Annotated in this window: 114 protein-coding genes, 2 tRNA genes, 1 other RNA gene and 1 other annotated feature (1 of these 118 only partly in view); of the genes, 64 read left to right on the forward strand and 53 right to left on the reverse strand. The window is 54.9% G+C overall.

Features of this window, described 5'->3' with window-relative positions; genetic code table 11:
* Positions 1-274 precede the first annotated feature (274 nt).
* Both spy and ves read left to right on the forward strand, forming a co-directional pair.
* Entirely contained in the window at positions 275-766 is a 492-nt protein-coding gene (gene spy / locus ACOTYN_RS01685) for an ATP-independent periplasmic protein-refolding chaperone Spy (protein ID WP_014883470.1), read from the forward strand.
* Positions 767-1,063: 297 nt separating this feature from the next.
* Positions 1,064-1,621, forward strand: a complete 558-nt coding sequence (ves, locus tag ACOTYN_RS01690) for an environmental stress-induced protein Ves (protein ID WP_014883471.1) — start codon at positions 1,064-1,066, stop codon at positions 1,619-1,621.
* Here ves and cho read toward each other — a convergent pair.
* On the reverse strand, positions 1,599-2,477 hold the full coding sequence (gene cho, locus ACOTYN_RS01695; protein WP_045269445.1) for an excinuclease Cho: 879 nt from the start codon (positions 2,475-2,477) through the stop codon (positions 1,599-1,601). The two genes, ves and cho, sit on opposite strands and share 23 nt — an antisense overlap.
* A 179-nt stretch (positions 2,478-2,656) precedes the next feature.
* Positions 2,657-3,481 (reverse strand): ammonia-dependent NAD(+) synthetase, encoded by an 825-nt coding sequence (gene nadE / locus ACOTYN_RS01700; RefSeq protein ID WP_023332763.1) that lies wholly within the window; start codon positions 3,479-3,481, stop codon positions 2,657-2,659.
* Positions 3,482-3,713: 232 nt separating this feature from the next.
* On the opposite strand from nadE, the gene osmE reads away from it, so the two are divergent.
* The 7 genes from osmE to chbG all read left to right on the forward strand — a co-directional run bounded on the left by osmE (position 3,714) and on the right by chbG (position 9,565).
* Entirely contained in the window at positions 3,714-4,058 is a 345-nt protein-coding gene (osmE, locus tag ACOTYN_RS01705; RefSeq protein ID WP_010430142.1) for an osmotically-inducible lipoprotein OsmE, read from the forward strand.
* A gap of 281 nt (positions 4,059-4,339) precedes the next feature.
* The gene (chbB, locus tag ACOTYN_RS01710) at positions 4,340-4,657 is read left to right on the forward strand and encodes a PTS N,N'-diacetylchitobiose transporter subunit IIB (RefSeq protein ID WP_014883474.1); all 318 of its coding nucleotides are present in this window, start codon (positions 4,340-4,342) and stop codon (positions 4,655-4,657) included.
* Between the two features lie 79 nt (positions 4,658-4,736).
* Complete coding sequence (chbC, locus tag ACOTYN_RS01715; protein WP_332956238.1) at positions 4,737-6,095, forward strand: PTS N,N'-diacetylchitobiose transporter subunit IIC; 1,359 nt, start codon at positions 4,737-4,739, stop codon at positions 6,093-6,095.
* A gap of 47 nt (positions 6,096-6,142) precedes the next feature.
* Positions 6,143-6,490: a PTS N,N'-diacetylchitobiose transporter subunit IIA gene (gene chbA / locus ACOTYN_RS01720; protein WP_032636896.1), complete on the forward strand. Its 348-nt coding sequence runs from the start codon at positions 6,143-6,145 to the stop codon at positions 6,488-6,490.
* A 5-nt stretch (positions 6,491-6,495) separates the two neighbouring features.
* The gene (gene chbR / locus ACOTYN_RS01725) at positions 6,496-7,338 is read left to right on the forward strand and encodes a transcriptional regulator ChbR (RefSeq protein WP_071922321.1); all 843 of its coding nucleotides are present in this window, start codon (positions 6,496-6,498) and stop codon (positions 7,336-7,338) included.
* A gap of 110 nt (positions 7,339-7,448) precedes the next feature.
* Complete coding sequence (locus ACOTYN_RS01730; protein WP_071922320.1) at positions 7,449-8,804, forward strand: 6-phospho-beta-glucosidase; 1,356 nt, start codon at positions 7,449-7,451, stop codon at positions 8,802-8,804.
* 11 nt (positions 8,805-8,815) lie between these two features.
* Complete coding sequence (gene chbG / locus ACOTYN_RS01735) at positions 8,816-9,565, forward strand: chitin disaccharide deacetylase (RefSeq protein ID WP_045269447.1); 750 nt, start codon at positions 8,816-8,818, stop codon at positions 9,563-9,565.
* Positions 9,566-9,659: 94 nt separating this feature from the next.
* On the opposite strand, the gene katE is transcribed toward chbG, so the two are convergent.
* On the reverse strand, positions 9,660-11,909 hold the full coding sequence (gene katE / locus ACOTYN_RS01740; protein WP_045269448.1) for a catalase HPII: 2,250 nt from the start codon (positions 11,907-11,909) through the stop codon (positions 9,660-9,662).
* A 167-nt stretch (positions 11,910-12,076) separates the two neighbouring features.
* Here katE and cedA point away from each other — a divergent pair, with 167 nt between their 5' ends.
* Entirely contained in the window at positions 12,077-12,352 is a 276-nt protein-coding gene (gene cedA, locus ACOTYN_RS01745) for a cell division activator CedA (RefSeq protein WP_226862265.1), read from the forward strand.
* Between the two features lie 47 nt (positions 12,353-12,399).
* Here the strand turns inward: cedA and tcyP are convergent, their stop codons facing one another.
* The 3 genes from tcyP to hxpB all read right to left on the reverse strand — a co-directional run bounded on the left by tcyP (position 12,400) and on the right by hxpB (position 15,281).
* Positions 12,400-13,791, reverse strand: a complete 1,392-nt coding sequence (tcyP, locus tag ACOTYN_RS01750) for a cystine/sulfocysteine:cation symporter (RefSeq protein ID WP_014883482.1) — start codon at positions 13,789-13,791, stop codon at positions 12,400-12,402.
* Positions 13,792-13,918: 127 nt separating this feature from the next.
* Positions 13,919-14,509: a metal-dependent hydrolase gene (locus tag ACOTYN_RS01755; RefSeq protein ID WP_014883483.1), complete on the reverse strand. Its 591-nt coding sequence runs from the start codon at positions 14,507-14,509 to the stop codon at positions 13,919-13,921.
* A 100-nt stretch (positions 14,510-14,609) separates the two neighbouring features.
* Positions 14,610-15,281: a hexitol phosphatase HxpB gene (gene hxpB, locus ACOTYN_RS01760; protein WP_023332770.1), complete on the reverse strand. Its 672-nt coding sequence runs from the start codon at positions 15,279-15,281 to the stop codon at positions 14,610-14,612.
* Positions 15,282-15,429: 148 nt separating this feature from the next.
* Here hxpB and ACOTYN_RS01765 point away from each other — a divergent pair, with 148 nt between their 5' ends.
* Positions 15,430-15,966, forward strand: coding sequence for a YniB family protein (locus tag ACOTYN_RS01765; RefSeq protein ID WP_023332771.1), 537 nt, complete (start codon positions 15,430-15,432; stop codon positions 15,964-15,966).
* Between the two features lie 36 nt (positions 15,967-16,002).
* On the opposite strand, the gene ACOTYN_RS01770 is transcribed toward ACOTYN_RS01765, so the two are convergent.
* From ACOTYN_RS01770 to pfkB, 3 genes are all read right to left on the reverse strand, one after another.
* Complete coding sequence (locus tag ACOTYN_RS01770) at positions 16,003-16,863, reverse strand: fructosamine kinase family protein (RefSeq protein ID WP_014883486.1); 861 nt, start codon at positions 16,861-16,863, stop codon at positions 16,003-16,005.
* A gap of 105 nt (positions 16,864-16,968) precedes the next feature.
* Positions 16,969-17,259 (reverse strand): type V toxin-antitoxin system endoribonuclease antitoxin GhoS, encoded by a 291-nt coding sequence (gene ghoS / locus ACOTYN_RS01775; protein WP_014883487.1) that lies wholly within the window; start codon positions 17,257-17,259, stop codon positions 16,969-16,971.
* A 103-nt stretch (positions 17,260-17,362) separates the two neighbouring features.
* A complete protein-coding gene (pfkB, locus tag ACOTYN_RS01780) occupies positions 17,363-18,295 on the reverse strand; it encodes a 6-phosphofructokinase II (RefSeq protein ID WP_045135060.1) in 933 nt (310 codons plus the stop codon).
* Between the two features lie 296 nt (positions 18,296-18,591).
* Here pfkB and ACOTYN_RS01785 point away from each other — a divergent pair, with 296 nt between their 5' ends.
* Positions 18,592-19,350: a DUF481 domain-containing protein gene (locus tag ACOTYN_RS01785; RefSeq protein WP_014883489.1), complete on the forward strand. Its 759-nt coding sequence runs from the start codon at positions 18,592-18,594 to the stop codon at positions 19,348-19,350.
* Positions 19,351-19,411: 61 nt separating this feature from the next.
* Here ACOTYN_RS01785 and yniD read toward each other — a convergent pair whose 3' ends face one another.
* Complete coding sequence (gene yniD, locus ACOTYN_RS01790; protein ID WP_008500658.1) at positions 19,412-19,519, reverse strand: small membrane protein YniD; 108 nt, start codon at positions 19,517-19,519, stop codon at positions 19,412-19,414.
* Between the two features lie 98 nt (positions 19,520-19,617).
* The gene (gene yncL, locus ACOTYN_RS01795; protein WP_071819746.1) at positions 19,618-19,710 is read right to left on the reverse strand and encodes a stress response membrane protein YncL; all 93 of its coding nucleotides are present in this window, start codon (positions 19,708-19,710) and stop codon (positions 19,618-19,620) included.
* 321 nt (positions 19,711-20,031) lie between these two features.
* Here yncL and thrS point away from each other — a divergent pair, with 321 nt between their 5' ends.
* From thrS to selO, 14 genes are all read left to right on the forward strand, one after another.
* Complete coding sequence (thrS, locus tag ACOTYN_RS01800) at positions 20,032-21,960, forward strand: threonine--tRNA ligase (protein ID WP_014883490.1); 1,929 nt, start codon at positions 20,032-20,034, stop codon at positions 21,958-21,960.
* Between the two features lie 3 nt (positions 21,961-21,963).
* Positions 21,964-22,506, forward strand: coding sequence for a translation initiation factor IF-3 (gene infC, locus ACOTYN_RS01805; protein ID WP_059287945.1), 543 nt, complete (start codon positions 21,964-21,966; stop codon positions 22,504-22,506).
* Between the two features lie 97 nt (positions 22,507-22,603).
* Positions 22,604-22,801, forward strand: a complete 198-nt coding sequence (rpmI, locus tag ACOTYN_RS01810; protein ID WP_001124225.1) for a 50S ribosomal protein L35 — start codon at positions 22,604-22,606, stop codon at positions 22,799-22,801.
* A gap of 50 nt (positions 22,802-22,851) precedes the next feature.
* On the forward strand, positions 22,852-23,208 hold the full coding sequence (rplT, locus tag ACOTYN_RS01815) for a 50S ribosomal protein L20 (protein ID WP_000124850.1): 357 nt from the start codon (positions 22,852-22,854) through the stop codon (positions 23,206-23,208).
* A gap of 117 nt (positions 23,209-23,325) precedes the next feature.
* Positions 23,326-23,450 (forward strand) — a sequence feature (Phe leader region).
* Positions 23,331-23,375 (forward strand): pheST operon leader peptide PheM, encoded by a 45-nt coding sequence (gene pheM, locus ACOTYN_RS01820; RefSeq protein WP_001386830.1) that lies wholly within the window; start codon positions 23,331-23,333, stop codon positions 23,373-23,375. It overlaps the preceding feature by 45 nt.
* A gap of 62 nt (positions 23,451-23,512) precedes the next feature.
* The gene (gene pheS / locus ACOTYN_RS01825) at positions 23,513-24,496 is read left to right on the forward strand and encodes a phenylalanine--tRNA ligase subunit alpha (protein ID WP_010426091.1); all 984 of its coding nucleotides are present in this window, start codon (positions 23,513-23,515) and stop codon (positions 24,494-24,496) included.
* Between the two features lie 15 nt (positions 24,497-24,511).
* Positions 24,512-26,899, forward strand: a complete 2,388-nt coding sequence (gene pheT, locus ACOTYN_RS01830) for a phenylalanine--tRNA ligase subunit beta (protein ID WP_014883491.1) — start codon at positions 24,512-24,514, stop codon at positions 26,897-26,899.
* A gap of 4 nt (positions 26,900-26,903) precedes the next feature.
* Complete coding sequence (gene ihfA / locus ACOTYN_RS01835) at positions 26,904-27,203, forward strand: integration host factor subunit alpha (protein WP_003857805.1); 300 nt, start codon at positions 26,904-26,906, stop codon at positions 27,201-27,203.
* A 103-nt stretch (positions 27,204-27,306) separates the two neighbouring features.
* Positions 27,307-28,287: a vitamin B12 ABC transporter permease BtuC gene (gene btuC, locus ACOTYN_RS01840; RefSeq protein ID WP_032636886.1), complete on the forward strand. Its 981-nt coding sequence runs from the start codon at positions 27,307-27,309 to the stop codon at positions 28,285-28,287.
* 33 nt (positions 28,288-28,320) lie between these two features.
* Complete coding sequence (locus ACOTYN_RS01845) at positions 28,321-28,872, forward strand: glutathione peroxidase (RefSeq protein WP_014883493.1); 552 nt, start codon at positions 28,321-28,323, stop codon at positions 28,870-28,872.
* The gene (gene btuD, locus ACOTYN_RS01850; protein WP_213783658.1) at positions 28,872-29,627 is read left to right on the forward strand and encodes a vitamin B12 ABC transporter ATP-binding protein BtuD; all 756 of its coding nucleotides are present in this window, start codon (positions 28,872-28,874) and stop codon (positions 29,625-29,627) included. The genes ACOTYN_RS01845 and btuD overlap by 1 nt, the downstream gene beginning before the upstream one ends.
* Positions 29,628-29,701: 74 nt before the next feature.
* A complete protein-coding gene (locus tag ACOTYN_RS01855) occupies positions 29,702-30,166 on the forward strand; it encodes a C40 family peptidase (RefSeq protein ID WP_014883495.1) in 465 nt (154 codons plus the stop codon).
* Positions 30,167-30,458: 292 nt separating this feature from the next.
* Positions 30,459-31,169 carry an EAL domain-containing protein gene (locus tag ACOTYN_RS01860; protein ID WP_014883496.1) on the forward strand — a complete coding sequence of 237 codons (711 nt, stop codon included), beginning with the start codon at positions 30,459-30,461 and terminating at the stop codon, positions 31,167-31,169.
* Between the two features lie 67 nt (positions 31,170-31,236).
* Positions 31,237-32,679, forward strand: coding sequence for a protein adenylyltransferase SelO (gene selO / locus ACOTYN_RS01865; RefSeq protein ID WP_117581553.1), 1,443 nt, complete (start codon positions 31,237-31,239; stop codon positions 32,677-32,679).
* A 44-nt stretch (positions 32,680-32,723) separates the two neighbouring features.
* Here selO and ACOTYN_RS01870 read toward each other — a convergent pair whose 3' ends face one another.
* The 5 genes from ACOTYN_RS01870 to ACOTYN_RS01890 are packed head-to-tail and all read right to left on the reverse strand — an operon-like array spanning position 32,724 to position 37,498.
* On the reverse strand, positions 32,724-33,494 hold the full coding sequence (locus ACOTYN_RS01870) for a 3-hydroxybutyrate dehydrogenase (RefSeq protein ID WP_023332776.1): 771 nt from the start codon (positions 33,492-33,494) through the stop codon (positions 32,724-32,726).
* A 10-nt stretch (positions 33,495-33,504) separates the two neighbouring features.
* Entirely contained in the window at positions 33,505-34,896 is a 1,392-nt protein-coding gene (locus ACOTYN_RS01875; protein WP_045135064.1) for a GntP family permease, read from the reverse strand.
* A 44-nt stretch (positions 34,897-34,940) separates the two neighbouring features.
* Complete coding sequence (locus tag ACOTYN_RS01880; RefSeq protein ID WP_071922314.1) at positions 34,941-36,122, reverse strand: acetyl-CoA C-acetyltransferase; 1,182 nt, start codon at positions 36,120-36,122, stop codon at positions 34,941-34,943.
* A 9-nt stretch (positions 36,123-36,131) separates the two neighbouring features.
* Positions 36,132-36,788: a 3-oxoacid CoA-transferase subunit B gene (locus ACOTYN_RS01885; RefSeq protein WP_014883500.1), complete on the reverse strand. Its 657-nt coding sequence runs from the start codon at positions 36,786-36,788 to the stop codon at positions 36,132-36,134.
* Positions 36,789-36,790: 2 nt separating this feature from the next.
* Positions 36,791-37,498, reverse strand: coding sequence for a CoA transferase subunit A (locus tag ACOTYN_RS01890; protein ID WP_014883501.1), 708 nt, complete (start codon positions 37,496-37,498; stop codon positions 36,791-36,793).
* A 140-nt stretch (positions 37,499-37,638) separates the two neighbouring features.
* Between ACOTYN_RS01890 and ACOTYN_RS01895 the strand changes: the two genes are divergently transcribed.
* Complete coding sequence (locus ACOTYN_RS01895; protein WP_045135067.1) at positions 37,639-38,562, forward strand: LysR family transcriptional regulator; 924 nt, start codon at positions 37,639-37,641, stop codon at positions 38,560-38,562.
* Here ACOTYN_RS01895 and ACOTYN_RS01900 read toward each other — a convergent pair.
* From ACOTYN_RS01900 to ppsR, 8 genes are all read right to left on the reverse strand, one after another.
* Positions 38,529-39,308, reverse strand: a complete 780-nt coding sequence (locus ACOTYN_RS01900) for a heme ABC transporter ATP-binding protein (protein WP_071922313.1) — start codon at positions 39,306-39,308, stop codon at positions 38,529-38,531. The genes ACOTYN_RS01895 and ACOTYN_RS01900 overlap by 34 nt on opposite strands.
* Positions 39,301-40,293 (reverse strand): FecCD family ABC transporter permease, encoded by a 993-nt coding sequence (locus ACOTYN_RS01905; RefSeq protein WP_071922312.1) that lies wholly within the window; start codon positions 40,291-40,293, stop codon positions 39,301-39,303. Before ACOTYN_RS01905 ends, ACOTYN_RS01900 begins: the two co-directional genes overlap by 8 nt.
* The gene (locus ACOTYN_RS01910; RefSeq protein ID WP_014883505.1) at positions 40,293-41,114 is read right to left on the reverse strand and encodes a heme/hemin ABC transporter substrate-binding protein; all 822 of its coding nucleotides are present in this window, start codon (positions 41,112-41,114) and stop codon (positions 40,293-40,295) included. Before ACOTYN_RS01910 ends, ACOTYN_RS01905 begins: the two co-directional genes overlap by 1 nt.
* Positions 41,111-42,139 carry a hemin-degrading factor gene (locus tag ACOTYN_RS01915; protein WP_071922311.1) on the reverse strand — a complete coding sequence of 343 codons (1,029 nt, stop codon included), beginning with the start codon at positions 42,137-42,139 and terminating at the stop codon, positions 41,111-41,113. Before ACOTYN_RS01915 ends, ACOTYN_RS01910 begins: the two co-directional genes overlap by 4 nt.
* Positions 42,140-42,174: 35 nt before the next feature.
* A complete protein-coding gene (locus tag ACOTYN_RS01920) occupies positions 42,175-44,157 on the reverse strand; it encodes a TonB-dependent hemoglobin/transferrin/lactoferrin family receptor (RefSeq protein WP_071922310.1) in 1,983 nt (660 codons plus the stop codon).
* 74 nt (positions 44,158-44,231) lie between these two features.
* A complete protein-coding gene (gene hemP, locus ACOTYN_RS01925) occupies positions 44,232-44,420 on the reverse strand; it encodes a hemin uptake protein HemP (RefSeq protein ID WP_014883508.1) in 189 nt (62 codons plus the stop codon).
* A gap of 208 nt (positions 44,421-44,628) precedes the next feature.
* The gene (gene aroH, locus ACOTYN_RS01930) at positions 44,629-45,675 is read right to left on the reverse strand and encodes a 3-deoxy-7-phosphoheptulonate synthase AroH (protein ID WP_032636862.1); all 1,047 of its coding nucleotides are present in this window, start codon (positions 45,673-45,675) and stop codon (positions 44,629-44,631) included.
* Between the two features lie 152 nt (positions 45,676-45,827).
* Complete coding sequence (gene ppsR / locus ACOTYN_RS01935) at positions 45,828-46,661, reverse strand: posphoenolpyruvate synthetase regulatory kinase/phosphorylase PpsR (protein WP_014883510.1); 834 nt, start codon at positions 46,659-46,661, stop codon at positions 45,828-45,830.
* A gap of 335 nt (positions 46,662-46,996) precedes the next feature.
* Between ppsR and ppsA the strand changes: the two genes are divergently transcribed.
* The 3 genes from ppsA to ACOTYN_RS01950 all read left to right on the forward strand — a co-directional run bounded on the left by ppsA (position 46,997) and on the right by ACOTYN_RS01950 (position 53,388).
* Positions 46,997-49,375: a phosphoenolpyruvate synthase gene (gene ppsA / locus ACOTYN_RS01940; RefSeq protein WP_014883511.1), complete on the forward strand. Its 2,379-nt coding sequence runs from the start codon at positions 46,997-46,999 to the stop codon at positions 49,373-49,375.
* A gap of 233 nt (positions 49,376-49,608) precedes the next feature.
* Complete coding sequence (locus tag ACOTYN_RS01945; protein ID WP_014883512.1) at positions 49,609-51,009, forward strand: MFS transporter; 1,401 nt, start codon at positions 49,609-49,611, stop codon at positions 51,007-51,009.
* 3 nt (positions 51,010-51,012) lie between these two features.
* Complete coding sequence (locus ACOTYN_RS01950; protein WP_332956257.1) at positions 51,013-53,388, forward strand: glycoside hydrolase family 3 N-terminal domain-containing protein; 2,376 nt, start codon at positions 51,013-51,015, stop codon at positions 53,386-53,388.
* A 5-nt stretch (positions 53,389-53,393) separates the two neighbouring features.
* Here ACOTYN_RS01950 and rprA read toward each other — a convergent pair.
* Both rprA and ydiK read right to left on the reverse strand, forming a co-directional pair.
* Positions 53,394-53,501, reverse strand: an RNA gene (rprA, locus tag ACOTYN_RS01955) — antisense sRNA RprA.
* A 209-nt stretch (positions 53,502-53,710) separates the two neighbouring features.
* The gene (ydiK, locus tag ACOTYN_RS01960; RefSeq protein ID WP_014883514.1) at positions 53,711-54,826 is read right to left on the reverse strand and encodes an AI-2E family transporter YdiK; all 1,116 of its coding nucleotides are present in this window, start codon (positions 54,824-54,826) and stop codon (positions 53,711-53,713) included.
* 200 nt (positions 54,827-55,026) lie between these two features.
* On the opposite strand from ydiK, the gene ACOTYN_RS01965 reads away from it, so the two are divergent.
* From ACOTYN_RS01965 to ACOTYN_RS01975, 3 genes are all read left to right on the forward strand, one after another.
* A complete protein-coding gene (locus ACOTYN_RS01965; protein ID WP_332956259.1) occupies positions 55,027-58,083 on the forward strand; it encodes a D-2-hydroxyglutarate dehydrogenase YdiJ in 3,057 nt (1,018 codons plus the stop codon).
* On the forward strand, positions 58,080-58,490 hold the full coding sequence (menI, locus tag ACOTYN_RS01970; protein ID WP_014883516.1) for a 1,4-dihydroxy-2-naphthoyl-CoA hydrolase: 411 nt from the start codon (positions 58,080-58,082) through the stop codon (positions 58,488-58,490). Before ACOTYN_RS01965 ends, menI begins: the two co-directional genes overlap by 4 nt.
* Before the next feature lie 85 nt (positions 58,491-58,575).
* Positions 58,576-58,770 carry a YdiH family protein gene (locus ACOTYN_RS01975; RefSeq protein WP_003857766.1) on the forward strand — a complete coding sequence of 65 codons (195 nt, stop codon included), beginning with the start codon at positions 58,576-58,578 and terminating at the stop codon, positions 58,768-58,770.
* 50 nt (positions 58,771-58,820) lie between these two features.
* Here the strand turns inward: ACOTYN_RS01975 and ACOTYN_RS01980 are convergent, their stop codons facing one another.
* A complete protein-coding gene (locus ACOTYN_RS01980) occupies positions 58,821-59,450 on the reverse strand; it encodes a helix-turn-helix domain-containing protein (protein WP_023332791.1) in 630 nt (209 codons plus the stop codon).
* A gap of 69 nt (positions 59,451-59,519) precedes the next feature.
* Positions 59,520-60,179, reverse strand: a complete 660-nt coding sequence (locus tag ACOTYN_RS01985) for a helix-turn-helix domain-containing protein (RefSeq protein ID WP_014883518.1) — start codon at positions 60,177-60,179, stop codon at positions 59,520-59,522.
* 418 nt (positions 60,180-60,597) lie between these two features.
* Between ACOTYN_RS01985 and ACOTYN_RS01990 the strand changes: the two genes are divergently transcribed.
* From ACOTYN_RS01990 to ACOTYN_RS02015, 6 genes are all read left to right on the forward strand, one after another.
* Complete coding sequence (locus ACOTYN_RS01990) at positions 60,598-61,128, forward strand: fimbrial protein (RefSeq protein ID WP_071922308.1); 531 nt, start codon at positions 60,598-60,600, stop codon at positions 61,126-61,128.
* Positions 61,129-61,206: 78 nt separating this feature from the next.
* Positions 61,207-61,884, forward strand: a complete 678-nt coding sequence (locus ACOTYN_RS01995) for a molecular chaperone (protein ID WP_332956372.1) — start codon at positions 61,207-61,209, stop codon at positions 61,882-61,884.
* 45 nt (positions 61,885-61,929) lie between these two features.
* A complete protein-coding gene (locus tag ACOTYN_RS02000) occupies positions 61,930-64,458 on the forward strand; it encodes a fimbria/pilus outer membrane usher protein (protein WP_071922305.1) in 2,529 nt (842 codons plus the stop codon).
* Between the two features lie 11 nt (positions 64,459-64,469).
* A complete protein-coding gene (locus tag ACOTYN_RS02005) occupies positions 64,470-65,417 on the forward strand; it encodes a fimbrial protein (protein ID WP_071922307.1) in 948 nt (315 codons plus the stop codon).
* Positions 65,418-65,428: 11 nt separating this feature from the next.
* Positions 65,429-65,941, forward strand: coding sequence for a fimbrial protein (locus ACOTYN_RS02010; protein WP_023332796.1), 513 nt, complete (start codon positions 65,429-65,431; stop codon positions 65,939-65,941).
* Position 65,942: 1 nt separating this feature from the next.
* Complete coding sequence (locus ACOTYN_RS02015; RefSeq protein ID WP_069601958.1) at positions 65,943-66,584, forward strand: helix-turn-helix transcriptional regulator; 642 nt, start codon at positions 65,943-65,945, stop codon at positions 66,582-66,584.
* A 95-nt stretch (positions 66,585-66,679) separates the two neighbouring features.
* On the opposite strand, the gene fdhF is transcribed toward ACOTYN_RS02015, so the two are convergent.
* The 4 genes from fdhF to ycgZ all read right to left on the reverse strand — a co-directional run bounded on the left by fdhF (position 66,680) and on the right by ycgZ (position 69,884).
* Positions 66,680-68,830: a formate dehydrogenase subunit alpha gene (fdhF, locus tag ACOTYN_RS02020; protein ID WP_032636849.1), complete on the reverse strand. Its 2,151-nt coding sequence runs from the start codon at positions 68,828-68,830 to the stop codon at positions 66,680-66,682.
* 181 nt (positions 68,831-69,011) lie between these two features.
* A complete protein-coding gene (locus ACOTYN_RS02025) occupies positions 69,012-69,290 on the reverse strand; it encodes a biofilm/acid-resistance regulator YmgB/AriR (RefSeq protein ID WP_014883526.1) in 279 nt (92 codons plus the stop codon).
* A 29-nt stretch (positions 69,291-69,319) separates the two neighbouring features.
* A complete protein-coding gene (locus tag ACOTYN_RS02030; protein ID WP_071922304.1) occupies positions 69,320-69,640 on the reverse strand; it encodes a hypothetical protein in 321 nt (106 codons plus the stop codon).
* Between the two features lie 4 nt (positions 69,641-69,644).
* Complete coding sequence (gene ycgZ, locus ACOTYN_RS02035; RefSeq protein WP_008500634.1) at positions 69,645-69,884, reverse strand: regulatory protein YcgZ; 240 nt, start codon at positions 69,882-69,884, stop codon at positions 69,645-69,647.
* 341 nt (positions 69,885-70,225) lie between these two features.
* Here ycgZ and ACOTYN_RS02040 point away from each other — a divergent pair, with 341 nt between their 5' ends.
* The 9 genes from ACOTYN_RS02040 to ldtE all read left to right on the forward strand — a co-directional run bounded on the left by ACOTYN_RS02040 (position 70,226) and on the right by ldtE (position 79,305).
* Positions 70,226-71,446, forward strand: coding sequence for a diguanylate phosphodiesterase (locus ACOTYN_RS02040; protein ID WP_014883528.1), 1,221 nt, complete (start codon positions 70,226-70,228; stop codon positions 71,444-71,446).
* Between the two features lie 188 nt (positions 71,447-71,634).
* On the forward strand, positions 71,635-72,363 hold the full coding sequence (locus tag ACOTYN_RS02045) for a MerR family transcriptional regulator (protein WP_014883529.1): 729 nt from the start codon (positions 71,635-71,637) through the stop codon (positions 72,361-72,363).
* A 315-nt stretch (positions 72,364-72,678) separates the two neighbouring features.
* Positions 72,679-73,047: a Fe-S cluster assembly scaffold SufA gene (sufA, locus tag ACOTYN_RS02050; protein ID WP_008500631.1), complete on the forward strand. Its 369-nt coding sequence runs from the start codon at positions 72,679-72,681 to the stop codon at positions 73,045-73,047.
* 8 nt (positions 73,048-73,055) lie between these two features.
* Positions 73,056-74,546, forward strand: coding sequence for a Fe-S cluster assembly protein SufB (gene sufB / locus ACOTYN_RS02055; protein WP_014883530.1), 1,491 nt, complete (start codon positions 73,056-73,058; stop codon positions 74,544-74,546).
* Between the two features lie 10 nt (positions 74,547-74,556).
* Positions 74,557-75,303 carry a Fe-S cluster assembly ATPase SufC gene (gene sufC, locus ACOTYN_RS02060; protein ID WP_032636843.1) on the forward strand — a complete coding sequence of 249 codons (747 nt, stop codon included), beginning with the start codon at positions 74,557-74,559 and terminating at the stop codon, positions 75,301-75,303.
* Positions 75,278-76,546 (forward strand): Fe-S cluster assembly protein SufD, encoded by a 1,269-nt coding sequence (gene sufD / locus ACOTYN_RS02065; protein WP_059371958.1) that lies wholly within the window; start codon positions 75,278-75,280, stop codon positions 76,544-76,546. The genes sufC and sufD overlap by 26 nt, the downstream gene beginning before the upstream one ends.
* Entirely contained in the window at positions 76,543-77,763 is a 1,221-nt protein-coding gene (gene sufS, locus ACOTYN_RS02070; RefSeq protein WP_059371956.1) for a cysteine desulfurase SufS, read from the forward strand. Before sufD ends, sufS begins: the two co-directional genes overlap by 4 nt.
* A gap of 14 nt (positions 77,764-77,777) precedes the next feature.
* A complete protein-coding gene (gene sufE / locus ACOTYN_RS02075) occupies positions 77,778-78,194 on the forward strand; it encodes a cysteine desulfuration protein SufE (RefSeq protein WP_014883534.1) in 417 nt (138 codons plus the stop codon).
* Between the two features lie 97 nt (positions 78,195-78,291).
* Positions 78,292-79,305 (forward strand): L,D-transpeptidase LdtE, encoded by a 1,014-nt coding sequence (ldtE, locus tag ACOTYN_RS02080; RefSeq protein ID WP_032636838.1) that lies wholly within the window; start codon positions 78,292-78,294, stop codon positions 79,303-79,305.
* Positions 79,306-79,367: 62 nt separating this feature from the next.
* Here ldtE and lpp read toward each other — a convergent pair whose 3' ends face one another.
* From lpp to ACOTYN_RS02105, 5 genes are all read right to left on the reverse strand, one after another.
* A complete protein-coding gene (lpp, locus tag ACOTYN_RS02085; protein WP_001082307.1) occupies positions 79,368-79,604 on the reverse strand; it encodes a murein lipoprotein Lpp in 237 nt (78 codons plus the stop codon).
* Positions 79,605-79,913: 309 nt separating this feature from the next.
* On the reverse strand, positions 79,914-81,326 hold the full coding sequence (gene pykF, locus ACOTYN_RS02090; protein WP_014883536.1) for a pyruvate kinase PykF: 1,413 nt from the start codon (positions 81,324-81,326) through the stop codon (positions 79,914-79,916).
* A gap of 7 nt (positions 81,327-81,333) precedes the next feature.
* Complete coding sequence (locus ACOTYN_RS02095) at positions 81,334-81,528, reverse strand: hypothetical protein (RefSeq protein ID WP_418251742.1); 195 nt, start codon at positions 81,526-81,528, stop codon at positions 81,334-81,336.
* A 175-nt stretch (positions 81,529-81,703) separates the two neighbouring features.
* Positions 81,704-82,849: a trans-sulfuration enzyme family protein gene (locus ACOTYN_RS02100; protein ID WP_071922303.1), complete on the reverse strand. Its 1,146-nt coding sequence runs from the start codon at positions 82,847-82,849 to the stop codon at positions 81,704-81,706.
* Between the two features lie 10 nt (positions 82,850-82,859).
* Complete coding sequence (locus ACOTYN_RS02105; protein WP_071922302.1) at positions 82,860-84,230, reverse strand: pyridoxal-phosphate dependent enzyme; 1,371 nt, start codon at positions 84,228-84,230, stop codon at positions 82,860-82,862.
* A gap of 400 nt (positions 84,231-84,630) precedes the next feature.
* On the opposite strand from ACOTYN_RS02105, the gene ACOTYN_RS02110 reads away from it, so the two are divergent.
* The 6 genes from ACOTYN_RS02110 to ACOTYN_RS02135 all read left to right on the forward strand — a co-directional run bounded on the left by ACOTYN_RS02110 (position 84,631) and on the right by ACOTYN_RS02135 (position 89,298).
* Entirely contained in the window at positions 84,631-85,653 is a 1,023-nt protein-coding gene (locus ACOTYN_RS02110) for a methionine ABC transporter ATP-binding protein (RefSeq protein WP_071922301.1), read from the forward strand.
* On the forward strand, positions 85,646-86,314 hold the full coding sequence (locus tag ACOTYN_RS02115) for a methionine ABC transporter permease (protein ID WP_014883540.1): 669 nt from the start codon (positions 85,646-85,648) through the stop codon (positions 86,312-86,314). The genes ACOTYN_RS02110 and ACOTYN_RS02115 overlap by 8 nt, the downstream gene beginning before the upstream one ends.
* A 23-nt stretch (positions 86,315-86,337) precedes the next feature.
* Positions 86,338-87,150 carry a MetQ/NlpA family ABC transporter substrate-binding protein gene (locus ACOTYN_RS02120; RefSeq protein WP_003857677.1) on the forward strand — a complete coding sequence of 271 codons (813 nt, stop codon included), beginning with the start codon at positions 86,338-86,340 and terminating at the stop codon, positions 87,148-87,150.
* Between the two features lie 110 nt (positions 87,151-87,260).
* Entirely contained in the window at positions 87,261-87,470 is a 210-nt protein-coding gene (gene fumD, locus ACOTYN_RS02125; protein WP_014883541.1) for a fumarate hydratase FumD, read from the forward strand.
* A gap of 108 nt (positions 87,471-87,578) precedes the next feature.
* Positions 87,579-87,746 carry a hypothetical protein gene (locus tag ACOTYN_RS02130; RefSeq protein ID WP_048339216.1) on the forward strand — a complete coding sequence of 56 codons (168 nt, stop codon included), beginning with the start codon at positions 87,579-87,581 and terminating at the stop codon, positions 87,744-87,746.
* Positions 87,747-87,891: 145 nt separating this feature from the next.
* Complete coding sequence (locus tag ACOTYN_RS02135; protein WP_332956279.1) at positions 87,892-89,298, forward strand: DUF1996 domain-containing protein; 1,407 nt, start codon at positions 87,892-87,894, stop codon at positions 89,296-89,298.
* A 47-nt stretch (positions 89,299-89,345) separates the two neighbouring features.
* On the opposite strand, the gene ACOTYN_RS02140 is transcribed toward ACOTYN_RS02135, so the two are convergent.
* Positions 89,346-89,486, reverse strand: a complete 141-nt coding sequence (locus tag ACOTYN_RS02140) for a hypothetical protein (protein ID WP_003857665.1) — start codon at positions 89,484-89,486, stop codon at positions 89,346-89,348.
* Positions 89,487-89,611: 125 nt separating this feature from the next.
* Here ACOTYN_RS02140 and ACOTYN_RS02145 point away from each other — a divergent pair, with 125 nt between their 5' ends.
* The gene (locus tag ACOTYN_RS02145) at positions 89,612-90,394 is read left to right on the forward strand and encodes a hypothetical protein (protein WP_063434457.1); all 783 of its coding nucleotides are present in this window, start codon (positions 89,612-89,614) and stop codon (positions 90,392-90,394) included.
* A 72-nt stretch (positions 90,395-90,466) separates the two neighbouring features.
* The gene (locus ACOTYN_RS02150; RefSeq protein WP_014883545.1) at positions 90,467-91,102 is read left to right on the forward strand and encodes a carbonic anhydrase; all 636 of its coding nucleotides are present in this window, start codon (positions 90,467-90,469) and stop codon (positions 91,100-91,102) included.
* A gap of 28 nt (positions 91,103-91,130) precedes the next feature.
* Here ACOTYN_RS02150 and ACOTYN_RS02155 read toward each other — a convergent pair whose 3' ends face one another.
* The 4 genes from ACOTYN_RS02155 to mdtK form a co-directional block, all read right to left on the reverse strand.
* A complete protein-coding gene (locus tag ACOTYN_RS02155) occupies positions 91,131-92,726 on the reverse strand; it encodes an FAD-NAD(P)-binding protein (protein WP_045135089.1) in 1,596 nt (531 codons plus the stop codon).
* Between the two features lie 118 nt (positions 92,727-92,844).
* A tRNA-Val gene (locus ACOTYN_RS02160) sits at positions 92,845-92,921 on the reverse strand.
* A 4-nt stretch (positions 92,922-92,925) separates the two neighbouring features.
* Positions 92,926-93,002, reverse strand: a tRNA-Val gene (locus tag ACOTYN_RS02165).
* Between the two features lie 153 nt (positions 93,003-93,155).
* The gene (mdtK, locus tag ACOTYN_RS02170) at positions 93,156-94,529 is read right to left on the reverse strand and encodes an MdtK family multidrug efflux MATE transporter (RefSeq protein WP_014883547.1); all 1,374 of its coding nucleotides are present in this window, start codon (positions 94,527-94,529) and stop codon (positions 93,156-93,158) included.
* A gap of 224 nt (positions 94,530-94,753) precedes the next feature.
* Here mdtK and ACOTYN_RS02175 point away from each other — a divergent pair, with 224 nt between their 5' ends.
* Positions 94,754-95,395 carry a riboflavin synthase gene (locus tag ACOTYN_RS02175; RefSeq protein ID WP_014883548.1) on the forward strand — a complete coding sequence of 214 codons (642 nt, stop codon included), beginning with the start codon at positions 94,754-94,756 and terminating at the stop codon, positions 95,393-95,395.
* Between the two features lie 32 nt (positions 95,396-95,427).
* Here the strand turns inward: ACOTYN_RS02175 and cfa are convergent, their stop codons facing one another.
* Together cfa and punC are read right to left on the reverse strand one after the other, a co-directional pair.
* Positions 95,428-96,576, reverse strand: a complete 1,149-nt coding sequence (gene cfa / locus ACOTYN_RS02180) for a cyclopropane fatty acyl phospholipid synthase (RefSeq protein WP_014883549.1) — start codon at positions 96,574-96,576, stop codon at positions 95,428-95,430.
* Between the two features lie 298 nt (positions 96,577-96,874).
* On the reverse strand, positions 96,875-98,074 hold the full coding sequence (gene punC, locus ACOTYN_RS02185) for a purine nucleoside transporter PunC (RefSeq protein WP_032636819.1): 1,200 nt from the start codon (positions 98,072-98,074) through the stop codon (positions 96,875-96,877).
* Between the two features lie 114 nt (positions 98,075-98,188).
* On the opposite strand from punC, the gene punR reads away from it, so the two are divergent.
* The gene (gene punR, locus ACOTYN_RS02190; protein ID WP_014883551.1) at positions 98,189-99,100 is read left to right on the forward strand and encodes a DNA-binding transcriptional activator PunR; all 912 of its coding nucleotides are present in this window, start codon (positions 98,189-98,191) and stop codon (positions 99,098-99,100) included.
* Between the two features lie 17 nt (positions 99,101-99,117).
* Here the strand turns inward: punR and purR are convergent, their stop codons facing one another.
* Positions 99,118-100,143: an HTH-type transcriptional repressor PurR gene (purR, locus tag ACOTYN_RS02195; protein ID WP_014883552.1), complete on the reverse strand. Its 1,026-nt coding sequence runs from the start codon at positions 100,141-100,143 to the stop codon at positions 99,118-99,120.
* A 297-nt stretch (positions 100,144-100,440) separates the two neighbouring features.
* Between purR and ACOTYN_RS02200 the strand changes: the two genes are divergently transcribed.
* Entirely contained in the window at positions 100,441-100,530 is a 90-nt protein-coding gene (locus ACOTYN_RS02200; protein ID WP_014883553.1) for a YnhF family membrane protein, read from the forward strand.
* A 163-nt stretch (positions 100,531-100,693) separates the two neighbouring features.
* A complete protein-coding gene (locus tag ACOTYN_RS02205; protein WP_014883554.1) occupies positions 100,694-101,860 on the forward strand; it encodes an MFS transporter in 1,167 nt (388 codons plus the stop codon).
* A 39-nt stretch (positions 101,861-101,899) separates the two neighbouring features.
* Here the strand turns inward: ACOTYN_RS02205 and sodB are convergent, their stop codons facing one another.
* The gene (sodB, locus tag ACOTYN_RS02210) at positions 101,900-102,481 is read right to left on the reverse strand and encodes a superoxide dismutase [Fe] (protein ID WP_032636815.1); all 582 of its coding nucleotides are present in this window, start codon (positions 102,479-102,481) and stop codon (positions 101,900-101,902) included.
* Positions 102,482-102,603: 122 nt separating this feature from the next.
* Positions 102,604-103,377 carry a C40 family peptidase gene (locus ACOTYN_RS02215; protein WP_014883556.1) on the reverse strand — a complete coding sequence of 258 codons (774 nt, stop codon included), beginning with the start codon at positions 103,375-103,377 and terminating at the stop codon, positions 102,604-102,606.
* A gap of 338 nt (positions 103,378-103,715) precedes the next feature.
* Between ACOTYN_RS02215 and grxD the strand changes: the two genes are divergently transcribed.
* The gene (gene grxD, locus ACOTYN_RS02220) at positions 103,716-104,063 is read left to right on the forward strand and encodes a monothiol glutaredoxin 4 (RefSeq protein ID WP_003832760.1); all 348 of its coding nucleotides are present in this window, start codon (positions 103,716-103,718) and stop codon (positions 104,061-104,063) included.
* Positions 104,064-104,107: 44 nt separating this feature from the next.
* Here the strand turns inward: grxD and rnt are convergent, their stop codons facing one another.
* The 5 genes from rnt to eptA all read right to left on the reverse strand — a co-directional run bounded on the left by rnt (position 104,108) and on the right by eptA (position 108,779).
* On the reverse strand, positions 104,108-104,758 hold the full coding sequence (rnt, locus tag ACOTYN_RS02225) for a ribonuclease T (protein ID WP_332956284.1): 651 nt from the start codon (positions 104,756-104,758) through the stop codon (positions 104,108-104,110).
* A gap of 95 nt (positions 104,759-104,853) precedes the next feature.
* A complete protein-coding gene (gene gloA, locus ACOTYN_RS02230) occupies positions 104,854-105,261 on the reverse strand; it encodes a lactoylglutathione lyase (RefSeq protein WP_071922299.1) in 408 nt (135 codons plus the stop codon).
* Positions 105,262-105,361: 100 nt separating this feature from the next.
* Positions 105,362-106,459 (reverse strand): alkene reductase, encoded by a 1,098-nt coding sequence (locus ACOTYN_RS02235; protein ID WP_014883559.1) that lies wholly within the window; start codon positions 106,457-106,459, stop codon positions 105,362-105,364.
* A 53-nt stretch (positions 106,460-106,512) separates the two neighbouring features.
* Positions 106,513-107,112 (reverse strand): TetR/AcrR family transcriptional regulator, encoded by a 600-nt coding sequence (locus tag ACOTYN_RS02240; RefSeq protein WP_014883560.1) that lies wholly within the window; start codon positions 107,110-107,112, stop codon positions 106,513-106,515.
* Between the two features lie 41 nt (positions 107,113-107,153).
* Entirely contained in the window at positions 107,154-108,779 is a 1,626-nt protein-coding gene (gene eptA / locus ACOTYN_RS02245; RefSeq protein ID WP_023332812.1) for a phosphoethanolamine transferase EptA, read from the reverse strand.
* Between the two features lie 149 nt (positions 108,780-108,928).
* On the opposite strand from eptA, the gene ACOTYN_RS02250 reads away from it, so the two are divergent.
* The 3 genes from ACOTYN_RS02250 (at position 108,929) to sodC (ending at position 110,712) form a co-directional block, all read left to right on the forward strand.
* Entirely contained in the window at positions 108,929-109,168 is a 240-nt protein-coding gene (locus ACOTYN_RS02250; RefSeq protein ID WP_014883562.1) for a DUF1289 domain-containing protein, read from the forward strand.
* 48 nt (positions 109,169-109,216) lie between these two features.
* Complete coding sequence (locus tag ACOTYN_RS02255; RefSeq protein ID WP_014883563.1) at positions 109,217-110,113, forward strand: aldo/keto reductase; 897 nt, start codon at positions 109,217-109,219, stop codon at positions 110,111-110,113.
* 80 nt (positions 110,114-110,193) lie between these two features.
* The gene (sodC, locus tag ACOTYN_RS02260) at positions 110,194-110,712 is read left to right on the forward strand and encodes a superoxide dismutase [Cu-Zn] SodC (protein WP_014883564.1); all 519 of its coding nucleotides are present in this window, start codon (positions 110,194-110,196) and stop codon (positions 110,710-110,712) included.
* On the opposite strand, the gene ACOTYN_RS02265 is transcribed toward sodC, so the two are convergent.
* Positions 110,691-112,699, reverse strand: the 3' portion of a protein-coding gene (locus ACOTYN_RS02265; protein WP_071922298.1) for an FUSC family protein. It continues 25 nt past the right edge of the window; only the last 2,009 of its 2,034 coding nucleotides appear in the window; its start codon lies beyond the right edge, outside the window — the gene reads right to left on this strand; the stop codon is at positions 110,691-110,693. The two genes, sodC and ACOTYN_RS02265, sit on opposite strands and share 22 nt — an antisense overlap.

A 112,699-nucleotide genomic window follows, 5' to 3' on the forward strand; every position in this document is an offset into this window, starting at 1 on the left:
GTCCTTGTTTTGCGGAATATTCCTGGTGAATTGCTTTATTATTCATCTTTACTTCGCTATACTTTTTCGAAATCGCTTTAAATTCATCGTTTTGAATATTCTTTGTTGCAACTCTCCACGCTTTATCCTTATTTCCTCCACATTTGGCGAAAAATTGTTTTTTACACTTTCATTGTTTTACTGTTGCTCTGACTAATTGACGATAAACCCCGTAAAGTTAATCTCGTCAACACGGCATAGCGCCGAAGAATAACTGAAAGAAAGGAAATAAATTATGCGTAAGTTTACTGCACTGTTTGTTGCTTCTACCCTGGCTCTGGGCGCTACCAGCATGGCGTTCGCCGCAGATACCGCAACCACGACTGCCGCACCGGCCGAAGGCAAAATGATGATGCATCATAAAGGCCCGGGTATGCACAACGAGATGATGATGTTTAAGGGGCTCAACCTGACGGATGCGCAGAAGCAGCAGATCCGCGACATCATGAAAAGCCAGCGCGACCAGATGAAGCGTCCTCCGCTGGAAGAGCGCCGCGCAATGCATGACATCATTGCCAGCGACACCTTCGATAAGGCGAAAGCCGAAGCGCAGATCGACAAAATGGCCGAGCAGCATAAAGCCCGCATGCTGGCCCACATGGAAACCCAGAACAAGATCTACAACATTCTGACCCCGGAACAGAAAAAACAGTTTAATGCCAATTTTGAGAAGCGTCTGACAGAACGTCCGGCGATGGAAGGTAAAATGCCAGCACCGACCGAATAATCGGTTCAACATCTTAAGACCGCCGGGATCCTGTCCACAAAAGCGCAACCGCTGTGGACAGGACCGGCGGTTTTTCTTTCCTGCCCTCTTGTCTGCCGCTGCCAGCGCGGTATTCTCCTGTAGTCGCTTCAGAGAATGTTTGTAGAGTCATGGCGTTAGCAATTTTATTGACGTTCCGCTAAGGCCTGCCCGCTTTGCTGCCGATACTGTGTCTGTGAATACCTAACGATAACAAACAAGACTGCAAGGGTAGCGATATCCTTGCCCTGGCACGGGTTGTGCCATTCAGGAGTGGTGATGGAGTTCTTTGATATCCGTAAAATGCCGGTCAGCCTCTGGCGTAATGGTGCTGGCGAAACGCGAGAAATTTGTTGTATCCCTCCCGCAACGCGCGATTTTTGCTGGCGAGCCAGTATTGCGACGATCGCCAGCAACGGCGAATTCTCCGCTTTTCCCGGAGTTGACCGGGTCATTACCTTGCTGGAGGGCGGGGAGGTGACGCTGGATGCCGGACAGGCGTTCCGCCATACTCTTAAACCGCATCAACCTTACCATTTTGCCGGCGATTTGCCGGTAAAGGCATTGCTTTCCGATGGCAGGATGGCGATGGACTTCAACATCATGACCCGGCGTGACTGCTGCAAGGCGAAAGTGCGCGTTGCCGACCGTACCTTTACTACGTTTGGCTCGCGTGGCGGCGTGGTGTTTGTGCTAAGCGGGGCGTGGCAGCTGGGTGATAAACTGCTGACGGCCGATCAGGGCGCCAGCTGGGAGGAGGGGACCCATACTCTGCGTTTGCTGGAGTCTCAGGGTACCCTGCTGTTCAGTGAAATTAACTGGCTGCCGGGTCACTGAGCATAATGACCTCAAACTTGCCGGTTAAAACGGGCTTGCAGAGGATTTTATAGCCATCCTGATCGAACCCGGCGGGGGTGCGTAACAGGGTTGCCGCCTCGCTTAAATCATCGACAGCCCCCAGCCAGAGCCAGTTATTGACGATGTGATACTGCGTCATCGTTTCACCCACTTCTTTTAGCGCCACGGCGCCCTCCCACGGCCAGCAGTTGATGCTGATGGCCGCAAGACCGCTCAGGAGGCGGGCGTGATGCGCCTCAACGCTCTCTTTGCCGCAGCAGGCGCCTGCGCAGCGCTTCAGCGCGGAGCGAAAACAGGCGCGGCCACGCGTGGTGCCTTCTAAACCTAAAAGGCTGTAGCAAAGCTGTAGCTCGTCGGCCAGTGTTTGCAGAGCCTGAAGGGCCGCGCGTTTGTTGGCAAATAATCCAAAAAGGTTTGGCGCATGAGAAAAATCGACGTCGCGGGCGTAAACCACCTGCGGCTTACCGTCGCTGATCTGCAGGGAACAAAGCTGACGGTTGCGGCGCAGGCGCTTATTAAAGAGCGGTTGTTGCTCTTTTATCAGCCGGGCCTCCAGCAGCAGCGCACCCATTTCTCCAGCCGTCTGAAACCAGGTGATGCGCCGCGACTGGCGCAGCATGGCGGCCTCATCTGGGGTACGCAGGTGGGATAACACCCGGCTGCGAATATTGACGCTTTTGCCGATATAAAGCGGCAAGGTGTCGCTTTCACCGTGAAAAATGTACACGCCAGGCTGTTTTGGCAGCGCCTCAAGCCAGGGGCGAAGGTGCTCGGGATATTCGTAGATAGCCGCCGCTTCAAACTCAAGACGCGGGGCGGATTGACGCCTGCTCACATATTACTCCGTATACTGTTCAGGTATACAGTGTAGCAGGTGCGCTGTGGTTAAAAAAGAGCCGGGTGGCGGCTACGCCTTACCCGGCCACATCGTGCGGTCTGTTGCCCTCATACCAACCCTCTCCCACGGGAGAGGGGGCAAACACTAAAAACGGCAACGGGGTTGCCGTTTTGCGTTTATTTCCAGAAGTCGTCAAACACCGTAATCGGCGTGTGGCGCTTGTGTTCGGTTTTCAGATACCAGCTTTCAATGATCTTCGCGGTACCTTCATCCAGCTGTTTGCCTTCCAGATAATCATCAATATTGTCATAGGTGACGCCAAGGGCCGCTTCATCCGGCAGGGAAGGGCGATCGTCTTCCAGATCCGCCGTCGGTGCCTTTTTATACAAGTGCTCAGGACAGCCCAGCGCGGCAAGCAGCTGTTTACCCTGACGCTTGTTCAGACGGAAAATCGGGTTAATGTCGGTGCCGCCATCGCCATATTTGGTGAAGAAACCGGTGATGGCTTCTGCCGCATGGTCGGTGCCGACAACCACGCCTTTGGTCATTCCGGCGATGCTGTACTGGGCTTTCATACGCTCGCGAGCTTTCTCGTTGCCGCGAACAAAATCGCTCAGCTCAATGCCCGCTTCGCGCAGTGCCTGCTCGCTTGCCAGCACCGCCCCTTTAATATTGACGGTGAGTACGCGATCGGGCTGGATGAACGCGATGGCATCCTGGCAATCCTGTTCATCGGCCTGCACGCCATAGGGAAGACGCACGGCGATAAACTGCAATTTCTCATCGCCCGTTTCTTCGCGAAGCTCTGAAATCGCCATCTGACAGAGTTTACCGGTCAGGGTGGAGTCCTGCCCGCCGCTGATGCCCAGCACCAGGGATTTCAGGAAAGCGTTCTTTCTTAAGTACGATTTTAAAAAATCCACGCTACGGCGGATCTCTTCATGTGCATCTACCGCGGGCTTCGCGCCCAGTGCCTGAATAATCTCGTGTTGCAGAGCCATCACGCCCTCCATATGCAGAACATAAACAGAATGTGTTAACTGTTAAAACTAACCCTTTGGACGAGAAACGACAAGGATCGCAGTTTCGAGTGCGCTAATTTGCGCCGATTTAGCAGGTTATCGTTGTTTTATTAGAATTTTCCGAAATTCGTCTGGCGTAATTCACAAAGTTGAACAATAGTACTTTTTATTCCATGCTTAGATAACACGCTGATAAACAAGAGGACGGAATATGAACAAGAACGTAGCAGGAATTCTTAGCGCAGCGGCAGTACTGACGATGCTGGCAGGGTGTACGGCTTACGATCGCACCAAGGATCAGTTTACACAGCCCGTGGTTAAAGACGTTAAAAAAGGGATGACCCGTTCGCAGGTCGCTGCAATCGCCGGTAAACCTTCTTCTGAAGTGACAATGATTCATGCGAAAGGGACCTGCCAGACCTATATCCTGGGTCAACGTGATGGTAAGGCAGAGACCTACTTTGTCGCCCTGGATGACACTGGTCATGTTATTAACTCCGGTTATCAGACCTGTGCTGAATACGACACCGATCCCCAGGCTCCAAAGGCTCAGTAACCCAGTTTGTCTGAAGATGTTAACGAACCGGCCCATGGGCCGGTTTTTTTGTGTATACGTAAATCTTATTTCTTTGCGCGAATTATTTGCCCGAAATGTGAAGGTAGTCAACAAGCCAGGTCAATGAGAGACAATTTCAACCTGTTCAGAATTATCCCCTGTCTGTACCATTGCGTATACTCACTCCAACAACAAACAACAGTATGCAAACTACCTGTCTGCCGGGACAGCAAGTCGAGTGATAGCGCGATGGCAGGTAGACCTACAAGAGGGAAATTACGATGGAAAAGAAACATATCTACCTGTTCTGCTCAGCGGGCATGTCAACCTCACTGCTGGTGTCAAAGATGCGTGCGCAGGCTGAAAAGTATGAAGTCCCTGTGGTGATTGAAGCGTTTCCAGAAACGCTGGCGGGCGAGAAAGGCCAGAAAGCCGATGTTGTTTTACTGGGGCCCCAAATCGCCTATATGTTGCCCGAAATACAACGACTGCTACCCAACAAACCGGTCGAAGTGATCGACTCGGGGCTGTATGGCAAGATTGATGGTTTAGGTGTTCTGAAAGCTGCTGTGGCAGCCATTAAAAAAGCTGCTAATTAATTTTTATTTTTCCCGTCAAAGAGTTATTTCACACACAATACGCCGTAACACGAGTTACGGCATTTAAGGGTATTTACCTATGAGTAAAGTCATCGCTTCACTTGAAAAGGTACTCCTTCCTTTTGCTGTTAAAATAGGAAAGCAGCCTCACGTTAATGCCATTAAAAACGGCTTTATTAAATTAATGCCGTTGACGCTGGCCGGGGCCATGTTCGTTTTAATTAACAACGTTTTTCTGAGCTTTGGTGAAGGTTCCTTCTTTTATTCATTAGGCATTCGGTTAGACGCTTCCACAATTGAAACCCTTAATGGTTTTAAAGCCATCGGCGGCAACGTATATAACGGTACGTTAGGTATTATGTCGCTGATGGCGCCTTTCTTTATTGGCATGGCACTGGCAGAAGAGCGAAAAGTGGATCCGCTGGCTGCCGGGTTATTATCCGTTGCTGCATTTATGACCGTCACGCCTTACAGCGTAGGGGAGGCGTATGCCGTCGGCGCCAACTGGTTGGGTGGGGCGAACATCATCTCCGGTATTGTTATCGGTCTGGTGGTGGCGGAAATGTTCACCTTTATTATTCGTCGCAACTGGGTTATCCGCTTGCCGGATAGCGTACCGACGTCCGTTTCTCGTTCATTTTCCGCGTTGATTCCGGGCTTTATTATTCTCTCCATTATGGGGATTATTGCCTGGGCGCTCTCTCACTGGGGTACGAACTTCCACCAGATCATCATGGATTCTATTTCCACGCCGCTGGCGTCGATGGGTGGTGTGGTCGGTTGGGCGTATGTGATTTTCACCTCTCTGCTGTGGTTCTTCGGCGTACATGGTTCACTGGCACTGGCTGCGCTGGATAGCGGAATTATGACCCCGTGGGCACTGGAAAACGTGGCACTTTACCAGCAGTACGGCTCCGTTGACGCGGCGCTGGCGGCAGGTAAAACCTTCCATGTGTGGGCGAAGCCGATGCTTGACTCCTATATCTTCCTGGGTGGTACCGGGGCGACCTTGGGTCTGATCATCGCGGTCTTTATTGTCTCTCGTCGTGCTGACTATCGTCAGGTAGCCAAACTGGCGCTGCCATCAGGTATCTTCCAGATTAACGAACCGATTCTGTTTGGCCTGCTAATCATCATGAACCCGGTCATGTTCATTCCGTTCATCCTGGTTCAACCACTGCTGGCAGCCATCACCCTGACGGCTTACTACATGGGCATTATTCCGCCGGTGACCAACATTGCACCGTGGACCATGCCAGCGGGACTGGGCGCGTTCTTCAATACCAACGGTAGCGTCGCGGCCTTCCTGCTGGCGATATTCAACCTCGGGATTGCGACCCTGCTCTACATGCCATTCGTGGCGATTGCGAACAAAGCTGCCACCATCATTGATGAAGAAGAGAGCGAAGAGGACATTGCCCTCTCACTGAAATTCTAAGATTGACCGACGCGGGGAAACCCGCGTCAGCCACAAGGAGCTTAAACATGTTAGATTTGGATAATATCGTCGCAGACGACGCCGCAGAGAACGATCTTGAAGAAGTGGTGATGGGGCTTATCATCAACTCCGGGCAGGCCCGCAGCCTGGCGTATGCCGCACTGAAGCAGGCCAAGCAGGGTGATTTTGCCGCCGCAAAAACCATGATGGAGCAGTCCCGTACCGCGCTGAACGAAGCGCACCTGGTGCAGACAAAGCTTATTGAAAGCGATCAGGGTGAAGGAAAGATGAAGGTCAGCCTGGTGCTGGTACACGCGCAGGATCACCTGATGACCTCCATGCTGGCGCGCGAGCTGGTGGCGGAGTTGATTGAGCTTCACGAGAAAATGCACTAAATCGGATGTTGCAGAAGGAGGTCAGCACGATGGAAATTAAAACCGCACTTGAACAGCAGCTGTTTAATGGCAAAAATTTTCACGTGGTTATCTACAACAAGACGGAGAGCGCCAGTGGTCTGCACCAGCATGACTACTACGAGTTCACGATTGTTCTGACCGGCCGCTACTACCAGGAGATCAACGGTAAGCGCGTTCTGCTTGAGCGAGGGGATTTTGTCTTCCTGCCGATGGGTTCCTATCACCAGAGCTTTTACGAATTCGGTGCAACCCGCATTCTGAATGTCGGCGTCAGCAGGCGCTTCTTTGAAAAGCACTATCTGCCGCTGGTACCGTTCTGCTTTGTGGCGTCTCAGGTTTATCGCGTGAAAAACGAGTTCATGACCTGGATTGAAACGGTTATTGCCTCGCTTAACTTCCGTGAAAATGAATTTGACGAGTTTATTGAAACGGTGACTTTCTATGTGATGAACCGGCTGCGTCATCATCGTGAAGAGCAGCAGGTGACGGATGATATTCCACAGTGGCTGCGCAGCACTGTTGAACTGATGCACGATAAAGCCCAGTTCAGTGACAATGCGCTGGAGAATATGGTTTCCCTGTCGGGGAAATCCCAGGAATATCTGACCCGCGCGACGCAGCGGTATTATCGTAAAACACCTGTGCAAATTATTAATGACATCCGCATTAACTTTGCCAAAAAACAGCTGGAAATTACTAACTACTCGGTCACCGATATTGCTTACGAATCGGGATACAGTAGCCCCAGCCTGTTTATTAAAACGTTTAAGAAATTAACGTCATTCACCCCGAACAGTTACCGCAAAAGTTTGACGGTAATGAACTAACTTTCGGCGGTTTTATCCGCCACGAATATTGCTTTAATGGCTTGCCCAAATAGCGGGAAGAGTACGCTATACCTTGCAGGCGATTAACCTGATACGCAAAGGGAGATATTATGCAAAAGAAATTAAAAGTCGTAACCATTGGTGGCGGCAGCAGCTATACCCCGGAATTACTTGAAGGTTTTCTGAAACGTTATCATGAATTACCGGTCAGCGAATTATGGCTGGTGGACGTGGAGGAAGGTCAGGAGAAGCTGAATATTATTTTCGACCTGTGCCAGCGCATGGTTGAGAAAGCGGGCGTACCTCTGACCGTGCATAAAACGCTGGATCGTCGACTGGCGCTGGAAGATGCAGATTTCGTAACCACCCAGCTGCGCGTTGGCCAGTTGAAAGCGCGTGAACTGGACGAGCGTATTCCGTTGAGCCACGGTTATCTCGGTCAGGAAACTAACGGTGCCGGTGGCCTGTTCAAAGGCCTGCGTACCATTCCGGTTATTTTCGACATCGTTAAAGACGTGGAGGAAATCTGTCCAGACGCGTGGGTGATTAACTTCACTAACCCGGCAGGGATGGTGACCGAAGCAGTTTATCGTCATACCGGTTTCAGGCGCTTTATTGGCGTCTGTAATATTCCAGTCGGCATGAAAATGTTTATCCGTGACGTGCTGGAACTGAACGATAATGACGATCTCTCTATCGATCTGTTCGGTTTGAACCATATGGTGTTCATTAAAGATGTCATCGTGAACGGAACATCGCGTTTTGCTGAACTGCTGGACGGGGTCGCCTCGGGTCGTCTGACCGCTGCGTCTGTGAAAAACATCTTTGACCTGCCGTTCAGCGAAGGGCTGATCCGCTCGTTGAATCTGCTGCCGTGCTCCTACCTGCTTTATTACTTCAAGCAGAAAGAGATGCTGGCCATCGAAATGGGCGAGTATTACAAGGGGGGCGCGCGGGCGCAAATCGTTCAGAAAGTTGAGAAGCAGCTGTTCGACTTGTATAAAGATCCGAACCTGAACGTCAAGCCGAAAGAGCTTGAGCAGCGCGGCGGGGCCTATTATTCCGATGCGGCGTGTGAAGTGATCAACGCCATCTACAACGACAAGCAAGCGGAGCACTACGTTAACGTGCCGCACCACGGCCACATCGACAATATCCCGGCTGACTGGGCCGTTGAGATGACCTGCATTCTGGGACGCGATGGCGCTAAACCGCATCCGCGCATTACTCATTTTGATGACAAAGTTATGGGTCTGATCCACACCATTAAAGGCTTTGAAGTGGCGGCAAGTCAGGCGGCGCTGAGCGGCGAGCTGAATGACGTGCTTCTGGCACTGAACCTCAGCCCGCTGGTGCATTCCGACCGCGATGCGGAGCAGCTTGCAGCAGAGATGATCCTGGCGCATGAAAAATGGTTGCCGAACTTTGCCGCCACGATTGAGAAGCTGAAGTTCAAACACCACTGAGAGGACGCACAATGGAAAACCTGCTGATCGTTAATGCTGATGACTTTGGCCTCTCGAAAGGTCAGAACTACGGCATTATTGAAGCCTGTCGCCGGGGGGTTGTGACATCCACTACGGCACTGGTTAATGGTGAAGCGGTTGAACACGCGGCGCAGCTAAGCCGCGACGTGCCTGAGCTGGGCGTCGGGATGCATTTTGTGCTGACGCTCGGTATGCCGCTTACGCCAATGCCGGGCCTGACCCGTGACGGACAGTTAGGTAAATGGATTTGGGAACAGGCGGAGCAGGACGCTCTGCCGCTGGAAGAGATTGCCCGCGAGCTGGACTGTCAGTTCAACCGCTTTGCTGATCTGTTTGGTGAGCTGCCAACACACATCGACAGCCATCACCACGTGCATATGATCCCGGCTATTTTCCCGATCGTTGCGGCGTTTGCCCAACGCAAAGGCGTAGCGATGCGCGTGGATCGTGAGGTGCAAGGGTTGCCGGACAGTGCGGTGACAACCACCGCAGGGTTCAGCAGCGCATTTTACGGCGAGGCGATCGACGAAGCGCTGTTCCTGAAGGTGCTGGATGATTCTGCAGCCCGGGGAGAAAAGTCACTGGAGGTCATGGCACACCCCGCATTTGTCGACAATATCGTGCGCAAGAGCGCGTACTGCTGGCCGCGCCTGGCGGAGCTGGATGTGCTGACGTCGCCGTCGCTGAAATACGCGATTGCCGAACGCGGGTATCGGTTGGGGACATTCCGGGATCTGTGAGAAGTGCCGGGGGGGCGGCTTCGCCTTACCCGGCCTACGAACGGTCTGCAAACTTTTATAGGCCGGGTAAGCGCAAGCGCCACCCGGCATTTTTTTACGCCGGGATCTGGTCAATCTTGCTGCTGCGTGACCAGACGCGGTGAGCGGCGAGCAGGTCAAACAGCGTCGTCATAAAGGCGTCGTCCACGTTATCGCCCTCGACAATGCCGTCCTCACCTTGCTCGGCAACCTTCAGCTGGGATTTAAACTGACGCGCATCGCCGGACAACGCGATCGGTTTCAGGTGCTTATAAGCTTCCAGCAGGTAATAGACGGCGTCACCGTTGTTCAACAGGCTGGCAATATCCCCGCACGGCACAATCACCGCATCGACGGTCAGCGAGGGTGCCCCGGCAAAGGTCGCAGCCACCGGCAGCACGGAACCGTCATCAGCCGTCACTTCACCCATTCGGGAATAAAGCAGTTTGGCGTGTACGCCCTGGGTTTTCAGCGCCTGCATAATGCCCAGTACGTCACTGGCCCGGGTTTTATCGTTCAGCAGGATGGCGACCACGCGGCCTTTAATTGAGCCACCTGGCACCGCATACAGACTCAGCGACGGATCTTTCTTCACGCCGTTGACCTCTTTTGGCGGAGCAAGGTTGCGCTGCTCGTCGGTCAGGGTAATACCCAGGTTATCCGCCACGCTCTGGGCGAGCTGAATATCAATGTGCGCAAGCTGATCGACCACGCGCTCGCGGATGTAGGTGCGCACCACCTTACTCAACTCGAAGCTAAAGCCACCGATGATGTGCTGCTGCTCAATCGGCGTCTGGCTGTTCCAGAAGAGGCGAGGATGGGCGTAATACTCGCCGAAGGAAGGGCTGCGCTCGCGAATTTTGTTGCCATCGATACGCTCTTGGTACGACTCAAAACCTCCGCGTTTCGGGCCTGGCGGTGTTTCGCGCGGCCAGTTATCGTTGATCGAGTTAGGCTCGTAGTTAGCCGGATTGGTATCAATATCCTGACGATGCATCCCGTCGCGCTGGAAATTGTGGTACGGGCAGGTCGGACGGTTAATTGGAATTTCGTGGAAGTTCGGCCCGCCAAGGCGGCTGATCTGCGTATCGGTGTACGAGAACAAACGTCCCTGTAAGAGCGGATCGTTGGTGAAATCCAGTCCCGGCACGATATGCCCCGGGTGGAACGCGGCCTGCTCGTTCTCGGCAAAGAAATTATCCGGGTTACGGTTGAGCACCATTTTCCCCACCAGTTGAACCGGCACCAGCTCCTCGGGGATCAGTTTGGTCGGGTCAAGAAGGTCGAAATCAAACTTAAATTCGTCCTCTTCCGGAATGAGCTGCAGGCCCAGTTCATATTCAGGGAAATCGCCGGCTTCAATGGACTCCCACAGCTCTCGACGATGGAAGTCTGGATCGCGCCCGGTCAGCTTCTGCGCCTCATCCCACACCAGCGAGGCTTTGCCCGCCACCGGCTTCCAGTGGAACCGGACGAATGTGGCTTTTCCTTCCGCGTTAATCATACGGAAGGTGTGAATACCAAACCCCTCCATCGTGCGATAGCTGCGCGGAATACCCCGGTCAGACATCGCCCACATCACGTTGTGTAACGTTTCAGGTTGCAGAGAGATATAGTCCCAGAAGGTGTCGTGCGCACTTTGTCCCTGCGGTATGGCCCAGTGGGGCTCCGGTTTTACCGCATGGACAAAGTCAGGAAATTTATGCGCATCCTGAATGAAAAACACCGGGGTGTTATTGCCCACCAGATCAAAAATACCCTCTTCGGTATAAAACTTGGTGGCGAAACCGCGAATATCACGCACCGTGTCTGCTGAACCCGCGCCCCCCTGGACGGTGGAGAATCGGACAAACACCGGGGTAATTTTATCCGGGTCGGAGAGGAAATCTGCTTTGGTGATCGCTTTCAGGCTCTTGTACGGCTGGAAGTAGCCATGCGCAGCCGAGCCGCGCGCGTGAACGATACGTTCCGGAATTCTCTCGTGGTCGAAATGGGTAATTTTTTCCCGCAGGATAAAGTCTTCCAGCAGGGTGGGGCCGCGCGAGCCGGCGCGAAGAGAGTTTTGATCGTCAGCAATGCGCACGCCCTGATTGGTCGTGAGTGCAAAACCTTCACCACCTTTACGGTGTGGCTCAAGCGATTTCAGCTTCTCGTTCCCGGTGTCCGGTGATTTCATGCTTCCCGGTGCGGTAGGCTGTTCGCCGGGGGCGGAAGGGCCTGGCGAGGGGCGGTGAGAGCCGTCAGCAGGGGCGAGAGAGTCCATACCCGGTTGAGATTCTTCAGTGCCATGAATCGGTGATTGATGTGTATTATCTTTGTTCGACATTGCACGCTTCTCCTTTATCCATTGCTAAAAACCCTATTAAGGATAGAACAATGTCGTGAGATAGCTCGCGAACTAAGAGTTTTCACATGCCGCCATTAACGAAAGGAGCCCTCTCAGCCATTCGGAGCGCGACGGAAGGGAGCAGAATCGGCTATCATAGAATTTTCCTGCTTCAAGAATTTGCTTTAGTGAACCCGTCGCTTATGAAACCTCTTCGTCAACAAAACCGCCAGGTTATTAGCTATGTGCCCCGCGTGGAACCAGCGCCGCCTGACCATGCCCTGAAAGTGGAGGGTTTTCGTGATGTCTGGCAGCTTCGTGGTAAATATGTGGCGTTTGTCCTGATGGGGGAGCATTTCCGTCGATCGCCGACGTTTTCCGTGCCGGAGTCTGCCCAGCGATGGGCGGTGCAAATCCGCCAGGATGAAGAGGTTGAAGAATAACAGCCATAAAAAAACCGCCACCAGGCGGTTTTTTTATTTCCCGGCGATTACCGGTGCGCCAGTTCGGCGTCGTCTTCACTTTCCAGAATGGCTTTGTCGGTCTGCTTCAGCCACTGGCTGGTCAGCGTACCGGCGGTCATGGAGCCGCTCACGTTCAGCGCGGTACGACCCATGTCGATCAGCGGTTCAACGGAGATCAGCAGCGCGACCAGCGTCACTGGCAGACCCAGTGCAGGCAGCACAATCAGCGCAGCGAAGGTTGCGCCGCCACCAACACCGGCAACACCGGCGGAACTGATAGTCACAATGCCGACCAGCGTGGCGATCCAGACCGGATCCAGCGGGTTGATACCCACGGTCGGGGCAACCATCACCGCCAGCATCGCCGGGTAGAGACCCGCACAGCCGTTCTGGCCGATGGTGGCACCAAAGGACGCAGAGAAGCTGGCGATAGATTCTGGCACGCCCAGGCGACGGGTCTGCGCTTCAACGTTCAGTGGAATAGACGCGGCGCTGGAGCGGCTGGTGAAGGCAAAGGTCAGTACCGGCCAGACTTTGCGGAAGTATTTCAGCGGGCTGACGCCGTTCACGCCCAGCAGGATACCGTGCACCACGAACATGATGCCCAGGCCCAGATAAGAGGCGACGACAAAACTGCCCAGCTTAATGATGTCCTGCAGGTTAGAGCCCGCAACCACTTTGGTCATCAGCGCCAGCACGCCGTATGGCGTCAGCTGCATGACCAGACGCACCAGCTTCATCACCCAGCTTTGCAGGGTATCAATCGCCGTCAGCACACGCTCGCCTTTCGGCGCATCGTCTTTCAGCAGCTTCAGTGCGGCCACACCGAGGAATGCCGCGAAGATCACCACGCTGATGATGGACGTTGGGCTGGCGCCGGTCAGGTCAGCAAACGGGTTCTTCGGAATGAAGGAGAGCACCATCTGCGGAACCGTCAGATCGGCTACTTTACCCACGTAGTTGGTTTGAATCGCGGTCAGGCGTGCTGTCTCAGCCGTGCCCTGCACCAGACCTTCGGCCGTCAGGCCAAACAGGTTGGTTACCAGCACACCCACCAGCGCGGCGATCAGCGTGGTAAACAGCAGGGTACCAATGGTCAGAAAACTGATTTTACCCAGTTGAGTGGCGTTATGTAGGCGGGCAACGGCACTCAGAATAGAGGCGAACACCAGCGGCATCACGATCATCTGCAGCAGCTGGACATAGCCGTTGCCGACAATGTTGAACCACTGAATAGAGTCTTTCAGAACTGGATTATCGGAGCCATAAATCGCCTGCAACGCCAGACCAAATACGACACCCATGGCCAGACCAACCAGCACTTTTTTCGCCAGGCTCCACTGTTTGTGGCGCGTCTGCGCGAGAAGCAATAGCAATACAACGAACACAACAACGTTCGCGATGAGTGGAAAATTCATCCCCGTTCTCCTGATTTATTATGGGATCGGTTTTTCCCGATCCTGTTGGCGGAAGGTTAGCAGAAGTGTGATGTTGCGCTTATATCCAAATGGAATGGTTTATGACAAACGGAATGATTTTGTTGGTTTACTGTTCAATCTGGTGATGAATAAAGCGATTGAACTGAAATTGCAGCGAATTGATCATCTGCGAAGACCAGCGCACTGCACTGTTTTCGGGCAATGTCTGTGGCATCCAGACGGCGTAAGCGAAGAGCGCCATGCACAATACGCGCTCAAGCTGGTTCCCTTTCTGTGGTGCAAGGATGGGAAAACGAAAGCGCCAGCGACACGGCCAGAGAAGTGGAACGCCAGCGGGCGTCAGCATATCGGCAAGAATATGGCTTAAGTAGCCGAGCACCATCCCCTGAATGGCATCAGCAGGGACGATCCAGCTTTCGGGCACTTTTAAATAAAAAAGGGTAAGCAGCCCAAAAACGGCCAGCAGGCTGTGCGTAAACCCCCGGTGGCCGAACGCGCGGGCGATGGGTTTCGAGACCCACTTCAGGCGTTGCCCAAGAAATGATTTGGGATGATCAATATCGGGCAGCAGACAGGTCAATACGGCGGAAGGGACAATATGCCACCAGTCCCCCTGTGCGAGCACGGGAGTGAGTTCAGCGTTTTTGGCAAATACTGCGCACGCTATGGAAAAAAGGAGGTGGCCTTCCGCCGTCATGATAAAACCCACGAAACTGTCAATTCATACAGTATAGGGTTTTTATACAGTAGGCGGAAGAGGTGACGGTGTAACTGTTTGTCACAAATGGAGCATGTTGTTAGCCGCCCTTAAGGTGATGCGCCGTGAGTTCTGTCAGCGAATTAAGCTTCACATCGGCAAGGGCAAAACGGGGATCGTGGCGGCCTTCCTCTGCCGGAACCACAATGGAGCGCATACGTGCGGCTTTGGACGCGATCATGCCGTTAACGGAATCTTCCAGCGCGACACAGGTAAGCGGATCAAGACCAAGCTTAGCGGCGCAGTCCATATAGACCTGCGGATGCGGTTTGCTGTAGGGCAACTTTTCAGCTGACGCCAGGGCGTCAAAACTGTCGCGCAGCTCAAACATAATGAGCACTTTTTCCAGCATATGCAGCGGTGAAGCGGAGGCCAGGCCCACCTTCAGCCCCTGAGCCTTACACAACGCGACCGCTTCACGCACGCCAGGCAATAGCGGCTTGTTCTCCTCCACCAGCGCGATGGCGCGGCTGATAATGCGCGCGGTGACTTCGTCGCGATCTGGGCCACTCCACGGCTGGTGGGCGTACCAGAGGTCTACGACCATATCAATGCGCAGGCCCAGCGTGTCGGGAAGTTCATTACGGCGGCTGATATCAACGCCCAGGCTGGCCATCACGTCCAGCTCGGCGCGATCCCACAACGGCTCGGAATCAATCAGTAATCCATCCATGTCAAAAATAGCGGCAAGTATCTGGCGCGGTGTCGACATCACAACGTCTCCTTATCCAGGGTGTTCGACAGACGATAAGTGCTAAGCACACTTAGCAATTTAGCATATTGCTTTCAAAGATCGGGCGAAAATGCTGTCCAGCAGGTAGACTTAGCCACAAATAACGCGTCTTTATGAAGAGGAACTGATGACGTATCAACAAGCTGGACGCATTGCTGTCTTAAAACGTATTGCTGGCTGGGTGATTTTTATTCCCGCCGTCATCTCTACGCTGATTTCTGTGCTCAAATTTATGTACGATCACAGCGAAAAACAGCCAGGCATAAATGCCGTCATGCTTGATTTTGCGCATGTCATGATTGAGATGATGCGGTTCAACACCCCGTTCCTGAATGTCTTCTGGTTCAACTCGCCAACGCCGGATTTTCACCAGCAGCTTAATATTGGGTTCTGGGTCATCTATGCGTTGATTTTTATTGCCATGGCGTTACAGGCATCCGGCGCGCGAATGAGTCGCCAGACCCGTTTTCTGCGCGAAGGCGTTGAGGATCAGTTAATTCTGGAACAGGCGAAAGGCCCGGAAGGAATGAGCCGGGAGCAGATTGAATCCCGCATTGTGGTACCGCGTCACACCATTTTCCTGCAAATTTTCCCGCTCTATATTCTCCCCATTATCATCATTGTGGCGGGATACTTCTTCTTCTCACTGCTGGGTTTTCTCTGACAGATGAGGGTGGCGGCACGGCCACCCGATTTGTCCCTATGCCGCAAGTACGCGTTCAAGCGCACGCTGGGCGTTGACCAGATGCTGCCCGCCAAAAAGGATAGCGCGGTTCATCAGCGTATAAAGCTGATACACCGGTTGGCGCTCGAGAAAATCGGACGGCAGAGGGGAGACTGACTGATAGCCATCATATATTTGCGGGGGCTGCTCTGGATGCAGGGGCAGCATGGCCAGATCGCACTCTCTGTCACCCCAGTAGCAGGCCGGGTCGAAGATATAGGGGCCGTTGGGACCCAGCGCGCAGTTGTCGGACCATAAATCGCCGTGCAGCAGAGATGCCTGCGGCTGATGGGAGGCCAGGCGCTGTTGTACATGCTCAACGATGGCATCAATATTGCCAAATTCCAGCCCTTTTTCGGCGGCCAGTTCAAGCTGCCATCCGATGCGCTGTTCGGCAAAAAACGTCGACCACCGACGCTGCCAGGCGTTGGGCTGTGGGGTAGTGGAAAGGTCGTTGTCAAAATCGAGCCCAAACTGGGGCTGGTCGCTCCACTGGTGCAGGCGCGCGAGCTGTTGCCCGAGAATGAAGGCGTTATGGGCATCCAGCGGGCGGGGAGGGAGATAGTCCATGACAAGGAAACTGTAGTCCCGGTCGCTGCCCAGAGCCAGCACCTGCGGTACTGTCACCGTTTTACTGCGAGACAACAGTTCCAGCTGGTCGGCTTCAGCGGTGAATATCGGGAGCAGTTCTCGCTCATCACACTTCACGAAAAGATCGCGTCCTGCGTAGCGTAAATGCCACGCGGCGTGGATCTCTCCGCCTGGCAGTTCGTTACGCAGTTCAATTTCACCTTCACCCAGTTGCTCACTTAAAAGATGACTGATAGCCTGCCACATGTTGACTCTCCCATGTTGTCTGCCAGATCATAAAGTTAGCGCATAATTGCGGTAAAAAAATACGAACTAACGCACACCTGAGCGGTTTAAATTCATGCAGCGCACTTATTGTTCTTTTTTATGCCAGCTTTCCCACGTTTCCACGGTGATGTCGGCGGGCTTGTCGGTCACACTTTCCACCAGGCTGGCGGCCAGGGCGTGAACGTCTTCTTCACTCAGGGCCGCGATCAAACCAAATGTCAGCGTGCCTAAATCATGAATATGGCCGTCATCGTCCGTCAGCGTGAGCAGAAAATTCGCGCGAGTAAAGGCGTTATTGAGCTCGTTCAGCTCGGTCAGCGACGCTTCACGAAGATTGATGGTTGCGACATAGCGGGTGATATCACCACTGCTCATAATTCACCTCGTTGTTATTCTGAAAGTTTTTTTAGCATAGTCGATATGCCATATTTGGCGACTTTAAGGCAAATTCCCCTTCGGTTGGGAAGGGGAATCGGGGTCAGTCTTTTGAAAGGTAATCGACGATTTTCTGCGTATCGGCAAGCGAACACAGCCGCGTCCCCTGATTAATGGTGGCGGCACTCCCCGCCGCGACGCCATAACGCGTCATTTCCAGAAGAGAAGCACCCTGCGCCAGTTTTAGCGCCATCGCGCCGACCATGCTGTCACCCGCACCCACGGTACTCTGGCTTTTCATGGGCGGCGGCACAACCTGCACAAAGCCCGTCTTGTCGACAGCCAGCGCCCCCTGAGGACCGAGAGAGACGACCACGCGGTGCGCTTTGCCGCTGCGAACCAGTTCTTCTGCGGCGGTGCGCACGTCATCAGGCTGGTTAAGTTCGCGATTCACAAGCGCGCTAAGCTCTTTCTGGTTAGGTTTAACGAGTTCAAGCTGCCCGGGGACTAACGCCGCCTGCAGGGCTTCACCTGAGCTGTCGACGATGCAGCGGATACCACGCTGAAGCACTGCCTTAACCAGCGCCGTCAGCTTTTCCGTTTTGACGCCTGGCGGCAGACTACCGCTGATAACCAGCAGTGAGCCGCTTTCAATGGTCAGTACCTTCTCTTCCAGTTGACGAAACTCATCATCGCTCAGTCTGGCGCCCGGCATCACGAAACGATACTGTTCCCCGCTGGATTCGACGTGGACATGCAGATTCTGCCGGGTCCAGTCCTGGGCCGCTACGGTGTCTACGGCAACCTGTTCATCCGCCAGCAAAGAGACAAGATGTTCCCCCGTGGCACCCCCGGCAGGGAATATGGCGGTGGCTTTACCGCCAAGATGGGTAATGGCGCGCGCCACGTTAATGCCGCCGCCGCCCGGCTCAAACACAGGGGCGCTACAGCGTAGTTTACCTTCAGGGTAAATGTGCGGGGTGATAGTCGCGGAGTCGAGGGAAGGGGAGAGTGTCAGCGTATAAATAGAAGCCATCATAACCTCCTTTTAGTATGGGTTCTTTTAAGCCTGGCACCGATCGACAGGAAGGCAATGTAAATAACAGTATGATTTTAAAAATGAATGCTGAAACAAGCGTGATAAAAGATATATAAAATAAAACGCGCTTTGGGATCGTTCTTATTCAAAAAATGAAATAAGAAAATATTGCTATGTTATTTGCGCCTTTTTATAATTTGTTACCTTTCTCTGGACGCCTTGTCATTGATCCTCAAGAAAGTTTCCGAGACCGTGGTGGTCTCTTTTTTTGTTGTACGGACTCCTTAAATAAAATGAAGCTTTTGAAGACAGTACCCGCAGCACTGATGCTGGCGGGTGGCGTATTTGCATCACTGAATGCAACCGCCGATGACACCGTTTTTACTGTCATGGACGATCCCTCCACTGCCAAAAAACCCTTCGAAGGTAATCTGAATGCCGGGTATCTCGCGCAATCAGGTAACACAAAAAGCTCTTCTCTGACGGCGGACAGCACCCTGACCTGGTACGGTAATACCACAGCATGGTCGCTGTGGGGGAATGCCAGCAACACGTCCGCTAACGATGAACGCTCTTCCGAGAAATATGCGGCAGGTGGACGTAGCCGTTACAACATGACCGACTATGACTACATATTCGGTCAGGCAAGCTGGTTAACCGACCGTTATAATGGCTATCGCCAGCGTGATGTATTCACGACGGGTTATGGTCGTCAGTTCCTGAATGGGCCTGTACACAGCTTCCGTTTTGAATTCGGTCCTGGTGTTCGCTACGACGAGTACACCAACGGCGAAGATGAAACCCAGCCGCTGGGTTATGCGTCAGGTACCTACGCATGGCAGATGACCGATAACACCAAATTCACTCAGGGTGTGTCTGTGTTTGGTGCCGAGGATACAACGCTGAACTCTGAAAGTGCCCTGAACGTGGCTATCAATGAACACTTCGGTTTGAAAGTGGCCTACAACGTGACCTGGAACTCTTCACCACCAGCAAGCGCGCCTGAACATACCGATCGCAGAACCACCGTTTCACTGGGTTATAGAATGTAATCATGGCGGGCCGAAAATATCGGCCCGTTTCTCATCTCTGCCAGACGTCCCTTCTGATTCTCTAACCCCAAATCATTGCCGCCCAACGAAGTAGCAGCATTGCGCCGCAGATGGCAATCAGCACCAGCACCATTTTCCAGTGTTTTACGGCAAATCGTTTTGTTGGCATAACCTAATCCTTGTCCGTTGATACGCATAGTCTATCAAACGGGACCGAAATATGCCCCTTCCCGGAAGCAATCGGGTTATGCCGGTATGGGGTTCAGCTCAGAACCAGTGGAATCGATCGGCGAGAATCAACAATAAACCGGTTGCTGACAGGATATTTAATATCACTACCGTTCTACTGGATACGTTCATGGTAAGCACCTGTGGATTTTAAAGGCCTGTTCAAAGTTAGCTCAGCATCGGCGAAATGCGAGTGCCAGAGAGACGCAATCTGCAACTATCTGCAACATGCCAGTCCTTCATTGTGGCAGCAGAGGGTGCAATCCCCTTGCTGTTAGTGTTAACATTAAGTCCCTTGCCGTAAACCCGCATTTATCTGAATTCGGCAGGTGCAGGATAACGAACCAATTTGACGATTGTTGGTCAGATGTTTCGTAATCTACTGTTTAATCACGATTATTTTCTTTGTATATGCTCTTATGTGTGGGGCATCACTGCAAATAAGGATATAAAATGCCTGTAATTACTCTTCCTGATGGCAGCCAACGCCATTTCGACCGCGCTGTTAGCCCAATGGATGTTGCCCTGGATATCGGTCCTGGCCTCGCGAAAGCGACCATCGCCGGCCGTGTGAACGGTGAGCTGGTTGATGCGTCCGATCTGATTGAAAACGATGCGACGCTTGCAATCATCACCGCGAAAGACGAAGAAGGTCTGGAGATCATTCGTCACTCCTGTGCGCACCTGTTAGGTCATGCTATCAAGCAGCTGTGGCCAAACACCAAAATGGCGATTGGTCCGGTTATCGACAACGGTTTCTACTATGACGTTGACCTTGACCACACCCTGACCCAGGAAGATATCGACGCGCTCGAAAAACGTATGCACGAGCTCGCCGAAACGAACTATGACGTCATCAAGAAGAAAGTCAGCTGGCACGAAGCGCGTGAAACCTTCGTCAAGCGTGGCGAGAGCTATAAAGTCTCTATTCTTGACGAGAACATCTCTCATGATGACAAGCCAGGCTTGTACCATCACGAAGAATACATCGACATGTGCCGTGGACCGCACGTGCCGAATATGCGTTTCTGTCATCACTTTAAACTGATGAAGATCGCAGGCGCCTACTGGCGTGGCGACAGCAACAACAAAATGTTGCAGCGTATTTATGGTACCGCATGGGCCGATAAAAAAGCCCTGAACGCCTATCTGCAGCGCCTGGAAGAAGCGGCGAAGCGTGACCACCGTAAAATCGGTAAACAGCTTGACCTGTATCACATGCAGGAAGAAGCGCCGGGTATGGTATTCTGGCATAACGACGGCTGGACCATCTTCCGTGAACTGGAAACGTTCGTACGCTCCAAGCTGAAAGAGTACCAGTACCAGGAAGTAAAAGGCCCGTTCATGATGGACCGTGTGCTGTGGGAAAAAACCGGCCACTGGGACAACTACAAAGATGCGATGTTCACCACCTCGTCCGAGAACCGTGAATACTGCATTAAGCCAATGAACTGCCCGGGCCACGTTCAGATCTTCAACCAGGGTCTGAAATCCTACCGTGACCTGCCGCTGCGTATGGCGGAGTTCGGTAGCTGCCACCGTAACGAGCCATCAGGTGCGCTTCACGGTCTGATGCGTGTTCGTGGCTTTACTCAGGATGATGCGCATATCTTCTGTACTGAAGATCAGGTTCGTGATGAAGTTAACGCCTGTATTCGTATGGTCTACGATATGTACAGCACCTTTGGCTTTGAGAAGATCGTGGTCAAACTCTCAACGCGTCCGGAAAAACGTATCGGTAGCGATGAGACATGGGATCGCGCAGAAGCGGATCTCGCCGTGGCGCTGGAAGAGAACGGTATTCCGTTCGAATACCAGCTGGGCGAGGGCGCATTCTACGGTCCGAAAATTGAATTTACCCTGTATGACTGCCTCGATCGCGCATGGCAGTGCGGTACTGTACAGCTGGACTTCTCCCTGCCGCAGCGTTTAAGCGCCTCTTATGTTGGCGAAGACAACGAACGTCAGGTACCGGTTATGATTCACCGTGCAATCCTCGGTTCACTGGAGCGCTTCATCGGCATCCTGACCGAAGAGTTCGCGGGCTTCTTCCCAACCTGGCTTGCGCCAGTGCAGGTAGTGGTGATGAACATTACCGATTCTCAGGCAGATTACGTTAAAGAATTGACGCAGAAACTACAAAATGCGGGCATTCGCGTAAAAGCAGACTTGAGAAATGAGAAGATTGGCTTTAAAATCCGCGAGCACACTTTACGTCGTGTCCCGTATATGTTGGTCTGTGGTGATAAAGAGGTGGAAGCAGGCAAAGTTGCCGTTCGCACCCGCCGTGGTAAAGACCTGGGCAGCCTGGACGTAAGTGAAGTGATTGAGAAGCTGCAACAAGAGATTCGCAGCCGCAGTCTTCAACAACTGGAGGAATAAGGTATTAAAGGCGGAAAACGAGTTCAAACGGCACGTCCGAATCGTATCAATGGCGAGATTCGCGCCCAGGAAGTTCGCTTAACAGGTCTGGAAGGCGAGCAGCTGGGGATTGTGAGTCTGAGAGAAGCAATCGAAAAGGCTGAAGAAGCTGGAGTAGATTTAGTTGAAATCAGCCCTAACGCCGAACCGCCAGTTTGTCGTATCATGGACTACGGCAAGTTCCTTTATGAAAAGAGTAAGTCTTCTAAGGAACAGAAGAAGAAGCAAAAAGTTATCCAGGTTAAGGAAATCAAATTCCGTCCTGGTACCGACGATGGCGATTATCAGGTAAAACTCCGCAGCCTGATTCGCTTTCTGGAAGATGGCGATAAGGCCAAGATCACACTGCGTTTCCGCGGTCGTGAAATGGCCCACCAACAGATCGGTATGGAAGTGCTTAACCGCGTCCGTGAAGATCTGAGTGAACTGGCAGTAGTCGAATCCTTCCCTACGAAGATCGAAGGCCGTCAGATGATCATGGTGCTCGCTCCTAAGAAGAAACAGTAAGGCCTTCAAGCAGCAAAATCTGTGGAGCCTTCGGGTTTCATAGGTTTTGTTCGCCTATGTTTCGTTTATTTAACAATGCGAAGTGGAAGTTATTAAAATGCCAAAAATTAAGACCGTACGCGGTGCTGCTAAGCGCTTCAAAAAAACCGGTAAAGGTGGTTTTAAGCACAAGCACGCTAACCTGCGTCACATTCTGACTAAGAAAGCTACCAAGCGTAAACGTCACCTGCGTCCAAAAGCCATGGTTTCTAAAGGCGATCTGGGCCTGGTAATCGCGTGCCTGCCGTACGCATAAGTCGTTAACGTTTAACTTTTTTAACTTAGAATAGATACAGGAGAGCACACATGGCTCGCGTAAAACGTGGTGTAATTGCACGTGCACGTCACAAGAAAATTTTGAAACAAGCTAAAGGCTACTACGGTGCGCGTTCACGCGTATACCGCGTTGCCTTCCAGGCTGTTATCAAAGCAGGTCAGTACGCTTACCGTGACCGTCGTCAGCGTAAGCGTCAGTTCCGTCAACTGTGGATTGCGCGTATCAACGCAGCAGCACGTCAGAACGGTATTTCTTACAGCAAATTCATCAACGGCCTGAAAAAAGCCTCTGTTGAAATCGACCGTAAGATCCTGGCTGACATCGCAGTATTCGACAAAGTAGCGTTCACCGCTCTGGTCGAAAAAGCGAAAGCAGCACTGGCATAAGCCAGTTGAGAGAGGGGGCTTTGCCTCCTCTTTTCATTTAACACCATCAGAAGATTGACATTTATCCGTGCAGGCTTTTCAATAAGTTCTCAACGGTTTTTACCCAACAAGGTAACGCAAGCATGAATGCTGCTATTTTCCGCTTCTTCTTTTACTTTAGCACCTGACTCCAGGAGGCTAGCGCGTGAAAGATGAAACGAAAAACAGCGCCAGATAAGCCTCCCGATGGAGGCTTTTTTTGTATCTGAATTTGAGAGAATAACTCCACCAAATCGGTGTCTGCACCGACATAATGAGGAAAATCATGTCACATCTCGCAGAGCTGGTTGCCAGTGCAACAGCCGCCATTAATCAGGCCTCAGATGTTGCCGCGTTAGACAATGTCCGCGTCGAATATCTTGGGAAGAAAGGGCACCTGACCCTTCAAATGACAACCCTGCGTGAACTGCCGCCAGAAGAACGCCCGGCAGCGGGTGCGGTGATTAACGAAGCCAAAGAACAGGTGCAGCAGGCACTGAACGCGCGTAAAGCCGAGCTGGAAAGCGCGGTGCTGAATGCGCGCCTGGCCGCAGAGACGATCGACGTTTCTCTGCCGGGTCGCCGTATCGAAAACGGGGGGCTGCATCCGGTTACCCGTACCATCGATCGCATTGAAAGTTTCTTCGGTGAGCTCGGCTTTACCGTGGCGACTGGCCCGGAAATTGAAGATGATTATCACAACTTCGATGCCCTGAATATTCCTGGCCATCATCCGGCTCGCGCTGACCACGACACTTTCTGGTTTGACGCCACGCGTCTGCTGCGTACCCAGACCTCTGGCGTACAGATCCGTACCATGAAGGATCAGGAACCGCCAATCCGCATCATCGCGCCGGGTCGCGTCTATCGTAACGATTACGATCAGACCCATACCCCAATGTTCCACCAGATGGAAGGTCTGATTGTTGATAAAAACATCAGCTTCACCAACCTGAAGGGCACGCTGCACGATTTCCTGAACAACTTCTTTGAGGAAGACCTGCAGGTTCGTTTCCGTCCATCCTACTTCCCGTTCACTGAACCGTCTGCGGAAGTTGACGTGATGGGCAAAAACGGCAAATGGCTGGAAGTGCTGGGTTGCGGCATGGTGCATCCAAATGTACTGCGCAACGTCGGTATCGATCCGGAAGTGTACTCCGGCTTTGCCTTCGGTATGGGCATGGAGCGTCTGACCATGCTGCGTTACGGTGTGACCGATTTACGTGCATTCTTCGAAAACGATCTGCGTTTCCTCAAACAGTTTAAATAAGGGCAGGACAGAACAATGAAATTCAGTGAACTGTGGTTACGCGAATGGGTCAATACCACGCTGGACAGCGACGCGCTGTCTGACCAGATCACCATGGCGGGCCTGGAAGTTGACGGCGTTGAGCCGGTTTCCGGTGCCTTCACCGGCGTCGTGGTCGGTGAAGTGGTCGAGTGCGGCCAGCATCCGAACGCCGACAAACTGCGCGTGACAAAAGTGAATGTCGGCGGCGACCGCCTGCTGGACATCGTTTGCGGTGCGCCAAACTGCCGTCAGGGCCTGAAAGTCGCCGTGGCAACCGTGGGTGCGGTACTGCCGGGTGATTTCAAAATTAAAGCGGCTAAACTGCGCGGTGAGCCTTCTGAAGGTATGCTGTGCTCCTTCTCCGAGCTGGGTATTTCCGACGATCACAACGGCATCATTGAGCTGCCGCTGGATGCGCCAATTGGCACCGATATCCGCGAATACCTGAAGCTTGATGACAACACCATCGAGATCAGCGTTACGCCAAACCGCGCTGATTGCTTAGGTATCATCGGCGTGGCGCGCGACGTGGCCGTGCTGAACCAGACCGAACTGAACGCGCCGGAGATCGTACCGGTAGAAGCGACCATCAGTGACGTACTGCCTATTCAGGTTGACGCCGCGGATGCTTGCCCACGATACCTCGGCCGCGTGGTAAAAGGCATCAACGTGAAAGCGCCAACACCACTGTGGATGAAAGAGAAGCTGCGCCGCTGCGGCATTCGCTCTATCGACGCGGTGGTTGACGTCACCAACTACGTTCTGCTGGAACTGGGTCAGCCAATGCATGCGTTCGATAAAGATCGTATCGAAGGCGGTATTGTTGTCCGTATGGCAAAAGAGGGCGAAACCCTGGTTCTGCTTGACGGCACCGAAGCGAAGCTGAACGCGGATACGCTGGTGATTGCTGACCACAGCAAAGCGCTGGCGATGGGCGGTATCTTCGGTGGCGAACACTCTGGGGTAAATGACGAAACGCAAAACGTCCTGCTGGAATGCGCCTTCTTCAGCCCGCTCTCTATCACCGGTCGCGCACGCCGTCATGGCCTGCACACCGATGCGTCTCACCGCTACGAGCGTGGCGTTGACCCTGCGCTGCAGTACAAAGCGATGGAGCGAGCGACTCGCCTGCTGATTGACATCTGCGGCGGTGAAGCCGGTCCGGTTATCGATGTCACTCACGAAGCGACGCTGCCGAAACGCGCAACCATTACCCTGCGCCGCAGCAAGCTCGATCGCCTGATTGGTCATCATGTTGCCGATGCCCAGGTGACCGACATTCTGACGCGTCTGGGCTGTGAAGTGACCGAAGGTCAGGACGAGTGGAAAGCCGTTGCGCCATCCTGGCGTTTTGACATGGAAATCGAAGAAGATCTGGTGGAAGAAGTGGCCCGCGTATACGGCTACAACAACATCCCGGACGAGCCCGTTCAGGCCGGTCTGGTGATGGGTACCCATCGTGAAGCCGACCTGTCCCTGAAGCGTGTGAAAACCATGCTTAACGACAAAGGCTACCAGGAAGTGATCACCTACAGCTTTGTTGATCCTAAGCTGCAGCAACTGATCCACCCGGGCGAGGAGGCGTTGATCCTGCCAAGCCCAATCTCCAGCGAAATGTCCGCAATGCGTCTGTCCCTGTGGACCGGGCTGCTGGGCACTATCGTTTACAACCAGAATCGCCAGCAAAACCGCGTGCGAATTTTCGAAAGCGGTTTGCGCTTTGTACCGGATAATCAGGCAAATTTAGGCATCCGTCAGGATCTCATGCTGGCTGGTGCTATCAGTGGCAACCGTTATGAAGAGCACTGGGACCTGGCAAAAGGTACGGTTGATTTCTACGATATGAAAGGCGATCTGGAAGCCATTCTGGATCTGACCGGTAAATTATCTGAAATTGAATTCCGTGCAGAAGCGATTCCAGCCCTGCATCCGGGCCAGAGTGCGGCGATCTATTTAGACGGCAAACGCATTGGTTTCATTGGTGTTGTTCATCCTGAGCTGGAGCGTAAGCTGGACCTGAACGGCCGTACCATCGTGTTTGAGCTGGAGTGGAGCCCGGTTGCAGACCGCGTCATTCCTCAGGCGCAGGACGTCTCCCGCTTCCCGGCGAACCGCCGTGATATCGCGGTTGTGGTCGCGGAAAACGTTCCCGCAGCAGATATTTTGGCCGAATGTAAGAAAGTTGGCGTAAATCAGGTAGTTGGCGTAAACTTATTTGACGTGTACCGCGGCAAGGGCGTAGCAGAAGGTTTCAAGAGCCTCGCTATCAGCCTTATCCTTCAGGATACCAGCCGTACACTCGAAGAAGAGGAGATTGCCGCTACCGTCGCCAAATGTGTAGAGGCATTAAAAGAGCGATTCCAGGCATCATTGAGGGATTGAACCTATGGCGCTTACAAAAGCTGAAATGTCAGAATATCTGTTTGATAAGCTTGGGCTTAGCAAACGGGATGCCAAAGAGCTGGTAGAGCTGTTTTTCGAAGAGATCCGTCGTGCTCTGGAAAATGGTGAGCAGGTAAAACTCTCCGGTTTTGGCAATTTTGATTTGCGAGACAAAAACCAACGTCCGGGCCGTAACCCGAAGACGGGGGAAGATATTCCCATTACAGCCCGCCGCGTGGTGACCTTCAGACCCGGCCAGAAGTTAAAAAGCCGTGTCGAAAACGCAACGCCCAAAGCAGAGTAATATGAACTAACCAAAAAGGCCGCCCACGCGGCCTTTTTTCTTTGCGCTCTCTGGCAAACCGACCGTAAAATCAAAGACATCACACGCTAATAAAACCACGCTCATGCTTGATTATGCTCATCGCCAACACCGTTCCGACCAACGTCGCTTGCTATTGCTGGCGCTGTTGCTGATTGTCGCCGCGGGTATCAGCCTCTGCGCGGGCGACAGCTGGATTGGGCCCGAACGCTGGCTGGGGCCTGACGGGCAACTCTTCGTCTGGCAAATTCGTCTGCCGCGCACCGTAGCGGTGATGCTGGTCGGTGCTGCACTGGCGCTGTCAGGTACCGTTATGCAGGCGCTGTTTGAAAACCCGCTGGCGGAACCTGGGCTGCTCGGGGTGTCGAACGGTGCAGGCGTCGGGCTGATTGCGGCGGTAATGCTGGGCGGGGGAGAACTCTCCGCATGGAGCATTAGCCTCAGTGCCATTCTCGGCGCATTACTGATCACCATCATCCTGCTTCGCTTTGCCAGACGGCACTTGTCGACCAGCCGCCTGCTGCTTGCCGGGGTTGCGCTGGGGATCATCTGCAGCGCGCTAATGACCTGGGCGGTATACTTCTCGACCTCCTTTGACTTGCGTCAGCTGATGTACTGGATGATGGGCGGTTTTGGTGGCGTTGACTGGCATCAGGGGTGGCTGATGGCGCTTCTGGTGCCTGGGATTGTATGGGCTGCCCTGCAGGCGCAGCCGCTGAACATGCTCGCGCTGGGGGAAATCTCAGCCCGTCAGCTCGGCATGCCGATGGCGTTCTGGCGTAACGTGCTGGTCATTGCCATCGGTTGGCTGGTGGGCGTGAGCGTGGCGCTGGCGGGAGCGATTGGTTTTATCGGGCTGGTTATCCCGCATATGCTGCGTCTTTGTGGCTTCACGGACCATCGAACCTTGCTTCCGGCTTCGGCCGTGGCCGGAGCCGTCACGCTGCTGGTGGCTGATATCATCGCTCGTCTTGCCCTGACAGCCGCGGAGTTACCGATTGGTGTGGTAACCGCCACGCTGGGCGCGCCAGTCTTTATCTGGCTACTATTAAAATCCGGACGTTAAAAAACGACCCGTAAGACAACCTGAGGGAATGCTATGCAGACTGATATCCTGAATACCGAAGTGACGACCATTGATGGTGAGAAAACCACGCTGGAAAGCTACAAAGGCAACGTGTTGCTTATCGTCAACGTGGCGTCCAAATGCGGCCTGACGCCACAGTACGAACAGCTGGAGAACATTCAGAAAGCCTGGGAGAAAGACGGTTTCACCGTGCTGGGCTTCCCGTGCAACCAGTTCCTGGGCCAGGAGCCGGGCAGCGAAGAAGAGATCAAAACCTTCTGCAGCACCACCTATGGCGTAACGTTCCCGATGTTCAGCAAAATTGATGTTAACGGTGAAGATCGCCATCCGCTATACGCGAAGCTGATTGCTGCCGCGCCGAAGGCCGTTGCGCCTGAGGGCAGTGGTTTTTACGAGCGTATGGCCAGCAAAGGCCGCGCGCCGCTCTATCCGGACGATATTCTGTGGAACTTCGAAAAATTCCTGATCGGTCGCGACGGCCAGGTCGTTCAGCGCTTCTCGCCGGATATGACGCCTGAGGATCCGATTGTCATGGAATCGATCAAGCTGGCGCTGGCAAAATAATGTCACTGCTGATGCAGCTCACGGACGTCGCCGAGAAGGGGCGTCTGGAGCCGATGACCGGCGCTATCAATGCGGGGGAAATCCTGCATCTGGTTGGGCCAAACGGCGCGGGGAAAAGCACGCTGCTGGCGCGGATGGCAGGGCTGACCACCGGGCCCGGGCAGATCACACTGCTGGAACATCCTCTTGCCGACTGGTCTCCCGGCTCGCTGGCCCACCGGCGCAGCTATCTGGTGCAGTTGCAGGTACCGCCGTTTGCGATGCCGGTCTGGCATTATCTGATGCTGCATTTGCACGACAAACAGAATACGGCACTGCTTACGGAGGTGGCGGCGGCGTTAGGACTGGAAGATAAACTGCCCCGCCATGCCAGCCAGCTTTCCGGCGGTGAATGGCAGCGAGTGCGTCTGGCGGCGGTCATTCTGCAGATCCACCCCGCAGGCAACCCTCACGGGCGGATGTTGCTCCTGGACGAACCCATGAGTGGTCTGGATGTCGCCCAGCAGGCGGCGCTGGATTCGCTGTTAAGCGCGTTGAGCCGGAAAGGTATTGCCGTGGTGATGAGCAGCCACGACCTTAACCATACGTTGCGCCATGCCCATCGGGTGTGGCTACTGTCGCGCGGCAGGATGATTGCCAGCGGCGCGCGGGACCAGGTTCTTACGCCGCCACATCTGGCACGTGCCTATAACATGTCGTTCCGCAGGCTGGATATCGAGGGACATAAGATGCTGATTTCTACGGGGCAGGAGTAACCGTTTCTTGCCTGTTAACACAATTGCGCGCTAAATTACCGAAAGAACAATAAAAGCAGAGGATTCGTCTGAAAATGCGATTCTGGTTTATCCTGGTGGCGGCACTCTTTCTTGCGGGATGCAGCAGCCATCGTGCACCGCCGCCTAATCCGCGGCTTTCAGATTCTATCACCGTCATTGCCAGTCTGAACGACCAGCTGAGCAACTGGCGCGGGACGCCTTATCGCTACGGCGGTATGAGTCGCGGCGGGGTGGACTGCTCTGGTTTTGTGCTGATGACGTTTCGTGACAAGTTTGATTTACAGCTTCCGCGCGAAACGCGCAAGCAGGCTGAAATTGGGACTGAAATTGATAAAGACGACCTGCTGCCGGGAGACCTGGTCTTTTTCAAAACCGGTTCGGGAGAAAGTGGCCTGCATGTCGGCATTTATGACACGGACAACCAGTTTATTCATGCCTCAACAAGCCGTGGGGTGATGCGCTCTTCTCTGGATAATGTTTACTGGCGTAAAAATTTCTGGCAGGCACGACGTATTTAATCTGCCCGAACACGTCTCACTGCCGGCAGGGTAACTATTAAATCATGCCGGTTTTTCTTGAATAAGCTGATTAAAGTTAAATTTACCTAAAATTAGCGTCATCCTTATGTGTCTGTTTTATCTAAAACTGGCTATTACTCTGTAACCAGGATAAGATTATTTTAGATTCAGGGATAAATCTGAAAATTAATACGGAACTAATGAAATTAAACTTATTAAAATCAAGACAGTGGAATTGTGTCGGCAATTGCTCCAGGATGTCCTCTCTCATCTTTAATGCGGGGCGAGTGCAATGATGATTACGCTAGATAATGCATACCAGTCTGAACTGATGCTTTTGCCAGCACGTAATAGTGCTGGCGAGCTTAAAGGTTTAGAGGTTCTGGTTAACTTTACTGGCGTCGGCACCGATGTGAGGATCCCCACTGAGCTCGTTATCCCCCGGCTTTCCGCGGCAGAAGAGTTAGCGCTGTTTAACGAAAAACTGCAATTGCTTGATACATGTAAACTGTTTTTTATTCAGCATCAGTTAATTGCATGGATCAATATTACACCGGCTATTGTTGAATTTTTATTAAGTAATGGGAATGCTGTTTCAATTCTTGAGCGGTATCCTTTTCTTGAGTTTACTGTTAATGAGAATTATCCAGGTTTAAATAACGGAAAGGATGATCTGCAACTGGCGAGAATGGCGATCCATTTCCCGCTGGTCCTCGCAAACTTTGGTGCAGGCGCGGCATCGCTCAAAGCTGTCTATGATGGATTATTTAAACGGGTGATTCTCGATAAAGGTTTCATCCAGCAGCGGGCTTCGGAGCTCTCTTTCGAACCTTTTATGCGCGCTATCCTCTGGCAAATAACGCCGCACTGCCAGTCGGTGATCGTCTCAGGTATTGACGACCACGGTCTGCTGCAACGCGTCTTGTCCTTCAATTTTGGCGCCATGCAGGGCACGCTGTGGCCCGCTGTCCCGGCGGAGCATGTCACGACGCTGGTTCAGTAGCGATAACCCTGTCTTTCGCCCGTGTTTAAGTTCGGGCAAACCCTCTACACTAAAAGCAGGAGGACTTATGACCCTGTCTTTTACTGCACACTGGCATGACGAGTTGCCTGGCTTTTACACCGCACTCAAACCCACACCGTTACACAATTCACGTCTTATCTGGCACAACGACCGGCTGGCCGATGAACTGGCCGTTCCGCCTGAGATGTTTAAGCCTTCCGGGGGCGCGGGCGTCTGGGGAGGCGAAACGCTTCTGCCCGGTATGCAACCTCTTGCCCAGGTCTATAGCGGACACCAGTTTGGCGTCTGGGCGGGACAGCTGGGCGACGGCAGGGGGATCCTGCTGGGCGAACAACAGCTTTCCAACGGAGAGACGGTTGACTGGCATCTGAAAGGTGCAGGTCTTACCCCTTATTCTCGGATGGGCGATGGCCGCGCAGTATTACGTTCAACAATACGTGAATGCCTGGCATCTGAAGCCATGCATGCTCTGGGGATCCCCACCACGCGCGCGCTGTCGATTGTCACCAGCGACACGCCGGTTATGCGCGAAACGGTAGAAAAAGGGGCGATGCTGATGCGTATCGCACAAAGCCATCTGCGCTTTGGCCATTTTGAGCACTTTTACTATCGTCGTGAGACGGACAAGGTTCGTCAGCTCGCGGACTACGCTATTCGCCGCCATTGGGCGCATTTGCAGGATGAGGCTGATAAATACGTTCTCTGGTTCCGGGACGTGGTCGCCCGTACCGCCAGGATGATTGCTCGCTGGCAAACGGTGGGCTTTGCGCATGGGGTAATGAACACTGACAACATGTCGCTCCTCGGGCTGACCTTTGATTATGGGCCGTTTGGTTTTCTGGATGATTATCAGCCGGGGTATATCTGCAACCACTCTGACTATCAGGGACGTTACAGTTTTGACAACCAGCCAGCGGTTGGGCTATGGAACCTGCAGCGGTTTGCGCAAACATTGTCGCCGTTTATGGATGTCGATGCCCTGAATGATACACTCGACAGCTATCAGGACGTTTTGCTGCGAGAATATGGCACGCTGATGCGCAACAAGCTGGGGCTGATGACCCAGGAGAAAGGGGATAACGAGATCCTGAACGATCTGTTTGCACTGATGGCGCGTGAGGGGAGTGATTATACCCGCACTTTCCGGATGCTGGGCCAGACGGAGCAGCACAGTGCTGCCTCGCCGCTGCGCGACGAGTTTATTGACAGGCAGGCCTTTGACGACTGGTTTGCACGTTACCGCTCCCGCTTGCAGCAGGAACAGGTCGATGACGCCGCCCGTCAGACGCAGATGAACGCGACGAATCCCGCGATGGTGTTGCGCAACTGGCTGGCGCAGCGGGCGATTGAACAGGCAGAGCAGGGAGAGTATGACGAGTTGCACCGTCTGCACCTGGCGTTGCGCACGCCGTTTGCCGACCGGGATGATGACTATATCAGCCGCCCGCCAGACTGGGGCAAACGGCTGGAAGTGAGTTGCTCAAGCTAAACATTTCTGGCCGTGTAGCGGCTTCGCCTTACCCGGCCAGAAACTCACTGTGCCACCCAGCCGCCATCCATATTCCACGCGGCGCCGCGAACGTTAACGGCGCTGTCGCTGCATAAAAACAGCGCCAGTTCGCCCAACTGCTCCGGGGTGACAAATTCACCTGAAGGCTGCTTTTCCCCGAGAAGCTGGTCTTGCGCCAGTTCCGGCGGGACGCCATCCGCGATGCGCTTATCGATTTGCTGTTGTACCAGCGGGGTCAGTACCCACCCCGGGCAGAGGGCATTGGCGGTCACGCCGGTGCGTGCGGTTTCCAGCGCCAGGGATTTGGTAAAGCCCACCACGCCATGCTTGGCGGCAACGTAGGCGGACTTCTCTTTCGACGCAACCAGCCCGTGAACGGAGGCGATATTAATGATGCGTCCCCAGTTTTGTTCACGCATGGCGGGCAACGCCAGCCGGCTGGTGTGAAACACCGCAGAAAGGTTAATGGCGATAATGTCGTTCCATTTCTCCACCGGGAAGGTCTCCACCGGAGCCACATGCTGTATCCCGGCATTGTTAACAAGAATATCCACGCCGCCAAACTGCGATTCGGCGTAGCGCATCATGGCTTCAATCTGCAACACGTCACGCAGGTCGGCATCGTGGTAGCCCGGCTTTTTGCCCAGTTGTGCAATTTCTTCTCGCGCTGAGCCGCTGTCACCGAAACCGTTGAGAATTAACTGCGCCCCTGATTTCGCCAGCACGCGAGCGATCCCCAGGCCAATGCCGCTTGTCGAGCCGGTCACCAGGGCGATTTTACCGTTCAGATTCATTTTTCTCTCCTTACACAATGCCGGTCAGATAGAACACGGCAATGACAAAAAGCACTGCCAGGCTTTTAATGATAGTGATAGCGAAAATGCCGCCGTAGGCCTGACGATGGCTCAGGCCGGTGATGGCCAGCAAGGTAATCACCGCCCCGTTATGGGGAAGCGTATCCATCCCGCCGCTTGCCATTGACGCCACGCGGTGCAACACCTCAAGCGGGATATTGGCCGCGTGGGCGGCAGCAACAAAGGTGTCCGCCATGGCCGCAAGGGCAATACTCATTCCGCCGGACGCTGAGCCGGTGATCCCGGCGAGAACGGTCACGCTGATGGCTTCGTTCAGCAACGGGTTCGGGATGGCAGACAGCGCTTTAGATAACACCAGAAAACCGGGCAGGGCGGCGATAACCGCGCCGAAACCGTATTCGGACGCGGTATTCATCGCCGCGAGGATGGCGCCGCTCACCGCCGTTCGGCTGCCTTCTGCCAGACGTCCCCGGATATTGCGAAAACCAAAAATCAACACCAGCACAATACCGGAGAGCAGCGCCGCCTCCACGGCCCAGATGGCGGTGATCTTGCTCACCTCGGTCACAATCGGTTTCGCCAGTCCTGGCAGGGTAAGCTCATGACTCGTACCGTACCAGCCGGGGATCCAGCGGGTAAACAGCAGGTTCAATATACCCACGACCAGCAGCGGGGAGAGAGCAATCAGCGGATGCGGGAGATGAATATTGTCCGGCGTTTCAGGTTCGTTTTTCAGGTCCGTGCCATAACCTTCATTGTTATTGATCGCCTTACGCCGCTGCCGCTCCAGCCAGAGCAGGCCAAAGAAGATAATAAACAGAGAGCCGATAAGACCCAGCCACGGGGCCGCCCAGGCGTTAGTGCCAAAGAAGCTGGTGGGAATAATGTTCTGGATTTGCGGCGTGCCGGGCAGGGCGTCCATGGTAAACGAGAACGCCCCCAGCGCCACGGTAGCGGGGATTAACCGTTTAGGAATGCCGCTCTGGCGGAACAATTCGGCGGCAAACGGGTACACCGCAAATGCCACCACGAACAGCGACACGCCGCCGTAGGTTAACAGCGCACACACCAGGACTATCACGGGGATAGCGTGCCGACGACCGAGGATCTGGATCGCGGCGGCAACGATGGATCGTGAAAAACCGGAAAGCTCAATCAGCTTGCCAAACACCGCCCCCAGCAGGAACACCGGGAAATAGAGTTTAACGAAGCCGACCATCTTTTCCATAAACAGGCCAGTAAACGTCGGGCCGACGGCACCCGGATCGGTCAGCAGCACGGCACCAAGCGCCGCAATCGGCGCAAACAAAATCACGCTGTATCCGCGGTAGGCCGCCAGCATCAGTAATCCCAGCGCCGCCAGGGCTATTAACACACTCATTACGACTCCTCACTTTAATTATTATTCGGGTACCAACGAGAGGTTTAACGCTCAACGGTCAGGGCAATGCCTTGTCCGCCGCCAACGCACAGGGTGGCAAGTCCCTTTGTTACCCCCCGGCGCTGCATTTCATGGAGCAGGGTCACCAGGATGCGACAGCCGGATGCGCCAATCGGATGGCCCAGGGCGATGGCGCCACCGTTAACGTTGACGTTCTGTTCATCCCAGCCAAGCTCTTTGCCCACCGCCAGTGCCTGTGCGGCAAAGGCTTCGTTGGCTTCAATGAGATCGACGTCGTCGAGCGTCCAGCCCGCCCGCGCCAGCGCCGTCCGGCAGGCGCTGACCGGGCCGATGCCCATCACCGACGGATCAACGCCTGTCACGGCGTAACTCACAATGTGGCCAAGAACAGGTAACCCGCTTTCCCGCGCCTTTTCCTCGCTCATCAGCAGTACCGCGGCGGCACCATCGTTAAGGGTGGAGGCGTTCCCGGCCGTGATCGTGCCCTCGTCATGCAAAAATGCGGGGCGAAGCTGTGCAAGCTGCCCGGCGGTGGTTTCCGGGCGTGGCTGTTCATCATGGCGGACAATCTGTGGCGCACGTTTGCCCTGTTTCACCGTCACTGGCGCTATTTCGGCGTCAAACCGACCAGTCTCAATGGCGGACGCTGCCTTTTGCTGTGACCGGAAGGCGAAGGCATCCTGTTGCTCGCGGGAAATGCCGTACTCACGGGCGACGTTTTCCGCAGTGATGCCCATGTGGTAATCGTTGAAGGCGTCCCACAGGCCGTCGGTGATCATGCTGTCCTGCAGGCCCGTATGCCCAAAACGCAGCCCTGAACGTGCGCCATCCAGCAGATACGGGGCGTTACTCATGCTCTCCTGGCCGCCAGCGATAACCACGTCTGCGTCACCGCAGCGGATTGCCTGGGCGGCGAGCTGTACCGCTTTCAACCCCGCGCCGCACACCAGATTGACCGTTGTCGCCGGGGTGCTGACGGGTAATCCGGCAGTGATGGCCGTCTGGCGGGCGGGGTTTTGTCCACACCCGGCCGTCAGCACCTGACCGAAAACCAGTTCGTCTATTTGCTCTGGGTGAAGGCCGCTGCTCTCCAGCAGACGCTGTACCGTGACGGCACCCAGCTCAATGGCTGAAAGGGGCGAGAGCGAACCGCGAAAACTGCCAATGGGGGTTCGCGTTGCCCCGACAATCATGACCTTTTTCATGTTGAGTCCTCAGTTGAAGCGCATCTCGCGAACGTCGTCCGCCACAATGATTTTTCCGGCCGTTTTACGGACAATCTCGTCGATACCGACACCCGGGGCGTACTCCCGCAGGATGAACGCGCCGTCCGCTATCTCCAGCAACGCGAGATCGGTCAGGACCCGACGGATGCAGCCCACACCGGTGAGCGGCAGCGTGCAGCGCGGCAGCAGTTTGGAGTCACCGTTTTTTGCAGCGTGGGTCATCACCACAATGATGTTCTGCGCCCCGGCAACGAGATCCATCGCGCCACCCATCCCTTTCACCATCTTTCCGGGGATCATCCACGAGGCAATGTTGCCCTCGACATCGACTTCAAATGCGCCCAGCACGGTCAGATCCACATGGCCGCCGCGGATCATGGCAAACGACTGGGCCGAGTCGAAAATGGCCGCGCCGGTCCGCGCAGTGACCGTCTGTTTTCCGGCGTTGATCATGTCGGCATCAAGGCTCTGCTCATCGGGAAAAGCCCCCATTCCGAGCAGACCGTTTTCCGACTGCAGCATCACGTCCATTTCCGGGGGAATATAATTCGCCACCAGCGTAGGGATGCCGATCCCCAGGTTGACGTAATACCCGTCGCGCAGTTCGCGGGCGACGCGCATCGCCATCTGTTCTCGGGTTAACATCGTCAGACTCCTTGCGCGCGCAGCGTGCGCTGTTCAATGCGTTTTTCAAACTGGCCGACAATCAGCCTGTCGACGTAAATTCCCGGCGTATGAATAGCCGACGGAGGCAGTTCACCCGGCGGAACAATCTCTTCCACCTCCACAACCGTGATTCGGCCCGCCGTTGCCATCAGTGGATTAAAATTTTGCGCGGTATGGCGATAGATAACGTTGCCGTACCAGTCCGCTTTCCAGCCCTTAACCAGCGCGAAATCACCGGTAATGGCCTCTTCAAGAATGTAATTTTTACCGCCAAACTGGCGCACATCTTTGCCCGCTGCCACGGGGGTGCCATAACCGGTAGCCGTATAAAACGCCGGAATACCGGCCCCGCCCGCGCGGACCTTTTCTGCCAGCGTCCCCTGCGGAGTAAGTTCGATTGCCAGTTCCCCGCTCAGTACCTGCTGCTCAAACAGCGCGTTCTCGCCGACGTAAGACGCCACCACTTTGCGAACCTGGCGCGTTTCGAGCAGTATCCCCAGACCGAAACCATCCACGCCGCAGTTGTTTGACACGACCGTCAGATCTTTCACCTGACGGCGTCGAACCTCTGCAATCAGGTTCTCAGGAATACCGCACAGCCCGAAGCCGCCCGCCAGCAAGGTCATGCCGTCCGTCAGCCCATCCAGCGCCTGCGCATAGCTGCTGACGCGCTTATCCAGTCCTGCCATAGTCATCCCTCCCGTTAACCGTGCCGGTATCATTAGGGGTGGCGACTCATTTGTTAATTTTGAATTTGTGACCCACTCATTTGGATTTCTTATTAATTTCCTGTTAACTAAATTTTTTCAATTAGTTAACAGGATGAAAAATGAGAATGAGTGTCAAACAGTTACGCGCGTTTTTAGCGGTAGCTCACACTCTCAATTTCGCGCACGCCAGCGAACGCTTAAATCTTTCCCAGCCAGCGCTGAGCCTGACGATTAAAAGCCTGGAAGATGCGCTCGGTGGGCCGCTGTTGCAGCGGAGCACGCGCAAGGTTGCCCTCACGCAGGAGGGAGAAACATTTCTGCCGATGGCGCGGCAGCTGCTGGCCGACTGGGATAACGTGGAAGAGGCAATGCACCAGTGCTTTACGCTCCAGCGCGGCAAAATCTCGGTCGCGGCGATGCCGTCGTTTGCCGCCAACGTTTTACCGGAAGTGCTGAAAGCGTTTCGCGATCGCCATGCCGGGGTTAACGTCACCGTGCATGATGTCATCAACGAGCAGGTGATTGAGATGGTGCGGGAAGGGCGGGTTGAGATGGGAATAGCTTTTGAGCCGGCACCCACGCATAACCTGCTGTTTACGCCGCTGGGGCTGGACAGGTTTGTCGCCATTGTGCCGAAAGATTCCGCGCTTGCGGGAAAAAAACGCCTGGCATGGGAGGAGTTGCTGACGCTGGATTTCATCACCCTGCAGCGCCCTTCGGCGGTACGTCTGATGATGGAGGAGGAGCTGGCGCGGAGCGGCAGAAAGCTGGACGTGGCGCTGGAGAGTCATCAACTGGTGACGGTAGGGCGCATGGTCGCCAGCGGGCTGGGTGGCAGCGCCGTGCCGGCGCTCTGCGAGGCGCAGATGGCTTCCCTGGGGGCGGTCTGTATTCCGCTGGATAACCCGCCCATTGAAAAGTGCATCGGGGTGATCCATCCCGGGCACACGCAGCTCTCTAAAGCGGCGCATGCCCTGCTGGAAACGCTGAAGGATTTTTACCACCCCGCTCAGGGAGCGAGGAACACCTGCGGCACGGCATGAGCCGGATGGCTGCCGACCAGCACCTGCGCGCCATACCAGCGCGCCAGCGTCCCGGCCTGCAAAACGTCCTCCGGTGCCCCCCGGGAGACCAGCCTGCCGTTATGCAGCAGCAGGATACGATCCGCCCACAGTGCCGCCAGATTAAGATCGTGCAGAACCACGCAGACGTGGAGATGCCCCCGACGGGTCAGGGTTTTCATCAGGCGCAGCAGATGTTGCTGGTGGAAGAGATCCAGTGCGGAGGTCGGTTCATCAAGAAACAGCCAGCCGCGCGGGGCGCCGTCGCACCAGAGTTGGGCCAGCGCCCGAGCGAGCTGGATCCGTTGCTGCTCGCCTCCGGAGAGTGCCGAATAGCGTCTGCCCGCCAGGGGTAAACAGCCTGTGATCGCCATGACCTCCTCAACCACTGACGTCTCAGGGGAGCGCGTCCAGGGCGCGCGCCCCATACCGACCACGGCTTCCACCGGCCAGTCGAATCCGGGCTGCGTATTTTGACGCATCACTGCCCGGTAGCGGGCGAGGGTCTCCGTTGGCCAGTCCGCAAGCGGCGTGCCTGCCAGACTGCACCGCCCGCTTGCGGGTGTGAGATAGCCGGTCAGCAGCCGTAATAATGTCGATTTCCCGGCACCGTTAGGGCCAATCAACGCGACCAGCTCACCCTGAGATAAGGTCAGTGATACATCGTCGATCAGCGTCCGTTGCCCGGCGTGAAAGACCAGGTTTTCCGCACAATAGCGTTCAGCCATGCGCACCTCCACGACGAAAGATAAGCCACAGGAACCACGGCGCACCGAGAAGGCTGGTCAACAACCCGACGGGCATTTCCGCCGGGGGGACCAGAGTGCGCGCCAGCGTATCGGCAGCCAGCAGCAGTAACGCTCCGGCCAGCACCGAGCCGGGGATCGCGGCCCGGTGGTCGGCCCCCAGCCACATACGCATCAGGTGTGGGACTACAAGGCCAACAAAGCCAATCACGCCGCTGATGGCCACCGCCGCAGCGACCAGCAGGGCGCTGCACAGCAGCAGGATCCGCTGTACCCGGGCAACATCCACCCCGAGATAGTGCGCCTCTTCATCACCCAGCTGCAGCAAATTGAGTGGACCAGCCAGCCGCCAGATAATCAGAACCGCAGGCACCATCAGCGAGGTCACCGCAAGCAGGGTGGACCACTGCGCCTGCCCGAGGCTGCCCATTCCCCAGAGCGAAAGCTGGCGAAGCTGCGCATCGTTGCTAAGCCAGGAAAGGAGACCGACGGCCGCGCCGCACAGAGCGTTGATGGCGATCCCCACCAGCAGTAAACGGGACAGGGAACCGTGACGCTGCTGGCTGAGCAGGAAGATCACAACGGTTGCAGCCAGCGCGCCGAGGAATGCCGCAACCATCGGGGCGTAAAGCATCATCAGGGCCGGCAACGTGACAGGAATAACCACCCACATCGCGACCGCCAGCGCCGCGCCGCTGCTGATCCCAAGCAAACCCGGGTCTGCCAGCGGGTTGCGGAACAGTCCCTGCATCACGCACCCGGCCAGCGCCAGCGCGCCGCCAATCACCAGCGCCAGCAGTACGCGGGGCAGGCGAATGGTCAGCCAGATCTGACGCATCGCCTCATCGCTGCCGTTCCACAGCAGGCTGACCGGCAGAGGCAATGCCCCAAAGCCTGTTGCCGTAAGGGTCATGATGCTCAGAATTGCGGCCAGCATCCACAGCGACAGTGCGATCCGCCGGGACATCAGGGCAGTTGCTCCGCTTTAGCACGCAACTGCCGGATGGCTTCCGGCGTGCGCACGCTGAAACCCAGCAGCGCCATGTCATCAATCGCCAGCAGCTGTTTGTGCCGTCCCGCCGGGGTTTGCGCCAGTCCGGGCAGCTTCCACAGATTCGCCTCGCCACCCAGCGCGTTCACGCCGTCCTGCGAAATCACCACCATGTCGGGCTGGCTGGCAATAATCCCTTCCTGCGACAGCGGCTGATACCGCGTGAAACCCTGCATCGCGTTCTGTAACCCGGCGGCACGGATGGCGGCATCGGCGCCGGTTTGCTGTCCGGCGGCCATGGCGGTCATTCCCCCGTGGTTGAGGATAAACAGCACCCGCTTGTTGAGCGGTTCTGCGGGCAGAGCCGCCACCGCCTGACGTAGCGAGCGGCGCAGGCTCTCTCCCTGCGCTTCACGGTGCGTGGCCTCGGCAATAATGCGGATCTTTTCGTCAATGACGCTCAGATCGTTGCGGCCAGGAACGGTAATCACCCTGACGTGACTGCGTTCAACCTGCTTTAACGCCAGAGATGGCTGCGCCTGGTCGCTGGCCAGCACCAGCGTGGGACGCATGGACAAAATCCCTTCGGCGTTAAGCTGGCGCAAATAGCCCACATCGGGGAGCGCGTTCGCTGCCTGCGGCCACTGGCTGGTACTGTCGCGTGCGACCAGCGAAGAGTCCGCGCCAAGCGCATAGACAATCTCCGTGACGTCGCCGCCAAGGGTGACAATTTTCTCCTGCGCGGCGGCAAACGCCACCAGTGGCAGGGCGCTCAGCAGGGCAAACCACGTTTTCATGCGGCCAGCCCTTTTGGCGTCAGGGCATCAATCTGGCTACGCCACTGGCTCTGCTCCGGCTCGCCTTCCGTACGCTGACCATACAGCTGGGCAATTTGCGTGCCGTCTGCGGCAAACAGTTCCAGGCTGGTGACGTGACCGTCTGCAGTCGGTTTGCGCGTGACCCAGCTCTCCGCAATCGTCTCCTCCAGCAGATGCAGGGTAAAGGTGGGGTTAAAGATGTTCAGCCAGCCTTTCATCGGCACGACTTTTTCCACCGCGCCGGTGAAGATCTGCACGCAGCCGCGGTTACCCACGAAGATCATGATTTCGTTGCCGTGCTGGCGCGCGGTTTCCAGCAGCAGTGCCAGCGCGTTGTTTTCAACCTGGCAGGCGAGGTCGTCGCCCACCAGGCGAAATGCCTGCTGGCGGCTGAGGTTGTGGCGTTTCAGCAGGCCGAAGAACTGGTGCACGTCAGTCATCGCACGCCACGCTTTGTCCACGAGGGCGGCATCTGCATTTTCGGCATGCAGCGGGGCCTCGGCAGCCTTCAGCTCAAGCGGTGGGTTATCGGCAAAGATAAAGCGGGTCAACACGTCAGCCCAGGCGGCGAGGTCGGTGTTGTCCGTGGCGTAAACTTTCAGTACGGCATCACCCTGATGATCGAAAAACTGAATGCTCTGCCGCTCGCCGCGTGCGGTGGTTTCGCTGAGATGAAACGCGCTTGCCCACTGGTTGAGGAACAGGCGCAGATCCAGTCCGCGCGGGTTCAACACCAGCCCGGCGTGGCCGTTCAGGTGCTGATGGGTGAAGCTGCCTGACTGTTCGTGAACGGCGTAGTCGTTGCGGCAGATGCATTTTGTTTCCCCTACGGCTTCAAGCGCGCCTAAGATCTCGCGAATTTCACCGCGCAGTCGCCAGGCATCATGACCCACGCGCGCAAAGGTCAGTTCTGCTTCACTGAGGTTCATTAACCCTGCAATATCGCGCGCATACTTACCCGGGTTTTCTTCTTTTAGCGCCAGCCAGCGCGTGTAGTGATCCATTGTCTTTTCCTTCTGAATAGTTGCCCCGCGGGGAATTACCACTGATAACTCACAAAAATCTTGCCGTTACGACCGTCCTGCGGAATACCCTGAGGAGACCAGTATTCCTTGTCGAAGGCGTTACCCAGCACCAGCGTGGTGGTGATGCCCTTGAGCTGCTCCTGGCCCTTATAGCTGACGTAGATGTCGTTGACCGCATAGCCCGGCTGTTTGCTGTAACTGCTGCTGACATGGGTTGAACGATCGACAAAGGTGCCGATCCAGCCCACGGAGAAGCCGCTTTGCGCCACCGGAATATCCAGCCTGCTGGTGACGGTGTCCGGGTTGATGCTGGAGATGTACTCGCCGGTATCGGTATCTTTTCCGCGCGTGCGGTTATAGGCCAGATCGAGGTTAAACAGGTCAGCCGAGTATTTTGCCATCACGTCCCAGCCCCAGATTTTGGCGTTCGGAACGTTGTACGACATGGTGGTCGCCGCGGCAAAATTGACGGTGGTGGAGATGTAATCTTTGGCTTTGGTATCGAAATAGCTGGCCTTGAACTCCAGCCCATCGTTGGCGAGCATCAGGTCGTCAAAGCGCAGGCCAAAACCAAACTCCTGCGTTTCGTTGGTTTCCGGGCGCAGGTTCGGGTTAGGCACCCAGTAGTTAGTGTAGAAACTGCCGATGGAGAAGTGTTTGGCGTCGTTATACATCTCGCCCATGGTCGGGGCGCGGAAGGCCTGAGCGTAAGAGCCAAACAGCATCAGCCAGTCGGTAGGGCTGACGGTTAACCCGGCGCGGGAGGACCACTTGTCGGCATCCACGTCGTCGTAGCCCTCGCTGCTACCCCGATAGTTGTCATAGCGCGTGCCGCCCAGCAGGGTAACGGGCAGATCGCGCAGGGTGATTTCATCCTGCAGCCAGCCGGAGCTAAAGTCGATTTTCGCCTCCGGGAAGCCGGTGGTGGTGCCGCCCGGACGTTGTTCCTGACGATAATATTCCCCGCCGTAGGTCAAAAGGTGAGAGGCAAAGGTGTCGCCGAACAGGCGGGTACGGTTTTCTACTTTGCCGCCTTTGGTGGTCTGCTTGCGGAACTCACCGGTGCTGTCGATGTTCTGGGCATTTATGCGCGCCTCTGACCAGTAAACTTTTGCATCGGCGTTCAGCCAGTCGTTCCCTTCCGGCGCCAGACGGTAACCCAGCTGTGCATCACGTTGGATGGTGGAGCGGTCGGTGATGGGGTTGCTGCTGGTGGCATCGGGAGTTTGCGGGTTTTTCGGCTCCTGCGCGGCGTTGTTGTAGTAGCGCAGGGAGCCGCTTAACGTCTGAGCCGGGTCGATTTTCCAGCTGCCTTTCGCCAGCATGTTATTAATGGATTCGTCGTTTGGGGCACGCTTGCCGTCGCTCTGGCGGATATCGCCGCGGTCACGGCTGGACCATGACACCAGACCGTCAAGCGTATCGGTGCGGCCATAGGTGCTGGCCCCCATCCCGAGGCTATGATCGCCTGTCGCACCGGTACCAAACACGCGGTAACCGCTGTTTTTGCCCGGTTCCAGGAGATCTCTGGCGTCAACGGTGTCATAGGAAATCACGCCACCCAGCGCACCGCTGCCGTAGAGCAGCGCCGACGGACCGCGCACAACTTCGATACGTTTGATCAGCGCCGGGTCGAGGAACGTGCTGTTGAGGTGTCCGGTGTCGGTACCCTGACGCACGCCGTCAACCAGCACCAGCACGCCGCGTCGGTCATAACCGCGCAGATTAACGTCCTGACCGTTGGTGCGGCCGGTGCCGTCCAGCATCAGGCCTGGCACGTTACGCAGCAGGTCGGCGGCAGAGCTGGCGGTCTGTTTTTCCGGGGCAGCGGCGTCAATCACGCTCACCATCATTGGGGCTTCGAAGGCGCTACGGGCGTTGCCGGTCGCGGTGACGGTTATTTCATCTGCGGCAGCAAACGCGACGCCCGGCAGGGTACTGACAATCGCCAGCGCCAGAAGTGACGGGCGTAAACATGCGGTATGCAGGTGTGGCATAGTAACTCTCCATAAAGAATCGAAAGCGCTGGCTGCCTGGGGATATCACCTGGGTGGCTGGCGAATGTTTTGGTTTATTTTGTGAGGATCAATTTTCCGGCATTCGTCTGGCGCAGCAGGTAGTGCTGGCCGTCATGCTCGATAATCACCCGGCCCTCATCACCCAGCAGGCTTTTGCTGTCGATGCGACGATCGGTGGAGGCAGGGGCGGGCGCTGTGTGTTTGTTTGCTGGCGTTGCCGCGCGGTTATCCGTAGGTGACATAATGTTTATAAATAACAATCAATGTAACAATGATAATCATTATCAATAAACTGCAATTTCACGGCAAGCGTTTTTGTGAAAATAATGTGACGGGATCAAATTTTGGGGGAAGGTGCGGTCTGATGCCCTCACCCCGACCCTCTCCCACAGGGAGAGGGAGAAGGGCACGAACCGTAGGCCGGGTAAGCGCAGCGCCACCCGGCGGGGGTCAGAAGCGCGTATCTATCGCAGACGCCAGCTTTTCCAGCAGCAGTTCGCTGTCTTCCCAGCTCAGGCACGGATCGGTGATTGACTGGCCGTACACCATCTGCTGTCCGGCAACGATTTTCTGCGTGCCTTCCTTGATAAAGCTTTCGGCCATAATACCCGCGATGGCGGTTGAACCGCTGCGGATCTGCTGGCAAATTTCATCGCAAACGTCCAGCTGGCGGCGGTGCTGCTTCTGGCAGTTACCGTGGCTAAAGTCCACCACCAGATGTTCCGGCAGATCGAATTCGGCCAGTGTTTCGCACGCGGCGGCGATATCGTCGGCATGGTAATTGGGTTTCTTCCCGCCACGCATAATGATGTGCCCGTAAGGGTTACCGCTGGTCTGGTAGATAGTCATATGACCACTTTTATCCGGCGACAGGAACATGTGGCTGGCACGCGAGGCGCGGATCGCGTCAACAGCGATACGGGTGTTGCCATCGGTCCCGTTTTTAAAGCCGACCGGACAGGAGAGGGCGGAGGCCATCTCGCGGTGGATCTGGCTTTCAGTGGTGCGTGCGCCAATCGCGCCCCAGCTGATCAAATCGGCAATAAACTGCCCGGTCACCATATCGAGAAATTCAGTCGCCGTTGGGACGCCCAGCTCGTTGACCTGGAGCAGCAGCTTGCGCGCCAGTTCAATACCGTGATTCACACGATAGCTGCCGTTGAGATCGGGATCGGAAATCAACCCTTTCCAGCCCACCACGGTACGCGGTTTTTCAAAGTAGGTGCGCATCACAATTTCAAGGCGATGCTGATACTTATCCCGCAGTCCCTGAAGGCGTTTGGCATAATCCAGTGCTGCATCCAGATCGTGGATAGAGCAAGGGCCAATCACGACCAGAAGACGCTTGTCTTCACCGTTCAGGATTTTTTCAATACGTCGGCGGGAGGCCGTAACATGTTCCGCAACCGTGGCGGAAACGGGATGCCGCTGAGCCAGTTCAGCCGGTGTGACCAGGCTGTCAATGCGCGCCGTGCGGAGTTCGTCGGTTTTATTCATGATTTGTCTCAGAAAATTTTTGCTTCATCGGCAGACTACCGGGAAGTGATGGGCATCACATTAAACCAATCCCTGCTGATTTCAAGTTCGGGGCGATACCGCCCCGTTGTTGCAGAGGATGATACCCGAATCTGAGTTAATGTACTAGCATATTAGTACATGCGACGATTAAGTCCCATGATGTCGAGAATTTTGGTGGCGATCTCTTCCACCGAATAGTTAGTGCTGTTCAGCCACGGGATCTGGTTTTTGCGGTACAGCGCTTCCACTTCGGAGACCTCCATGCGGCACTGGCGCATGGAGGCGTAGCGGCTGTTCTCGCGGCGCTCTTCGCGGATCGCGGCCAGACGCTCCGGGTTAATCGTTAGTCCGAACAGCTTGTGCTGCAGCGGCTTGAGCGCAGCGGGCAGCACCAGGTTATCCATGTCGTCGGCAATAAAGGGGTAGTTGGCGGCGCGAATGCCGAACTGCATCGCCAGATAGAGGCTGGTCGGCGTTTTACCGCAACGCGACACGCCAAGTAAAATCACCTGTGCCTGGTCGAGATTGCGCAGAGAAATACCATCGTCATGCGCCAGGGTGTAGTCGATGGCGGCAATACGCGCATCGTATTTGGTCAGGTTGCCAGGGTTCAGCCCATGGGTACGGTGGGCGATAGGCGTCGGGTCAAGCTTCAGCTCGCTCTGGAGCGGGGCCACCAGCGCCTGGACGATATCCTGGCAGAAGCCCTCGCTTTGCAAAATGATGTGGCGAATTTCGGGGATAACGATGGAGTAGAACACCAGCGGACGGACGCCGGTCTGCTGATAGATGGCGTCGATCTGGTCCTTCACCGCTTTGGCGCGGCTCTCATTTTCCACGAACGGCAGCGTGATGCTGTTAATCGATACGGGGAACTGCGACATGACCGCGTGGCCCAGCACCTCGGCGGTGATCGCCGTACCATCAGAAATATAAAAAACGTGACGATCGACAGCATTATCCATTTTACCCACCCTGAATATCATACGTAATTGTCTGAAAGCATAAATTAAAAAAGTAATTTACACAGCAAAGAACTTATCCTAATTATGAATGAAACACTGTTTTTGATTTTCCTGAAAAGTGGATTTCATTTTTCAAATAGCGGCTTTATTTTTGTGGTTAACGGCTGAATATAGAGGAATCATCGGGTTAATCGCTGGTGGGAAACTATCCGAAAAGTTGAAAATTTAAATTGCTTACACGATTCACCGTTTTTTTAGCGCAAATAAATATGCCAGTATAAATACGTAGTCAGGTGTTACTTACTCCGATCAAATATCACAAAAGGATTGTTTCGATGTCCAACAATGGCTCGTCACCGCTGGTGCTTTGGTATAACCAACTCGGCATGAATGATGTAGACAGAGTTGGGGGCAAAAATGCCTCCCTGGGTGAAATGATTACAAATCTGTCCGGTATGGGTGTTTCCGTACCAAACGGGTTTGCCACAACCGCCGATGCGTTTAACCTGTTTTTAGACCAGAGCGGTGTAAACCAGCGCATTTACGACCTGCTGGATAAAACGGATATTGATGATGTGACCGAGCTTGCCAAAGCCGGGGCGCAGATCCGCCAGTGGATCATCGACACACCTTTCCAGCCGGAACTGGAAAAAGCCATTCACGATGCTTATAACCAGCTCTCCGCTGACGATGCGCAGGCCTCCTTTGCCGTGCGTTCTTCCGCAACCGCAGAAGATATGCCGGACGCGTCGTTCGCCGGGCAGCAGGAAACCTTCCTGAACGTTCAGGGCTATGATGCGGTGCTGGTGGCCGTGAAGCACGTATTTGCTTCCCTGTTCAACGACCGCGCCATCTCCTATCGCGTGCACCAGGGCTACGACCATCGCGGCGTCGCGCTCTCCGCTGGCGTCCAGCGCATGGTGCGTTCAGACGTAGGCTCATCCGGCGTGATGTTCTCCATCGATACCGAATCGGGTTTCGACCAGGTGGTGTTCATCACCTCTGCATGGGGTCTGGGTGAGATGGTGGTGCAGGGCGCGGTGAACCCTGACGAATTTTATGTACACAAGCCTACGCTGGCCGCGGGTCGCCCGGCGGTGGTGCGCCGCACCATGGGCTCGAAAAAAATCCGCATGATCTATGCCCCAACTCAGGAGCATGGCAAGCAGGTTAAGATTGAAGATGTGCCGCAGGAGCAGCGCGACCGCTTCTCCCTGACCGACGCCGAAGTGCAGGAGCTGGCGAAGCAGGCGGTGCAGATTGAAAAACACTACGGCCGTCCGATGGATATCGAATGGGCGAAAGACGGGAACACCGGCAAGCTGTTTATCGTCCAGGCGCGTCCGGAGACCGTCCGTTCTCGCGGTCAGGTGATGGAGCGTTATACGCTGCACGCCCAGGGCAAAATTGTGGCGGAAGGTCGCGCGATTGGTCACCGCATCGGTGCCGGTCCGGTGAAAGTGATCCACGACATCAGCGAGATGAACCGTATTGAGCCAGGCGACGTACTGGTGACCGACATGACCGACCCGGACTGGGAACCGATCATGAAAAAAGCGGCGGCCATCGTCACCAACCGCGGCGGTCGTACCTGCCATGCGGCGATCATTGCCCGCGAACTGGGTATTCCTGCGGTTGTCGGCTGCGGTGACGCAACCGAACGCATGAAGGACGGACAGAACGTAACCGTCTCCTGTGCCGAAGGCGATACGGGCTACGTGTATGCCGATATCCTCGACTTCAGCGTGAAGAGCTCCAGCGTGGATACCATGCCGGATCTGCCGCTGAAAATTATGATGAACGTCGGTAACCCGGACCGTGCGTTTGACTTCGCCTGCCTGCCGAACGAAGGCGTTGGCCTGGCGCGTCTGGAATTTATCATCAACCGTATGATTGGCGTGCACCCGCGTGCGCTGCTGGAGTTTGACGACCAGGACGCGAAACTGCAGAACGAAATCCGCGAGATGATGAAAGGCTACGACTCGCCGAAAGAGTTCTACGTTGGCCGTCTGACCGAAGGGATCGCCACGCTGGGCGCGGCGTTCTACCCGAAACGCGTGATCGTGCGTCTGTCTGACTTTAAGTCAAACGAATACGCCAACCTGGTCGGCGGTGAGCGCTACGAGCCGGAAGAAGAGAACCCAATGCTGGGCTTCCGCGGCGCCGGACGCTACGTGTCCGACAGCTTCCGCGACTGCTTCGCGCTGGAGTGTGAAGCGGTGAAACGCGTGCGCAACGACATGGGGTTGACCAACGTCGAAATCATGATCCCGTTCGTGCGTACGGTGGATCAGGCGAAAGCGGTAGTGGACGAGCTGGCGCGTCAGGGGCTCAAGCGCGGTGAAAACGGACTGAAGATCATCATGATGTGTGAGATCCCGTCCAACGCCCTGCTGGCCGAGCAGTTCCTCGAACACTTTGACGGCTTCTCTATCGGCTCGAACGACATGACGCAGCTGACGCTGGGTCTGGACCGTGACTCCGGCGTGGTCTCTGAGCTGTTCGATGAGCGTAACGAGGCGGTGAAAGCGCTGCTCTCCATGTCCATCCGTGCGGCGAAGAAACAGGGTAAATATGTCGGGATTTGTGGTCAGGGTCCTTCTGACCATGAAGACTTTGCCGCCTGGCTGATGGAGGAGGGGATTGATAGCCTGTCCCTGAACCCGGACACCGTGGTGCAAACCTGGCTGAGCCTGGCGGAACTGAACAAGTAACGCCAGCATGACCCGAAAAGGCGAGGATATTATTCCTCGCCTTTTTTATTTCATTTCATATTTGCTCCCCATCACAAATAAAGTAAAAAACCAAATATCATAATTTGTCTGTTAATTTAGACAATTGTTAGCGCGCAAAGCGTTGCTAATACTTGAGCCTTACTGCGCATTTCTCTTCAGAAGATGCGCAACTGGTTGAAATACGTTTTAACCTGATAAAAAGGCAAATAACAATGACACTTTCCTCTGTATTGCGTACCAAAGATAAAATAGGTTATGGCTTAGGTGATATGGCCAGCGCGCTGGTCTGGCAAACGGCCACGTTATTTCTTGCTTACTTCTATACGGATGTTTTTGGTTTACCCGCGGCCATTATGGGGACCATGTTTTTAGTGGTGCGCGTGGTTGATGCGTTTGTCGACCCGTGCATTGGCGCACTGGTTGACCGCACCCAGACGCGTCATGGTCGTTTCCGTCCCTGGCTGCTGTGGTTTGCCATTCCTTTTGGCGTAAGCTGCCTGATCACTTTCTATGTACCGGACGTCGGGCCGACGGCTAAAATCGTTTATGCCTGCCTGACCTACGCTATCCTGAGCCTGATTTACTCCGCGATTAACGTGCCTTACTGCGCCATGCCGGGCGCACTCACGCTGGACCCGCGCGAGCGTCACTCCCTGCAGTCATGGCGCTTTGGTCTGTCATTTATTGGCGGGTTGATTGTGACGGTTATCGCCTTGCCGTTGGTCTCACTGCTGGGCCAGGGCAACGTGCAGAAAGGCTATTTCTATGCCATGAGCCTGATGGGGCTGCTGGGCATTGTGCTGTTCTTCTGCTGCTTCCTGATGACCCGCGAGCGGTATTCTCCGCGCAATGATACCTCCGGCTCCATGCTCACCGATTTAAAACTGCTGGGGCGCAACAGCCAGTGGCGTATTGTGTTCCTGTTTAATATTTTGCTGCTGACCGCGGTGGTAACGCGCGGCTCCGCCACGATGTATTACGTGAACTATGTGCTGTTGCGCCCGGATCTGGTATTTGCCTTTATTGTTTCCGGAATGGTGGCCTCCTTAAGCGGCGCATTATTATCTGAACGGCTGCTGGGGAAATTTGACCGCGTTCGTGCTTACCAGTGGACGATTATTTCCTTCGTCATTTTCGGCGCGCTGATTTTCTTCCTGCCGCCTTCGCAGGTCTGGCTGATCTTCGGCCTTAACATTGTCTTTAGCTTTATTCAAAACCTCACCACACCGCTCCAGTGGACCATGTTCTCCGATGTGGTCGATTACGAAGAGCATCGCAGCGGCCGTCGCCTGGACGGGCTGGTCTTCTCCACCGCGCTGTTTGCCATCAAATTTGGCCTGGCGCTGGGCGGGGCGGTGGTGGGCTGGGTACTGGGCATGGTGGATTATGCGCCGGGCCAGGCAGCCCAGACGCCGCACGTGCTGTCGACCATTAACGCGCTTTTCACCCTTATCCCATGCGCGCTGTTCCTCTGCATGGTGGCGCTACTTTCCATCTACAAGCTTAACAGCCGGCTGGTGGATTCCATCGCCCGTGAGCTGGCCAGCAAGCGTGAGGTCAGACCCGAAGCGGGACAGCTCAGCCCGGCAACCCCTTCCGCACTACAGGAGTAAAACATGACAGCTATCTATAAGGACGCGGGACATCCCGTGCACGAGCGCGTCGCCGATTTACTGGCGCGTATGACCCCGGAAGAGAAGTTCGCCCAGATGCATGCCTACTGGCTGATCCTCGACGAAAACGGTAACCACCGCGAGCGAAGCGATCTGAGCGACGAATTCGCCGGTGTGAGCGAGCAGGCGTCGCTCGGGGAACGGCTAAAACTGGGCGTCGGGCAGATCACCCGACCGCTGGGCACCCATATTGTTGACGCAAAAACCGGCGTGCGTGCGGCGAACCGCCTGCAACGTATGATGATGGAAGAGACCCGTCTCGGCATTCCTGCGCTGTTCCACGAGGAGTGTCTGGTAGGACTGCTGTGCAAAGACGCAACGCTGTTCCCGTCCTCGCTGAATTACGGTTCCACCTTGAATCCTGAACTTGTGCAGCGTGCAGCAGAGCAGATTGGCAAAGAGGCGCGCTCTGTGGGCTGCCAGCAGGGGCTGGCCCCGGTACTGGACGTTTCCCGCGACGTGCGCTGGGGCCGCACCGAAGAGACCTTCGGGGAAGATCCGTGGCTGGTGGGGGTGATGGCGACGGCATACGTCAAAGGGTTGCAGAGCGACAAGCGCGATCTGCTGGCGACGCTTAAGCATTACGTGGGTCACTCGTTCAGCGAAGGGGCGCGCAACCATGCTCCGGTCCACCTGGGCTTTAGCGAGCTGAACGACACCTTCCTGCTGCCGTTTGAAATGGCGGTCAAGCTGGCCAATGCCGGTTCGGTGATGCCCGCCTATCATGACATTGATAATCAGCCGGGACACAGTGACAGCTTCCTGTTGACCACCGTGTTGCGTGAGCAGTGGGGTTTCGACGGCATCATTGTCGCGGATTATGGCGGCGTCAGCCTGCTGCATCAGCACCATGGCATTTCCCACGATGCGGCGGAATCGGCCGCACTGGCATTTAACGCCGGGCTTGATGTTGAACTGCCGAAAGATGACTGCGCACGACACCTCGCAGAGGCCGTTGAGCGTGGGCTGATTTCCATGGACAAAGTCGATGAAATCGTGGGGCGTGTGCTGACCGAAAAATTCCGGCTGGGGCTGTTTGAACACCCGTATGCCGACGAAAACGGGATCGATCTGCAAAACGAGGCAACCCGCCTGGCCGCGCGGGACGTGGCGACGCAATCTGTCACGCTTCTGGAAAACAACGGCATTTTGCCCCTCGGTGGAAAACCGCGCGTGGCGCTGGTGGGCCCGACCGCAGACGATCCGCTGGCCCTGCTCAGCGGCTACAGTTTCCCGGTTCACCTGATTATCAGCGATATGGTGGAGGAGACTTCGCAGGTGACGACTCCGCGCGCGGCGCTGGAACATTACCTGGGCGCAGCGAACGTGCGCTACGCCAAAGGGTGTCACATTATCGAAAAACGCATGGCGGGTGCACCTGTCTTCCCTGGCGACAGCGGCGGTAAACCGATGCAGCAGTCACCGGTTTCGCAGAGTACCGCCTTGATCCCCGAGGCGGTAAACGCTGCGCAGCAGAGTGATGTGGTGGTGGCCTGCGTCGGCGACCTCGCCGGTCTGTTCCAGAGCGGCACGGTAGGGGAAGGCTCCGATACCGACTCGCTAAACCTGCCCGGCGTGCAGCAACAGCTACTGGACGCGCTGGTGGCAACCGGAAAACCGGTCATCGTTGTCATGACCGGCGGGCGTCCCTACAACCTGCAGGGGCTGGAGGATAAGGTCGCGGCGTTGATGATGGCATGGGCGCCAGGGCAGGAAGGTGGCTGGGCGATTGCGGACGTGCTAACCGGTCGCGCCGAGCCGCAGGGGCGCCTGGTGGTGAGCGTGCCGAAAAGCGCCGGCGCGATGCCGTACTACTATAATCACAAGCTGAAAAGCGGCGGGACGCCGTTCGCGTTCCACTTCGGTGCACGTTATCCGTTTGGTTTCGGTCTCGGCTGGACGCAATTTAGCTGGGGAGCCGCGAAGGTAGCGGCAGCGAGCGTGCCAGTCGACGGCGAGGTGGTCATCAGTCTGGATGTCACCAATAACGGCGAACGCAGCGGCAGCGAAGTGGTGCAGGTTTACGTCAGGGATAAGGTCGCCACGCAGGTACGACCGCTCCAGGAGCTGAAGGCCTTCCACCGCGTCACGCTCTCGCCGGGGGAGACCGCCACGCTGAACTTTACGCTGCCGGTGGAGATGTTTAACTTCACCCGTCGTGATGGCAAGCGCATTGTTGAGCCGGGTGAGTTTGAACTGCAGATTGGCCCATCGTCGGCGGACATCCGTGAGATCGTGTCGGTCAACGTCACCGGGGAGACGCGAGTTGTACCTGCTGAATGGCGGATGATCAGTACCTGTGAAGTGACACGCGCGTAGTCAGGATAAAAAAAAGCCCATCGTGGGAGATGGGCAAAGACTACACACAGCAATTCGTTGTTTCACTCAGGGGATTTCCATGCTTATAAATCAAGGTGTTGATCTATAACCGTGAGCTAATAGTAGGCATGTGCGCTTTTAGCGTCGATCAGATTCGTCTCAATAGTTAAAGAGAAGTAAAGATTTCTTGAGGTTTATAGCAGACTTACTGTTGAAAGGGCGGGTCTGACCAGTGTACAACGAATAAATACTTTAGCAGCGTTTAAGTATTATGGGGAAGAATGTAGGCCGGGTAAGCGTTAGCGCCACCCGGCAACAAAACTTAATGCGTGTTCTTCTCTTCCAGCTCTTCCAGTTCGCCCAGAATCACGTCCGGGTCAGTTTCCGGCGGTGGAATTTCATGCACCCAGGCGGAGAACAGACGCCAGGTCACTGCGAGCAGTACCGGGCCAATAAACAGGCCAATCATTCCGAAGGCAATCAACCCACCGATCACCCCGGAGAGGATCAGAATCAGCGGCAGGTCTGCGCCCATGCGGATGAGGATGGGGCGAATCACGTTATCCATGGTGCCGACCACGCAGCTCCACACCAGCAGAACCGTTCCCCACGTGGTGTCACCTGTCCAGTAAAGCCAGATAATGCTGGGAACCAGCACCAGTAAGGGGCCCAGTTGCGCAAGACAGGTCATCAGCATGACAACGGTAAAGACGGTCGCGTACGGTACGCCGGAAATCGCCAGGCCGATACCGCCCAGCACCGCCTGTACCAGGGCCGTTACCACCACGCCAAGCGCCACGGCGCGCACGGCCTGTGCCGCCAGCAGCACGGCGGCATCGCCGCGTTTGCCCGCCAGTCGGGTGGCAAAGTGACGCACGCCTAACGCCACCTGCTCGCCGCGCCAGTAGAGCAGGGCGCTGAACAGCAGCATCAGGGTACAGTGCATCATAAAGCGACCAATATGGGCCGCCTGACCCACAAACCAGGTGGTGGTGGTGCCAATATACGGACGCACTTTCGCCATCAGCGCGCTGCCGCCCATCTCCAGCAGGCTGTGCCAGCCGCTATAGAGTTTGGCACCCACAACAGGGATGCTGTTCAGCCAGGCGAGATCCGGCAGCGTCAAATCGCCACTGGTAACGGCACGAATCACCGGACCACTAGAGTCCACCAGGCTATTAACCAGCAAGGCAATCGGAATAATAAACAGCAGGAACAACAGTAGCGTCATCACCAGTACGGCGAGACCGCGACGGCCGAACAGCAGTTTCTGCAAACGCAGCAGCAAAGGCCAGGTAGCCACCACAACGGTTCCGGCCCAGGCGAAGCCGAGAATAAAGGGTTGAACGATCCACAAGCAGGCAATAATCATGAGGGCCAGGAACAGCACCGACAGCAAAATTTGCGCAACATCCCTGGGCTGGCGAACATTGACCATAAATAAAACTTTCCTTAAAAGAACGCCAGTATGGCTGGCGGGAACGGAAAACCGCGTCTCTCTAATCATTAATGATCTCAGCGGTTTTTGACAGGCGGATTTTGCCCGTAATTCTACGAAGCACATAAGAAAAAAATGTGATAAAACTTTCCAGACACAACGCAAACGATTTCACATTACTCTAATTAGGGTCGACAGTAATGATCCCACAGATTTCTCAGGCACCTGGCGTCGTTCAACTGGTGCTTAATTTTTTGCAGGCACTGGAGCAACAGGGTTTTACAGGTGATACCGCCACGAACTATGCCGACAGGCTGACGATGGCCACCGATAACAGTATCTACCAGCTTCTTCCCGATGCCGTCGTTTTCCCTCGTTCAACCGCCGACGTGGCGCTGATTGCCCGGCTGGCCACGCAAGAGCGGTTCGCCTCTCTGGTCTTTACGCCGCGTGGCGGCGGCACCGGGACCAATGGTCAGGCGCTGAACCAGGGCATTATTATTGACATGTCGCGCTATATGAACCGCATCATTGAGATCAATCCTGAAGAGGGATGGGTGCGGGTTGAAGCGGGCGTCATCAAAGATCAGCTAAATCAGTATCTCAAGCCTTACGGTTACTTCTTCGCGCCGGAACTCTCCACCAGTAACCGTGCGACCCTTGGGGGCATGATCAATACCGATGCGTCCGGTCAGGGGTCGCTGGTCTACGGAAAAACCTCCGATCACGTGCTGGGCGTGCGTGCGGTTCTGCTGGGTGGCGATATTCTTGATACCCAGCCGATGCCGGTCGAACTGGCGGAAACGCTGGGTAAAGACAACACCACCATCGGGCGTGTTTATCGCACGGTGCTGGAGCGCTGTCGTGACAACCGCCAGCTGATCCTCGATAAATTCCCCAAACTGAACCGCTTCTTAACGGGCTACGACTTGCGTCACGTCTTTAACGACGATCTGACGCAGTTCGATTTAACCCGGGTGTTGACCGGCTCTGAAGGCACGCTGGCGTTTATCACCGAGGCGCGGCTGGATATCACCCGTTTACCGAAGGTGCGTCGTCTGGTGAACGTCAAATATGACTCCTTCGACTCCGCGCTGCGTAATGCACCGTTTATGGTTGAGGCGCAGGCGCTGTCGGTAGAAACCGTCGACTCTAAAGTGCTGAATCTGGCGCGGGAGGACATTGTCTGGCACTCCGTGCGGGAGTTGATTACCGACGTGCCGGATAAAGAGATGCTGGGTCTCAATATCGTGGAGTTTGCTGGCGATGACGCGGAACTGATTGAGAGCCAGGTGACGACGCTCTGCCAGCGTCTGGATGATCTCATTGCGCAGGGTGAAGGCGGCGTGATTGGCTGGCAGCTCTGTAACGATCTGGCCGGTATTGAGCGTATCTATGCGATGCGTAAAAAAGCCGTGGGCCTGCTCGGCAATGCAAAAGGCGCAGCGAAGCCGATTCCGTTTGCCGAAGACACCTGCGTGCCGCCTGAGCATCTGGCGGATTATATCGTTGAGTTTCGCGCGTTGCTGGACAGCCACGGCCTGAGCTACGGCATGTTCGGCCACGTCGATGCCGGGGTGCTGCACGTGCGCCCGGCGCTGGACATGTGCGACCCGCAGCAGGAGATCCTGATGAAGCAGATCTCTGACGATGTGGTGGCCTTGACCGCCAAATATGGCGGTCTGCTGTGGGGGGAGCACGGGAAAGGGTTCCGCGCGGAATACAGCCCGGCCTTCTTCGGGGAACAGCTCTATGCGGAATTACGCAAGGTCAAAGCGGCCTTCGACCCGCATAACCGCCTCAATCCCGGAAAGATCTGCCCGCCTGAAGGCGTGGATGCGCCAATGCTGCAGGTGGATGCCGTCAAGCGCGGTACCTACGACAGGCAGATCCCGATTGCGGTGCGATCCTCCTGGCGCGGCGCGATGGAGTGTAACGGCAACGGCCTGTGCTTTAACTTCGATGTGAAAAGCCCGATGTGTCCGTCGATGAAAATCACCAGCAACCGTATCCATTCTCCGAAAGGGCGGGCGACCCTGGTGCGCGAATGGCTGCGCCTGCTGGCCGATCGCGGCGTTGATCCGCTCAGGCTGGAGCAGCAGATACCGGAAAAACGGGCCAGCCTGCGCTCGCTGATTGAGCGCACCCGCAATAGCTGGCATGCCAGTAAGGGCGAGTATGATTTCTCCCATGAGGTGAAAGAGGCGATGTCCGGCTGTCTGGCCTGTAAAGCCTGCTCGACGCAATGCCCGATTAAGATCGATGTGCCGGAGTTCCGCTCGCGCTTCCTGCAGCTCTACCACACGCGCTATCTGCGCCCGGTGCGAGACCATCTGGTGGCAACCGTGGAAAGTTACGCACCGCTGATGGCGCGCGCGCCTAAGACCTTTAACTTCTTTATCAACCAGCCGCTGGTGCGCAAGCTCTCCGAAAAGCATATCGGTATGGTCGATCTGCCGCTGCTGTCGGTGCCGTCTCTGCAGCGCCAGCTTGTCGGGCACCGCTCGGCAAACATGACCCTGGAACAGCTTGAGGCGCTCACCCCCGAGCAAAAAGCGAATGTCGTGCTGGTGGTGCAGGATCCGTTCACCAGCTACTACGACGCCCAGGTGGTCGCGGACTTCATCCGCCTGACCGAAAAACTGGGGTATCAGCCCGTGGTTCTGCCGTTCTCGCCCAACGGCAAGGCGCAGCACATTAAAGGCTTCCTGACGCGTTTTGCGAAGACCGCGCGGAAAACCGCTGACTTCTTAAACCGTGTGGCGCAACTGGGTATACCCATGGTCGGCGTCGATCCGGCGCTGGTGCTTTGCTATCGCGATGAATATAAACAGACGCTGGGTGATAAGCGCGGCGAATTCCACGTCATGCTGGTGCATGAGTGGCTGCCGTCAGCCCTGGAAGCGCGCGCGGTTCAGGATGTCAGCGGTGAACCGTGGTATCTGTTCGGCCACTGCACGGAAGTGACGGCGCTGCCCGGCGCTCCGGCGCAGTGGGCATCCATTTTTGCCCGGTTCGGGGCGAAGCTGGAGAGCGTTAACGTGGGCTGCTGTGGGATGGCCGGTACGTACGGTCATGAAGTGAAAAACCACGCCAGTTCGCTCGGCATCTATGAGCTGTCCTGGCACCAGGCCATGCAGCGTTTGCCGCGAAACCGCTGTCTGGCGACGGGCTACTCCTGCCGCAGCCAGGTGAAACGGGTAGAAGGTAACGGCGTACGCCACCCATTACAGGCTTTACTGGAGATAATTGGATGATCTGGAAACGTGCCGTCACGCTGCAGGCGCTGAATGCCATGGGCGAGGGGAATATGGTGGGGCTGCTGGATATCCAGTTTACCCGCATTGGCGACGACGATATTGAGGCCACAATGCCTGTCGATCATCGGACTCATCAGCCGTTTGGTTTATTGCACGGCGGTGCGTCCGTCGTGCTGGCCGAAACGCTGGGCTCGGTTGCTGGGTATCTCTGCACCGAAGGTGAGCAGAAGGTGGTCGGGCTTGAGGTGAATGCCAACCACATTCGCTCAGTGCGCAGCGGACGCGTACGGGGTATTTGCCGCGCGCTCCATGCCGGCAGTCGGCATCAGGTGTGGCAGATTGATATCCTCGATGAGCAGGATCGCCTCTGCTGCTCGTCGCGTCTGACGACGGCGGTCGTGTAAAGTTTTCAGATGAATTGCCTTTGGTCAAAAACTAGCCAGCAGGTTGTGATATACTGGTCAGGATTTGTACATAAGCGAGGACATCATGGATACTGAAATAACCCCAACACAGCTGGCAATTGAATATTTACGTCGCGATAAGAGCAACCTGTCTCCGGCGCAGTACCTGAAAAAGCTGAAACAGCTTGAGCTGGAATTTACAGATTTGCTGGCGCTCTCTTCGAATGAATTGAAAGAAGAGATCTACTTTGCCTGGCGGTTGGGCGTTCACGTCCATTGAGTGAGTGTTGTTGAAAAGGCCGCAATTGCGGCCTTTTTTGTGCCTGACATTCAGTATCTGGCAGGAAGTTTGTTGATTTTAAGGAGACGGCCTTCTTCCATTTCGATAAACCCGCCGGTTTTTAAATCGGCCAGAATGCGCATGACCCCGCTTCGGGAGAGCTGGGTTTTCTCCCTGATATACCTTTCCGCCGTCACGCTGCCGCGATAGCTCTCATCTTCCTCCATCAGCTTTATGAGCTGCTGGCGAATCATCTCATACGCCGTCGGTGCCCCCTGAGGCATCACGTTGTTATAAAGACGGCTATAAACAAACATGAGCTGTTTTGAAAGCAGCCCCCACAAGGACTTTTCTTTGATGATGTCATTAACCCGCTCGGCGGTGAGCGTGCCTATCAGGCAAGGGCTTACGGTCTTGAGGTAGTCATTAAAATAAATGTCGGTCAGATTAGCGAGGCCGAAGAGGGCGGGACTGCGGGCCGTGGAGAGCATCATATCGTCGCTTCTTCTGTAGATAGCGACCGTCCCCTCAAGAATTAAATAGCACATTCCCTGACCATCGATCTGAAGGTCAAGTCGCTCGCCGCGAGCGGTTTGTCGTGTCGTACAGTCAGGCAGTAAGTGAGAAATAAGCTCTTGCGCGTAGGGTGAGCCACGTTGAGGCGTTTCTGGAAGGGACATGGTCGCTGCTAACCTTTAAATAAACCTGGCTAAGTATAGCGTCTATCGTCTCTGGCGGCACGGCGGCGGTCAATATTTTCGTGGCAGATGATGAATGTCGAGCAACACGCCACGCTCCATGGTGATGTACTTCCCGGTGCGCAGTTCCGAGAGGATACGCATAATTCCGCTGCGCGAAAGATAGGTCCGGCTTTTGATGTAGGCTGCCGCCGTCGTATTTAACCGGATTGCGTCGGGTTCCTGCATCAGTTCTACAAGCTGGAAGCGGATAATATCGTAGGCCGACATTTGCGATATTTGCGCGCAGTGTTCGTAGACCCGCGAGGCGGTATAAATAAGCAGCTTAGAAAAGTGCTCCCATAAATTATGTTGCGACACAATTTGATTGAAGCTCTCCAGCGGCACGCGGGCGATCTCTGCGGTCTCCAGCGCCCGGACATACAGGTGCTCAGAGGAAAACTGACTGCTGACACCGAGAATAAAAGGAGTAGATTCAGAGTTTAAAACAATGCCGTCGCCGCGCCGATGAAGCGCCACGCTCCCCTGGAGAAGCAGAAAGCATTGCCGAATATCATCTTTATAATAATGTACCGTTTCGCCACGGCCGATGATCATTCTGTTGGCCACAGGCAAAACATGTTTAATCAGCGTGTCTATATGGGCGAACGGTTTTAAATCCAGAACTGAGGACTGGTGATTATTCAGTTGGGTGGTTAAACGCGTATTCATAAGATACCTCACAGCGACGCTTTGTATGATCAATTTTTGATCTGCGAAGGGAATTATCTTAAAAATGAAGAACTCAGGGAATATTCCCCGCAGGTCTAAAAGTAGACCGGGGGATCTCAGGAGTCTAACGTTCTGAATCACAGGAGAAAGTGTGTCGGGTCTACAATTAGACTCGCTCACTATTCGATAATTTTCTGCTGTGATAAATGTTGTTTTTTCGTTAAATCACAGTCTACAGCTAGACCATCAAAAAGTTGTTTTCAGGAAAATGATTATATAAATTTTATCCAGTCAGTCAGAAAGACCTTATGCCATCGATTGGGAAATAAAAGAATGTTAACTGGTTCTTTTATCGGCTTTCTGCTACGTGAATTTCAATAATAAATAAAGTTATCCAGTAAACAGGAACATGATGATTATGAAAAAGAATATTATTTTAGCAATGGTAGCGGCAGGTTCCGCCTTAATGATGGGCAATGCCTTTGCGGCTGCGGGCACCGTAAACTTTAATGGCAACATCCTGGATTCAGCCTGCGATGTTGCGGTGGCCTCTCAAAACCAGGTGGTGGTATTAGGTGATTATTATAAAACAGAATTTCCAACCACCGGTTCAAGAACGGCGGCAACGAAATTCAATATTATTCTGAAGAATTGCCCGGTAACCGTGACCAGTGCCAAAGTCCGTTTTGACGGCACGCCCGATATGACCAATACGGATCTGCTGGCGATTGATACGTCCGTCGCCGGTGCCGCAACCGGGGTTGCCATCAATTTGATGACTGCTGATAAAGTCGACCTGCCGCTGCATAGCAGCAATAGCTACAACTATTCGTTAAGCAGCAGTGCTGACAATACGTTGGATTTCTATGCGCAGTATATTTCAACGGCAGCAGCGGTAACATCCGGTCCTGCAAACTCCGTCGCTAACTTCTCTGTTGTTTATAACTAATTACTCAGCAGCAAAAAGTCCGCTCCGCAAGGTGTTGTGTGGGGGCAGTCATTGCCCCCTTGTATCAAGAGGTTCAAAATGAATGTTATTAGCAAAGCCCTGCTGAGCGCGGCTGTTATTATGGCGTCGCTGTCACAGGCTTCTGCCGGGGTTATTATTGGCGGTACCCGCGTTATTTTTGATGGTGGAAAAAAAGAAGCCTCCATCAGCATCAATAATGCGGATGAAGCCCCTTACTTAATCCAGTCCTGGATTGAGATGCCAGAAGGTAATGCTAATAAAGCGCCTTTTATCATCACCCCACCGCTCTACAGGCTTAACGGTGGTCAGCAGAATATTGAACGTATTTTGCTCACCGGCTCGTTGCCGCAAGATAAGGAAAGTCTGTTCTGGCTGAACATTAAAGCGATACCGTCAGCCACGAAACAGGCTAATTCATTGCAGATTGCCGTGAAGACACGCATCAAGCTTATTTATCGTCCGGAAAAGCTGAAGGCGTCAACGCCGGAGGATCAGGTAAATAAATTAGCCTGGTACCGCAGCGGAAATAAAATTCAGGTCTCTAATCCTACACCCTATGTCATTAACTTTAATGACATAAACGTCGGGGGTAAAAAACTGGAGGAGGCCTCCTGGGTGGCGCCGGGCGCAGTGGCTGCATTTAGCTTACCGCCCGGCATTTCTGGCAATCAGATTCAGTTCAGCGTGATTAACGATTATGGCAGCCCGGGAATAAGACACCAGGCCAGTTTTTAATAGTTGAAAAACGGGCGCTCTCATTAGTGGGTCAGGTTTATGATGATGGCAACGAAAAATATAAAAATGCAACCCGCGCGTCTGGCTGTTTATATCACCTTCGCGCTGACGCATGCTGTATCTGTGGCGCATGCCCGGGAAACCTTTAACGCCGAGCTGGTGGAGCTGGATAATCCCGGGATGGCAAAAGCCGATTTATCTGCGTTTGAATCCGGTTCGCAGGCACCAGGGAAATACCATGTTGATATCATTCTTGACGACCAGCTTATTGAGACGGGGGATATTGATTTTATTGCAGGAAACGATGAGAAGGGAAATGACAGCCTGCGGCCTTGCCTGAGTATTGCACAGCTAAAAAGCTGGGGCGTCAAAACCGCACTGTTCCCCGGCCTGACGAGCGAAACGACATCCTGTGTCAACCTGCAGGCAATCCCGCATGCCAGTACCGATTTTCAGTTCGGCGCGCAGCGGCTGGTCATCAGTATTCCTCAGGCCGCGATCGATCTGCCTGCACGAGGGTATGTTTCGCCGGAACAATGGGATGAAGGGATCACCGCCGCGATGCTCAACTACAGCCTGAGCGGGGCGAACAGCCGGGCAAAACAGGCCGGCAATAAGAACAGTAACAGTCAATACGCCAACTTACGCCCGGGCATTAACGTTGGGCCGTGGCGGCTGCGCAACTACACCACCTGGTCGCGGGATGAGACGGGCCAGGACACGTGGGATACCGTCTACACCTACGCACAGCGGGCCATTATCCCGCTCAACGCACAGCTCACCCTGGGCGATAGCGCCGCGCCCGCAGACGTGTTCGACAGTATGCCGTTTCGCGGCGGACAACTGGCTTCCGACGACGACATGCTGCCGGATTCGCTGAAAGGCTATGCACCCGTGGTTCGCGGTATCGCGCGGACCAATGCCCAGGTGGTGGTGCGGCAAAATGGCTATCAGATTTATCAGACCTATGTTGCGCCTGGTGCATTTGAAATTACGGATATGTACCCCACGGGCGGCGCGGGCGATCTGGATGTCACCATTAAGGAAGCTGACGGCAGTGAGCAACATTTCACTCTACCGTATGCCTCGTTGCCGGTATTACAACGCGAGGGGCGCCTGAAATATGCGCTGACCGGGGGCCAGTACCGCTCTTATAACCATAACGTTGATAAGACGCCGTTTGGGCAAATCACCGGGATCTATGGTCTTTCGCGGGGCGTCACGCTCTACGGTGGGTTGCAGGCGTCGAGCAAATACCAGTCTGTCGCAGCCGGGCTCGGGAAAAACATGGGCGATTTGGGTGCGATTTCTGCGGACGTGACCCAGGCCTGGTCCACCCCGCAGGACGGCAAAAAATCCAACGGGCAATCCTGGCGCGCGCGTTACAGCAAGAACTTTGTGGGAACCGGAACCCAGTTTTCGATTGCAGGCTACCGCTACTCGACCCGCGGTTACTACGGCATGCAGGAGATCCTCGATTCCTGGGGTGACAGCGCTGCGCTTCAGGACCGGCTTCGCAACCGGGCCGAACTGACGATGAGCCAGACGTTGGGCAGCAATCTGGGTTCGCTGACCCTGAGCGCGGCCCGTGAAGACTACTGGAATTCGGGTAAAACGATGGCGTCATACAGCCTGGGTTACAACAACTACTGGCACAACATCAGTTACGGACTGACCTGGACTTACAGTAAAAACGGCAGTGCGGGTTCTTATGATGGTAATAAACGATACGACAGCGATCGGCTCGTGGCTTTCAACGTCAGTATTCCCCTTGAGAAATTTTTGCCGCAAACCTGGGCTAACTATGGCGTGAGCGCCAGTCAGCATAACGGCACCACACACAACATTGGTCTGAACGGGGTGGCGCTGGAAAACCATGCGCTGAACTGGAACGTGCAGCAGGGGTACGGGTCGGATGGCGTGGGCTACACGGGCAACCTGAATGGTGATTATAAAGGAACCTACGCTGAACTGACGGCGGGCTACAGCTACGACAAAAACAGCGAGCGCCTTAACTATGGCCTGCAGGGAGGCGTTCTCGCTCACCGGGAAGGGATCACCTTCTCACAGCCTCTCGGTGAGACCAATGTGCTGGTTAGCGCCCCGGGTGCGCACGATGTTGATATCCGTAATCAGGCGGGAGTCAAAACGGATTACCGGGGCTATACGGTGGTCAGTAATCTCTCCGTTTACCGTAAAAATGAGATCGCCCTTGCTCCGGAAAGTATGCCGGATGATGTTGAGCTGGAGATTAATACCCGCACAGTGACCCCGACGCGTGGCGCGATCGTGGTGGCTGATTATCAGGCGAAGGTGGGGCGCCGGGTGTTGTTTAACTTAACGCATAACGGCCATTTTGTTCCCTTCGGTGCAATGGCGAGCCTGAACGGTGTCGATAACAGCAGCGTTATCGTTGGCGATAAAGGACAGGTCTATCTCACCGGTCTGGATGCGCGGGGAACGGTCGTTGTTACCTGGGGTACGGAAAGCGACCGGCAATGCCGCGCACCGTTCGTCCTCCCTCCGCCATCATCGGCAGGCGGAATTACCGAACTCAACGTCACTTGTCTTTAGGGTTTTTTAAAATGCGCTTAATTACGATGATATGTCTGCTGTGTATCGCAGCAGGCTGGAGCAGTGCCCATGCAGGCACCTGCACGACGATTACGCCCCAGGAATCTACGTTGTCCATCGGCACCATTACGGTGCAGCGCGATGTGGCCGTTGGTACCGTTTTATTTTCGCGTAATGCGACAATCACCAGCGCCTATTTAACGGGATGCACGAGTCCGGTAATGCTGGGATTTAGCATGCGATATCTGAATGCAACCCAGAGCGCTTTCGGAAATCACGTCTATGACACAAACGTGAGTGGAATTGGTATTCGCTTTTCATCAGGGGGGTATTTTGAAAATCCGACCAATACCTTTTCCTATACCGCGCAGGCCAGCTATGTCGAATGGTGGGGCGGTAAAATAGAACTTATCGTGACCGGACCGGTCGCGTCAGGTTCACTCACGCCGGGAGTACTGGGCGTGGTGATGCTGCAGGGGAGCGATGGCATTTACCGTGATGCTCTGACGACCACGCTGCTGGGGGGAACGGTTAACGTGCTGGCCTGCAGCATCACCACCCCGCAGCTGACGTTCCCTATCGGCGATATTTCTGCGGCGACGTTTGGCTCGACGGTGGGCACCACACCGGCGGGCGCCCGGAATACGCAAAATCTTGGACTTAACTGCGATCCTGGCGCCAACGTGAATGTTTCGATCAGCGGTATTCAGAACCCGGACGTTGCGACGACGAGCGTGCTGGCACTTACGGGGCAAGAGAATACCGGCACGGCGAAAGGGGTTGGCGTTCAGTTGCTCTATAACGGCACGCCGCTGGCGTTAAATACGCGCCTGCCGTTAACCGTTGCCGCGGGCGGTCAGCAGACATTTCCGTTAACGGCGCGTTATTACCAGACAAAAACGACGGTTGAGCCCGGCACGGCCAATGCCTCTGCGACCTTAAATTTGACGTATCAGTGATGGATAAAGCGATGAATATTTTGCGCACGGCCGCGCTCGCCGCCACAGTAATAAGCAGCAATATCTTTGCGGCGGACAGCGTTAATGTCAGCGTTACCGGCAATATTATTGCCGCTCCGTGTATATTCAATGGAGGGAATGCCAGTCTGAATATTAATCTTGGCAATATACAGGCATCAAATATGGCTACGCCGGGATCTTCATCCGATCCTGTGCCCTTTAACCTGTTATTTACCCAGTGCCCGACGGGGACGCGCAGCGTGACGGTCTCCTTTACCGGCACTCCCGATCCGGATGCGGGAGCGGATTATTACATGAACAGCGGTTCGGCCACGCACGTTGCGATTGCGATGAGTGAGGCCGCGACAGGCGTGCTGAAAGGAACGGGTGCAAGCCTCACTCAACCTGTTTCAGCAGACAGAACGGCAACGATAGCCATGCTGGCATCGGTCAGATCCTTCACCGGCGGTGCGACGCCGGGGAGCATCAGTGCCGTCGTGGTCATGACGATGCAGTACAACTGATATGCTGAATATTGTGATTAAAGAGACCGACGCATTTTTCAGAGCGGGATTGCAGTGTTTTCTTGAGGATTTCTTCTTTCATAATTTCAAACATCTGCTTCACTTTGACGGCGAACTTTCTCATGAAAATGTCAGTGCCGCCGATATTATTTTTCTCTCTTTATGTCAGGGGGAAACCCTGACCTGTTATCCCGAATTACAGGCGCGGAAAAAAGGAATTGTGGTTGGGCTGGTGGATGATGAACACCGTTTCTCGACATATCCGTCCTGTTTTCAGGATATGATTTTTATCTCGCGCCGCGCGTCGCTGGACAGGATCACCGAGGCGCTGTTTATCGCATGGTACCGCACACAGCTCTCAAGTTTTCACTGGAGGAAGAGAAGCTGCAGCGAATGCCAGCATAAAATATTATCGCCACAGCAAATTCGCGTTATGGTAAGTTTTTACAAAGGATTATCGGTAGGGCAGATCGCGAATAAGCTTAAAACAAGTGATAAAACTATTTTTACCCATAAATATTTGCTGATGCAAAAATTCAACCTGCGCAGTGATTTTGAGCTGGTGGCTTTGATTCACAGGATGGTGGAGAAGAATACCCCTGGAAACCGGTTGCGAGACTATCTGACTCACCATCATGGTTAACCAGTATTCCCAATAACATACCAGGGGCGCAATAGTGTCATTCATTATCGCGCCCCTGATTCTACAAATTACAAAACCGTTAAGCCTCTTTTTCCTTACACGTTCACGGCATTAATCAACCGCGTTTTCATCGTCTGGTAAGACGACGCCGCAAAATCCTCCGCCCAGCGCTGGTCCTCAATGGCTTCCAGCGTTACCGCGCAGTACTTGGTTTCCGGCGTTTTAGAGACAGGGTCAAGGTTGTCCTGCGTTAACTCGTTGCAGGCGCCAATCCACCACTGGTAGGTCATATAGACCGCACCGGCGTTGATACGCTCACTGATGCTGGCGCGGGTGATGACCTTGCCCCTGCGTGAACGAACCCACACCAGTTGGCCGTCACGGATGCCCAGCTTATCCGCATCGGCTGGATGCATCTGTACCCGGCCAGGTTCGTCGGCCAGGCTTTGCAGCGCGGCGCAGTTCCCGGTCATTGATCGGCAGGAATAATGTCCCACTTCACGCACCGTGCAGAGCACAAGAGGGTAGTCATCATCAGGGGTTTCTGCCGGTGCGCGCCACGGTGCAGCAAAGAGCTGCCCCTTGCCGGTTGGGGTGTCGAACTGATTGTCTTTGTACAGGTATGGCGTTCCCGGATGATCCAGCGTCGGGCACGGCCACTGCACGTGGCCCATTTCGCCCATTTTTTCATAGGTCACGCCATAGAAAAGAGGGCACAACGCGCGCATCTCGTCCCAGATCTGCTGGTTATCGTCGTAGTGCATCGGATAGCCCATTTCGGTGGCGAGCAGGCTGATGATCTCCCAGTCACGCTTAACGTTGCCGCTGGCCTGAATGGCCTGGCCAAAACGCTGGAACCCCCGGTCGGCACAGGTAAAGACGCCGCCGTGTTCCCCCCAGGAGGTGGCAGGGAGCAGCACGTCAGCCACTTCCGCCGTTTTGGTCATAAAGATGTCCTGAACCACGACAAAATCGAGAGCGTCAAAACCGCTGCGGACCAGGCCGAGATCGGCTTCCGTCTGGAGCGGATCTTCCCCCATGATGTAATAGGCTTTAACCTTGCCTTCCAGCGCCAGGTGAGGCACTTCGGTAATGCGCGTCCCGACGCGATCGTCCATTTTGTTGACGTCAATTCCCCAGGCATCGGCGAACTTCTGTCTGACGGCGGGATCGGTCACATCCTGATAGCCGGGGAACATATTCGGCAGCACGCCCATGTCACAGGCACCCTGAACATTGTTTTGTCCACGCACGGGACCGACGCCGACGGCAGGACGGCCGAGGTTGCCGGTCAGCAACGCCAGGCTGGAAAGTCCTTTAACCACATCCACAGCCTGACCAAACTGGGTCACGCCCATTCCCCACATCACGGTGGCGGAAGGGGCCGCCGCGAACGTACGCATTGCCTGACGAACATCACTGGCGGGAATGCCGGTGAGGTGTTCAACCCGCTCTGGGGCATACTCTTTGACCGTCTGCCGATAGGCTTCAAGCCCTTCAGTAAAGCGTGCGACGTAGTTTTTGTCGTACAGCTCCTCTTCCAGCAGCACATAGCCAAAAGCGTTGACCAGCGCCATGTTACTGCCGTTTTTCAACTGCAGATGCTGGTCGGCAATGCGTGCCGTTTCGATGCGGCGCGGATCGCAGACGATGATTTTTGCACCGTTTTCCCGGGCTTTCAGCACGCGACGGGCGACGATAGGGTGGGAGTCTGCGCAGTTGTAGCCAAATACCAGCAGACATTTTGAGTTTTCAATATCGTTGATTGAATTACTCATTGCGCCGTTGCCAAGTGTCTCCTGTAAACCGGCCACGGAAGGGCCGTGACAAACGCGCGCGCAGCAGTCTACGTTGTTCGTGTTCAACACCGCACGGGCAAATTTTTGCATCACGTAGTTGGTTTCATTACCGGTGCCGCGTGATGAACCGGTGGTCATGATCGCGCGCGGACCGAATTGCGCTTTGATACTGCTGAGCTTGTGGGCGGTGTAGCGGATAGCCTCTTCCCAGGTCACGGGGGTGAATGCCTCTCCCTTACGATAACGGATCATCGGTTGGGTCAGGCGGGGAGTGAGCAGACGGGTGTCGTTGAGGAAGTCCCAGCCGTAAAATCCTTTCAGGCACAAGGTCCCCTGGTTTGTGACCCCCTCTGCCGCTTCGGCGCGGAGGATACGGTTATTTTCAACAACAAGGTTTAATTTGCAGCCTGCACCACAGTAAGGGCAGACGCTGGCGATTTTTTTCATCAATAACAGACCTGTTAAGAAATGAAGCAAAATGACTGGTAAGCCCAGTCCCGTAAAAGGGATTAAGCAGAAACCATGCCATATTTAAAGTGCTTGTTTTACAGGGTGTTATGAGGGCGGGGGCGTGTCATCGTCAAATGTTCGTCAGTTTTGACGATGACACGAGAGCAGCGGCTGGGAATTAAAGGTCGTCCATGGTGTAACCCACGACGATTTCAAGCGTCTTACGAATAACATCCGCCTGAACAACATCATGGGTGGCTTCCAGCGTCTGGATGAGCCACAGAATGATGGCTTTATTTGACAGATGGCCTTCGGAAGCCAGAACACAGCGTACTGCAGTAGAAAAAACAGCGGACTCTTCAGCAAAACGATCGCCTGCGTGACGGAAATACTCCGACAGCGCGCTTTCTAAAAAAGCAGAATGGTATTCGGGTTGAAGCTGAATATTTTGTCTCATTTGTTCTCACCGTAGCTGTTAAATTGCAGTCAATGTATTTTTTTGGGATCGGACGGTTTTCCATTTCCAAATAACGGCACTACATTGTCTCGGTTATCATTGAGAGGTCCCTCTCTTGTTATTCGTCCTTGCGCGGTTCTGCGACGTTTTAATGGGAAGCTGTTTGAGCCGAGTTCGGCAATCACCTTCGCCAGTGTCTCCCGCCGCCGGGGATCCTTTTCATGTACTTTCATATCCCGCAGACGCTGTACAAGAGCCTCAGTGGTGATCGGGCCGTGCTCTTTCAACAGAGAAAGAACGGCTTCCCCAATCAACTGGTCAGTCAGCTTATCTGCGTCACTGCTATTCATAACCTTACCGTTCGAAGAGCAGACCAAGCAGCATGTGATAGTGCTCTTCCTCTTCAGGGCCATCGGCTTTTTCGAGGCGGCTTAACAGCTTGGTACAGAGCGATTTGCGATTAAGGTTTCGCCCGTCGCTCAGGATTTCAACCACAACTTGTCCCAGCGTTTCCTGTTGAGTGGGAAGCGCGGCTTTTTCGAAGTACTGTGCGATCGCTGCTGCGGAATCTGCGACGTAACCTTTCTGCTGCATGTTTCGCTCCTGTAAAATTTTGTAATCAGTAACGTTACATTTAAGGTATACACAATTTCCAAATCTGTACATAAAAAATGTACAGATTTTTAATAAAATCAGGATATATTTTATAAATTTTATATTTTTCAATTTGTTGTGTGTTGTTCATGAAACGGTAACGTTACAGAATATATTGTACAAATTGACGAGCCACTGTTAAGTTGTACAGCGCCCCATAAATGCACCATTAACGGTCGTAAATGATTGAGATGTAAATTATTTGTCAGGCAATTAATGTGCTATAAAAAGAAGTCTCCCCACATGTTTTTGTGGTCAAACCCTAACCCCCCAGGACTCGCATGCTTACAACCATCATTTACCGCAGTCACATCTGCGAGGACGTGCCAGTGAAAGCGCTGGAAAATATGGTCGCTGCTGCAAATAGTAAAAACCGGCAATCCAGCGTCACGGGGATCTTGCTGTTCAACGGCACACATTTTTTTCAATTGCTTGAAGGGCCTGCGGAAAACGTAACGTCCATCTACGAACAGATCTGCTCTGATACGCGCCACCATAATGTGGTCGAGCTGATGCGCGATCACGGGCCTTCACGGCGTTTCGGTAAAGCGGGTATGGAACTCTTTGATTTGCGCCAGTACGACAGGGAAGAGGTGCTCCAGCAGGTGCTTGATAAAGGCACAACCCGCTACCAGTTGACCTACAACGACCGTGCGCTGCAGTTTTTCCGCACCTTTGTCGAGGCCACAGAGAAAGCCAACTATTTTGAGCTGCCGCCTGCGGATTCCTGGGATTTCGTCCCGGAAGAAACGCGCTTATCTGCGCAGCCTGAAGTCGTGGCAAAAGGGGCGGACTGTAGCTTTGCGTTTCAGCCTATCGTCGATCCTTTCATGCAGCAGGTTGTCTCCTGGGAAGCGCTTCTGCGCACTCCATCCGGTGACTCACCGGGAGCGTATTTCGCCAATCGCACGCGTGAAGAAGTGCATGCTTCTGATTTGCAAAGCAAACAGGTGGCTCTCTCCATGGCCAGCGCGCTGGGGTTACAGGATCAGACTTTATCCATCAACCTGCTGCCTATGACGCTGGTCAACGTGCCCAATGCCGTGGACTTTCTGCTCACCGCTATTGATGCAAATGGCTTTGTGCCGGAGCAAATTGTGGTGGAGTTTACCGAAAGTGAAGCCATTTCCCGTTTCGATGAGTTTACGCATTCGGTCAGACAGCTAAAAAGTGCGGGTATCAGCGTAACCATCGATCACTTCGGTGCCGGTTTTGCCGGGTTGCAGCTCCTGGCGCAATTCCAGCCGGACAGAATTAAGATTAATCGCGATCTGGTCGCGAACGTGCATAAAAGTGGCCCACGGCAGGCCATTATTCAGGCGATAATCAAATGCTGTGCCTCACTGGAAATACAATTTTGCGCGGTGGGCGTGGAGAAGGCGGAAGAGTGGATGTGGCTCGAGTCTGCGGGCATTTCTCAGTTCCAGGGGCATCTTTTTGCCAGCCCCCGACACGGCGGTATCCCGGCTATCGCATGGCCAGAGAAAAAATACGATTTCTGACGAAGCTGTACAAAAACCTGCAGACTTGACTGTACGGCAGGCAAGATTTGTACAACAATGTATTAACAGCTGGATGGCCTTGCAGGCCATTCACCCGTGCAAAATGAGGTCTGAATTCTACAAATGGTTTGTACAATCTGATAAGGTTGGTGTAGTTAGGTATGGAAGTTCTGAGCGTGAGGGAGTTAATGGCCTATTACAGTATCGGCGAAGTGGCCGAACGATGCGGTATCAACCCCGTTACGCTGCGTGCCTGGCAGCGCCGTTATGGATTGTTGAAGCCGCAGCGAAGCGAAGGGGGTCATCGTCAGTTTGACGACGAAGATATCCTGCGTATCGAAGAGATCAAGCGCCTGATGAAAAGCGGCGTTTCGGTCGGAAAAGTAAAATCCTTGCTGGAAAATAAGGAAGTGATGACTCAGGGTAACTGGGCTTCTTTCCAGGAAGAGATGATGACCGTTCTGCGTTATGCCAGCCCGGCAAAGCTGCGCGCCAAAATCGGTGAATTCCGCCGCGATCACGCGATGGATGCGCTGATCGATAACATCATTTCACCCGTCCGTCAGCGAATGAATCAGGATCAAAACACCGTACGCCATATGGCGAGTCTGTTTGACGGTGTCCTGATTGAATTTGCGATTGCAAGCCTCGCGGAATCGCGCAAGAAAGCGGGTAAAGACGCACTGCTGATTGGCTGGGAATGCGATGACCGTACACATCTTTGGCTTGAAGCCGCGCGTTTAGCCCAGAAAGGCTGGCATATTGACGTGCTGGCGGAACCCATTGATTCGCCGCGTCCTGAACTGTTCCCCGGGCAAAAAATCTTCGTCTGGACGGGAACATCGCCAACGCCCCGTCAACAGGAACAGCTCGATCACTGGCGTGAGCAGGGATTTAGCGTTTCATTTCACCACTGATTATCTGAGGCCTTGCGGCCTTTTTTTTTGTTTTTTCTCCTTTCCAGAGCAAAAGCTATCTTAAAAATAGGCATTTCCGATGCATATTTTACGTCCCCGTTTTGCGCTTTCTCGCTGATTAAATAAGCCATTATTTTTCAAAGTATTGAACAATTACATCCATCTCGCCCGCATCTTCAGACAGGGTCTATGCTTAATAAAAGTAGACAAAAAGGGCGGTTTAGCCGAATGCCCCTGCTGACAGAGGGTTGAAGTGATAATCGTTATCACTAACATGGTGTTATGCCCTGATGGCTAATCAGATGAGGTGGACCTATGGAACTGCATTCAGAAACCTTCAATCCTGCCGATTTTGCCTGGCGCGGTTTGACGCTCACGCCTGCGGCGGCAGCGCATATCCACGAGCTGGTGGCGAAAAAGCCCGAGATCCTCGGCGTACGTTTAGGCGTTAAGCAGACCGGCTGCGCGGGCTTTGGCTACGTGCTGGATACTGTCACCGAACCCGAAAAAGATGATCTGGTCTTTGAAACCGACGGTGCGAAGCTGTACGTCGCGCTGCAGGCCATGCCGTTTATCGACGGCACGGAAGTGGATTATGTACGGGAAGGTTTAAACCAGTTATTCAAATTTCATAACCCGAAAGCCCAGAACGAATGCGGCTGCGGCGAAAGCTTTGGGGTATAGGCGGTACTATGTCTCGTAATACTGAAGCAACGAGTGATGTAAATACCTGGAGCGGCGGGCACCTTAATTATAAAGAAGGGTTCTTCACGCAGCTGCAGACCGATGAGCTGGCGAAAGGCATCAACGAAGATGTCGTGCGCGCCATCTCGGCCAAACGCAACGAACCCGAGTGGATGCTGGAGTTCCGCCTGAGCGCTTACCGTGCCTGGCTGGAGATGGAAGAACCGCACTGGCTGAAAGCCCATTATGACAAGCTGAATTATCAGGATTACAGCTATTACTCTGCGCCATCCTGCGGCAGCTGCGATGATACGTGCGCTTCGCAGCCCGGTGCAGTACAGCAGACCGGTGCGGAGAACAGCTTCCTCAGTAAAGAGGTGGAAGAGGCGTTCAATCAGCTCGGCGTCCCCGTGCGCGAGGGGAAAGAGGTCGCCGTAGACGCTATTTTTGACTCCGTTTCGGTGGCGACCACCTATCGTGAAAAGCTGGCGGAGCAGGGGATTATTTTCTGCTCCTTTGGCGAAGCGATTCATGATCATCCCGAGCTGGTGAAAAAGTACATCGGCACCGTGGTACCGAGTAACGATAACTTCTTCGCCGCGCTCAACGCTGCGGTGGCGTCGGACGGGACCTTTATCTACGTGCCGAAAGGCGTGCGCTGTCCGATGGAGCTCTCCACCTATTTCCGCATTAACGCCGAAAAAACCGGCCAGTTCGAACGCACTATTCTGGTGGCGGATGAAGGCAGCTACGTCAGCTATATCGAAGGGTGCTCCGCCCCGGTACGCGACAGCTATCAGCTGCACGCGGCGGTCGTTGAAGTCATTATTCACAAAGACGCTGAGGTCAAATACTCAACGGTGCAGAACTGGTTCCCCGGCGACGGCAATACCGGTGGGATCCTGAACTTCGTCACCAAGCGTGCGCTGTGTGAAGGTGAAAACAGCAAAATGTCCTGGACGCAGTCGGAAACCGGCTCAGCCATTACCTGGAAGTACCCGAGCTGCATTCTGCGCGGGGATAACTCCATCGGTGAGTTTTATTCTGTGGCGCTGACCAGCGGTCATCAGCAGGCCGATACCGGCACCAAGATGATCCACATCGGTAAAAACACCAAATCAACCATCATCTCGAAAGGGATCTCCGCCGGGCACAGCCAGAACAGCTATCGCGGGCTGGTGAAAATCATGCCAACGGCGACCAACGCCCGTAACTTCACCCAGTGTGACTCGATGCTTATCGGGGCCGACTGCGGAGCGCATACCTTCCCGTACGTCGAGTGCCGTAATAATTCAGCACAGCTGGAGCATGAGGCGACGACGTCGCGTATTGGGGAAGATCAGCTCTTCTACTGCCTGCAGCGCGGGATCAGTGAAGAAGATGCCATTTCGATGATTGTGAACGGCTTCTGTAAGGACGTGTTCTCTGAACTGCCGCTGGAATTCGCCGTTGAAGCACAAAAACTCCTCGCCATCAGTCTTGAACACAGCGTCGGTTAAGGGAAAGCACATGTTACGTATTAAAGATTTACAGGTTAGCGTGGAAGATAAAGCGATCCTGCGTGGCCTCAATTTTGACGTCAAACCGGGTGAAGTTCACGCCATCATGGGGCCTAACGGCTCCGGGAAAAGTACGCTTTCAGCGACGCTGGCGGGACGTGAAGATTACGAAGTGACGCACGGCTCGGTCGAATTTAACGGCAAAGATCTGCTGGAGATGTCGCCGGAAGATCGCGCGGGTGAAGGTATCTTCATGGCCTTCCAGTATCCGGTCGAAATTCCGGGCGTCAGCAACCAGTTCTTCCTTCAGACGGCGCTGAATGCGGTGCGCAAGTACCGCGGACTGGAAGCCCTGGATCGCTTCGACTTCCAGGATCTGATGGAAGAGAAGATCAAACTGCTGAAAATGCCGGAAGACCTGCTGACCCGTTCGGTCAACGTTGGTTTTTCCGGTGGCGAGAAAAAGCGTAACGATATTCTGCAGATGGCGGTGCTGGAGCCACAGCTGTGCATTCTGGATGAGACCGACTCCGGTCTGGATATCGACGCCCTGAAGATTGTCGCTGACGGGGTGAACGCCCTGCGTGACGGCAAGCGTTCGTTCATTATCGTCACTCACTACCAGCGTATTCTCGACTACATCAAGCCGGATTACGTCCACGTGCTTTACCAGGGACGCATTGTGAAATCCGGTGATTTCACGCTGGTTAAACAACTGGAGGAGCAGGGTTATGGCTGGCTTACCGAACAGCAGTAATGCACTCCAGCAGTGGCACCGGCTGTTTGAGGCGCAGGGGAATCGCTCTGAGCTGGCGCAGCAGCACCTGCAGCAGATGCTGCGCCTCGGCCTGCCGACGCGTAAACATGAAAACTGGAAATATACCCCGCTCGATGGCCTGCTGAGCGGCGAGTTTGTGGCGCGTCCGGCGGCGATCGGTCCGGAGCGACGAGATGCCCTGGCGTTGACCGTGGATGCGGTACGGCTGGTCTTTGTCGACGGCGTTTATCACCCTGAACTGAGCGATGACACCCGGGAGAGCGGTTACGGGATTGTGATTAACGACGAACGCCAGAGTCTGGGTGCCCCGGTTCAGCCGGAGGTTTTCCTGCATTTGACCGAGAGCCTCGCCCGCAGCGTGACGCATATCCAGGTTAAGCGTAACCAGCGTCCGGCCAGGCCGTTGCTTCTGATGCATATCACCCAGGGCGTAGAGGGCGATGAAATCAACACCGCCCACTATCGCCACCATCTTGAACTGGCCGAAGGGGCCGACGCGACGGTGATTGAGCATTACGTGAGTCTCAATGACACCCGCCACTTTACCGGGTCGCGTCTGACGATGAACGTTGCCGCCAATGCGCAGCTCCACCACATTAAGCTGGCGTTTGAGAACCCCCATAGCCACCACTTCGCGCATAACGATATCCTGCTGGGACCGGATGCCGCGGCGTACAGCCATAGCTTCCTGCTCGGCGGTGCGGTGCTGCGCCATAACACCAGTACCCAGCTTAACGGTGAAAATACCACGCTGCGTATCAACAGCCTGGCGATGCCGGTCAAATCAGAAGTGTGCGATACGCGCACGTGGCTTGAGCACAACAAAGGTTACTGCAACAGCCGCCAGCTGCACAAAACCATCGTCAGCGATAAAGGACGCGCGGTATTTAATGGTCTGATTAACGTCGCGCAACACGCCATCAAGACTGACGGGCAGATGACCAACAACAATCTCCTGCTGGGACGCCTGGCGGAGGTCGACACGAAGCCGCAGCTGGAGATTTACGCCGACGACGTAAAATGCAGCCACGGCGCCACGGTCGGGCGGATCGACGACGAACAGATGTTCTACCTGCGTTCCCGCGGTATCGACCAGCAGGCGGCGCAGAAAATGATTATCTATGCCTTTGCGGCGGAGCTTACGGAAGCGCTGCATGATGGCGTACTGAAGCAGCAGGTGTTGGCCCGTATTGGTCAGCGTCTGCCCGGAGGCGAAGCATGAGTTTTCCCGTAGAGAAAGTACGGGCAGATTTCCCGGTTCTGACCCGTGAAGTGAACGGTCTGCCGCTGGCTTATCTCGACAGCGCGGCCAGCGCGCAGAAACCGAATCAGGTGGTGGATGCGGAAGCCGAGTTCTACCGCCACGGTTATGCAGCAGTACATCGGGGGATCCATACCCTGAGCGCGGAAGCCACCCAGCGCATGGAGAACGTGCGCACGCAGGTGGCTGCCTTCCTCAATGCGCGATCGCCGGAAGAGCTGGTGTTTGTGCGCGGCACCACCGAGGGGATTAACCTCGTCGCTAACAGTTGGGGTAACGCTCAGGTCCATGCCGGGGATAACATCATCATTACCCAGATGGAGCACCACGCTAATATCGTACCGTGGCAAATGCTGTGTGAGCGCGTTGGCGCGCAATTACGCGTCATCCCGTTGAACCTCGACGGAACGTTACAGCTTGAGCAGCTTGACGCCTTGCTGGACGATAAAACGCGGCTCGTGGCGGTCACCCAGGTCTCTAACGTTCTGGGTACTGAAAACCCGGTTGCGGAGATTGTCGATAAGGCCCATCAGGCCGGGGCGAAAGTGCTGATTGACGGTGCACAGGCGGTAATGCACCACGCGGTGGATGTCCAGGCGCTGGACTGCGACTTCTACGTGTTCTCTGGACACAAGCTTTATGGCCCAACCGGCATCGGCGTGCTGTATGTGAAAGAGGACATCCTGCAGGCGATGCCGCCGTGGGAGGGGGGCGGGTCAATGATCGCTACCGTTAGCCTCTCGGAAGGGACCACCTACGCCCGTGCGCCGTGGCGTTTTGAGGCGGGCACGCCCAACACCGGCGGGATCATCGGGCTGGGGGCGGCGGTGTCTTACGTTTCCGGAATCGCCCTTGATGCCATTCAGGAGTACGAACAGCTGCTGATGCATTACGCGCTGCAGGAGCTGGCCAGCGTGCCGGACCTGACCTTGTACGGGCCGGCTGACCGACAGGGTGTGATTGCCTTTAATCTGGGACAACACCACGCCTATGACGTGGGCAGCTTCCTCGACAATTACGGCGTGGCCGTGCGCACCGGGCACCACTGCGCCATGCCGCTCATGGCCTTTTACCAGGTTCCGGCAATGTGCCGCGCATCGCTGGTGATGTATAACACAATGGAAGAGATCGACAGGCTGGTGGCGGGACTAAAACGCATTCACCAGTTGCTGGGCTGACAAAGAGGCGAACAATGGCAGAACTGCCGGATAAAGAGAAATTGCTGCGCAACTTTGGGCGTTGCGCAAACTGGGAAGAGAAATATCTCTACATCATTGAGCTGGGGCAGCGTCTGCCGCCGCTTAGTGAAGAGGCGCATACCCCGGAGAACAGTATTCAGGGCTGTCAAAGCCAGGTGTGGATTGTGATGGCGCAGTCTGACGATGGCACGATAACCCTGCAGGGTGACAGCGATGCGGCAATCGTAAAAGGGCTGATTGCGGTGGTCTTTATTCTTTATCACCAGATGTCAGCGCAGGATATTGTCGCCTTCGATGTCCGCCCGTGGTTTGAAAAAATGGCCCTCACCCAACACCTCACCCCGTCTCGTTCCCAGGGACTGGAAGCGATGATTCGCGCCATTCGCGCCAAAGCGGCAATCCTTAGCTAGACTTACAGAACAGCATTCATTCTGTTTCGCGAGGTGGTTCCCGCCTCGCTGGTTTTTCAGCTTTCTGGCATTCTGCCAGTGAATAAGGAATCTCAGCATGAAGCGCGCGTCTCTCATAACTCTATTACTCCTCAGTTCGCTCGGTGCACTTAATTCGGCCCGCGCGATGGACTATCCGTTGCCGCCCGCAGGCAGTCGCCTGATTGGGCAAAATCAAACCTACACCATACAGGAAGGGGATAATAAGCTGCAGACCATCGCCCGCCGGTTTAATACCGCGGCGCAGGTGATCCTCGAAACGAACAATACGATTGCGCCGGTAAACCCTGCACCGGGAACCGTTATCACGATCCCGTCGCAGATGCTGCTACCCGACACGCCGCGCGAGGGTATTGTTGTGAACCTCGCTGAGCTGCGGCTTTACTATTTCCCGCCGGGAGAGAACATTGTCCAGGTTTTCCCACTTGGCATCGGGCAACTGGGGCTGGAAACACCGGTGAGCACGACCCGCGTCAGTCAAAAAATCCCGAACCCAACCTGGACGCCGACGGCCGGTATCAGAGCCCGTTCGCTGGCGCAGGGAATTAAACTGCCTCCTGTGGTTCCCGCAGGGCCAAATAACCCGCTGGGACGCTATGCCCTGCGTTTGGGTATTGGTAATGGGGAATATCTTATCCACGGAACCAGTGCGCCAGACAGCGTTGGCTTGCGCGTCAGTTCCGGCTGTATGCGAATGAACGCCCCGGATATTAAAGCCCTGTTCGAACAGGTACGGGTTGGTACTCGGGTACAAATCATCAATGAGCCAGTGAAATTCGCGGTTGAGCCGGATGGTAAACGCTATATTGAGGTCCATCGTCCGCTGGCGCAGGTGGAAGGTGAAAACCCACAGATTTCGCCCATTACGCACTCCGCCGACTTTGCGACCTTTGTTTCACAGTCCGGAAGCGATAAGGCGCTGATCGATAAAGCCCTGGCGCGCCGTGCGGGGATCCCGGTTATGGTTTCTGCGGGAAGCGGCCCGTCGGCCAGTAACAGCGTATTGTCAGTGCAGAACAGTCGTGTGTCCGCGGCGGTAGCGGAAGAGGCAGGGGAGAAGATGACGCAGTAGAGCCGTATGACGCAGGCAAAAAAAATGGCGCACAATGTGCGCCATTTTATTAACAGGTACTATTACTTACGGTATTTAGTAGCCTGGTTGTCCAGACGCTGGTTAGCGCGAGCTGCGTCGTCTTTAGCAGCCTGAACGTCGGAACGCATTGCGTTCACGTCGTTGCTCAGCTGGTCAACTTTAGCGTTCAGAGTCTGAACGTCAGAAGACAGCTGATCGATTTTAGCGTTGCTGGAGCAACCAGCCAGCAGAGTAGAACCCAGGATTACCGCGCCCAGTACCAGTTTAGTACGATTCATTATTAATACCCTCTAGATTGAGTTAATCTCCATGTAGCGTTACAAGTATTACACAAAGTTTTTTGGGTTGAGAATATTTTTTTGATGGGAATACGCCTATTTTTGATCGTTCGCTCAAAGAAGCATCGAATCGGCCCTTTTTGAGTAAAAAGCTATGTAAAAAAAGGCATTTTTCATCGGATTCATCTTAGATAATTCGCAATTAAATAGAAAAACCCGATTTGCTTTTTGAATGAGTTTGGCTAATGACTGGAATAAAAAAAGCGCCCATTGGGCGCTTTTTATCAAAATTAATTCGTTCGTGAATTATTACAGCACGTGAACGGATGCAGTATTGGTCGTTCCGCTTGGTACCAGCGCACCAGAAACCATAACCACAACGTCGCCTTTCTGTGCCAGACCGCTTTCCAGAGCCATGGCTTTACCCTGAATGTAGAAATCGTCAGTAGAGGCAATCTCTTTAACCAGGTGTGCAACGACGCCTTTGCTCAGCACCAGCTGACGCGCGGTGGTTTCGTTGGTGGTCAGGGCCAGGATAGTGGCATCCGGGAAGTATTTACGCACTGCACGCGCAGATTTACCGCCCTGGGTCGCAACCACAATCAGTGGCGCTTCCAGTTTCTCAGCAGTTTCTACCGCACCGCGGCAAACGGCTTCGGTGATGCGCAGCTTGCGGCTGTCGTTATTGAAGTCCAGACGGCTGGTCATCACGCGGTCAGTACGTTCACAGATGGTCGCCATAATGCCAACCGCTTCCAGAGGATATTTCCCTTTTGCGGATTCGCCGGACAGCATAACAGCATCGGTACCGTCGAGGATGGCGTTAGCCACGTCGCCTGCTTCAGCGCGGGTTGGGCGTGGGTTTTTGATCATAGAGTCCAGCATCTGCGTAGCGGTAATAACCACTTTACGCGCGCGAACACATTTTTCGATCATCATCTTCTGCGCGAAGATCACTTCTTCAACCGGGATTTCAACGCCCAGGTCGCCACGTGCAACCATGATGCCGTCAGACGCTTCGAGGATTTCGTCGAAGTTGTTCAGGCCTTCCTGGTTTTCGATTTTGGAGATGATCTGGATCTTCTCGCCGCCGTGCGCTTTCAGGTGCTCGCGAATTTCGACCACGTCAGAACGCTTACGGATGAAGGACGCTGCAACGAAGTCAACGCCTTGTTCGCAGCCGAAGATCAGGTCTTGCTTGTCTTTTTCAGCCAGTGCTGGCAGCGCGATAGAAACGCCCGGCAGGTTAACGCCTTTGTTTTCGCCCAGGTCGCCGTTGTTCAGCACTTTACAGATAACCTTGTTACCTTCAATCGCGGTCACTTCCATACCGATCAGACCATCGTCGACCAGGACGGTGTTACCGACGGACAGATCGCTGGTGAAGCCTTCATAGGTGACCGCAACGATTTCGCTGTTACCCACAACGGATTTGTCCGTGGTGAAGGTGAACGTCTGGCCTGCTTTCAGAGAGACGTCGTTGCCGCCTTCCAGTTTGATGGTACGGATTTCCGGACCTTTGGTGTCGAGCAGGATAGCCGCTTTTTTACCGGTTTTGCTCATCACGTTGCGCAAGTTCTGGATACGCTGACCGTGTTCTGCATAGTCACCGTGAGAGAAGTTCAGACGCATCACGTTCATGCCGGCGTCCAGCATTTTGCTCAGCATCTCTTCGGATTCGGTTTTCGGGCCGATAGTACAAACAATTTTCGTCTTTTTCATGACAGTCTTAGTCTTTAAGTTGGGAAGGATATGGAAATCTCGCTCCGGGGGCGCACCGCCGCAGAGTCAAACCTGTGTTGCAAAAGAGTATATGACACGCACTAAGGATAGGAGACATCAAATGAGCGTGCAGAAGAAAGTGTGCCTGAGTGACAGCCCAACGAAGGAGAGGAGAAGTTGTACGTTGTTTTTTGTATTCCAAGCGCTGAAACCATTCACCAGGGATTTGGCGCGCATTATACGCTGATTTTAAGATAAAAGGAAAATGGAAACGGTGTTTCAGAAATAATCAATGCCGTTTTACATAATATTGTTATCAACGCGTTAAGCCATGATGACAACTTATCGCGGCAGGTGATTGACCTGCCGCATTTTGCTTATTTTTGCAGCGCCTCACTGAGGTCGGCGATGAGGTCTTTAGGATCTTCAATCCCCACCGACAGGCGAATCAGCTGTGGCACAATACCGTTTGCCAGCCGTTGCGCCAGCGGAATCGAGGCGTGCGTCATGCTGTAAGGCTGGCTCACCAGACTCTCCACGCCGCCCAGGCTTTCCGCAAGGGTGAACAACGTCAGGTTGCGAATCACCTCTGTGGCGCGTTGCGCATCACCTTTCACCACGACAGAAATCATCCCGCCGGGCAGCGCCATCTGCGTGCGTGCAAGCTGATATTGCGGGTGCGACTCCAGTCCGGGATAAAAGACCCGTTCAACCAGCGGATGCTGTTCCAGCCATTGCGCAATCGCCAGCGCGTTGCTGCTGTGTTTCTCTATGCGCAGCGAAAGGGTACGAATACCGCGCAGGGTCAGGAAGCTGCTAAACGGGTCCAGTACGCCGCCAACCGCGTTCTGCAGGTAGCCAAGCCTGTCCGCCAGCGCCGGATTATCACCCACCACCGCCAGCCCGGCCACCACGTCAGAGTGGCCGTTAAGGTATTTGGTTGCTGAGTGCACCACGATGTCGAAACCCGACGCCAGCGGACGGTGAATGACCGGCGATGCGAAGGTGTTATCCGCCACGCTGATAACGTTATGACGACGGGCGATGTCAGCGATAGCCGCTAAATCCGCCAGCTTCAGCAGCGGGTTGGTGGGTGTTTCAACCCAGATCATGCGGGTGTCCGGGCGAATGGCCGCCTCAAGCCCGGCTAGATCGTCCGGCTTAACCCAGCTGACCTGCAGACCGGTGCTGCGTTTGCGGACATTTTCAATCAGGCGATATGTGCCGCCGTAGACGTCATCAATGGCGACAATATGGCTGTCTTTATCCAGCAGTTCAAGCACGGTGGAGATGGCGGCAAGACCGGATGCAAAGGCGTAGCCGCGCGTTCCGCCTTCCAGTTCGGCGATGGCGGTTTCGAGCGCATGGCGCGTCGGATTGCCGCTGCGGGAATACTCATAGCCGGTATGCTCCCCGGGAGAGGGTTGCGCAAACGTCGAGGTGGCGTAAATCGGCGGCATAACGGCGCCATGCTGATCATTGAACGCGCCGCTGTGGACGCTCAGGGTTGCCAGGTTTTTCATCATCTGTTCCTTATGGCTGAAGACGGTTGCGCCACGCGGTCAGCACGTCGCTGCGCGTAATCAAACCGAGAAAACGGTCGTTGTCATTAATGACGGCCACCAGACCGCGGTCGAAGATGGCGTGCAGGGCGCTTTCCGGGGCGCGTTTATCGAGAAATTCCACCTGACGCGTCATGGCCTCTGTCACGGGAAGGGCGAAGCGGTCAGCTTCACCGCCGATATGCCGCAACAGATCCCACTCGTCGATAATGCCGACGACCTGACCGTTTTCCAGTACCGGCAGTTGGGAGATGTCGTACAGGCGCATGCGCGCCAGAACGGTGGAGAGCGTGTCATCCGGTGCGGCGGTGACGGTAGCGCCTTCATCGTGGCGCAGGGCAATGTAATCAGAGAGATCGCCTGCCTGAGGGCGCGTGATGAGCCCCTGCTGGCGCATCCAGTCGTCGTTGAACATCTTCGAGAGATATTTATTGCCGCTGTCGCAGGCGAAGGTCACCACGCGTTTCGGCGTGGTTTGCGCCTGGCAATATTTCAGCGCCGCCGCCAGCAGGGTGCCGCTGGAGGAGCCCGCCAGAATGCCTTCCGTTTTCAGCAGTTCACGCGCGGTGGCAAACGCTTCGCGGTCGGTAATGCGCCACGCGCGGTTCACGCCTTCAATGTGGGCCAGCGGTGGAATAAAGTCTTCGCCAATGCCCTCAACCAGCCAGGCGCCCGCATCGTGGTAGCGACCGGTCTCGACCTGATCGGCGAGCACAGACCCGGCCGGGTCGGCCAGCACAAACTCCGTATGTGGAGAATGCTCTGAAAACCACGCCTGCAGGCCGCCCAGCGTGCCGCCTGAGCCGACGCCGACCACGATGGCGTCAATTCTGCCGTCAAGCTGCTCATACAGTTCCGGTGCCGTGGTAGTGCGATGTGCCAGCGGGTTGGCATCGTTATTGAACTGGTCGATATAAAACGCGCCGGGCAGATCATCGGCCAGGCGCTGGGCGTAATCCTGGTAATAGGCCGGATGCCCCTTGTTGACGTCGGAACGGGTCAGTATCACCTGGGCACCCAGCGCGCGCAGGTGGAAAATCTTCTCGCGGCTCATTTTGTCCGGCACCACCAGGATAAGCGTATAGCCTTTCTGGGCGGCGATCAGCGCCAGCCCGAGGCCGGTATTCCCCGCCGTTGCTTCAATAATCGTGCCACCCGGCCGTAGCTGGCCGGTACGCTCCGCGTCGTTAATCATCGATAACGCCACGCGATCTTTAATGGAGCCGCCGGGGTTTTGGTTCTCCAGCTTCAGAAACAGCGAGCAGGGACCGGTATCAAGCTTGTGCAGCTGGATCAGCGGTGTCCGGCCAATCAGTTCGGTGACGGAGTGGTAGATCGTCATGATGTTTTCCTTTCTGGGTGTCATGACGGGATGATAGGGCGGTGAAATTTTCGCAATAAAGAACACTTCACTGCTTTTTATAACAGACGGGAATATCAGTGCTGTTTTTGGATGTCAGGACAGCAAGACGTAAAGTTGTCTGGAAGTGAGGATGGCTATCTTGGCATAAAATGCTGCAATAATGACCGTTTTTTTCGCATATCAGTCAAGCGTTATGCGTCTGGCAGATAATCATTGCTGAAATCAATCTAAATACTTCCCGCCGTGTAGCGTCGTTATTTATTACTGAAAGTTATAACACATGCTTTTTTGTTCATTTAAAAACTGATAACGCCTGTTTACTATCGTTTGGACATCCATACTTCTAAACCGCCATTGGCGGATCGGATAATGAATTAGAATGATTGTACTCAGAAATATTTCGAAGGTTTTTGACAACGGTAAGGCGGCGCTCACAGCCGTTGATAACGTCAATTTGACGATTGAGCAGGGACAGGTTTACGGCATTATCGGCTACAGCGGCGCCGGGAAAAGCACGCTGATTCGTCTGCTGAATGGTCTGGAGAAACCCAGCGCTGGCAGCGTCACGATTAACGGGCAGGACATCTCTGCCGCAAAAGGTGAAGCCCTGCGTCAGGCACGCCTGAAAATCAGTATGGTGTTCCAGCACTTCAACCTGCTGTGGTCGCGCACGGTAAGTGAGAATATCGCGTTCTCCATGCAGATCGCCGGTGTGCCAAAAGCCAGAATCAAGGCTCGCGTGGCGGAACTGGTGGCGCTGGTGGGGCTGAAAGGGCGTGAGAATGCCTACCCGTCACAGCTAAGCGGCGGACAAAAACAGCGCGTGGGGATTGCGCGCGCGCTGGCCAATAACCCGGACGTTTTGCTGTGTGATGAAGCCACGTCCGCACTCGACCCGCAGACCACCGATCAGATCCTCGATCTGCTGCTGGATATCAACCGTCGTTTCAAGCTGACCATCGTGCTGATCACCCACGAAATGCATGTGGTGCGCAAGATCTGCGACCGCGTGGCGGTGATGGAAAACGGTAAGGTGGTGGAAGAGGGGGATGTGCTGAGTGTATTCACCCATCCGCAACAGCCGATTACGCAGCAGTTTGTCCGCCAGGTAAGTCAGTACGCCGAGGAAGAAACCTTCAATACCGAACTGGCAAACGATCTGGAAGGCACGGTCATCCGTCTGACCTTTACCGGCCACAGCACGCACAAGCCGGTCGTGGGTGAGCTGACCCTGCGCTACGGTCTGCCGTTTAACATCCTGCACGGGAAAATGACGCAAACCGCCCACGGCGTTTTCGGCCAGCTCTGGGTCCACGTCGTGGCATCTGATAAACAACTGAACAATATCCTCGCCGACCTGAAGCACAGCGATATTGAAGGCGAGGTCATTAAACATGGCTGAGAATCTCTTCCCGCACCTCAAATGGGATCAGCTCTGGGCGGCGACGCAGGAGACGCTGTACATGACCGCGCTTTCCGGGGTGGCGACCTTTGTGCTGGGGATCGTGCTGGGCCTGGCGCTGTTCTTAACCGCGCGCGGCGGGCTGTTTCAAAACCGCACGGTCTATAGCGTGATTTCGATTGTGGTGAACGTGTTTCGTTCAATCCCGTTCATCATTCTGATCGTCCTGTTGATCCCGTTCACCAAGACCATCGTCGGTACCATTCTTGGTGCCAACGCGGCGCTGCCGGCCCTGATTGTGGGGGCCGCGCCGTTCTACGCACGCCTGGTGGAGATTGCCCTGCGCGAAGTGGACAAAGGGGTAATCGAAGCAACGCGCTCAATGGGCGCACGACTGAGCACGCTCGTGTTTCGGGTTTTACTGCCGGAATCATCACCTGCACTGGTATCAGGGATAACGGTAACGCTGATTGCGCTGGTGAGTTACAGCGCCATGGCGGGGGTGATTGGCGCCGGCGGTTTGGGAAATCTGGCTTATCTGGAAGGATTCCAGCGCAACCATGGTGACGTCACGCTGGTGGCAACGGTGACCATTCTAATCATCGTTTTCATTATCCAGTTCTGCGGCGACGCTATGACTTCTCTGTTAGATAAACGCTAATAAATACACACAGGAACCACATCATGAAAAAAACACTGACACTGATCGCCGCAGCCACCCTGAGCGCCCTGAGCTTCGCCTCCTGGGCGGATACGCTGACTGTGGGCGCATCCAACACCCCGCACGCCGAAATTCTGGAGCAGGCAAAGCCGATTCTGGCTAAGCAGGGGATTGACCTGGAGATTAAACCGTTCCAGGACTACATTCTGCCCAACACCGCGCTGGCGGGTCATGACATTGACGCCAACTATTTCCAGCATATTCCTTACCTGAACAGCGTGCTGAAAGATCACGCGGGCGATAAGGATTACGATTTTGTCAGTGCGGGTGCTATCCACATTGAGCCAATCGGTATCTACTCCAAAAAGTACAAGTCGCTGAAGGACCTGCCGGAAGGCGGTAAGATCATTATGCGTGATGCCGTTTCCGAAGAAGGCCGTATTCTCTCCATCTTTGAAAAAGAGGGCGTGATCAAGCTGAAGCCCGGCATCGATAAAGTGACGGCGCGTATCAGCGACATCGTTGAGAACCCGAAGAAGCTGCAGTTCACGCCTAACGTCGAAGCCTCTCTGCTGCCGCAGATGTACAACAACGATGAAGGCGCTGCGGTAGTGATTAACGCCAACTATGCGATTGACGCCGGTCTGGACCCGGTGCACGACCCGATTGCGGTAGAGAGCGGTGAAAATAACCCGTACGCCAATATCATTACCGTGCATCGCGGTGACGAGAAGAAGAAGGACATCGTCGCACTGGTGAACGTGCTGCACTCCAAAGAGATTCAGGACTGGATCCGCACCAAATACAAAGGTGCTGTGATTCCGGTTAATAACTAATTAGCTGATTTTACAGATGAAGCCCGGCTAGATCCTCGCCGGGCTTCTTTTTTGTATCCGGCAGGAGAATCATTTAAGCTCAACGTTTAAAAGGCAACGGAGTGATGACGATGGGTAACGTGACCAAAGATGAAGCGCTGTACCAGGAGATGTGCCGGGTGGTCGGTAAGGTAGTACTTGAGATGCGTGATTTAGGGCAGGAGCCGAAGCATATTGTCATTGCGGGTGTGCTGCGCACGGCGCTGGCGAACCAGCGCATCAAGCGTAGCGAATTGACAACCGAAGCGATGGAGACGGTGGTTAAAGCGCTGGCCGGGTGATGCGCCCGCGTTTCTCAGATCCCGCATATCAACAGTCGTTATTGTTATTTCCCCTCCATTGTTAATGGGTGTTTTACTGAACGCAGGTGAAGCAAGAGGGGCAAGACGATGAAAAAATGGATCAGCACGTTACGGCGGTTTTTTGCCACCCGACCAGCGAATGCGGAGAACAGCGCGCAACGTGTTCTTGAGTCAATACTGCCTGCCGCCAGCCTGTACGGCGTGGACGTTGCTAACATAGACCCGGAGTGGTTCCATGATAAAACGTCACGCTGAACTGCGCCGCACGCGCGAAATGTACTGGAATGAGCTGTGCGTTACGTGTGTAAAGCCACAATGAGCGGAAAAGTACGCGGTGAATCATTCGGTTAATTAACCCGTTGTTTGTTACCTATAGGTCCTTTCATTAATGGAGATAATGATGAAACGGACCACGTTAACCACGGCTCTTTCAGCCCCTTCGTTACTTCTCGCCATGCATGCGGCGCACGCTGCGCCACAGGCTCATGTTGTCTGCGGCTACTCCCATACCCTTGGCGATGATGCAATTATGATGTTTGGCAGGCCCAACGAGGCCATGCTGCATGACTTCTTCGGCAACACGCACACCGATGCCAGCTCGAGCCGGGAAACCCTGCGCACGCTGGAAGAAACCACCTGCGATAACAAAGCGGATAGCTCGGCATACTGGGCACCTTCGCTGCGGCTGCCTGACGGCACTGTCGTAAAACCCGCGTATCAAAAAACCTATTATCAGGCCTCGAATGTGGAAACCTGGCCGCTGCAGCCTTTCCCGGTGGGGCTATCACTGCTGGCGGGGGATCACCATGGATCTGCGCCTAACCCGCATATCACGTTCTTATGTGCTAATGGCAAAGGTTACACGACAAAAACAGGCGAAGTGTGCGGGCTACGCAAGGCGGGAGACGCCGTGCAGTTTAATATCGGTATTCAGTTTCCCAACTGCTGGGATGGCGTGAATCTCAAGCCCGCTCACGGCGTTGCCAATGCGACGTACGATACGAAAGGGCAATGCCCTACCGCGTTTCCGGTGAAAATTCCCACCGTGAACATGAACATCGCGTATGTGCTTCCGACAATTTCATCCCTTGATACCAGCAAAGCACAGCTTTCCCTCGATCCCATTATGCATGGTGACGAACGCGAAGAACGCTGGGGAAGTCTCTACACTGCGCATGCTGATTTCATGAATGGCTGGACGGAAGAGGGGGCGCGCTTTATGACCGAGCTGTGTATGAATCGCGGGCTGGACTGTGGCACGACCGTGCCATATGCCTATTCAAAAGCGCAGGCAAACGTCTGGCTAAGCAGCCTTGAGCCGGGGCTCTCCCAGCCTCAGCCGCAGGCTTTGCTGGTGCAGGATAACTGGCAGAACGGAGGCCGAACGAAAAACAGTGAAACCCTCTCACTGGTAAAGTTTACGATCCCGCCGCTGCCAGCGGGACAGGATCCTTCTCTGTTTAAATATCGCGTTCGCATTTACGGCGGTAAGGTAGAAACTGACGGCGCCGATCAGATCTTCTTCTATCCGGCCAGCAACGACTGGGATCCTGCAACGGTGAACTGGGCTGACCGCCCGGCCTGCAGCTATCGATCCGATGCGGTGCTGTATCTCAACCACTCGCGCGAGTACAGAATGGTGGATGTCGACAAAGCCGTGCGCAAGGCGCTGGCGGAAGGGAAAACCGAAATATCGTGGTATATCGGCGGCGACCGCCAGGGGAACCATTACCAGTTTGAACCGGCTTCTTCGGCGCAAAGCCTTGTACTGATGCTGACGGGGTTTAAAAAGACGCCTGAACTGTAGCTCTCCGTTGAGTGCCAAAAAAAGCACCGGCTGACCGGTGCTTTTTATCAGATCTTGCAGGCATCACCGCAGTCGTCGTCGGCGACAATCGCCTGGGCTTTTTTGTCCGCGTCATCCAGACGTTCCGCGTTGCGTTCTTCCGCTTCATCCAGTCCGTTAAAAACCAGGTTATCGAGATCAATTTCCATGTTGCACCTGCTATGTTCAGTTATTGATACGGGCACAGTATAGGGCAAAAAAAGCCAGCAATGTACCACGCAGCACATAAGGATAATCCCTGCCATACTCAGTGCTTTATCACTGAGGAGCGCTCATGATTACACTCTGTAAAACCTGCGGTACTTCCTACGATGCACAGCCGGAAAGATGCCCGATTTGCGAGGATGAACGTCAGTATGTCCCGGCCAGCGGCCAGGCGTGGATCGAGTATGCGACGGTAACGGCCACGCACGCGAATAAATGGCAGCAGCTGGAGCCGCAGTTGTACAGCATCAAAACGGTACCGTCTTTTGCGATTAACCAGCGCGCGTTGCTGCTGCGTACCCCACACGGCAATATTTTGTGGGACTGCATCGCCAACCTTGACCCGGCCACCCACGCTATCATCACCGCGCTCGGCGGCCTCCGCGCCATTGCGATTTCCCATCCGCACTATTACACCACCATGCAGGAGTGGGCCGCGGCGTTTGATGCGCCGGTCTATCTGCACGCCAGCGATCGCGAATGGGTGATGCGCGCCAGTCCGGCGATTGTTTACTGGGAGGGCGATGCGCTGGAGATCGTGCCATCGGTTACTTTGCTGCGTCTCGGCGGCCATTTCGCAGGCGGCACGGTGCTGCACTGGCAGGAAGGCGAGGGCGTTTTGCTGGCGGGGGATATTTTGCAGGTCACCCCCGGGAGGGATGCGGTGTCGTTTATGTGGAGCTACCCGAATATGCTTCCGCTGCCTGCCCGCAAGGTTGAGGAAGTCACCCGGCGCCTGGTGGGCAAAACTTTCGCCCGTCTTTACGGCGCGTTCGAAGGGCAGAACATTCCGGCGAATGCCGACGCTATCGTACAGCGGTCGGGCCAGAAATATATTGCTTGTCTGAAGTGAAGCGCGATGGGTAAACTTTACGAGTGTGATCGCGATCATACCTAAACTAAAACAGATAAAAGAGAAATTGCTATGCAACATATCATTGAAGGTTTTCTCAGCTTTCAAAAAGAGATTTTCCCGCAACGTAAAGAGCTCTTTCGCAGTTTAGCGTCCAGCCAGAATCCCAAAGCGCTGTTCATCTCATGCTCCGACAGCCGTCTGGTCCCGGAACTGGTTACTCAGCAAGAGCCGGGACAACTCTTTGTCATTCGTAATGCTGGTAATATTGTGCCGCCGTTCGGGCCTGAGCCTGGCGGTGTCTCCGCCACTATCGAATACGCGGTTGTGGCGCTGGGCGTGACGGATATCGTCATCTGCGGCCACTCCAACTGTGGCGCGATGAAGGCGATTGCCGATAACGCGAACCTGGAGCCGATGCCTGCTGTTTCACACTGGCTGCGCTATTCCGATGCGGCCAAAGCCGTGGTTGAGAAGAAAACCTGGGATAAACCGCTCGATAAAGTGAATGCGATGGTGCAGGAGAACGTGTTTGCGCAACTGAGCAACATTAAGACTCACCCGTCCGTCGCGGTGGGGCTGCGTAACAACTCCCTTCGCCTGCACGGCTGGGTCTATGACATTGAAAGCGGCGAAATTCGTGCCCTGGATAAAGCGACGAAAACCTTTGTCTCGCTGTCTGAAAACCCGGACGTCTTCTTCGAGTAATATCGCGTTGCAGGGCATGGAAGCCCTGTCAGTTCTCTACGTACGGTAATCGACGCCGTAAACCTGTGGCCGGTTTTTCAGCCGCCCTGGCCATCGCCTCTGCAATCTCTGCACACTCCGCCAGCCCCTGAACAAAGGGATGATCGTGCATCAGCCACGGAATCGCGCCAAACGCGATTCGCCCGCGAACCGTTTCAGGCGCATTTAGCGTGTAATCTTCACCGACATCGGGTATCTCGTCGCCGGTCGTTTCCAGCGCTCTGCGCAGTGAGGGGAAAGGCAGATCTTTGGTTTTGAGCGGCTTTTGCCCGCGTGCATCGATGAAAACGTCAAAGCGGTAAACGGTCTCTTTTGTGGACACCACCGTGCGGTCGCTGCCAACATCCAGCGTATAGTCGTCGCCCAGGGCCGCCACGCTGATGATGCCAGCCTCGCGAAGCGCAAGCAGTCTGCGGATAGACTGCGGAGGGATCGCCGCATAGTTGTCGATAAACACGCGGGCCAGCCCGTTTTTGAAGCGCTCTCTGTCCTGATCGCTAAGATGGGGAACAATCTCCTGAACGACCTCATGCAGCCGAAGGACGGTATAGCGCCAGGCGACGGTGCGCCGTTCGCGTTTGTTTCGTTCAACTTCATTGAGGTTCTCTTCCGCCCAGCTAAACGGACCGTGCTGTTGACGATCCTCAAACCAGGCGTCACGCAGGCTGTCGGCGTTGTGGCGTTGCAGAGAAATTTTCTCGCACCATGCCGGGTCGGCACGTTGAAGCTCTTTCACCATCAGGGCAAAAATGCGGTCAAGCAGGCCATCCGATCCTTTGGCTATCTCGCCTTCAACCACGGATGCGGTTAAAACGGACAGCGGTTCGTAAGGGATAGGGCAGTAAAAATCGGCTTCCGGCAGAATGCCTGTCCGCGACATCAGCGTAATGTTTAACGCTTCACTGCCTTTGTCCAGGATGAATTTACCGTCACGGAACTCACCGTGCTGCATCACCACCGCCATCGCCGCATCCAGACCGCTTAACGATGTTCCCATAATGCCAACGCGGCAAGGGGGAATGCGGGCGTCCATCAGACCGGACCACGGGCTTGGGAAGAATGTGCGCGTGGCTTCGTCCTCGTCTGGCCAGACGTGACCGGTGGCGATAACCGCAAGGTCAAAGCGTTCAGGAAAGACGTTGCCATTGACGGAAAGCGTGACGCCGGTTGAGGAGGGAATGACGTCGGTAACGGCGGCGGATTCATGGATGTTAACCTCGAACCCCTGCTTTTTAGCTTCTTTGACGATGGTTCGAAAGCTATCGCGAAAATATTCACCCAGCAGGATCCGGGGCAGGAACTGCCGATCGTGGAGCGTGGTTTTATCTACCTTAAAACGCGCCAGGTGCGCTTCGCTCTGTCCCTTCAGCCAGTCGAGGTAGGTCATAAAAATGGGCGGGATTTCAATGCTCGCAATGTTCGCCAGCATCAGGCGAGAATTATCGTCGTCGTTATAAGGCATGCCCACGCCAGCGTCATCGGCCTGTTCAAAGACGGAAACTGAGAGCGGGGTGCTGTTTTTAAGCAGATGATAAAAGGTGTAAATCCCTGTGGGGCCGGAGCCGATAATGGCGATACTCTTCATCAACGCGCTTCCTGTATTTTTTCCATAAGAAAAGCGTAGCAGGAGAATAATGATGAAAATAAGGGATTAAGAAAAATCAGGGTATCTGAAGAGGATTTGCACCATTTCAGGACTGAAATGGTGCGTCCGAGTGGACTCGAACCACCGACCCCCACCATGTCAAGGTGGTGCTCTAACCAACTGAGCTACGGACGCAGAATGGTGCGTTCAATTGGACTCGAACCAACGACCCCCACCATGTCAAGGTGGTGCTCTAACCAACTGAGCTATGAACGCAACGTGTTGTCGGTGACAACGGGGACGAATATTAGCGGCACAGCATCAAGGTGGCAAGAGGGAAAATGCATTTTTCTCTCTGAATTCACGCGATTGCTTCATTACCGCGCAAAGTGAAGAGAAAGTAGCCGCCAGCAGACGGCTACTGCGTATTTAACGCGCAGCGCGTTGCAAAATCACGGTTGATGGCTGGCGCTGCAGGAAGCGCATGCGCATCATCATCATGATCGCGGCTGACGTCAGACCAATGATAAAGCCCATCCAGAACCCGGCGGGTCCCATGCGGTCAACCACCAGGTCGGTCAGGGCCAGGATGTAGCCGCACGGCAGTCCCAGTACCCAGTAGGCGATGAAGGTAATAAAGAAGATGGAGCGCGTATCTTTGTATCCGCGAAGCACGCCGCTGCCAATCACCTGGATAGAGTCTGAAATCTGGTACACCGCGGCGAGCAGCATCAGGTGCGAGGCCAGTGCCACCACTTCCGGGTTGTCGTTATAGAGCAGGGCAATTTGCTCGCGTAATGCAACGGTAAAGAGCGCCGTACAGACCGCCATGCAGACACCGACGCCCAGCCCGGTCCGTGCGGCCGTTTGCGCATCCAGCGTCGAGCCCTGGCCCAGGCGGAAGCCGACGCGAATCGTCACCGCCGCCGCCAGCGACATCGGCAGAACGAACATCAGGGAGCTGAAGTTGAGCGCAATCTGGTGCCCGGCCACGTTAACGATCCCCAGTGGGGAGACCAGCAGGGCGACGACGGCAAAGAGCGTCACTTCAAAAAACAGGGCCAGCGCAATCGGCAAGCCTAACTGCATCAGGCGCGTCATGATGCTCCAGTCCGGCGTACTGAATCTTTTCTCATTACGAATATCGCGCATAGAGCGGGCGTGTTTCACAAAGGTAAGCATACAGAAGAACATTACCCAGTAGACCGCCGCGGTTGCCACGCCGCAGCCGACGCCGCCCAGCTCTGGCATCCCGAAATGACCGTAAATAAAGATATAGTTCACCGGAATATTCACCAGCAGGCCGATAAAGCCCATCACCATCCCGGGCTTGGTTTTCGCCAGGCCTTCGCACTGGTTACGCGCCACCTGGAAGAAGAGGTAGCCCGGTGCCCCCCAGAGCAGGGCACGCAGATAGCCCACGGCTTTGTCAGCCAGTGCCGGGTCAATGTTATCCATCGCGCGAATGATATGACCGGCGTTCCAGAGCACGACCATAATCAGCACGGAGACAAATCCGGCCAGCCAGAACCCCTGGCGGACCTGATGGGCAATGCGTTCGCGACGTCCCGAACCATTAAGTTGAGCAATAACCGGCGTCAGCGCGAGCAGCAGACCATGGCCGAACAGGATGGCCGGAAGCCAGATTGATGTACCGATGGCGACGGCCGCCATATCAGTGGCGCTATAGCCACCTGCCATGACGGTATCCACAAATCCCATTGCGGTCTGGGCCACTTGCGCGATGATCACTGGTATCGCCAGTGCCAATAACTGCCGCGCTTCATTCATGTACTTCTGCACGTGAACACCTTTATATTGTAGTTATAAGAGAGACTAAAAAAGCCGCCGTAACGGGCAGCAAGAAGAAAATGCGGGGGGTGCCAGCTATTGTAGCGGGCTTTAGCTATTTATCTAGTGAAAAAATCGCCAGAAAATGCGCTCCGCTGGCAACCTCTTTTTCCAACTGTTATTGTGGTGGGATTAAACGGTGTAACCACCGTCCGGAGAAAACAGGAGTTGTAAGCATGTTTACTGGTATTGTGCAGGGCACTGCCAAAGTGGTGTCCATTGATGAAAAACCTAATTTTCGTACGCATGTTGTAGAGCTGCCGGAATATATGCTTGATGGGATCGAAACCGGCGCCTCGATTGCCCATAACGGCTGCTGTCTGACCGTCACCGAAATTAATGGCAACAAGATCAGCTTTGATTTAATGAAAGAGACCCTGCGTATTACTAATCTGGGCGAGCTGGCTGTAGGTGATACCGTCAACGTTGAGCGTGCGGCGAAGTTCAGTGATGAGATTGGCGGCCATCTGATGTCGGGGCACATCATGACCACGGCTGAAGTGGCGAAAATCGTGACCTCGGAAAATAACCGTCAAATCTGGTTCAAAATGCAGGATCCGTCATTAATGAAATACATCCTCTATAAAGGATTTATTGGCATTGATGGGATTAGCCTGACGGTTGGAGAAGTGACGGCAACGCGTTTTTGCGTGCATTTAATTCCTGAAACGCTGCAACGCACCACGCTGGGTTCGAAAAAACTCGGGCATCGCGTGAATATCGAAATCGATCCGCAAACCCAGGCGGTAGTGGATACGGTTGAGCGCGTGCTGGCGGCAAAAGAAGCGGCAATAATAACGAGCACAGAAGACGAATAAAAAATAACCCCGGGTAACCGGGGTTATTTTTTTTAGCGGGCGACCCGCAAGCCGTGCTCAATCCCCCGGCTGAAAACAACCTGCCAGAGCTGAATATCCCGCGCGCGAAACGCCCCCGCGCAGGCATTCAGATAATAGCTAAACATCCGCTTGAATCGTTCAGAGTAGTTGTCCGCAATCTCCGGCCAGGCTTCCTGAAAACGTGCATGCCATGCCATCAATGTGGTGTCGTAATCCGCGCCAAAGTTATGCCAGTCTTCCATCACGAAATGGGACTCGCTGGCGTTGGCAATCTGGCGCACGGACGGTAAACAGCCATTCGGGAATATGTATTTGTTGATCCACGGGTCGACGTTGTTGTCGGTGCGCTTAGACCCGATGGTGTGCAGCAGGAAAATGCCGTCTGGTTTCAAATTGCGATCCACGACGTCAAAATAGGTGTCGTAGTTTTTCGGGCCAACATGTTCGAACATACCCACGGAGACAATACGATCAAACTGTTCGTTCAGGTCACGGTAATCCTGCAGCCGGATGTCAACATCAAGACCCTGGCAGCGTTCTCGCGCCAGCTTTTGCTGTTCTGCTGAAATCGTGACGCCGACGACGCTGACGCCATAGTGCTTCGCCATAAAATACGCCAGCCCACCCCAGCCGCAGCCGATATCCAGCACACGCATTCCGGGCTCAAGCTGCAGTTTCTCGCTAATCAGACGCAGCTTGGCCTGTTGCGCCTCTTCAAGCGTCGATGCCTCTTTCCAGTAGGCGCAGGAATATTGCATGAAGGGGTCCAGCATACGGCTGAACAGGTCGTTGCCAAGGTCGTAGTGCTCTTTGCCGACGATCCAGGCGCGTTTTTTACTTTGCAGGTTAAACAGGCGGGCTGAGGCGACGCGCAGGGTGTCTTTCAGATGGCGAGGGAGTTGATTTTCCAGACCAGCACGCAAAACGCGGGTGAAAAATATATCCAGCCGTTCGCATTCCCACCAGCCATCCATATAACTTTCTCCCAGGCCTAACGATCCCTCTCGTAACACGCGTTTAAAAAAGTCGGGATGTTTAACCTGAGGATCGGATGGCGATGATCCATTAATCGTGATGCCTGCTCGACCTAACAGTTCACTGACGATCCGGGACCAGTTATCGTCCGGAACGCTGACTTCTTCTATACACGATGAACTCATAGCTTCTCCATCACCCTACTGTGATCAGAACCTTCAAACAGCGTAGACGCTTTTTTTGGTTTGTGAGAAATCTCACGGTATATACCGCGAGGCTAGTATCCGACGTAGAACAGAGGAAGGGAGATAACCCTTGCCGAAATGCCTTCCATGGTAAAACGGGAGCACTCCGGCTCCCGTTAACACTTAATATTTATCGTATTTAATCGAACCAAATTTAGTATAGGCCGCAAAATTTGGTGATTCAATAGAAAATTGTTAGCAACCTAATCACCGAAAAGTTACATAATTTTTGCAGTAATTACGCATGTGACGTTTCTGCCTGCGCGCGGTTATCCTGCGCACGCTGCGCGGCTGCCTGCATACGATAGCCCATGCCGGCCAGCGCAACGGTAACCAGCATCACGCTGGTGGTGGTCAGGAGCGGTGTGGCAATCAGCGCCGAGACCACCAGACTGGCCAGGAAGCACAGCCCTAGTTGCAGCGTATTCTGAAGTGCGGCCGCACGGCCTGTCGCCTGCGGGAAGGGACGAAGCGCCTGCGCCACAACGATAGGGTATATCGCGCCGTTCGCGATGGCCATTACGCAGAATGGAATCAAAATTTCAGCCAGACCGACGCCGGGAATAAAGCCGACGGCCCAGGTCCCGATAACGCTCAACGCATACAGCACCAGCAACCACGGCAGCATCTGCTGGCCTTCCCATTTTTGCAGCGCCGCGCGACAGCCGTACCCGCCAACCAGGAACGCGATGGTCTGCGGAACATAGCTCAGACCGATGGCCGCCGGGCTATAACCCATATCGTGCAGAATAAAGGGTGAACCGGTCAGCCATGCGAAGAAGCTCGCCGAGCAGGCAGCATAAATCAGCACATTACCGCGATACGCTTTGGCGCTCAGCAGGGAGGCAAAGGTAATTGGGCTGGCGTCGGCATGCGCCTCTTTTTTATGCGCGGGCTTGAGGGCGAACGCCGGCAGCATCAGGATCAGCGTGATGGCAAACAGCGTGGCAAAGATGGCCTGCCAGTCGAAATGTGCGAGGATCCAGCTACCCAGCAGCGGGGCGAGGGCAGGGGAAAGCCCCACCAGCGGCATAATGGTCGCGAAAATTCGGTTTGTACGGTTTGCCGGATAGTAGTCGGTGACCAGCGCCTGCCAGGTGACGGCTGCGGCGCAGACGCCCACTGCCTGAATAAAACGCAGTACCAGCAGCCAGGTGGCGTCGCGAACCCATAGCATCCCCAGACAGCCCACGGCAAAAATGGCCAGACCCAGCAACAGTACCGGCTTGCGGCCAAAGCGATCCGAGAGCGGTCCCCAGAGCAGCTGCGCGAAGGCGAAACCGGCGAGGAACAAACTCAGGCTGGCGCTGATCGCGGCGGCAGGGGTTTGCAGATCTTCCTGCATGGCGGCGAAAGCCGGCAGGTACATATCGGTGGCTAAAAAGCCCAGCACGCTTAAGCCGCCGAGCCAGACTAAAAAACCTTTCCTGGGTTGCATTGTTTTCTTCTCCTGAGGAGGCAGGTGTACATTGGCGCAGAGTGTAGGGAGTGCAAAGCGGCTTGTGAAACGCTAATATTTGGCGGGTGCATTCAAATTTTTTGCAGGCAGAAAATGTGGTCAGATTATTCTCTTGAAGTGGTCGATGCTGTCGCGCGTAACGGCAGCTTTAGCGGAGCAGCGCAGGAACTGCACCGCGTCCCGTCGGCAATCAGCTATACGGTGCGTCAGCTAGAAGAGTGGCTGGCCGTTCCGCTGTTCGAACGGCGACATCGTGATGTGGAATTAACGCCTGCCGGGGCGTGGTTTTTGAAAGAAGGGCGTTCTGTTATCAAAAAAATGCAGATCACCCGCGAACAGTGTCAGCAGATCGCTAACGGCTGGCGGGGGCATCTTTCCATCGCGGTCGATAATATCGTGAAGCCGGAACGCACCCGGCAAATGATCGTCGATTTCTATCGTCATTTTTCTGACGTTGAGTTGCGTGTTTCGCAGGAAGTGTTCAACGGCGTGTGGGACGCGCTGTCGGACGGCAGGGTAGAAATGGCGATTGGGGCGACGCAGGCGATTCCGGTTGGGGGACGCTATGCCTTTCGCGATATGGGGATGCTGAGCTGGAAATGCGTAGTGGCACGCGATCATCCCCTGGCGGCCATGGAGGGGCCGTTAAGCGACGATACCCTGCGTAACTGGCCGTCGCTGGTGCTGGAGGACACCTCCCGCTCGCTGCCCAAGCGTATCACCTGGCTGCTGGATAACCAGCGTCGCGTGGTCGCCCCGGACTGGGAATCGTCGGCGACCTGCCTCAGTGCAGGGCTGTGCGTCGCGATGGTGCCCGTTCATTTTGCGCGCCCGCGAATCGACACCGGCGAGTGGGTTGAACTGACGCTGGAGAATCCGTTCCCGGATGCGGCTTGCTGCCTGACCTGGCAACAAAATGATGTTTCACCTGCTATGGCCTGGCTGCTGGATTATCTGGGGGACAGCGAAACGCTTAACCGGGAATGGTTACGGGAGCCAGTGTGACTGGCTCCGTGAAGCGATTAACGACGGTAGTCGCGGAACGGACCATCCGCAACGGAACGGCGTTCGATGAGGCGCGGGTGGACTTCAATGGACTGCGACTCTTCACGTTTGTTGACGATCCTGTCGAGCAGCATGTTGAAGGCCGTTTCACCCAGCGAATCTTTCGGCTGGTGGATGGTGGTCAGCGCAGGGGTAAAGAAGCGCGCGTTGCGCACGTTGTCATAGCCGATCACGGAAATGTCCTGCGGGACGCGCAGACCCAGCTCATCGGCCGCACAGAGCGCGCCCATCGCCATGATGTCGCCCCCGCAGAAAACGGCGGTAGGACGATGTTGCTGGGAGACAATCTGCTGCATCGCGCGGTAGCCTGATTCCGGCTCAAAGTCACCCTGTACGATCCAGTTTTCTGGCACGGTGATCAGCGCTTCTTCCATCGCTTTCATAAAGCCAGCCAGACGACCTGCGCCGGTGTTACGCTCAAGCGGACCCGGGATCACGCCAATCTCACGATGACCGCGTTCGATCAAATAACGGCCCGCCATATAGCCGCCTTCAAAAGCGTTGTCGATAACGGAATCCGTGAAATCCGCACGGGCTTCACCCCAGTCCATCACCACCATCGGGATATGCCGATACTCTTCAAGCATCGACAGTACGGATTCCGGGTACTCGGAACACATCACCAGCAGGCCATCCACGCGCTTCTGCGCCATCATGGAGAGATAGGCTCGCTGTTTTTCAATGCTATTCCACGCGTTGCCCAGAATCAGGGTATAGCCTTTCTGGAAGCAGTTTTTCTCTACCGCTTCAATGATCTCAGCAAAATAGGCCGCTTCGCTGCTGGTCGCCAGCAGACCAATCGATTTGGTGTGATTCACCTTGAGGCTGCGCGCAACCGCACTTGGCGAGTAGTGCAGCTCTTTGATCGCTGCCCAGACGGCGTTGCGCGTCTCTTCCGCCACAAAGCGGGTTTTGTTAATTACATGTGATACGGTTGTAGTGGAAACGTTTGCGCGTTTTGCTACGTCTTTAATTGTTGCCATTAAATGTCACTCCAGACCATATCCTAAACTCCTGAAATACTTGAAGGTAAACGTTTGCCTTCTCTCACCCTTATCACGCAATTTTAGATTGCGGTACGCCAGGAAAACGACACGGGACGTCAGGAGGGGGTCAATGGCCGGTACGCTAATAAATTTAGCGTGGAATTTTGTCCTATCTTGATGAAAAGGGGAAGAGGTAAAGTGGTTATCAGCTTAAATCCGGGAAGATTTTTGACGTAAACTGTGCAAAAATGAGCAAGCTCACTTTTCGTGGGGGGATTAAAAGGAGAAAAATTGATGAGTTCCGATCTGAAGTTTTCGCTGTTCACCACCATCGTTGTGCTGGCGCTGATTGTGGCGGCTGGCCTGACGGCTGCGCTGCACTGATTTACGCGGAGGGAGAATCTTCTCCCTCCCGGTTTACCGGATTGTTACTTCTCAGGCAAAAATCTTTTGCCATTTTGTTAACTTCTCATTTTTTGTGATTGATGTCATGCTTTCCGCTTCTTTGTTCTGTGTCACGACATGACACGGCATCCGGAGTTGACGCATGAAAATCAATTTTCCCCTGCTGGCCCTGGCGATTGGCGCTTTTGGGATTGGCACCACCGAATTCTCCCCGATGGGGTTACTGCCTGTTATCGCCCGGGGTGTGGATGTCTCGATCCCTGCGGCCGGGATGTTAATCAGCGCTTATGCCATCGGCGTGATGGTGGGGGCGCCGCTGATGACGCTACTGCTTTCACACCGCGCGCGCCGTAATGCGCTGATTTTCCTGATGGCGATTTTCACCCTGGGCAACGTGCTCTCTGCCATTTCACCTGACTACACCACCCTGATGCTGTCGCGCATTTTGACCAGCCTGAACCATGGCGCGTTCTTTGGGCTGGGCTCGGTCGTGGCCGCAAGCGTGGTGCCGAAACATAAGCAGGCAAGCGCCGTGGCGACCATGTTTATGGGGCTGACGATTGCCAACATTGGCGGCGTACCGGCTGCGACCTGGCTGGGTGAAGCGATCGGCTGGCGTATGTCATTCCTGGCAACCGCCGGGCTGGGCGTGGTGGCGATGGTGGCCTTGTTCTTCTCCCTGCCGAAAGGCAGCGCGGGTGAACGTCCGGACGTGCGCAAAGAGCTGTCGGTACTGGTGCGCCCGCAGGTGCTTTCTGCACTGCTGACCACCGTGCTGGGGGCCGGGGCGATGTTTACGCTCTATACCTACATTTCACCGGTGCTGCACGATATCACCCATGCAACCCCGATCTTTATTACCGCGATGCTGGTATTGATTGGCGTAGGGTTCTCAATGGGTAACTACCTTGGCGGGAAATTTGCTGACCGTTCAGTGACCGGAACGTTGAAAGGCTTTTTAACCTTGCTGATTGCCATCATGATCGCGATTCCGTGGCTGGCGCGTAACGAGTTTGGCGCGGCCATCGCGATGGTTGTCTGGGGCGCGGCCACCTTCGCCGTGGTGCCGCCGCTGCAGATGCGCGTGATGCGTGTCGCCCACGAGGCGCCGGGACTCTCTTCTTCGGTGAATATCGGTGCGTTTAACCTGGGGAACGCCCTGGGTGCTGCGGCGGGCGGCGCCGTCATTTCTGGCGGTCTGGGATACAGCTTTGTGCCGGTGATGGGGGCGATTATTGCCGCGCTCGGCCTGCTGCTGGTGATGATGTCCGGCCGAAAACAGCCAGAAGCCGTTTGCACGGCGGAATAATAAAAATAACGCAGAAGGGGGACCCCTTCTGCGTCTCTCTTACGCGGCGAAGTTCTTCGCGACGAAGTCCCAGTTGACCAGTGCCCAGAAGTGCTCCAGGTAGTTCGGGCGCGCGTTACGGTAATCAATGTAGTAAGCGTGCTCCCACACGTCCACGGTCATCAGCGGCGTAGCGCTGGTGGTCAGCGGGGTGCCTGCATTAGAGGTGGACACGATTGCCAGTTTGCCATCCGCTTCTTTTACCAGCCACGTCCAGCCAGAGCCGAAGTTCTTGATGGCGGCATCCGTAAACTTCGCTTTGAAATCGGCGAAGCTGCCAAAGGCGGCGTTAATCGCGGAAGCCAGTTCACCGGCAGGTTCACCACCGGCATTGGGTGCCAGGCAGTGCCAGTAGAAGGTGTGGTTCCACACCTGAGCCGCGTTGTTAAATACGCCACCCTCTGAGCTACGGACGATCTCTTCCAGCGTTTTGCCTTCGAAATCGGTGCCTTTGATCAGATTGTTCAGGTTGGTGACATACGTCTGGTGATGTTTGCCGTAATGGTATTCCAGGGTTTCCGCAGAAATGTGCGGTGCCAGGGCGTCTTTTGCATACGGTAGTGCAGGTAATTCGAACGACATTGCATCTCTCCTTATTGTATTTAGCGTTGCCAATAACCACACAGACAACAAGGACAGGATAGCAAATTGAAAGGGTATGCAAAAGAGGAACTTACCCTGCCACGGATGCGGCAGGGCAGGGGTTAGCGAATGGTTTTCGGCGTCATCACGCGACGTGCGCCGACGTAGTGACGCACCCAGTAGTCTTCACTCAGGGAGGTGATCTGAATATCCTGGCCGCTGCGCGGTGACTGGATAAATTTCCCGTTGCCGACATAGACACCCACATGGTCAGCCGTGCCGCGGCCTTGCGTGCGGAAGAAGACCAGATCGCCGTTTTCCAGCTCACCACGGCTCACCGGAGAGGCGTCGCGCAGGTGGTACATCTCATTAGCGGTACGCGGAATGCGGAACTTAACCAGATCTTTATAGGCGTAATAGACCAGGCCGCTACAGTCGAAGCCGGTTCGTGGCGAACTGCCACCCCAGCGATAAGGTTTGCCAATTTGCCCCATCAGTTTATTCATCGCGGTTTTTTGCGCTTTCTGTACACGGACTTTATGTACTTCCGCGATTTTCGTGACTTTGGTGCATTTCGCTTTGTGGCCTTTACGCGTAATGCATTTTTCAGTGACGAGGTTAGCAGCGGTCAGCGAAGTTTTACTTTTGGTGGTGTGGGCAGTGCGGGAAGATTTTGTTTTGGTCTTGCTGGAAGCGGTTTGTGTCGTCTTGGTGGTCGTCTTTTTCTTTTCGTTCTTTGTGGTGGTTTTTTTCTTACGTTCTGTGGCTTTCACCAGATGGCTTTTTTGTACAGCAGAATGCCGCGCCTGCTGAGAGGCGTTTGCCACTGGCGTGAGAGTGAGTGATGTAAACAGTAAAGCACAGAGCGTGATCGAGATTTTTGTTATCCGCGCCACTGGGCAGTCCCCTGATAAATGCAGGTCATCAATAATACCCGCGAGTGATTTACAAAGCCCGTCGATTCTAATCCATAAAAACCCGAGAAGTTAATAGCATTTTTCAATCTAAAAACCTGTTTCGTTAGCAAGTGCAAAAAAATTCATCGTTCTGTCGCACAATTGTTCACTCCCTAAGCAAAACCCTGACTGCCGCAGGGTTAAACGCCATTTGCAATGCAACTTTTGTAGAGTCGCGGTAAAATGTATAAACGTGACGAAAATGTTATTTTCCGATGCCAGCCTGACCCGCTACAATGTCAGACTATTGCCGTAACAGAAGTTAAAGGAAGCAAGACATGAGCACCACTATTGAAAAAATCCAGCGCCAGATCGCTGAAAACCCGATTTTGCTGTATATGAAAGGTTCTCCGAAGCTGCCAAGCTGCGGCTTCTCCGCGCAAGCGGTTCAGGCGCTCTCAGCCTGTGGTGAGCGTTTTGCTTACGTTGATATCCTGCAGAACCCGGACATCCGTGCTGAGCTGCCAAAATACGCTAACTGGCCAACCTTCCCGCAGCTGTGGGTAGACGGTGAGCTGGTAGGCGGCTGCGATATCCTGATTGAAATGTATCAGCGCGGTGAACTGCAGCAGCTGATCAAAGAAACCGCGGCGAAGTACAAAACCGAAGAGCCGGACGCAGAGTAAGTTTGCTGCGCAAATAAAAAAGCGACCTGTTAAGGTCGCTTTTTTTATTCTTCGCTGTCACCTGTCGGCAGCGGCCAGCCGCCCAGTCGCTTCCAGCGGTTGATGATCTCACAGAACAGCTCTGCGGTGCGCTCCGTGTCATACAGAGCCGAGTGCGCCTGCGTGCCGTCAAATTCAATACCCGCCGTAATACAGGCTTTTGATAACACCGTTTGCCCCAGCGCCAGACCGCTCAGTGCTGCCGTGTCGAAGGTCACAAACGGGTGGAAAGGGTTGCGTTTGAGCGAGGCGCGTTCCGCTGCGGCCATGGTAAAGGTGTGATCGAAGGTGGCGTTATGCGCCACCATGATGGCGCGGCTGCAGTTACTCTCTTTCATGCCTTTACGCACCATTTTAAAAATGGCGTGCAGCGCATCATATTCGCTTACCGCACCGCGCAGTGGGTTATGCGGATCGATACCGTTAAAGGCCAGCGCTTCCGGCTGTAAGTTTGCCCCTTCGAAAGGTTCAACGTGGAAATGCAGCGTGGTGTCTGGTGTAAGCCAGCCCTGTTCATCCATCTTCAGCGTGATGGCGGCAATTTCGAGCAGCGCATCGGTTTTAGCGTTAAATCCGGCTGTTTCTACATCAATGACAACGGGATAAAAACCACGAAAACGGTCGCACAGACCGCTAAATTGAGCGTTATCGGACATCAGGGTCTCTTACAAGGGGAAAAAGCAGAGCGCATTATGGCAAATTTTGCGGGGTGATGCAGTAAAACTACGGGCGCATATTGCGCCCTGAGGGATCAGTTGCCCAGACCACGACCGGCATCTTTGGCTTCAATCAGCTCGATTTTGTAACCGTCCGGATCTTCCACAAATGCAATCACTGTGGTGCCGCCTTTAACCGGACCCGCTTCACGGGTGACGTTACCGCCGTTGCTGCGGATGCGTTCGCACGCGTCGGCTGCGTTGTCCACTTCCAGCGCGATATGGCCGTAGGCGTTGCCGAGGTCATAGCTGTCCACGCCCCAGTTATAGGTCAGCTCAATCACCGCTTCATCCGTTTCCGGGCCGTAACCCACGAACGCCAGCGAGTATTTGTATTCCGGGTTTTCGCTGGTGCGCAGCAGTTTCATGCCCAGTACGTTAGTGTAGAAATCAATAGAACGTTGCAGATCGCCAACGCGCAGCATGGTGTGAAGTAGGCGCATAATTTCCTCATTAACCAATGGATTTGAATATTTTTTTGAACAGAAACGATGTTTTAGTATAGCGGCGAAGTGTCGCCGCTATCAATGAACAATGGCGAGATTAGAGAGAAGGGTAGTCGGTGTAACCTTCAGCGCCGCCGCCGTAGAAGCTTTCAGGACGCTGCGGGTTCAGAGCGGCTTTCTGTTGCAGGCGGGCGACCAGGTCCGGGTTGGCGATATAGTCGCGGCCAAACGCAACGGCATCGATCAGCCCTTTGCCGATCAGGTCTTCCGCTTTCTCAGGCGTATAGGCACCCGCACCGATGATCACCCCGTGGAAGCGCTCACGCACTTTCTGACGGAAGGCTTCCGTATAAGGTTTACCGCCGGCCCAGTCTGGCTCAGACATGTGCAGATAGGCGATACCGCGTTTTGCCAGCTCTTCAATCAGATAGAGCGCATCCGCTTCTTCGTTCGGGCCGTTGTCGACGTTCTGGAAAGAACCGATCGGGGAGACGCGAATGCCGATACGATCCGGGCTCCACTCCTGGCATACGGCATCAACCACTTCCAGCACCAGACGGGCGCGGTTCTCGACGCTGCCGCCATACTGGTCGGTACGCTGGTTAGATGACGGTGACAGGAACTGGTGCAGCAGGTAACCGTGCGCGGAGTGCAGCTCAATCAAATCAAAACCTGCTTCACGGGCGTTGGCCACGGCCTGACGGAAATCGTTCACGATACCCGGGATCTCATCCAGCTCCAGGGCGCGCGGCGTTGAGGTATCGACGCGGATCGCGTTACCGTTTTCATCACGCAGCGAGGTGCGGGTGTTAGCATTCAGGGCAGAGGCTGAAACCGGTGCCTGGCCGCCAGGCTGAATGCTGCTGTGGGAGATACGACCGGTGTGCCACAACTGGACGGCAATGCGTCCCTCTTCAGCATGCACGCCCGCGGTAATTTTCTGCCATGCGGCGATCTGTTCCGGGCTGTGCAGCCCCGGCGCACCCGCATAACCTTTAGCCTGAGCAGAAATCTGCGTAGCTTCGGTGATGATCAGGCCGGAACTGGCGCGCTGACGATAGTATTCACCCATCAGTGGGGTGGGGATGTCACCCGGCTCAATGCTGCGCAGACGGGTAAGCGGAGCCATGAACACGCGGTTTGGCGCGGTAACGGCACCCACTTTTAAGGGGGTAAATAATTTTTCAGCTGACATAAAGACTCCTGAGTAGACCAGTCGACTAGTAATAAGATAAATAAAAACGCCTGTTAAATGCCAGGCGCAGTAATTGTGTTTTTCACATGTGCCAGCGCGCTTTCCAGCGGCACGGCACTGCGCGAAATCTTGGCCTGCAGGTTAGCGCCTAACCATAGCGCGTATAACACCTGCGCCTGAGTCAGAGGCTCACCCGAAAAGGCCAGCGTTTTTTCATTGCGGCCTTTTTCCAGCGCCTGGGCCAGCAGGGCGATAACACCGCTGGCACCTTTATCCATCGCCGTGCGCATATCTTCGGAGAGATCGCACACTTCGGCAGACAGTTTTACCGTCAGGCATCCGCTGATAATGCCCTGCTGACAGAACTGATTCAGCGTTTCCTGATAGTAGTTCAGAACACGATCCCGATAGTTACCTTCACCCGTGGCGAAGTGGGTTGCGAGACGCTGATGGTAGCCCGCATAGTGCCGCTCCAGCATCGCCACGCCAAACGCCTCTTTGGACCGGAAGTAGTGATAAAACGACCCCTTCGGTACCTCAGCGGTTTTTAATAGCTCGCTTAACCCCATGCCGGTGAAACCGCGATGCATGCAGAGCCGCTCGCCAGTCGCCAGTAGATGTTCGCGGGTATCGTGTTCAGTATTTCTGCTCATGGCCTCACTCTAATAGACCGTTCGGTCTAATGCAAGCCTGTTTACTGCCGACACCCATTCAGAATATCCAGCTGCTGTTGATAAACCTTTGATTTAATGTCCATCATACCCAGCACCGTTGAGAATAAATTGTCCTGCGAAACCGCATTTTTTGCCGCATAGTCGCGTAAGCACTGCGCGTTGATGCCAAAGTTTTTTGCATAATCCGGCGATAGCCAGAACATAAACGGGATGTGCGTTTGTTGCTCGGGTGCCAGCATGTATGGCGTACCGTGCAGGTAAATACCGCTTTCACCCAGCGATTCACCGTGGTCTGACAAATAAATCAGGGCGGTGTTCATGTTCGCCTGACGGGCTTTCAGTGCGTCAATGGTTTTGCTGACCATGCTGTCGGTATACAGGATGGTGTTGTCATAGGTGTTCATCAGCGCCTGATGATCGCAATCCTGAATTTCGTTCGTGTCGCAGGTTGGGGTGAATTTACGGAAATTGTCCGGGTAACGGCGATAGTACGCCGGACCGTGGCTGCCCATCAGGTGGATAACCAGCACCGTATCTTGCTTCACGCCATCCAGCACGTTGTCCAGACGGTAGAAATTCACATCGTCAATACAGGATTTGTCTTTACAGAACTGATCCAGATTCCACTGCGTCATGTCGGTATGAGGCACGCGATCGCAGGCGCCTTTACAGCCGCCGTCGTTATCGCGCCACAGCAGGTTGACGCCCGCGTGCCTGAGCACGTCAAGCAGCCCTTCCTGATGCCGAGCCAGGTCGGCATCGTATTTGCTGCGCGTCATGCCGGAGAACATGCAGGGAACGGAAACCGCGGTTTCGGTGCCACATGAAGAGGCCTGCGGGAAGTTAATCACGTCCTGCTTTTTCAGCTCGGGGTTGGTTTCGCGCCCGTAACCGTTCAGGGAGTAGTTTGCCGCGCGAGAGGCTTCGCCGACGACAAGCACCAGAACGGTTTTCTTTTGCTGACCCGCAATCAGCGAGCCTTTATGCGCATCTTCGCCAATGCGCACCAGCGTTTGATCGCCGGCAAACCAGCGCATTTTGCTGTACTTCACCACGGCGCTGACATAGTTCGCCGGGGTAACCATTTTGACGATGCTTTTGTTATTGCGGAACAGCGACGCGTAATCTTTATAAAACAGTGCGGCAATCAGGATGATCACCAGCAGAGCGCCCAGCATCGCGGCTACGCGCGTCAGCAGCGCGTACCACCATTTTCCGGTACGAATTCGGGTGAGAGCCAGCACCACGGAGGGCACGAGGCCAGCAACAACAATCCACAGAATCATCTGCGGGGTAACCAGGGCGGTGGCTTCCTGAGAGTTGGTTTCGAACACGTTGACGATCATGTTCTGATCGATGACCGCGCCGTAGGTATACATAAAATAGGTTGCCGCAGCGCAACCGACAGTTAAAACGATCAGCAGCGGCTTACGGATGTACGGGATATTGAGCAGGCTAAAAACAATTACCCAGCCACAAAACAGCACCACCGGCACGGACGCGGCAAAGAGAATGTCGTGCAGATGAGAAGGGGCAATAATGGCCCAGCTGCGCTGGATAAACAGCCCGTTCAGCAGGGTAAAAAAGAGTGCACAGCCCAGAGTAAATTTAATATCGTTACATTGTAACTTTTTGATTAACTGCATCGATCGAAAAACCTGTTCTTATGATGATGGGCTGAGTATAGAGAGGGAAGATTAGTGAAACCTTAATGCCACAAAACTGTGGTAAAGCCCTTGCACCTGACGCGTTTAGCGTCTTCACTGTAGATGAGAGTGGTCATGCGGAGGTCAGTGTGGCAGAGCAACTGGAGTTTTTCCCCATCCAGAGCCCGTGCCGGGGTATTTGTCAGGTAGATGAACGCGGATATTGCCGCGGGTGCATGCGCACCCGTGACGAGCGCTTTAACTGGCAAAACTTCAGCGACACGCAAAAACAGGAGGTGCTCCGGCTATGCCGGCAGCGACTTCTGCGCAAAATCCGCGCAAACAAAGCCGCTGAGACCGAAGAACCTCAGCAACCTTCACTGTTTTAACACGGTAATTGCGTATACTCATGACATCACGTCCTTGAGGAAAATGTTATGGTTCAGCGAATTACCCTTGCCCCCCAGGGGCCAGAATTCTCCCGTTTTGTGATGGGCTACTGGCGCCTGATGGACTGGAATATGTCCCCCCTCCAGCTGGCGAGCTTTATTGAAGAGCATATCGATTTAGGGGTCACGACCGTCGATCATGCGGATATTTACGGTGGCTACCTGTGTGAAGCTGCATTCGGCGAGGCGCTCAAGCTTGTTCCGGCACTCCGCGACCGCATGGAGATCGTCACGAAGTGTGGGATTGCCACCACCGCAAAACCTGAGCACGCCCTCGGCCATTACATCACCGACAGCGCGCATATCATCAAGAGCGCTGAGCAGTCGCTGGTCAATCTGGCGACGGATCGCATCGACCTGCTGCTGATTCACCGCCCAGACCCGCTGATGGACGCCGATGAGGTGGCGGAAGCGTTCCTGCATCTGCATCAGAGTGGGAAAGTGCGTCACTTCGGCGTCTCAAACTTTACCCCGGCACAGTTTGCACTGCTTCAGTCTCGGCTGCCGTTTACCCTGGCCACTAACCAGGTGGAAATTTCCCCTGTCCATCAGCCGCTGCTGCTGGACGGTACGCTCGACCAGCTGCAACAGCTGCGTATTCGCCCGATGGCCTGGTCCTGCCTGGGAGGCGGACGCCTGTTTAATGATGAGGCGTTCCAGCCGTTGCGCAATGAACTGGAAACCATCGCCCGTGAGCTGAACGCGGAGAGCATTGAACAGGTGGTGTATGCGTGGATCCTGCGTCTGCCGTCAAAACCGCTGCCGATTATTGGCTCCGGAAAAATCGAACGCGTTCGTTCCGCACTGGCCGCGGAAGAGCTGGAGATGACACGCCAGCAGTGGTTCCGCATCCGCAAAGCCGCGCTGGGTTACGACGTGCCTTAAACCGCCATAATCTGACTTTCCGGTGAAATCTTTGCCTCTGGTATACACTTAAGGGGCAAAAAATAACCCGCGGAGGTCATATGAAGCGTTTTGCTCTGGCATTGGTCACGCTGGTTGTTTGCGCAGGAGCGCAGGCAGCCAGCGACGAAGTGGAAATGAATCTCGTCACCTCTCAGGGTGTGGGTCAGTCTATCGGGACGGTGAAAATCACTGAGACCGACAAGGGGCTGGAATTCGCGCCCAATCTCAAAGCACTCCCGCCCGGCGAACACGGCTTTCATGTTCATGCCAAAGGAAGCTGCCAGCCTGCCATGAAAGAGGGTAAACCGTCCGCGGCGGAAGCCGCCGGGGGGCATCTGGATCCGCAACATTCAGGCAAACATGAAGGGCCAGACGGTATGGGGCACCTTGGCGATCTGCCGGTGCTGGTGGTGAACAATGACGGTAAAGCCACCGATCCGGTCGTGGCCCCGCGCCTGAAAAAACTCGATGAAGTAAAAGGCAAAGCGCTGATGATCCATGTGGGCGGCGATAACATGTCCGATCAGCCTAAACCGCTTGGCGGCGGCGGGGCACGTTATGCCTGCGGCGTGATCTGATCTCCAATGGTGCCCGGTGGGGGAGCCTGTTCCAGCTGCGACAGCGAGCAGTGCAGGCGCCAGATGATTGAGGCTAAATCACGGGCTGCGGGAAGATGGTGATGCGCGAGGGTATCGCAGATCCGTTGCAGTTCAGCCAGCGTGACCTCCAGAGGCCGCTGCTGGACACCGCGTTCACTCATCACGTCGCGTAGCAGGGAAATGCAAACATCGCGCACCTGCGACAGCGGGTCGGACCGCGTTTCCCATGCGCGAAGCTGCCAGACCACATGCGAACAGTTCAACAGCACCACGCCCCAGCGCAGCAGCCAGCGGCGGGAAAGCGCGTCATGGCTGTTATTGAGCTGGCTGACATGGTGATACACCAGCGATTCATACTCGCTTTCACGCAGATGCGGTTTGCGGCTGAGCTGGTCGACAAACCCTCTGCGTAATTCCCTGATATGTCGTCGGCTCTTACGTGCATCAGAGCCGGGACGCAATACCGCAAATGCGAGCCATGCCAGCCCCACGCCCAGGATCTTTGCCAGGTTATCATTGAGAAAATCGGCGTAATCATACACCGGCGGATTCGTCACGGAGATAAACGAGCCCATAAAGACAATCAGCTGGCCCCACAGGCCCGCCAGTTTCGGCATTTGCAGCTTGAGGAGTTGCATCGTCGTTAACAGCGGAAACAGGAACAGCAGGAACTGCCAGAGATCGCTTATCTGCACCATCAGGCCAAACTTCACGGCGAAACTGAACAATGACAGGAGTACCAGCGTGCGCAGCAGTAGCGTAAGAGAGTTAAACGGCGAGGCCGCGACGGAGTAAAGCACGCAGCTGATGGCGGCAAGCGTCAGGGCCGCGGCACCGGATTCCCACTGCGTGGTGATGCTCCACGCCCCAACCAGCGTCAGCGCACAAAAGGTGCGAAAACCACTCCACAGTGCTTCCAGATAATCGGTATGTCGGGCGAGAGCCGGGCTGCCGGGGACATTAAATTCCGTTACCGGCGTGGCATTCTCGACGGCATTAATCCAGCGGCTACTGCGCAGATATAACCGGCAAAAGTAATTCAGGCGCAGCCAGAAGGCGCGATGGCGATAATCATACTCATCCGCCGGGGCGAGCGGGGCGATGATCTTCGCGACGGTGTAAATATCCGCGTCAGGACGCGCAAGCGTTGCGAGCAGCGTCTCAATGACGGCGCGGGTATTTTCAGGGGGCGTTGGCCAGTTGAGCAGCATCCGGCGCAGGCTGGAGATGGCGCTGGTCATACGCAGCTGCTGGTGCAGCAAATAGTTGAGCAGCGTATTCTGACGACGAAAACGGTAATGACTCCAGAAAGCCTGTATGCGCAACAGGTTCATGGTCAGGATCTGCCCGATAACCTTTTCATGCGCGAGACGGATGTCATCACTGGTATCCGGTTGCCACAGCAGGCTTGCATGTTCCAGCAACCGGGTATGCATGGTCTTCAGCGCGGTAATCAGCGTCGTACCGTCGGAGGTGCTGGGCAGGATCATCATCATAAACCCGCCGCTGAGGATCCCGACAATCACCTCACAGACGCGCGCCTGTGCAATATCCCACAGTTCGGTGGTATCGAGCACATTGACGACCGGGAAGGCAATGATGGCCGCGGTATAGCCCGCTAACTGGAAAGCGTAGGCCACGTTATTGGTGAAATGGGCGCAGGCCCAGGTACAACATCCCAGCCACGCCGCCATGCTCAGCAGGAATAGCCACGGATCGTTCAGCGTATGCCCCGCGATAATTAACGCCGCGGTGGCGCCTAACAGACTCCCCGCGATGCGGCCAAGGCTTTTGCTGATCACTCCGCCAACGGTAGGGAAACTCACCACCGCGGCTGAGGTCATCGCCCAGTAGGGTTGGTCAAGATTCAGGTAATAGGCGACCGTCAGCGCCAGACACATGGCGATGCCATTACGCAGCGCGTAGCGCCACTGAGGACGCGTCGCTTTCATCCACGGCGTGTTTT

The organism is Enterobacter cloacae complex sp. IR5458 (assembly GCF_049238025.1).
GTDB lineage: Bacteria > Pseudomonadota > Gammaproteobacteria > Enterobacterales > Enterobacteriaceae > Enterobacter > Enterobacter kobei.

Coding starts and splice junctions, on each gene's coding strand:
- spy (WP_014883470.1), top strand. CDS start 275: ATGCGTAAGTTTACTGCACTGTTTGTTGCTTCTACCCTGGCTCTGGGC.
- ves (WP_014883471.1), top strand. CDS start 1,064: ATGGAGTTCTTTGATATCCGTAAAATGCCGGTCAGCCTCTGGCGTAAT.
- nadE (WP_023332763.1), bottom strand. CDS start 3,481: ATGGCTCTGCAACACGAGATTATTCAGGCACTGGGCGCGAAGCCCGCG.
- osmE (WP_010430142.1), top strand. CDS start 3,714: ATGAACAAGAACGTAGCAGGAATTCTTAGCGCAGCGGCAGTACTGACG.
- chbB (WP_014883474.1), top strand. CDS start 4,340: ATGGAAAAGAAACATATCTACCTGTTCTGCTCAGCGGGCATGTCAACC.
- chbC (WP_332956238.1), top strand. CDS start 4,737: ATGAGTAAAGTCATCGCTTCACTTGAAAAGGTACTCCTTCCTTTTGCT.
- chbA (WP_032636896.1), top strand. CDS start 6,143: ATGTTAGATTTGGATAATATCGTCGCAGACGACGCCGCAGAGAACGAT.
- chbR (WP_071922321.1), top strand. CDS start 6,496: ATGTTGCAGAAGGAGGTCAGCACGATGGAAATTAAAACCGCACTTGAA.
- ACOTYN_RS01730 (WP_071922320.1), top strand. CDS start 7,449: ATGCAAAAGAAATTAAAAGTCGTAACCATTGGTGGCGGCAGCAGCTAT.
- chbG (WP_045269447.1), top strand. CDS start 8,816: ATGGAAAACCTGCTGATCGTTAATGCTGATGACTTTGGCCTCTCGAAA.
- katE (WP_045269448.1), bottom strand. CDS start 11,909: ATGTCGAACAAAGATAATACACATCAATCACCGATTCATGGCACTGAA.
- tcyP (WP_014883482.1), bottom strand. CDS start 13,791: ATGAATTTTCCACTCATCGCGAACGTTGTTGTGTTCGTTGTATTGCTA.
- ACOTYN_RS01755 (WP_014883483.1), bottom strand. CDS start 14,509: ATGACGGCGGAAGGCCACCTCCTTTTTTCCATAGCGTGCGCAGTATTT.
- hxpB (WP_023332770.1), bottom strand. CDS start 15,281: ATGTCGACACCGCGCCAGATACTTGCCGCTATTTTTGACATGGATGGA.
- ACOTYN_RS01765 (WP_023332771.1), top strand. CDS start 15,430: ATGACGTATCAACAAGCTGGACGCATTGCTGTCTTAAAACGTATTGCT.
- ACOTYN_RS01770 (WP_014883486.1), bottom strand. CDS start 16,863: ATGTGGCAGGCTATCAGTCATCTTTTAAGTGAGCAACTGGGTGAAGGT.
- ghoS (WP_014883487.1), bottom strand. CDS start 17,259: ATGAGCAGTGGTGATATCACCCGCTATGTCGCAACCATCAATCTTCGT.
- pfkB (WP_045135060.1), bottom strand. CDS start 18,295: ATGGCTTCTATTTATACGCTGACACTCTCCCCTTCCCTCGACTCCGCG.
- ACOTYN_RS01785 (WP_014883489.1), top strand. CDS start 18,592: ATGAAGCTTTTGAAGACAGTACCCGCAGCACTGATGCTGGCGGGTGGC.
- yniD (WP_008500658.1), bottom strand. CDS start 19,519: ATGCCAACAAAACGATTTGCCGTAAAACACTGGAAAATGGTGCTGGTG.
- yncL (WP_071819746.1), bottom strand. CDS start 19,710: ATGAACGTATCCAGTAGAACGGTAGTGATATTAAATATCCTGTCAGCA.
- thrS (WP_014883490.1), top strand. CDS start 20,032: ATGCCTGTAATTACTCTTCCTGATGGCAGCCAACGCCATTTCGACCGC.
- rpmI (WP_001124225.1), top strand. CDS start 22,604: ATGCCAAAAATTAAGACCGTACGCGGTGCTGCTAAGCGCTTCAAAAAA.
- rplT (WP_000124850.1), top strand. CDS start 22,852: ATGGCTCGCGTAAAACGTGGTGTAATTGCACGTGCACGTCACAAGAAA.
- pheS (WP_010426091.1), top strand. CDS start 23,513: ATGTCACATCTCGCAGAGCTGGTTGCCAGTGCAACAGCCGCCATTAAT.
- pheT (WP_014883491.1), top strand. CDS start 24,512: ATGAAATTCAGTGAACTGTGGTTACGCGAATGGGTCAATACCACGCTG.
- ihfA (WP_003857805.1), top strand. CDS start 26,904: ATGGCGCTTACAAAAGCTGAAATGTCAGAATATCTGTTTGATAAGCTT.
- btuC (WP_032636886.1), top strand. CDS start 27,307: ATGCTTGATTATGCTCATCGCCAACACCGTTCCGACCAACGTCGCTTG.
- ACOTYN_RS01845 (WP_014883493.1), top strand. CDS start 28,321: ATGCAGACTGATATCCTGAATACCGAAGTGACGACCATTGATGGTGAG.
- btuD (WP_213783658.1), top strand. CDS start 28,872: ATGTCACTGCTGATGCAGCTCACGGACGTCGCCGAGAAGGGGCGTCTG.
- ACOTYN_RS01855 (WP_014883495.1), top strand. CDS start 29,702: ATGCGATTCTGGTTTATCCTGGTGGCGGCACTCTTTCTTGCGGGATGC.
- ACOTYN_RS01860 (WP_014883496.1), top strand. CDS start 30,459: ATGATGATTACGCTAGATAATGCATACCAGTCTGAACTGATGCTTTTG.
- selO (WP_117581553.1), top strand. CDS start 31,237: ATGACCCTGTCTTTTACTGCACACTGGCATGACGAGTTGCCTGGCTTT.
- ACOTYN_RS01870 (WP_023332776.1), bottom strand. CDS start 33,494: ATGAATCTGAACGGTAAAATCGCCCTGGTGACCGGCTCGACAAGCGGC.
- ACOTYN_RS01875 (WP_045135064.1), bottom strand. CDS start 34,896: ATGAGTGTGTTAATAGCCCTGGCGGCGCTGGGATTACTGATGCTGGCG.
- ACOTYN_RS01880 (WP_071922314.1), bottom strand. CDS start 36,122: ATGAAAAAGGTCATGATTGTCGGGGCAACGCGAACCCCCATTGGCAGT.
- ACOTYN_RS01885 (WP_014883500.1), bottom strand. CDS start 36,788: ATGTTAACCCGAGAACAGATGGCGATGCGCGTCGCCCGCGAACTGCGC.
- ACOTYN_RS01890 (WP_014883501.1), bottom strand. CDS start 37,498: ATGGCAGGACTGGATAAGCGCGTCAGCAGCTATGCGCAGGCGCTGGAT.
- ACOTYN_RS01895 (WP_045135067.1), top strand. CDS start 37,639: ATGAGAATGAGTGTCAAACAGTTACGCGCGTTTTTAGCGGTAGCTCAC.
- ACOTYN_RS01900 (WP_071922313.1), bottom strand. CDS start 39,308: ATGGCTGAACGCTATTGTGCGGAAAACCTGGTCTTTCACGCCGGGCAA.
- ACOTYN_RS01905 (WP_071922312.1), bottom strand. CDS start 40,293: ATGTCCCGGCGGATCGCACTGTCGCTGTGGATGCTGGCCGCAATTCTG.
- ACOTYN_RS01910 (WP_014883505.1), bottom strand. CDS start 41,114: ATGAAAACGTGGTTTGCCCTGCTGAGCGCCCTGCCACTGGTGGCGTTT.
- ACOTYN_RS01915 (WP_071922311.1), bottom strand. CDS start 42,139: ATGGATCACTACACGCGCTGGCTGGCGCTAAAAGAAGAAAACCCGGGT.
- ACOTYN_RS01920 (WP_071922310.1), bottom strand. CDS start 44,157: ATGCCACACCTGCATACCGCATGTTTACGCCCGTCACTTCTGGCGCTG.
- hemP (WP_014883508.1), bottom strand. CDS start 44,420: ATGTCACCTACGGATAACCGCGCGGCAACGCCAGCAAACAAACACACA.
- aroH (WP_032636862.1), bottom strand. CDS start 45,675: ATGAATAAAACCGACGAACTCCGCACGGCGCGCATTGACAGCCTGGTC.
- ppsR (WP_014883510.1), bottom strand. CDS start 46,661: ATGGATAATGCTGTCGATCGTCACGTTTTTTATATTTCTGATGGTACG.
- ppsA (WP_014883511.1), top strand. CDS start 46,997: ATGTCCAACAATGGCTCGTCACCGCTGGTGCTTTGGTATAACCAACTC.
- ACOTYN_RS01945 (WP_014883512.1), top strand. CDS start 49,609: ATGACACTTTCCTCTGTATTGCGTACCAAAGATAAAATAGGTTATGGC.
- ACOTYN_RS01950 (WP_332956257.1), top strand. CDS start 51,013: ATGACAGCTATCTATAAGGACGCGGGACATCCCGTGCACGAGCGCGTC.
- ydiK (WP_014883514.1), bottom strand. CDS start 54,826: ATGGTCAATGTTCGCCAGCCCAGGGATGTTGCGCAAATTTTGCTGTCG.
- ACOTYN_RS01965 (WP_332956259.1), top strand. CDS start 55,027: ATGATCCCACAGATTTCTCAGGCACCTGGCGTCGTTCAACTGGTGCTT.
- menI (WP_014883516.1), top strand. CDS start 58,080: ATGATCTGGAAACGTGCCGTCACGCTGCAGGCGCTGAATGCCATGGGC.
- ACOTYN_RS01975 (WP_003857766.1), top strand. CDS start 58,576: ATGGATACTGAAATAACCCCAACACAGCTGGCAATTGAATATTTACGT.
- ACOTYN_RS01980 (WP_023332791.1), bottom strand. CDS start 59,450: ATGTCCCTTCCAGAAACGCCTCAACGTGGCTCACCCTACGCGCAAGAG.
- ACOTYN_RS01985 (WP_014883518.1), bottom strand. CDS start 60,179: ATGAATACGCGTTTAACCACCCAACTGAATAATCACCAGTCCTCAGTT.
- ACOTYN_RS01990 (WP_071922308.1), top strand. CDS start 60,598: ATGAAAAAGAATATTATTTTAGCAATGGTAGCGGCAGGTTCCGCCTTA.
- ACOTYN_RS01995 (WP_332956372.1), top strand. CDS start 61,207: ATGAATGTTATTAGCAAAGCCCTGCTGAGCGCGGCTGTTATTATGGCG.
- ACOTYN_RS02000 (WP_071922305.1), top strand. CDS start 61,930: ATGGCAACGAAAAATATAAAAATGCAACCCGCGCGTCTGGCTGTTTAT.
- ACOTYN_RS02005 (WP_071922307.1), top strand. CDS start 64,470: ATGCGCTTAATTACGATGATATGTCTGCTGTGTATCGCAGCAGGCTGG.
- ACOTYN_RS02010 (WP_023332796.1), top strand. CDS start 65,429: ATGAATATTTTGCGCACGGCCGCGCTCGCCGCCACAGTAATAAGCAGC.
- ACOTYN_RS02015 (WP_069601958.1), top strand. CDS start 65,943: ATGCTGAATATTGTGATTAAAGAGACCGACGCATTTTTCAGAGCGGGA.
- fdhF (WP_032636849.1), bottom strand. CDS start 68,830: ATGAAAAAAATCGCCAGCGTCTGCCCTTACTGTGGTGCAGGCTGCAAA.
- ACOTYN_RS02025 (WP_014883526.1), bottom strand. CDS start 69,290: ATGAGACAAAATATTCAGCTTCAACCCGAATACCATTCTGCTTTTTTA.
- ACOTYN_RS02030 (WP_071922304.1), bottom strand. CDS start 69,640: ATGAATAGCAGTGACGCAGATAAGCTGACTGACCAGTTGATTGGGGAA.
- ycgZ (WP_008500634.1), bottom strand. CDS start 69,884: ATGCAGCAGAAAGGTTACGTCGCAGATTCCGCAGCAGCGATCGCACAG.
- ACOTYN_RS02040 (WP_014883528.1), top strand. CDS start 70,226: ATGCTTACAACCATCATTTACCGCAGTCACATCTGCGAGGACGTGCCA.
- ACOTYN_RS02045 (WP_014883529.1), top strand. CDS start 71,635: ATGGCCTATTACAGTATCGGCGAAGTGGCCGAACGATGCGGTATCAAC.
- sufA (WP_008500631.1), top strand. CDS start 72,679: ATGGAACTGCATTCAGAAACCTTCAATCCTGCCGATTTTGCCTGGCGC.
- sufB (WP_014883530.1), top strand. CDS start 73,056: ATGTCTCGTAATACTGAAGCAACGAGTGATGTAAATACCTGGAGCGGC.
- sufC (WP_032636843.1), top strand. CDS start 74,557: ATGTTACGTATTAAAGATTTACAGGTTAGCGTGGAAGATAAAGCGATC.
- sufD (WP_059371958.1), top strand. CDS start 75,278: ATGGCTGGCTTACCGAACAGCAGTAATGCACTCCAGCAGTGGCACCGG.
- sufS (WP_059371956.1), top strand. CDS start 76,543: ATGAGTTTTCCCGTAGAGAAAGTACGGGCAGATTTCCCGGTTCTGACC.
- sufE (WP_014883534.1), top strand. CDS start 77,778: ATGGCAGAACTGCCGGATAAAGAGAAATTGCTGCGCAACTTTGGGCGT.
- ldtE (WP_032636838.1), top strand. CDS start 78,292: ATGAAGCGCGCGTCTCTCATAACTCTATTACTCCTCAGTTCGCTCGGT.
- lpp (WP_001082307.1), bottom strand. CDS start 79,604: ATGAATCGTACTAAACTGGTACTGGGCGCGGTAATCCTGGGTTCTACT.
- pykF (WP_014883536.1), bottom strand. CDS start 81,326: ATGAAAAAGACGAAAATTGTTTGTACTATCGGCCCGAAAACCGAATCC.
- ACOTYN_RS02100 (WP_071922303.1), bottom strand. CDS start 82,849: ATGAAAAACCTGGCAACCCTGAGCGTCCACAGCGGCGCGTTCAATGAT.
- ACOTYN_RS02105 (WP_071922302.1), bottom strand. CDS start 84,230: ATGACGATCTACCACTCCGTCACCGAACTGATTGGCCGGACACCGCTG.
- ACOTYN_RS02110 (WP_071922301.1), top strand. CDS start 84,631: ATGATTGTACTCAGAAATATTTCGAAGGTTTTTGACAACGGTAAGGCG.
- ACOTYN_RS02115 (WP_014883540.1), top strand. CDS start 85,646: ATGGCTGAGAATCTCTTCCCGCACCTCAAATGGGATCAGCTCTGGGCG.
- ACOTYN_RS02120 (WP_003857677.1), top strand. CDS start 86,338: ATGAAAAAAACACTGACACTGATCGCCGCAGCCACCCTGAGCGCCCTG.
- fumD (WP_014883541.1), top strand. CDS start 87,261: ATGGGTAACGTGACCAAAGATGAAGCGCTGTACCAGGAGATGTGCCGG.
- ACOTYN_RS02130 (WP_048339216.1), top strand. CDS start 87,579: ATGAAAAAATGGATCAGCACGTTACGGCGGTTTTTTGCCACCCGACCA.
- ACOTYN_RS02135 (WP_332956279.1), top strand. CDS start 87,892: ATGAAACGGACCACGTTAACCACGGCTCTTTCAGCCCCTTCGTTACTT.
- ACOTYN_RS02140 (WP_003857665.1), bottom strand. CDS start 89,486: ATGGAAATTGATCTCGATAACCTGGTTTTTAACGGACTGGATGAAGCG.
- ACOTYN_RS02145 (WP_063434457.1), top strand. CDS start 89,612: ATGATTACACTCTGTAAAACCTGCGGTACTTCCTACGATGCACAGCCG.
- ACOTYN_RS02150 (WP_014883545.1), top strand. CDS start 90,467: ATGCAACATATCATTGAAGGTTTTCTCAGCTTTCAAAAAGAGATTTTC.
- ACOTYN_RS02155 (WP_045135089.1), bottom strand. CDS start 92,726: ATGAAGAGTATCGCCATTATCGGCTCCGGCCCCACAGGGATTTACACC.
- ACOTYN_RS02175 (WP_014883548.1), top strand. CDS start 94,754: ATGTTTACTGGTATTGTGCAGGGCACTGCCAAAGTGGTGTCCATTGAT.
- cfa (WP_014883549.1), bottom strand. CDS start 96,576: ATGAGTTCATCGTGTATAGAAGAAGTCAGCGTTCCGGACGATAACTGG.
- punC (WP_032636819.1), bottom strand. CDS start 98,074: ATGCAACCCAGGAAAGGTTTTTTAGTCTGGCTCGGCGGCTTAAGCGTG.
- punR (WP_014883551.1), top strand. CDS start 98,189: ATGTGGTCAGATTATTCTCTTGAAGTGGTCGATGCTGTCGCGCGTAAC.
- purR (WP_014883552.1), bottom strand. CDS start 100,143: ATGGCAACAATTAAAGACGTAGCAAAACGCGCAAACGTTTCCACTACA.
- ACOTYN_RS02200 (WP_014883553.1), top strand. CDS start 100,441: ATGAGTTCCGATCTGAAGTTTTCGCTGTTCACCACCATCGTTGTGCTG.
- ACOTYN_RS02205 (WP_014883554.1), top strand. CDS start 100,694: ATGAAAATCAATTTTCCCCTGCTGGCCCTGGCGATTGGCGCTTTTGGG.
- sodB (WP_032636815.1), bottom strand. CDS start 102,481: ATGTCGTTCGAATTACCTGCACTACCGTATGCAAAAGACGCCCTGGCA.
- grxD (WP_003832760.1), top strand. CDS start 103,716: ATGAGCACCACTATTGAAAAAATCCAGCGCCAGATCGCTGAAAACCCG.
- rnt (WP_332956284.1), bottom strand. CDS start 104,758: ATGTCCGATAACGCTCAATTTAGCGGTCTGTGCGACCGTTTTCGTGGT.
- gloA (WP_071922299.1), bottom strand. CDS start 105,261: ATGCGCCTACTTCACACCATGCTGCGCGTTGGCGATCTGCAACGTTCT.
- ACOTYN_RS02235 (WP_014883559.1), bottom strand. CDS start 106,459: ATGTCAGCTGAAAAATTATTTACCCCCTTAAAAGTGGGTGCCGTTACC.
- ACOTYN_RS02240 (WP_014883560.1), bottom strand. CDS start 107,112: ATGAGCAGAAATACTGAACACGATACCCGCGAACATCTACTGGCGACT.
- eptA (WP_023332812.1), bottom strand. CDS start 108,779: ATGCAGTTAATCAAAAAGTTACAATGTAACGATATTAAATTTACTCTG.
- ACOTYN_RS02255 (WP_014883563.1), top strand. CDS start 109,217: ATGGTTCAGCGAATTACCCTTGCCCCCCAGGGGCCAGAATTCTCCCGT.
- sodC (WP_014883564.1), top strand. CDS start 110,194: ATGAAGCGTTTTGCTCTGGCATTGGTCACGCTGGTTGTTTGCGCAGGA.